The sequence below is a fragment of the Acidobacterium sp. FHG110202_01 genome (genome assembly GCF_059115305.1).
In genome coordinates this window covers 516,690-632,032 of the sequence record NZ_JBZYWJ010000001.1, presented here as the reverse complement: position 1 = coordinate 632,032, position 115,343 = coordinate 516,690, and the positions used below count along the sequence as shown (strand labels likewise).

Genomic DNA, 115,343 nt, shown 5'->3' with positions numbered 1-115,343 from the left:
TAAGAACCATCCGACGATGGCCCCGGTGCAGTTTCCAAAGGATTCAGACAAGCCGAAGGTGCAGCCGCTTCCCGGTCCGCCTTCGGCTTCAGATCCCCAGCCTCTGCCATCCTCAGGGCCTCAGTCGCTGCCGGGTGGCCCTCCGCAGCAACAACAGCCGCAATAGGAGTCCATGTATTCTGGCAATATGCTGGATTACGAGATCACTCCGCAACAGCTATCTGAAATTATTGCCGGGCCAGAGCGGGAAAAGACTATCCTTCTTGATGTTCGCGAGCCCGTGGAGTACACGGTGGCGCGCATTGAAGGCAGTGTGCTGATGCCGATGGGCGATGTTCCCGGCCGGGCCAATCAGGAGCTTGATCCGGATACTCATATCGTTGCCATTTGTCATCATGGCGTGCGCTCGATGAATGTAGCCGTATGGCTGCGCAGCCAGGGATTTGAGCAGGCGCAGTCGCTCAGGGGCGGCATTGATGCATGGGCTACGCTGATTGATCCGGCCATGCCGAGGTATTGAGAGAGTTCTGCATGGCGCGATCGCGACTTTTTCTTTTTCTACATTGGATTCCGGCGATGATTGGAGTGACGGTCATCCTTATTGAATCCACCGGAACGATGTCTGCCAATAATACCAGCAGGTGGCTCCTGCCCCTCTGGATCAAGCTGTTTGGCCCGATTTCTCCGGAGCGGTGGGGCGCGATCCATCACTGGATTCGCAAAACGGGGCATTTTGTCGGCTATGGCCTTGTGAGTCTGGGATTCTTTAATGGCTGGCGCGTTACTTTTTCGGAGAAATCGCGCGGTAAGGGATGGCTGTTCGCGCTGGCTGCGCCTCTGGCACTTGTATCTACGCTTGCACTGGCCTCGTGGGATGAGTGGCACCAGTCGCTACTGCCGGGACGAACCAGTTCTCCTTTCGATGTCGGCATTGATCTTTCTGGAGCTGTCACCGCGCATCTCGTGCTGCTGATGGTCTTATTCATCGTGTGGCGTGTGCGCGCATCGCGTGCCAAGAAGCGGGAAAAGGAAATCACTGCTTCGCGCTGAAGCGTACTGCTTTCCGTATACTCGTCTGTTGATCCAGATGCACATGGGAGAATGGGATGCCGACTGCTGTTGAATATGCAAGCGAAAATTCTGCGCGATTTCTCGATGAATTGAAGGCACTGCTGCGGATACCTTCTGTGTCCACGCTGCCCGAGCACAAGGGCGATGTGCGTAAGACTGCTGAGGTTCTGGTTGCGGAGCTGAAGCGCATCGGCATGGAAAATGCGCGGCTGATTGAGGGCGAGGGGCATCCGCTGGTCTATGCCGAATGGCTTCATGCTGCGGGCAAGCCGACGGTTCTTTGCTACGGGCACTACGATGTTCAGCCGCCAGATCCTCTGGATGAGTGGTTGTCGCCTCCGTTTGAGCCGACAGAGCGTAATGGCAATCTCTATGCGCGCGGCGCCGTAGATGATAAGGGCCAGATGTATATGCAGGTGAAGGCGCTGGAGGCGCTGTTTGCGTCGCATGGTGGGAAGCTGCTCCTGAATGTGCGCGTGATTCTCGAAGGCGAGGAGGAAGTTGGCGGGGAATCGATTGCGAAGTTTGTGCGCGAGCACCCGGAAGAGTTGAAGGCTGATTTTGCGCTTGTGTGCGATACGGAATTGTTTGCTCCGGAACTGCCGACACTGTGCGTGGGGCTGCGTGGCATGATCTACACAGAGATAGAAGCGCGCGGCGCGAAGAGCGACCTGCATTCGGGAATCTATGGCGGAGCTGCGCCGAATCCGTTTGTGGCGCTCGCGCAGATCATCGCGCAGTTGAAAGACAAAGACGGGCGCATTCTCATTCCCGGTTTTTATGACAAGGTGCAGGCTCTCAGCGCTGACGAATTGAAAGCTTGGAAGAGCCTGCCGTTTGATGAGGAGCATTACCGCAAGACGGAAGTTGGATCATCGCAGCTGGCAGGAGAGCCGGGATATTCGGTGATCGAGCGCACCTGGGCGCGGCCTACGCTGGATGTTCACGGAATGCCGGGAGGTTTTACCGGCGCAGGTGCGAAGACAGTGATTCCGGCGAAGGCGATGGCGAAAGTCTCGATGCGCCTGGTGCCGGATATGACGCCGCAGGAGACGTTTGCGCAATATAAGACGTTTGTGGAATCGCTGAAACCTGCCGGCATTGAGCTGGAGGTGCGGCTGATTCACTCAGGCGATGCCATTGTTGTGGGCACGGATAATCCCTATATCCAGGCAGCGACGAAAGCGCTCGAGCAGGTCTGGAAGAAAGACACAGTCTTTATCCGCTCCGGCGGGTCGATTCCGATTGTCGGCAACTTTGAGCGGCACCTGAAGATTCCTACTGTGATGATGGGTTTCGGGCTGCCGGACGACAATCTGCATGCGCCGAATGAGAAATTCCATCTTGCGAATTTCTATCGCGGGATTGAATCGATCATTACTTTCTTTGAAGAGTTGGGGAAGTGAACGGATTTGTTCTGGCCGGAGGGCGCAGCACGCGCATGGGGCGCGACAAGGCGCTGCTTGCGTATGAGGGGCGGCCTCTGGTGGAGCATGCTGTGGCCTTGCTGAAGAGCGCGGGACTTCAGCCGCATATTGTTGGCTCTCGTCCTGATCTTGCTCAGTATGCGCCTGTTGTTCCTGACGTGCGTGAAGCATGTGGGCCGCTTGGCGGCATAGAGGCTGCGCTTGTATCCACCGAGAGTGAGTGGAGCCTGTTTGTTGCCGTTGACCTGCCGCTGCTGCCGCCGATGTTCCTTCGCTATTTAGGGCAGCGTGTTTCCGTGACTCGGGCATGGGCTACAGTTCCAATATCGGTAGGGCGCCCCGAGCCTTTGTGCGCGGTGTACCATCGTGATCTGTTTGTTGGGATTAAAGCTGCTTTGGAAGCAGGCGGCTACAAGGTCATGCGCGGCATCGAAAAAGCTGCGAAGGGAAATATCGATGTCTTCAACATTGAAGCTGTCGCTGCAGCGCGAGATGACTGGGCTTCCGATATTCCAGTCCATCGCTGGTTTCAAAACCTCAATACACCTGCCGATCTGGCATTGGTAATCTAAAGGCAGGAGACATCCGGATTGAGCAAGATTCCTGAGATTGTCATCGCGGAGAAGAACGGCTCGCGACCACAGCATCCATACATCGCCTTTGAGAAGGTTTCGAAAGCCTTTGGTGATAACGTGGTGCTCGATAACGTGAGCTTCTTCGTACTTCCGGGAGAGACACTCTGCATTCTGGGTCGAAGCGGTGTCGGCAAGTCAGTTTCGCTGCAGCAGATCATGGGCTTTCTTAAACCGGATTCGGGAGAAATTCTTGTTGCGGGGGAGAACATCTGCGGCTACAGCGAAGCACAGATGCAGACTCTTCGGCGCAAAGTGACGATGGTTTTTCAGAACGGCGCTCTTTTTGATTCGCTCAGCGTGGGTGAGAATGTTGCTTTTCCGCTGCGCGAGCGCGGCGAGCTGGCGGAAGACCAGATTCAGCAGATCGTGAACGGACTGCTGGAGATGGTAGAAGTTGCCGAGATGAAAGACCTTCTACCGTCCGATCTTTCGACGGGAATGAAGCGATGCGTCGCCATCGCACGTGCTCTGGCGGCACAGCCTGAAGCGATTCTCTATGATGAGCCGACGACGATGGTTGATCCGCTGATTGCGCGATTGCTGGGCGACCTGATCCAGAAACTGAAGCATCAGCTGAATCTCACAAGCATCGTCGTGACGCATGATATGCGTTTCGCCAAGAAGCTTGCTGACCGCGTGCTCTTTCTGCATCAGGCGAAAGCGCATTTCTTCGGCACGATGGAAGAGATGGAGAAGTCGCAGGATGAAATTGTGCGTCAGTTCCTCGACCTCGATGCGCTGGTGCTTCCGGAGGCCTAATACTCTTATGTCTGCGACGCAAGAGCTGAAGAATGGCAGCAAGGCAACCACAGCCAGCGATTTTGTCGGCACGTGGAAGCTGGTGGATTATGCATTTCTGCACGAAGACGGCACAGTCGAAAGGCCCTGGGGCGAGAATGTTGTCGGATTTCTGCTGTATTCAGCAGAAGGCTACATGAGCGGAAATCTCAGCCCTGCAGGCAGGCGGCACAACGTTGATAAAACGGAAGCCCAGAAAGCTCGCCGCAAGCGCGATTACATTGCTTATGCCGGCCCATACACAGTGGAAGGCAATACGGTGACACATCATGTCGAGGTCAGCCTTTTCCCGAACTGGCTGGGCACGGCGCAGCTGCGCTATCACAAACTCGAAGACGACACGTTGATCCTGCGCACGCCGCCGATTCTTTCGAGTGATGGAGTGGTCGCAGTGCAGCTTACCTGGCAGCGCGTAAAGAAATAACATTGCTAAACTAAATCTGTGAAGGTTGCGCTCGCCCAGATCAATCCTACGATCGGTGATTTCACCGGAAACATCGACAAGATTCTCAACTTTACACGTGAGGCTGCGCGTGGCGGAGCAAACCTTGTGCTCTTTCCGGAGCTTGCAGTCTGCGGATATCCTCCGGCTGATTTTCTTGATAAGCCATCATTCGTTGCGCGTTCAGAAGAAGCGGTCAGGGAAATTGCCGAGGCAACGTCTGACCTGGATATTGCCAGCATTGTTGGATATGTGACACCTGCTCCTGCAGGAACAGGGAAACGGGTGATGAACTCTGCGGCTCTCTTGCGCAACGGTGAGATTGCTTTTGTGCAATCGAAGATGCTGCTGCCTTTTTACGATGTTTTTGACGATCAGCGATATTTTGCTCCGGCTGAGCGGCAGCATCTGGTGCATTTGGGTGGTGACCGCGTCGCGTTGACCGTTTGCGAAGATGCATGGAACGACAAGAATTTCTGGCACAACCGGCTGCATGCTGTCGATCCTGTGGAAGAATTGATGCGCGAGGGCGGCAACGTTATTCTGAACATTTCGGCATCGCCCTACTGGCGAGGAAAGCGCAAGACGCGCCGCGAGATGCTGGCGGCTATTGCGCGGCATCACGGCGCGCCGGTAGTAATGGTGAACCAGGTGGGCGGTATGGACAGCCTCATCTTTGACGGGTCAAGCCTGGTGCTTTCTGCTGAAGGTGACCTGATCGCGCAGGGCAGGTCGTTTGAAGAGGATCTGGTCTTTGCCAATCTGAAATCGCGAACGGGAGATATTCACTGGCAAACGGACAATCTGGATGAAGCAGTCTATAGTGCTCTGGTGCTAGGCACGCGCGATTATGTGCGCAAGTGCGGCTTTTCCAAAGTGCTCATAGCTCTGAGCGGGGGAATTGATTCTGCGCTGGTGGCGACCATTGCTGTCGATGCACTGGGGAAAGAGAATGTGTTTGGTGTGGGGATGCCGAGCCCTTATTCCTCGAAAGGCTCTATCGACGACAGCTGCAAGCTGGCGGAGAACCTTGGCATTCGCTTTGAGCAGATTCCCATCAGTGGCCTGTTTACTGAATACAACAAAGCCCTGGCTCCGCTCTTCTCCGGGCTTCAACCGGACATCACTGAAGAGAACATTCAGTCGCGTACCCGTGGCACTCTGCTGATGGCGCTCTCAAATAAATTCAATGCGCTGGTGTTGACGACGGGGAACAAGTCTGAAATGTCGGTTGGTTACTGCACGCTTTACGGCGACATGGTAGGCGCGCTGGCGGTAATCGGCGACCTGATGAAGACGCGCGTCTATGACTTGTGCCGCTTTGCCAATCGCAATGGCGAGCGCATTCCGCAGGAAATTCTTGAGAAGCCGCCATCGGCCGAGTTGCGGCCAGGGCAGAAAGATACTGACTCGCTGCCGCCCTACAGCGTGCTCGATCCGATTCTGGAGGCTTATGTTGAGAACTACGAGACTCCGGAAGAGATTGCAGCCAGACAGAAAGTTGATCTCGAACTGGTGCGCAAGGTCGTCAAAATGGTAGAGCGCAGCGAATACAAACGCCAGCAGGCAGCACCGGTATTGAAGATAACGAAGAAAGCCTTCGGTCCGGGACGGCGTTTTCCTATCGCCGTAAAAGTTCAGGTATAGACTTTTCTTTGTGACTCCAGAAAGGATTTCGATGCATCTTGGTATTTCGCTTCGCAAGACCGTGCTTGCGATGACTCTCGGTACAGTTGCAGTGCCGACAATTCTGGCGCAGCAGAATGCACCCGCGCCTCCTCCTGCTCCTACGGGATCCACGGAAGAAGTGCCTGCGGCTCCAAAGCCTACTGCTCCTGTGCCGGGTACGCCGCAGTTTCCTCCTGTAGATCAGGCGAACTTTACTGCGACGACGCCTGCCAAAGATACGGTTGACGCCTTTCTTCGCCAACTATGGGGATATGACTCGGACCGCGTATGGCAGGTGCAGGCCATTCAGAAGACGGCTGCTCCGGGAGTGAGCAAGATTACGGTACTGGCAGCGCAGAAGACGAATCCGCAGCAGATTGGCTCGCTGCAATTTTTTACAACGCCTGATGGCCAGCATCTGATCTCGAACGAGGTCATGTCGTTTGGGACACGCCCGTTTGACGCTAACCGGAAGTTGCTTCAGGCCGGCGCCAATGGCCCGTCGCACGGCGCTGCTTCCAAGGAACTACTGCTCGTCGAGTTTGCTGATTTTCAGTGCCCGCACTGCAAAGATGCGCAACCGATAGTACAGAAGCTGCTCGCTGATTTTCCCAATGCGCATTACGTGTTCCAGAATTTGCCACTGACCTCGATTCATCCCGAGGCATATAAGGCGGCAGCCTATGGCGTTTGCGTTGCCAAGCTGGGAGGCAACGATGCGTTCTTTACTTTTGCGGATACGGTATTCACAAACCAGGCCAGCCTGACTCCAGAGGCTGGGGACACGACATTGAAAGACGCAACGACCAAAGCCGGAGTCGATGCGGCGAAGGCGGCTGCTTGCTCTCAATCAGCTGAGACGAAGGGTGCGGTGGATGCATCGATTCATCTGGCGCAAGACCTCAATGTGAATGAGACTCCGACCCTTTTTATCAATGGACGCAGCATTCCGCTGAATGCCATTCCTTACGAAACATTAAAGAAAATTGTTGAGTTCCAGGCACAGGACGACAAGTAGAATAATTTAGTACGATGCCTGCCGGTGGTTTCCGGCAGGCATTTTCATGGGATTTCCCGGCTATACAGGCAACAAGCCGCGCATGCTCCCCGCATGCGGTTGAGAAGCAGCCCCAGGTTCCGGACATAAAAAATTCATGCTCCATTCAAGGTTCAAGTGTGAACTAGTGGAGTGGTAACGGATTGAGTAGAGAGGTTGAGGATGGAACAAGGCCGCTGGGTCCTGTTGATTGCGAGCGAAGCAGGCGGGACTGATTCGGTAGCCGACCAGGCGATGGAACGGCTGGTGCAGGCAATTCAGGAAGAGGGGTATCGCGTCGCCAGGACTTCGACGCCGGAGGATGGGCTTGCGCTGGTGAATTCCGATCCATCGCAGAGCGCGATTCTGCTTGACTGGGACCTGCCGGAGAACAAGGAGTTTGATGAGCGTGCAGCGCTGCGCATTGTCCGCGCGGTGCGTCGTCGCAACAAGAAACTGCCGATCTTTCTGATTGCTGATCGCACGCTGGTGAGTGAGTTGCCGCTTGAAGTGGTGAAGCAGGTGCACGAGTATATTCACCTCTTCGGAGATACTCCCGCGTTTATCGCCAACCGCGTTGATTTCGCAGTCGAGCGCTACCATGAGCAGTTGCTGCCGCCATATTTTCGCGAATTGGTGAAGTACACAGACCAGGGCGCTTATTCCTGGGACGCCCCGGGGCACATGGGCGGAGTAGCGTTTCTGAAGCACCCGGTGGGCATGGCTTTTCACAAGTATTTTGGTGAAAACCTGCTGCGCTCGGATCTCGGCATCTCTACTGCGCAGCTTGGCTCATGGCTCGATCATATCGGTCCACCGGCGGAATCAGAACGCAATGCTGCGCGCATCTTCGGCGCAGATTGGACGTTTTATGTGCTGGGCGGTTCTTCGACATCGAACCAGATTGTCGGCCACGGGGTGATTGCGCAGGATGAGATGGTGCTGGCTGATCTGAACTGCCACAAATCCATCTGCCATTCGCTTACAGTTACTGGCGCGCGGCCTGTCTATTTCAAGCCGACGCGCAATGGTTATGGAATGATCGGGCTGGTTCCATTGGCGCGCTTTCGCCCGGAAAATATCGAGGAGCATATCAGCAAGAGTCCGTTCCTTGCCGGCGCAGTGTCGAAAAATCCAAGCTACGCAGTGGTGACGAATTCGACTTACGATGGCTTCTGCTATGACGTGAACGCTGTTGTTGAAGAATTGGCGAAGAGCGTGCCGCGCGTACACTTTGATGAAGCCTGGTATGCCTACGCTAAGTTCCATCCGCTTTACCGCGGGCGCTTTGCCATGGATGTGCCGGATGAGATGCCGAACCGTCCGCTGCTGTTTGCTGTGCAGTCGACCCACAAAATGCTGCCCGCATTCTCTATGGCATCGATGATTCATGTGAAGCAGAGTCCGCGTGCGCCGCTCGAGTTCGATCAGTTCAACGAATCATTCATGATGCGCGGCACAACGTCGCCGTTCTATCCCATGATTGCTTCGATTGATGTTGCGACGGCCATGATGGACGAGCCTGCCGGATCGACTCTTATGACGGAGACGATTCAGGATGCGATCAGCTTCCGCAAGGCGATGGCTTCGGTTGCGCATCGGCTCAAGGCTGAAGAAGGCGGCGGCTGGTTCTTTGCGATGTTCCAGCCGGACTATGTGAGCGATGCGGCGACGGGTGAGACTTATCGCTTTGAAGATGCGCCGGACAGCCTGTTGTCTGAGTCGCCGAAGTGCTGGACGCTGAAGCCTGGCGAAGCCTGGCACGGCTTCAAAGATGAAGATATTGCCAATGATTACGTCCTGCTTGATCCTACGAAGGTTACGATCCTGACACCAGGCATCGATGCGCAGGGCAATATGGCGGAGTGGGGCATTCCTGCGGCGATTCTGACTGCGTTTCTTGATGCGCGCCGCGTTGAGATCGCCAGGACTGGCGATTATACCGTCCTGACGCTCTTCTCGGTCGGCACAAGTAAAGGCAAATGGGGAAGCCTGCTCGAGACGCTGTTCGAGTTTCGCCGGCTCTACGACCAGGAAGCTCCGCTCAGCGATGCGCTGCCTCAGCTGGTTGCGAAGTATCCGGAACGCTACGGCACTACGGACCTGAAGCAATTGAGCGACGAGATGCATGCAGTGATGAAGGAGCTGAACCTGCCCGGACTCCTCCAGGAGGCCTTCGATACAGACCTTCCGCAGATCATGACTCCAGCGCGCGCATATCAGAAGCTCATTCGCGAAGGCACGGAAAAGGTGCGCCTTACCGAGATGCCAGGACGTGTCTCGGCTGTAATGTTGGTGCCGTATCCGCCGGGAATCCCGATGTGTATGCCGGGCGAGCGTCTGGGAGACGTTAACAGCCCAACGATTCGCTTCCTGCTCGCTCTGGAGGAATTCGGCAAGCGCTTTCCTGGATTCGAGCGCGAGGTCCACGGCATTGAAGTGGACGGTGAGGGCAACTTCTGGATGCGCGGCGTGATTGAAACGCCGGGCAAGCGGTCCAACGGCAGGACCAAGCCGCGCACTCATCCCTCATCGCGGGCGGCGAAGTAAAACCATCTCAGCGATGCCCGAGCTGGTGCATCGCTGAGATAGGCCTGATTGTCGATCGAGAGCTCCGATGCAGGATGAGCTTTGGCTCAGCTGCTTGGCAACGGGCTTCCGGTCGGATAGATTAGTCGATCAGACGACATGCTCCAACTCAAGACGCTTAACAACATCTTCTTTCTTGCTGCCACAGGTTCCAATCCACGTGCTGTACTCTACCTGGATGCAGCAGGGAACTGGCAGCCTTTTACTGGCATTCAGATTTACCAGCGTGTGCGGCTGCTGGTGGAAGCATTCAAAAGCTGGGGCATTCAGAAGGGTGACCGCATTGCCATTCTGGCGGAGAACCGCTGGGAGTGGGCGGTTGCCGACTTTGCCGCACTGGCGATGGGAGCGATCGATGTGCCGATCTACCCCACGTTGATACCGGAGCAGGTCGGCGATCTGCTGGCCGACTCTGGAGCGCGCATTGCTGTCGTTTCGACGAAGCAGCAATATCAGAAGGTCGAGGCTGTGCGCAATAAGACGGTGGTTGAGCGCGTTGTCCTGATGGACGATGAAGGCGTGCCCGATGCGGTGCTGATGTCGTCGCTGCTAAAGGATGCAGACAGCCATGGCGTGGAGCGTGATCCTGCGTTTGACCGTGCGGCATACGACGTCGGGCCGGATGATGTGGCGACGCTGATCTACACCTCTGGCACAACGGGTGAGCCCAAGGGCGTAATGCTGACGCATGGAAACATTGCGTCCAATGTGAACTACTCGCTGGCCGGATTTGAGATTACGCCGCAGGACTCCTGCATTTCGTTTCTACCGCTGTCGCACATTACAGCTCGGCATCTCGACTATGCCATCTACACGAGGCAGGCGACGATTGCTTATTGCCCGAGCTTTGAGAGGCTGCCGGCTGCGCTCAAGAGCGTCCGTCCGACAGTGCTGGTGGCGGTGCCGCGTGTGTTTGAGAAGGTCCGCCAGGAGGCGGAGCGTCAGGCTTCGCTCTCGAACCTGAAGAAGAAGATTTTCGGCTGGGCGATCAAGACCGGGCAGAAGCATCGCGAAGAGATCCTGCGTGGTGAGACTCCTTCATCGATGGGCTGGAAGATTGCGAACAAGCTGGTCTTCAGCAAGCTTCAACAGGGATTCGGTGGACGAGTGCGCTACTACATTGCCGGGGGCGCCCCGCTGGGGATGGACACAGCAACATGGTTCGCTGATGCGGGCATTCGCATTCTTGAAGGCTATGGACTGACGGAGACCTCCCCTGTTCTGGCTATCAATACAACGGCGGCGTATCGCATTGGCTCGGTCGGCAAGCCACTGCCGAATGTCGAATGCCGCATTGCCGAGGACGGCGAACTGCTGGTGCGCGGCCCGAATGTCTTTTCCGGATACTGGCACAAGCCGAACGAGACGGCGCAGGCCTTTGATGAGGAGCACTGGTTCCGCACGGGCGACATTGGGCGCATTGATGAGGACAGCTTCCTCTATATCACCGACCGCAAGAAGGAGCTGCTGAAGACCTCTGGTGGCAAGATGGTGGCGCCTCAGCCGATTGAGAACAAGCTGAAGGCCCATCTGCTGGTGGGGCAGGCGGCGGTGGTCGGTGACAAGCATAAGTTCATTGCTGCACTTATCTCCCCCAATTTCCAGGCACTCGAGGAGTGGGCGCGCCTGGAAGAGATCAGCGCCCCGACACGGCGGGAGCTGGTGGAGCAGCCCAAAGTAGTCAAGTGCTTCCAGGAAATTGTGGACCAGGTGAATGCGGGGCTGGCGCAGTTCGAGACCATCAAGCGCTTCAAGATCGTTCCCGAAGAGTGGTCGCTGGCGACAGGGGAACTTACTCCCAGCCTCAAGCTCAAACGGCGGGTCATCAATGGACAGTACGCGCAGGAAATCGCCGCTTTCTATCCGGACAAACTCCAGCCTTACTGACCCCTCGCCTATGTAGCAGTTGGTGTATTTTTTCAATGACTTACGCGGGGGCCTGCTATGTTATTGACTCTTCTATTTGAGCCCTTGATCTTTCAGAGTGTTTCTTCTGAGCTAACCGTTTTCTACGCGCGCCTTTATGTCTGAGTATGCCGTCTCGATGAGCCCGCTGAGTGCTGCGGCATCTGTGGTCATTCCCGGTCTCAGCTTTACATGGCGCATGAACTTGCCAGTGCCTTGCAACAAACAGGCTGGATCCGGCAACGATGCTCCTTGAAAGAATCCTACGTTCACGTGCGAAGTAAATACATTGACGTAGCCGAAGGGCACATCGCCCAGACAGGCAACCGGGCAGCCGTCATGCAAGGCTTCGCGGACTTCGTCTCCGCATTTCCGCATTACCTCAAACCAGTGATGCGCGATGGCTCCCAGTTCGCCTTCATGCTTTTTCATCCACGCATCGATGGCAGGATCGCGTTCGACAGTGCCGTTGAATCGCAGCAAGTCTGTTCCCATCGTCGGTCCACTTTCGCTTTCGGATCTGTGTTTGCGCGACATCTCTAGTCGGGTCTCAGCCCAGCCAATCATCGCCGAGTTAGCGGGTGATCATCAAGTGAAGAAAGGTGAGGCACCCTTTGTGTGACTATCGAGGCATGGTCGTCGCTGGTCAACGATTCGCAGGAGCCCTTCGACTTCGCTCAGGATGGCAGTACTTTACTGTACATCCTTACTGCGGATTTTGGGGTTGTTGCTGGTTTTGTTGCTGCTGGTCCTTTTTTCCCAGACCGAAGAGTTTGCTGAAGAAACCACGCTTCTTCTTTGGTTCCTGTTCGGGTTGCTGTTGGTTCTGGTTTTGGGCGTTCTGGGCCGGGGCAGTGGGTGTAGGCGTTCCCGGACGATTGGCCGGCTGCTGTTGCTGTTGTGCCGGAGCGGGCACGACGTTTGGTCCTGAGGGCTGCTGGTTCTCGCCTATGCCGAAGATCTTCTGGAAGAGGTTGCGCTGGTCGCCGTTGGAGTGGTCGCAGGTATCGGTGGGCTGCGTTCCGTCGAGGAAGGCAGCGGTGTAAGTGTTGCTGGCGCAGGAGGCGTCGGAGAGCAGGTTGGTGCCCTTGTCGAGCTGCACAAGAGTGATTCCGGCGGGCGAGTCGAACTCCTTTGTATCGGAGTACTGCGGGAGAGCGACGGCGCGCTTCATGAATGCCCCCCAGATAGGGGCGGCGGCTTTGGCGCCTTCGAGCTTGATGTCAGAGTAGTCGTCGTTGCCGATCCATACGATGCAGAGCAGGTTGGAGGTGTATCCGGCGAACCATGCATCGTTGGAGGTTCCAGTCTTGCCGGCGGCGGGAGCATAGAAGCCCGAAGCGCGGGCGGCGAGGCCGGTGCCGTGGTTGATGACGTTCTCAAGCATGTTGGTGGTGAGATAGGCGACGCGCGGGTCGAGGATGGGCTTGCTGGTGGGCGCATAGTCGCTGACGACGTCGCCATTGGCATTGCGGACGGAGGCGAGCATCCAGGGATCTAGCTTGACGCCGCCGTTGGCGAAGATGGTGTAAGCGCCGGCCATGTCGAGCGGAGTGGCGTCATAGGTGCCGATGGCGACCGATGGCGTTCCGCGGGCGGATTTGATGCCGGCATCGCGCGCGAGAGCGGCGACGTTATTGAATCCGACCATCTGCCCGAGGGCGATGGTGGCAACGTTCTGCGACTCCTGCAGTGCGAAGCGCGCGGTGATCATACCGTATTCTTCGTCATGAAAATTATGCGGTGTGTAGTCCTGCCCGTTGACGGTGTAGGTCACCGGCGCGTCGTTCAGCATGGTGACGGGCGTGAAGATGCCGCTGACGCCGTCGGCGCTGGTGAGCTGCGCTCCGGAGAGGCTGGTGTTGAAGGCGGCAGCGTAGACGAAGGGCTTGAAGATCGATCCGGTAGGACGGTGACGGACAGCATGATCGAGCTGACTGGCGGCATAGTTGCGTCCGCCAACAAGAGCGAGCACCTGGCCGGTGTGCGGATTGAGGGCGACGAGAGCCACCTGCGGGTAGACGATGTTGGGGTCGACGCTGGCCGGGCTGTTTTTCGAAGCGCGATGTGTGTGTAGCTTGGTAACGAGTTCATCGACGTGCTTCATGCCTTCGCTGACGGCCTCGCTGGCTGCGGCTTGCAGCTGCGGATCGAGCGAAGTGTAGATACGAAGGCCCTGCTGGTTGTATTCGGTATCGCCGAGTTTCTGGACGATCTGGTCACGGACGAGATCGACGAAGTAAGGTGCTTCGCTGCTGTCGGCGTTCTGCGAGGCGAGCTTGAGCGGGGTGGCTTTGGCAGCTTCGGCCTCGTCGCGGGTAATGGCTCCGGTTTCGACCATGGCATCAAGCACGAGGTTGCGGCGCTCCATGGCGCGGGTGCCGTGGCGATAGGGATTCAGACGGCTCGGGCTCTGGATCATGCCGGCGAGCAGAGCGCACTCCTGCAGGTTGAGCTGGCGGACATCTTTGCCGAAGTAGGCCTGCGCTGCCTCGCCGAATCCATTGATGGCGAAGCTGCCCTGCTGCCCGAGCGGCACCTGGTTGGCATACATCTGGAAGATCTGCTGCTTGGTGAAGCGGTGCTCAAGCTGGAAGGTGATGAGCATTTCGATGAGCTTGCGGCGGAGGCGCTTTTCCGGAGTGAGGAAGAAGCCGCGCGCGAGCTGCATGGTGAGGGTAGAGCCACCTTCGGTATAGGTGTGCCTGTGGGTGAGGTCGTTGCGGAGCGCTCCGAGTAAACGTATATAGTCCACACCGCCGTGGTCGAAGAAACGATGATCTTCGATGGCTGTCACAGCAGGAACCATGTAGCGCGGCAGCTCGTCGTAATTGACGAGGCGGCGCTTGATGCGGTTCGAATCGGACAGGCCGGTGATGAGCAGGGGCTCGAGCTCATAGGCGGCGAGCTGGTCGCCGTTCGAGTCAGAAATTTTGGTTACAGTCGTGCTGCCGAAGGTGATGGTGGCGCTGTCGGGAGCGTGGTAGGACTGAGGGCCGGGATGGACGGTGAGGTTTGTGCCGCTGATCTCAAATGTCCCCATGGGAGATGCGGAGCCGGTGCCGGTCTCGATGTATCCGGCCTGGCGCAGCTCCTGCGCGACGAAGCTGGCAGTCAGTTTCTGCCCCGGACGCACTTCGCGGGGGGCGGCGTAGATCTTGGCGGTGTTGGTGAAGAGCGGTTTTTCCAGGCGCTCGTCCACGATGTGCTTGTATTTGAAGTAATAGAAGGAAAAGATGGCGACAAAAAATATGACAACGATACCGACGGCGGCGGCAGCGATCTTGAGAACTTGACTGCTGCGGAAGGTGTCGTACGCAGAACGAGGGGCGAATTTTACTTTCACGGCCAATGGGGGACTACCGCCTTCCATTCTATCGGTTCAGGTGAGGGAATGGATGCTTTTGGTATGACGCTGGATTTAGGGGTGGGGTCAACCTGTGAGTTTGAGGATGTAGCTGGGTAGTAATTGCTTTTGTGAACTCGCTCAAGAATTGTCATCCTGAGCCCTTCGGTTTCGCTCAGGGCAGGCTGTAGCGAAGGACCTGCTTCTTGCATCAATAGCCGCGACAGCCACGACTCCGGGTGCCCCAGAGCCTGCCCTGAGCGGAGTCGAAGGGTTCGCGCATCGGGGTGAGAAGCTAACCTGGGGTAGTTCTATTAGATCGAGTTGTTCGTCATTTTGCCGTTGACCATGCGGAAGAGGCTCAGAGGGTTTTGGTTTTGCAGGGCTTCAGGGAGGGCGGCTTCGGGCAGGTTCTGATAGCTGACCGGGCGGGCGAAGCGGAAGATGGCCTGCGTGCCTACGGAAGTGGAGCGGCCGTCTGCGGTTGCCGGGTAGGGGCCGCCGTGGACCATGGCGTGGCAGACTTCGACGCCGGTGGGGTATCCATTGAAGATGACGCGGCCTGCTTTGCGTTCGAGGATGGCGATGAGGTCCTGGTGCGAAGCGAGGTCTTCTTCGGTTCCGATCAGCGTTGCGGTGAGGTGGCCTTCGAGGGCGCGCGCGGTTTCGAGCATCTGCTCGCGGCTGTGGTAGCGGACGATGAGCGTTGTGGGGCCGAAGATTTCTTCTGTTAGTTCGGGATTCGTGAGGAGCTGTTCGGCATCGGCTTCTAATAACGCAGCTGTGGTGCCCGCGGGTGTGGAGGCGGTTGCTTCCGCTGTCGCGACAGCCTGCGCGCCTTCGGATTCCAGGCGCTGGGTGAGTCCGCGCTTGTATTGTGCGGCGATGCCAGGGGTGAGCATGGTGAAGGCGGGCAGCGCGGCGGCGCGTTTGCCGAGCTCTTCGATGAGGCGGGTTGATTCATCCTGCGGAGGCAGAAAGACGAGGCCGGGCTTGGTGCAGAACTGACCTGCTCCTAATGTGTAGGAGGCGGTGAGGTCGGCGGCGATTTTTTCATGTTGCTGGAGCGCTCCGGGGAGGATGAAGACCGGGTTGGTGCTGCTCATTTCGGCATAGCAGGGAATAGGAGCAGGGCGGCGTGCGCAGAGGTCCATGAGCGCGCGTCCGGCTTTGAGGGAGCCGGTGAATCCGACGGCTTTGACAAGCGGGTGCTGGACGAGCGCGGTGCCGACTTCGATTCCGGAGTCGAAGAGCAGGGAGAAGACGCCTTCGTGGAGTCCGGCAGCCGCGATGCATTCCTGGATGGCGCTGCCGACTAGCTCGCTGGTGCCTGGATGTGCGGGATGCGCTTTGACGATGACTGGATTTCCGGCGGCAAGGGCAGAGGCGGTGTCTCCGCCGGCGACGGAGAAGGCGAGCGGAAAATTGCTGGCTCCGAAAACGGCGACAGGGCCGAGCGGGTGCAGCATGGAGCGGATGTCGGGCTTGGGGAGTGGCTTGCGGTTGGGGTCGGCGGTGTCGATGCGCGCGTTGACCCACGAGCCTTCTTCTACAACCTCGGCGAAGAGGCGCAGCTGGTTGGCGGTGCGGAGGACCTCGCCTTCAAGACGCGGGGCGGGCAAGGCGGTTTCGAGGTTCGCGCGTTCGACGAGCTGAGGCGAGATTTTCTGGATGGCGTCGGCGATGCTGCGCAGGAAGGCTGCGCGCTTGCTGTTCGAGAGCTTGCTGTAGCTGGGGAAGGCGGCTTCGGCTAATTTGGCGGCATGGTCTACTTCTTCTTTGGTTGCGGAGAAGTAGGCGGGCTGGAGTTGCTCTCCAGTGGATGGGTTGATGCCGTGGAATGCTTCTCCGGTTTGGGGGGCGCGCTTTGAGCCTAAGATGGATGTTCCCTGCATGAGTTGACCTTATTCGTTTGTGATTGCGATGCATACTACCCCAGGTTAGCTTCGCGAACCCGGGGCACCCGCGAATTGCGTAAATGCTACTTCCTTGATTTTAGGGCGACTCTTCAGGGCTTCTGCGATGGCCTGTTTTGTTTCGGTTAATTCTTCGCCTGTAATTTCAAGGCGCGGTGGGCGGACACGGCCGCTGCCTACGTTCAACTCTTCCTGTGCAAATTTGATGAGCTGGATGAATTTCGGGACGGTGTCCATGCGCAGCAGCGGGAGGAACCAGCGGTAGAGCTCGAAGGCCTCTTTTGTTTTTCCCTCATAGGCCAGATTGAAGAGGGCCACGGATTCGGCGGGCAGGGCATTGACGAGACCGGCGATCCATCCAGTGGCTCCGGCGGCGATGCCTTCGACGATGGCGTCATCGACGCCGACGAAGATCTTCAGGCGATCACCGATGAGGGCGCGGATGGCAGTGACGCGGCGGACGTCGGTGCTTGATTCCTTGACGGCGTGGAAGTTCGAGTGTTCGGCGGCGAGCTCGGCGATCTGCTCGGGGAGGAAGTCGGTCCCATAAGCGACGGGATTGTTGTAGAGCATGCAAGAGAGCGGCGTCGCTGCGAAGATGGCTGCGATGTGCGCTTTGGTTTCGCGCCAGTCGCCGCGATAGACGTAGGGCGGCAGCACCATGAGGCCGGAGCAGCCTGCATCGGCGGCGGCTTTGGCGAGCGAGACAGCTTCGGCGGTTGAGAGCGCGGAGATGGCGGAGACGATGGGGGCCTTGCCGTTTGCGGTCGCGACCATGTTCTTGAGGATGGCAATCTTCTCGTCGAAGGTGAGGGTGGCGGCTTCGCCGAGCGAGCCAAGATTGACGATGCCGGTGCATCCGTTGTCGAGCAGCCACTGGGCATGCTGCTGCATGAAGGCGTGATCGACGTTGAGCTGTTCGTCGAAGGCGGTGGTCATTGCGGGCATAACACCGAACCAGTTCATAGTGTCTCCTGTACCTGAGATAGCCCGGGCGTGGCGCCGAGGCTTGAAAGTGTTGTGGGAAAGATGGGCGGACGGACTGAGTCCGCGCTCCAGCCAAAAAGAAATTCTGCAGCCGGGCCGCAGATGCGTCCCTGGCATGGGCCCATGCCGCAGCGCGTGTGCAGTTTTGCGGCGCGCCATGTGGCTTCGGGCTCGAGTGAACGATAGAGGACGTCTTCGCAGCGGCAGACGATGGTGTCGGATTGCGGCAGAGCTTTGAGCGCAGGATCGAGAGCAAAGGTTTCTTCGAGTGTGCGGGCGAAGGCGCGCTGTTTTGTGCGCGCGGCGAAAAGGGAGCGCGCTTTTTCCTGATGTCCTGCGCTTGCGTATCCGGCGATCTGGCCTTCGAGAAGCGCAAGCTCCACGCCGCCAATGCCTGTGGGCTCGCCGGCGCAGTAGTGCTTCGGGATGGTTGTCTGCTGGAAGTCGTCGACTACGACGCTGCCTTGGGCGATGCTGCATCCGAGCAGCTGCGCGAGCTCTGTGTTGGGGATGAGATGGAAACCGCAGGCGAGATAGTCGCAGTCGATGGTCCATGTACGTATCCGGGTGCGATTGCCTTTGCGCAGTGTGACCGACGAGTGTTTTCCGTCTCCCTGAGCAGAGATGGGCCAGCAGCCGGTGTGGAAGGGCACGGTGAACGTGCGGATCTTGTATGCGACGGCCTGCGCAAGTTTTTCTGTATTTGTAACTAGATTAGGTGCAAATTTCAGAAGACGGGAGAACGGCGCCTGCTCGCAGATGGCGAGGACTCGTGCTCCGTGCTCGCGCAGATACACAGCGACGGCGATGAGAAGTGGGCCGCTGCCGGCGACAACGATGCGCTTGCCCTGAACAGAAAGGCCGCTCTTGACGAGCGCCTGCAATGCGCCTGCGCCTAGCACGTTGGGGAGGGTCCAGCCGGGAAAGGGAAGAAAGCGCTCGCGCGCTCCGGTGGCGAGGATGAGCTGCTGATACGAAATGTCGATGACCGAGCCGTTTTGTTCGGCACGAAGAATGCCGGAAGCGGGCTGGGCGAAGACGCGCGCGCTGTGAATGCGCTCAATATTCGTGCTGGCCAGGCGCTTGTACCAGGATGTGGCACTCTTTGAATGAGAATCGCTGCCTCGCCATATCTGTCCGCCCAGCGTGAGGTTGTCATCGATGATGGCGACGCGGGTGCCGCATTCGGCGGCACAGACAGCGGCGGCAATGCCCGCCGGGCCTCCGCCGATGATGACAACTTCAAAGCTCTGCGTCATTGCGTCTCTACTTCCATGCCGGATTCGCACAACATCTGGCAGGTGCGCTGATGCAGTTTGCCATTGACGAGAGCGCGGCATTCAAAGCAGATGCCCATGCCGCAGAGCGGGCCGCGCGGCTCTCCGGTAACGGATGTGCGGCAGGCTGCTCCGGCGTTCATGATGGCGGCGGCGATGCTGGTGCCTGAATCGACTGTGAGCGGGTGGCCGTTGATCTTTAACTTGATGTGCTCAGGCATGGGCTACCTCGCGGGCGAAGCGTTCCGGCAGGTACGGCGTGAGCGGAATCGCTGAATCGCGGCCGAGAAGGTGATCGGCGAGCAGGTGCGCTGTGGCCAGTGACGTTGTGATGCCGAGGCCTTCGTGTCCGGTGGCGAGAAAGACGGTTGAGTCTTCAGTAGGGCCGATGAGTGGCAGCTTGTCCGGCGTAGCTGCGCGAAAGCCTGTCCAGACACGGATGGAAGAGAGATTGCCGAGCGAGGGGATGTAATCAAGCGCGCGGGCCAGCATGGCGCTGAGAATCTTCTGATCCACTTCTGAGTTTTCATTATCGTACTGGCGCGAGGAGCCAATAAGCAGTTGGCCGGTGCGGCGCGGCTGCACGTTGAAGGCTACGGAATCCGTCGCGATGGAGTGGGCACTCTTCAGATAACCTAGCTCGACAAGCTGGTGGTACACAAAACCGGGATAGCGGTCGGTGATAACGAGATGCCCTTTGCGTTTCCTGATGGGCAGATGGGGAAGCAGGCGTGTTGCAGCTGCTCCAGTAGCGTGAATGATGTGCGCAGCTGAGAGAGTTGTGCCATCGCTGAGAACGACGCGGCCATGGGCTGCGGTGGTTGCGGTTTGTCCGGGATAGATTGTGGTTCCGTGCAGCTGTGCGCAATTCGTCAGATACTGGGCGGCGCAGGGAGGATAAAGGACTGCATCGGAAGCTACGCGCAGCGCTCCGGCCAGAGGGCGGCGCAGTGCTGGCTCTGCTTCGGCAAGCGTTTGCTGATCGAGAATTTCAGTAGCAACGTTTGCGGTTGCGTAGAGCTCACGCTTGCGGCGGACCTCCTGCATCTCTTCTTCGTCGGTTGCGATCCAGAGAGTGCCGCAGCGGTCGTACTCGACGTTTGCGGGCAGCCCGGGCGCGAGGTCATTCCAGAGAGACTGCGAGTATTGCGTGAGGGCAAGTTGCGCAGGCGAGTCGTCCATGACGACGATGTGCCCCATGCCTGCGGCGGTGGCTCCGCTGCCGATGGAGTCAGCTTCCACTATGGCGGTGCGCATTCCAGACTGGGCCAGCTCACGGGCGCAGGCTGCGCCGACGATGCCCGCGCCGATGACGACGGCATCGTACGTTTGGCTCATGGAACGATGCCCATGCGGAAGGGATCGTTGTCGTCGAGGATGAGCGAGGATTCCGCGGTGACGTAAGCCGACCCGGTGATGCTGGGCAGGACGTGTCCATTCTCGACGTCGATGGAGCCTTCAAAGATGGTGCTGAGGATGCCTTCCTGCCGCCAGACTTCGCCGGGCGTGAGTTTGCCGTCGGCATAAAGGCAGGCCATTTTGGCACTGGTTCCGGTGCCGCAGGGCGAGCGGTCATACGCCTTGCCGGGGCAGAGAACGAAGTTGCGGCTGTCGGCGTGTCCGTTGGACGGAGGGCCAAAGAGTTCAATGTGGTCGATCTCAGCGCCGTTGTCGCCGGTGATGTTGCTGGCAGTGAGTGTCTGGCGGATGGCCCAGGTGAAGTCGGTGAGTTCCCCAACGTGCTGGAGGTTAAGGGGCAGGCTGTGCTTTTCGACAAGGTAGAACCAGTTGCCGCCCCAGGCGATGTCGCCGGTGATCCGTCCGAAACCGGGGACGGAGACAGAGACACCGGCTTCGCTGCGATAGCTGGGCACATTGGCTATGGTGATCAGGCCCGATTCATGAAGCGTGGCATTGACGTTGCCTACCGGCGTCTCGATTTTGTGCGTGCCTGGGCGGATTTTTCCGAGATGGGCAAGGCTGACGATGACGCCGATAGTTCCGTGGCCGCACATGCCGAGGTATCCCACATTATTAAAGAAGATGATGCCGATGTCGCAGGTAGGGTCGTCGGGCTCGCAGAGCAGTGCGCCGACGAGGACATCGGAGCCGCGGGGCTCATTCACTACCGCAGATCGGAAGGTATCATGCTCATTGCGAAGGCGTTCGAGTCTCTGGGCGAGCGGACCAGAGCCAAGGTCGGGTCCTCCGGAGAGTACAAGACGGGTGGGTTCACCTGCGGTGTGGGAGTCGATGACCTGGATACGGTGCGGTACGGTGGAATCTGGCATCTAATAATGTCTACAAAAATGAATACAATCTAAGTATAGCCTAATCAATGCATAACCGTGTAAATTCTCTGTTTCTTATTTTCCCACATGGGGAAGTGTTCATTTCATTGGGCACTTCCGTTAGTCTGAGGATTGGTTTCTAACATGAACAATAAGAAAAAACCGGCGGCAAAACCAAAGGCGGAGCATGGGTCGAGTCTCAGGACAGCATTTCAGGAGATTCGCGAACTGATCGTACATGGAAGACTTTCTCCTGGGACATGGATTGTGGAGGGCGACCTGGCGGAGCGGCTGGGGATGAGCCGTACTCCGGTACGCGGGGCGCTGCATTGGCTGCAGCGTGAAGGCTACGTGTTGGAGCACAAGAACGTGAGCAAGTCGCGGATGATTGTCGCTCCGCTGACGAAGGAAGATGTGAGCGAACTGTATTCGATCATTGGCCGCGTGGAGGGGCTCGCCGGGCGGCGCGTGGCGGCGCTCGCTAAGGCGCAGCGGACGGAGATTGTGCAACAGCTCAAGAATATTAATGACCAGCTCAATGAGATTGTGAAGGAGCGGTCGGCGAAGGCCAGCGGGATTTTCGATCTCGACCATGACTTTCATCGCACGATCGTGCATGCCGGCTCGGGTCCAAGGCTGCTAACCTGGCACAAGGCCATTGAGCCGCAGACGGAGCGCTACTGGCGACTCTATGCAAGCTCAATTCTTCATGACCTGCACTACTCGATTGCCGAGCACGATGAGATCATCCGCGCGATCACCGAAGGCGATGCCGACCGCGTGGAGCGCGCGCTGTGGACGAACTGGGAGAACGGCGCGGAGCGGCTGTCTCGGGTGATTGATATGTTTGGGGAGCGGGGGAGCTGGTAGTCTTCAGGGAAATAGGGAATAGGGAATAGGGAATAGGAAAGTAGGGAATAGGGCTTAGAAAACAGCGTGCAGCGCTCAGGGTACAGCGACATAAAAATGATGTCATCCTGAGGCGAAGCCGAAGGACCTGCTTTTCGCACCGATAAGGGTGCCCCAGGTTCGCGGAGCTAACCTGGGGAAGTTTGATGGATTCTCCACGAATGAGGGGAAGCAATTACCTCAACGACAACAAATCCAATCCGAGCCTGAACCCTTAATTCTTGATGTGAATCCTGATGCATGCTAAAACCTAATTCATCTTACGCAGTCGTGCCTTGTTTTTCGGCGTGATCCAGGGAAATCAGGGAAGCTTGAAATCGTTTATGCGGGACGAGACGTACAGGTGTATCCGGCGGTGCGGGAAGGCGGAGGGGCGATGAGCGCGATCCTGCCGCAGGGGCATGCGCAGAATCCGCTGCTGCGCGAATACCGCCTGAACCATGCCTATGACGAGATGTTTGCGGCGGATGGAGAGATCCGTCCGCAGTATGAAGCGCTGCTCAAGGTGCTGACGTCGCTGCCGCCGCAGGAACTGCAGCGGCGCAAGCAGTATGCGGATGTCTCGTTCCTGATGCAGGGCATCACGTTTACCGTCTATGGGCAGGACGAAGGGACGGAGCGGATTTTCCCTTATGACCTGCTGCCGCGGCTGATCAGCGCGGAAGACTGGAGCGTGATTGAGCGCGGCCTGACGCAGCGCATCACGGCGCTGAACCTGTTTCTGCACGATGTGTATCACGAGGGCAAGATTCTGGCGCAGGGTGTGGTTCCGCGCGAGATTGTTTACAGCTGCCCGCAGTTCCGGCGGCAGATGCGCGGGCTGCAGGTTCCGCGCAATGTATATCTGGCTGTCGCGGGAACAGATCTGCTGCGCCTTGAAAGCGGCGAGTTTGTCGTGCTCGAAGACAATCTGCGCGTGCCGAGCGGCGTGTCCTACATGCTGAACAACCGGCGCGTGCTGAAGCGCGTGCTGCCGCATCTGTTCCGCAGCTATGGCGTGCGTCCGATCGAGAATTACACGCAGGCTCTCTTGGGCACGCTGCGGTCGCTTGCTCCGGAAGGGCGGCCTGAGCCTTCGATTGTGCTGCTTACGCCGGGCGTGTACAACTCGGCTTATTTTGAGCACACCTATCTGGCGCGCCTGATGGGGATTGAGTTGGTTGAGGGTCGCGATATCGTTGTCCACGACAATGTGGTGTACATGCGCACGACGGGCGGCCTGAAGCGCGTGGACGTGATCTACCGGCGCGTGGATGACGACTTCATCGATCCGCTGTCGTTTCGTCCGGATTCGATTCTGGGTGCGCCGGGGCTCTTCAATGCGTATCGCGCGGGGAATGTAACGTTGGCCAATGCGTTTGGAACAGGCGTGGCGGACGACAAGGCTCTGTATGCGTATGTGCCGGCGATTATCCGCTTCTATCTTGGCGAGGAGCCGGTGCTGAACAATGTGGAGACATACATCCTGGCGGATGCAAAGCAGCGGCAGCATGTGATTGCGAATCTCGACAAGCTGGTGGTGAAGGCGGTGGGCGAGTCGGGTGGATACGGGATGCTGATTGGACCGCACAGCTCGGCGCAGGAGCGCGAGGAGTTCAAGCGGCGGATCGAGGCCAATCCGAGGAACTATATTGCACAGCCTACGCTGGATTTTTCGACCGCGCCCTGTCTGCAGGAAGACGGATGTATAGAGCCACGCCGCGTGGATCTGCGACCCTACATTCTTTTTGGCGACAAGGTGACGATTGTGCCCGGCGGGCTGACACGCGTGGCTTTGCGGAAGGGATCGCTGGTGGTGAATTCGTCGCAGGGTGGCGGGAGTAAGGATACGTGGGTGCTGAGTTAAGGGCAGGGAAGTAGGGGAATAGGGGAATAGCTTGCTGATGTAGAGTCTTCCTGTTCCCTACTTCCCTATCTCCCTATTCCCTAAAAGGACATTATGCTTTCACGCGTTGCTGACAGCCTTTACTGGACGAGCCGCTATCTTGAGCGGGCCGAGCATACGGTGCGCCTGCTCGATGTGAATCTCGGTTTGATGCTCGATAAATCGCAGACGAGTGCCGAGCGCCGCTGGCTGCGCGTGCTGGCTTCATTGGGGAATCCGCCGCATGCAGAGTGGAAGGGCGATGCGTACAAGCTGGTGCAGGCGCTTTGCTTCGATACGTCGACTCCGGCTTCAGTCATGAGCTGCATTATTGCGGCGCGTGAGAATGCGCGGCAGATTCGCGACGCGCTCAGCGCGGAGCAGTGGCAGCGTTTGAACCGGCTGTTTCATGAAGTCTCGTCGGCGCGGAGCGATTTGTATTCTGATCTGCAGTTTGCCGAATTTGCGCCGGTAGTGATTGATGGAGTGCATCTGTTTCAGGGCGTGACCGATACGACGCTGAGCCATGGTGAGGGCTGGCAGTTCCTGCAGGTAGGGCGCTTTCTGGAGCGTGCCTTTGCTACGGCCATGCTGCTTGATGTTTACCATCGCGAGGTGACGCGGTCGACGGGCGAGGCGATGGACTCTTATGAATATGTGGAATGGGTGGGACTGCTGCGCAGCTGCACGGCGTTTGAGGCCTACTGCAAGGTCAATACTACGGACCTGACGTATGAGCGGCTGCTCGAATTTCTGATACTGGATGAAAGCTTTCCGCATTCGATCCGCTATTCGCTGGATCATGTGCACTGGTCGCTGGAAGTGATCCAGGAACAGAGCCATCAGCTGAATTCGAGTGAGTTAATGCGGGTTTCAGGCAAGCTGTGCACGTCACTGGGCTACGACCAGATTGACGATGTGCTGGCCACTAGTCCGGGAAGCTACCTGCGGCGAGTGCTGGCAGAGTGTCATCACATTCATGCGCTGATCTACGAGGTCTACATCCAGTATTCGGTGCAGACAGCGCTGGCTTTGTAGCAAAAGAGGAGTACATATGCCGTTTTATTCAGTGCGGCACCTTACCAAGTTTGTTTACAGCAATCCGGTGAGTGAGAGCATCAGCGAGATACGCATGCAGCCGCGGAGCGACTCGAATCAGCGCTGCCTGAGCTTTGCGCTTTCGGTAAGCCCGCGCTGCCGCGTGTTTCCGCATCGCGATCATCTGGGAAACCATGTGCATCACTTCGATATTCCCGGGCTGCATGAGCAGTTGGTAATGGTTGCCGAATCGCTGGTGGAGCATGAGGGCCTGGCTGAGATTCCGTCATTTCTTGCGCCCGATGCGTGGAAGGAACTGGATGCGCTGATTGCCGACGGCGACTATTGGGAGATGCTGTTGCCGAGCGAGTTCGCAAAGCCCACGCCCGCTCTGCTCGAACTGGCGGAGAAACTCGGAGCAGTGCGGCGCGATGATCCGCTGATGCTGCTGCATGAGCTGAACCGGCAGCTTTTCGACTACTTCAACTATGTGCCGCGCAGCACGCGCGTCGATTCGCCGATTGATGAGGCGCTGAGTCGGCGCGAGGGCGTATGCCAGGACTTTGCGCACATCATGATCGCGCTGGTGCGGCATCTTGGGATTCCGTGCAGGTATGTCAGCGGCTATCTGCACCACCGCCAGCAGGACCATGACCGCTCTATCCAGGACGCAACGCATGCGTGGGTGGAGGCTTTTCTGCCGCACCTGGGATGGGTGGGCTTCGATCCGACGAATTACCTGATTGCGCGTGACCGGCATATCCGCACGGCGCTGGGGCGGGATTATGCGGATGTTCCTCCGACGAAGGGGATTTTTCGCGGGCGCGCGAGCAGCAATCTCTATGTAGCTGTGCATGTGACGGCGTCGAGCGTTCCTCCGGCGCTCGACCAGGAGCTGCCGATTCCGGAGGACTGGTCGATGCTGGTGGAGAAGGCGCAGGCTCCTCCGCCGCCTCCGGCGGAGCCTTTGTTGCTGATTCAGGCGCAGCAGCAACAGCAGCAGTGATTTTCTTCCAATGATTTGTGAACAACCCCAGGTTAGCTCCGCGAACCTGGGGCACCCCTTATTGTGGCTGCCACTTCGCTCAGGATGACAATTTGTGATGTGTGTACCGCTAGGAGGGAAGCGAGGTGCGCACCTGCGATTAGACTTATTCCTTGCAAATCCCTGCGTTGTGGAGATAGAGGAATGAAGGTACGTTTTGCGGGCTGCGTTTTATTGTTTTCTTTTTGTGCTGTGAGCTCTGCGCTGTGGGCGCAGCGGCAGCAGATTCCTCCGGACCAGCAGAAGCGCATTGATGATGGCGTTGCGATTCATGAAGGCGACGTCACCGATAATCCCGGCCCGTTGGCGAAGGACCTTTCGGCGAAGCTCAAGCCACAAGCCGTAGAGGCGGCGATCCGCAAGGTTGCCGACTGGCAGATGAAGACGCAGCCTGACTTTGGCAATGACTGGACATGGAGCGTTCTCTATACCGGCTTCATGGCTGCTTCGCAGGCTACGGGCGATATGAAGTACCGCGATGCGATGATAGGCGTCGGCGAGAAGTTCAACTGGAAGCTGCGCTCGCATCTGCCGAATGCGGACGACTCGAGCATCGGGCAGACTTATACCGAGCTCTACATGCAGAAGCATGATGCACAGATGATTGCCAACACGCGCGAAGAGCTGGATGCGCTCTATCCCTTGGAAAAGGACTCACATGGACGGATTCCGTGGTGGTGGTGCGATGCGCTGTACATGGGACCTCCGGTATGGGTGAGGATGTATGTGATCACGCAGGACAAGAAATATCTCGACTACATCGACCGCGAGTGGTGGAAGACATCGGAGCTGCTCTACGACAAGGAAGAGCACCTGTATTTCCGCGATGCGACGTATCTCAACAAGACGGAAGAGAACGGAAAGAAGATGTTCTGGTCGCGCGGCAATGGCTGGGTGATGGGCGGTTTCGCGCGGTTGCTTGAGTACTATCCGAAGAACCGTCCGGAGCGCGAAAAGTACGTGCAGCAGTTCAAGGAGATGGCTGCGAAACTGGCTTCGATTCAGGGTAAGGATGGATTGTGGCGCTCGGGACTGCTCGATCCAGATTATTATGGCGTGCCGGAGAACTCCGGCTCTGCGCTGATTGCCTTCGGCCTGGCGTATGGCGTGAATGAGGGCATCCTGGACAGCAAGACTTACAGACCGGTTGTGGAGCGCGCGTGGAAGGGACTGCTTTCCTACGTCTATGCGGATGGTCGCCTGGGCAACATCCAGCAGGTGGGCGCAGCGCCTGCGTTCTACAAGCCATCGTCGAGTTGGGTATTTGGAGTGGGCGGATTTCTGCTCGCCGGGTCTGAGGTGGACCGCATGGCGAAGGGTGTGAAGAGAGCAGCTATACAACGTTGAGTTGATAGCTGCGTCCTGCTTCCAGTCTTGCGGAAACACTTCCGTCTGATTTCTGTTGCGCATGCGCTGCTGAGATCGAGGCAATCTTTTGTCCTTGCGGAGCGCGGAAAGCGTATTCGCCGGCGACATTGGGGCGAACGACACACGAGACACATTTTCTGTCTGTCCAGCGCAGATCCATTTCCGCTCCGCCGCGCACGCGCAGGCCTTTTACTTCTCCATCGGGCCATGCAGTGGGCAATGCGGGCAGCAGATCGATGGATGCATTGTGGCTTTGCACCAGCATTTCTGCGATGGCAGCGGTGGTCCCGAAGTTTCCGTCGATCTGGAAGATTGGGCCCTTCTCTGCGGGATGGGTATCGAAGAGATTGATATTGGTGCTGTGCTGCATGAGCATGGAGAGAGATTCCCACGCCTTATCGCCATCGCCAAGACGCGCCCAGAAGTCGATGGCCCATGCGCGGCTCCAGCCTGTGTATGCTCCGCCATTGGCCAGGCGGCGTTCGAGAGAGACGCGCGCGGCTTTCGCCAGCTCGGGCGTGCTTCGCGGCGTGATTTCGCTTCCGGGATAAAGCGGGTACATGTGAGACATGTGGCGCTGGCCGGGGGTGCTCTCCTCGAAGTCGATGGACCACTCCTGAAGCTGGCCATGCTTGCCGATCTGATACGGCACCAGGCGCTCGCGTGCTGCGTGGAGTCTGGCGGCAAAGTCACTGTCGATGCCGAGCTCTTTGGATGCCGCGATGCAGTTTGCAAAAAGCTCGCGGATCAACGCCATGTCCATGGTGCAGCCGGCGCTGGTCATGGCGCGCTTGCCATCGGGGGCGAGGAAGTCATTCTCGGTGGAAAACGACGGGCAGGTTGTCAGATGGCCTTTGCCGTCTTCGATCAGCCACGCAAGACAGAATTCCGCCGAGCCTTTCATTAGCGGGTAAGCGCGCGTGCGTAAAAATTCGCGGTCGCGAGTGAAGAGATGGTGCTCGTACAGATGCGCGCCGAGCCACGGTCCGCTCATCCCCCAGTTGGCCCATGTGGGCGCGCCTACTCCTTGGCCGACTGGATTTGAAGCGCGCCAGAGATCGATGTTGTGATGCGAGACCCATCCTGGAAGGCCATAGGTTTCCTGTGCCGTGCGTGCGCCGGTTTTGCTGAGGTCGTCGATCCAGCTGAAAAGCGGCTCGGCGCACTCACTCAGGTTGCAGGTTTCCGCATGCCAGTAATTCATCTGGACGTTGATATTCGATGTCCAGTTACTGCTCCACGGCGGAGTGATCTCATAGTTCCAGATGCCCTGCAGATTCGCCGGTTGAGAGCCTGGACGCGAGCTGCTGATGAGGAGATATCGTCCGTACTGGAAGTAAAGCGCAAGCAGAGACGGGTCTGGCGAAGTGGCGAAGCTCTTCAAACGCTGATCGGTCGGCTGCGAAGTGTTCTGCTGGCCGAGATGGAGAGACACGCGACGGAAGAGGCGCTGATGGTCTTCGATATGACTTCTGCGCAGGGCTGCGAATGATTTTGTTGTGACGGCATCGAGATGCTGGGCGGCCCTGGCAGATATTTCGTTCTGAGGTGTATCTGGAGCGTACTGATATCCGCGAAAACCCGTAGCCGCAGTGAGCAGGACTGTGAATGAAGATGCCTTCGCGATGTGGAGCTTGTCTTTATCTGCGGTGATGGTACCGCCTTCAGCTTGCGCCTGAAGAACGGTTGCAAAAAACATGCCTTCACCGATTTCATCGGACATGACGACGGGCTTTTCGCTTCCGGGATGTCCTGCTCCGGCGACATGCCCGGGAGCCTTTCCTGTCAGCAGCAACCTGTTGTTCCGAAGCGCCTGTACGGATTTTCCAAGCGGGCTGTCGAGCGAGACTGTGCAGGAAATTGCGCCGGGCTTGTTTGCTGTTACGCGCAGAACGATGACCTGATCGGGAGCGGAGACAAATGCTTCGCGCTCAAACTTTATGCCATTGACGTTGTAGCTGGTTCGCGCACATGCAGTGTCCAGGTCCAGTTCGCGGCGGTATCCGGCTGCGGATCCTGAATGGTTGAAATCGATGCGCAGGTTGCCGAGCGGCTGATAGGCCTCCGCGAAAAGCCCCTGCAGCTTATGGCAGAGTTGATCGGCAAGGTGGTAGTCCTGCTTCTCCAATACTGCGCGTCGAATTTCGGCCAGGTGATTCTTGGCATCAGGATTGTTGCCGTCCTTCGGCTTGCCTGACCAGAGTGTGTCCTCATTCAGCTGCAGAAGCTCTTTGTTGATGCCTGCATCTTCTCCACCGCCGAAGACCATCGCTCCAAGCCGGCCATTCCCAATGGGCAGGGCATCGACCCACTGTGCTGCAGGCTTGTCGTACCACAAGGTCAGGTCGCCTGATGGTTCCGTGGCAGGAGCGGCGGCAAATCCAAGATGTTTTGCAAGAGCGAGCGTGCCGAGAGTTGCGGATGACGAAGCAATGAACCTGCGCCGGGTATACCTGCCCATGAAACAACCCTTTCTTCAGTGAAATCGACTGATTCATTGTAGGGGATGCGTGATGATGCTGGATGGAAAAATCTACCGCTAAAACGCTAAGGACACCGAATGGCTGTTTCCAAGGCGTAAACATCCTGATCGTGGCTGTTGTGGTGCCTGCGTTACAGGTTCAGTAGATTGAAAAATTGGAGGATCAGTCCTGTGAACTCATATACAGAAGACGAAAAGGTTTTGCGGCAGATCATCGATGACTGGAGCGCCGCTGCACGGCGGCGTGATTATGATGGCGTGCTGGCGTATCACGCGCCGGACATACTGATGTTCGACGTGCCGCCACCCTTTCATTCCGAAGGGCTAGAAGCATACAGGAAGACATGGGACCTGTTTTTTCACTCTATGGCAGATCCTCCGACATTCGACTTCTCAGACGTGCAGGTCACTGTTGGGAAAGATGTGGCGTTCGCAACTGCACATGGCAGATGCCTGAGCAAAGAGAAGAGTGGCGTTGAGGAAGTGCACTTTCGATTGACAATGTGCTTTGAGAAACGTGGCGGCGAATGGTTGATTGTGCATGAGCACCACTCTGTGCCGGCGGTCTGATGCTCGCAGGAATTGACAGCCATGGGTTCCGGCAGTTACCAATTCTTCCGAATCGGATAAAGGCACAGCGTATCGGATAGCGGTACTACTATGGAAGCAGGGAGAAAGTCGTGACGTTTACTGAAGCTTTTCGAGAGCACGGAAGCACTGCAATGGAGCCGTTTGTTCTGAAGACAGAGAGCTGCCGGTGGGACAGCGTAAGCCTGGGTGAAGTGATGCTGCGTCTCGATCCGGGTGAAGGAAGGATCCACACGGCGAGGCAGTTTACTGCGTGGGAGGGCGGCGGCGAATACAACGTGGCCCGCGGCCTGCGCCGCTGCTTTGGCCTGAAGACCGCGGTGTCGACGGCGTTTGCGGACAATCCCATCGGGCGGCTGGTGGAAGATTTCATTCTGCAGGGCGGTGTCGACTCTTCTTTGATTCGCTGGGTGAAGTATGACGGCGTGGGGCGCACGGTGCGCAACGGGCTCAATTTTACCGAGCGCGGATATGGCGTGCGCGCTGCCGTGGGCGCGTCGGATCGCGGGAATACGGCGATCTCGCAGACGAAGACAGGCGATTTCGATTGGGAAACGATCTTCGGGCCGCAGAACGGGTCGCGCTGGTTTCATACGGGCGGAATTTTTGCTGCGCTTTCTGAGACGACCCCGCTGGTGGCCGCTGAGGCGATGGATGCGGCGAGGAAACACGGAACCATTGTTTCCTATGACCTGAATTATCGCGACTCGCTGTGGAAGGCGATTGGCGGCAAGGCAAAGGCGCAGGAAGTGAACCGCGACCTGGTGCGCAAGGTCGATCTTCTGCTGGGCAATGAAGAGGATTTTTCCGCGATGCTGGGGATTGAGCTCGAAGGCGTGACGGAAGACTTCGACGAGCTGCCCATTGCCAGCTACGAGAAGATGCTGCGCGATGTTGCCGCGGCGTATCCCAACCTGAAGATGATTGCGACCACGCTGCGCACAGCCCACACGGCCAGCCGCAACGCATGGGGCGCGATTGCGCTTTACCAAGACGAGATTGCGCATGTGCCGCAGCGCGAGGTCGATATTCTGGATCGCGTTGGCGGCGGCGATTCATTTGCGTCGGGGTTGATCTATGGCATTCTTGCGGGCAAGCCTGTGGACTGGGCGGTGCGGTGCGGCGTGGCGCACGGCGCTCTGGCAATGACAACGCCTGGCGACACCAGCATGGCTACGCTTGCGGAAGTGGAGCGCGTGATGAAGGGCGGCTCGGCGCGGATTGCGCGGTAAACAAATTCGGGAGAAATATGTCAGCAGAGATTAAAGCAGAGATAGAACGGGTTGGGTTAATACCGGTGTTGCGCGCAAAGTCGGCAGACGAAGGCCATGCACTGGTGGAGGCCATGATTGCGGGCGGAGTCACAGTGGTTGAAGTGACGATGACTGTTCCCGGCGCAGTGGAACTGCTGCGCGAACTGAAGAAGGAACACGGCGGCAAAGTGCTGCTTGGCTCAGGCACTGTTACGACAGCGGCACAGGCAGCGGCCACGGTCGAGGCTGGTGCTGAGTTTGTAGTGAGTCCCAGCCTGCATCCTGAGGTAATTGCGAAGACGAAAGAACTGGGCAAGGTTTCGATTCCCGGTTCACTGACTCCGACGGAAGTGATTACGGCGTGGCATGTGGGAGCAGACTACGTGAAGATCTTTCCGTGTTCGGCTGTGGGCGGCGCGAGTTATCTGAAGTCGCTGCTGGCTCCGTTTCCTGATCTGCAGTTGATTCCTACAGGTGGAGTGACACAGCAGACGGCTGCAGATTTTCTCAAAGCCGGCGCGCGCGCGCTGGGAGTCGGCGCTGATCTGGTGAATGCGAAGGCGATTGCCGAGGGAAAGCCGGAACTGGTGACGAATGCAGCGCGGGCATATCTCGAAATCATCCGCCAGGCTCGGGGATAGAATGGCTGATCAACTGTACCGCAAAGCGGTACAGTTGCTACAAAAAGAGAACTACCTGCTTTTTAAATAATTGACAATCGTTTCCCTAATGAAAAAGAATGCGTAGCGTTTAAGAAACAGCAGTTTCAACCGTTTCGTAAAAAAAATGGGAATTCTGGATCGTTTTCGTTTAGATGGTAAGACTGCCTTGGTTACCGGCGCAGCCAGCGGATTAGGCGCAGCGATCGCGGTCGCACTGGCTGAGGCCGGCGCATCGGTTGCCTGCCATGGAAACCGCCGCCCGGCCAAGGCCACTGCAGAGCACATTCAATCTCTGGGGAAAGAGTCGCAGAGTTTTTCCGCTGACCTGAGCCTGCCTGATGGCGCGGACAGGCTGTTTGCGCTTGTCAGTGAGGCGATGCGCGCTCCGGACATTCTGGTGAACAACGCAGGGATGATCTATCGCAATGCCGCTGAAAATTTTGAGTATGAGGCATGGAACACGGTTCTGCAGGTGAACCTGAGCAGCGTTTTCCGGCTCTCGCAGCTTGCGGGAAAAGAGATGCTTCAGCGGGGCAGCGGAAAGATCATCAATATTGCATCGCTGCTTTCCTTTCAAGGCGGTATTCGCGTTCCTGCGTATGCGGCTTCAAAGGGCGGTGTGGCGCAGCTGACCAAGGCGCTGGCCAATGAGTGGGCCGGGCGCGGCGTGCAGGTGAATGCGATTGCTCCGGGGTATTTCAAGACGGAAAATACATCAGCGCTGCAGCAGGACGAAACGCGCAACCGGCAGATACTGGAACGCATTCCCGCGCAGCGCTGGGGAGAGCCGGAAGACCTTGCGGGTGCAGCGGTGTTTCTTTCTTCTCCTGCGAGCGATTACGTCAATGGCGAAGTGCTGGTGGTTGACGGGGGATGGATGGCGCGATGAGCGAGATCAATGTGGTTCACGAAAAAGATATTGCGCCCGGCACGCCGGAGCCTGGATTGCTGCGGCAGGTGCTGACCTATAACCCCAAGCTGATGCTGGTGCGCCACCAGATGGAGAAAGGGTGGAAAGGCGCGCTGCACAGCCATCCGCACGATCAGCTGGTTTATGTGATCAGCGGAAGGCTGCGTTTTGCGGGCGGCGTGTCGAGCTTTGAAATCGCCGCGGGTGACAGCTTTATTGTTCCCGGCGGAGTCGAGCACCAGGCTGAGGCACTGGAAAAATCAGAAGTGCTCGATGTGTTCACTCCTTATCGCGAAGACTATGCGGTGGAGAAGTAGCAGCAAGGAGGCGCTGTATGAATGCGGTAGTGGTTACGCCGTCAGACACAGGGATTGGCAAGCATGCTGATCCATATCAGTTGCAGAGCATTGATCGCATTGTGGCGATGCTGGATATGTTGAGCGAAAGCGATGTTCCGTTAAGCCTTGCGGAAATCTGTTCGCGCATGGGGCTGCACAAGAGCACAGCGCACCGCTCGCTGATTGTGCTTGAACGCACGTCGATGATCGAGCGCACTCCTGAAGGGCGGTTCCGTCTCGGCCTTAAGCTTTATGAGCTGGGCAACCGGGCTGTGGAGCAGATTGATCTGCGTGAGCGGGTGCAGCCATTCTTTCGCAGGCTGTCGATGGAAGTAGGCGAGACGGTGCACCTGAGCGTTCTGCAGAAGACGCGGGTGGTGTATCTGGATAAGGTTGAACCGAACCGCAGAGTCTGCATGACGTCGAAGACGGGAACTTCAAACCCGGTGTACTGTACATCGATGGGGAAGGCGATGCTGGCTTTTCTGCCGGAAGATATGCGGGAAGAGATTATCAGCAGGATCAAGTTCATCCGCTTTACGAACAAGACACTGTGCTCGCGTGAGGCGCTGCTGAAGTCGCTGGAGCGAGTGAAGAAGCGCGGCTTTGCGATTGATGATGAGGAGATCGAAGTAGGTGTGCGCTGCGTGGGCGTGCCGATTTTCGATGAGAATCGCTATCCCGTAGCGGCGGTGAGCGTTTCGGGGCCGGCTTCACGTATTACTGTGCAGAGCGTCCCCGGGATTGCTGAGAAGCTGATCCGCTGCTGCAACGAAATCTCGCGGACGCTGGGCATTCATGAAAAGAAGCGGTCGCGATATACGTCACCGTTTTTCCATCACTACAGCAACTAAAGGGGAAAGACATGAACCGTTCGATTTCGCGGCGCGATGTGCTGAAAGGCACGGGTGCGTCGCTGGCCGCACTTGGCGTGAGCAGTGCGATCGGCAACTCCGCGCTGGCGCAGGATGGGACACAGGCAACGGATCAGAAGCAGGAAGCAACGCGCGCGCAGCGCATGCAGTGGTGGCACGCCGCGAAGTTCGGCATGTTTATTCACTTTGGCCTTTACAGCACGATTGGCCGCCACGAATGGGTGATGGAGGATGAGGCGTGGCCCATCGGGCCGTACCAGCAGCATGCGAATATCTTCAAGCCGGCGAAGACTTCTCCGCGGGCGTGGGCGAAGCTGGCGAAGCAGGCGGGGATGAAGTACATGGTGCTTACGTCGAAGCACCATGAAGGCTTTTGTAATTTTGATACGAAACTGACCAACTACTGCGCTCCGAAGCAGGGGCCAGGCTACGACATTGCACGCGAATATGTGGAGGCTGCGCGCGCTGAGGGAATGCATGTCGGCTTCTACTATTCGCTGATGGACTGGCATCATCCCGACGGCGCAAACTGCGCCACGGATGAAGCTGCGCGGCGGCGCTTTGTGGATTACACGCATGGACTGATCCGTGAGCTGCTGACGAACTACGGCAAGATCGACGTGCTGTGGTATGACGTGGCGTGGCCGCTCGATGCGAATGGCTGGGAATCGGAAAAGATGAACAAGATGGTCTTCGAACTGCAGCCGGAGATCATTGTGAACAACCGCAACAAGCTCGAGGGGGACTTTGCCACTCCGGAGCAGCGGATTGTCGCCGAAACGAATGGCCGCGCTTGGGAGTCGTGCATGACGCTGAATGACAGCTGGGGCTACCAGCGCGCGGATGATAACTGGAAGTCATCGCGCACCATTGTTCGCAATCTGATTCAGTGCGCGCGCGATGGAGGCAATTACCTGCTGAACATCGGACCGAAGCCGGATGGCTCGATCCCGGAAGAGTCGGTGCGCATTTTGAGCGAAGTTGGCCGCTGGATGGAGACGAACGGCGACACGATTTATAAGTCCGATCTATGCCAGATGCGGCGGTCTAATTATGCCAGCTTTACTCGGACAGGGAACACGCTCTATATGCATGTGCATTACTGGCCAGGCGAGTATGTGGCCATCAGCGGATTGAAGCCGAAGGTGAAGTCTGCGCGCCTGCTCAAAACCGGGGCCGAGGTGAAGTTCACGCAGGATGAGTTCCAGACGAAGTTTACCGGGCTGCCGGAGAAGGCTCCGGATTATCCGGTGACCACGATCGCGATTGAGTGCGATGCCGAGCCGCAGCAGGATACGGATTTTGTTCGCAAGAACAAGCCGCGTGATGGCGTGGGTATCTGATCCCACGCCATCATGTTAATTTCTACTCTTTCACCTTTACTACGATTGTGCTGAAGAGCACGCCATCAGCGATTTTCAATTGATGCGGAGTGCCGGCGGGGACGTGCACGATGTCCCCGGCGGAGATTTCCTGCGTATGGCCGTCGCTGATGCTGGAGCCTTTGGTTTCGCCGTCCGGAGTTGTTTTTGAATCGACGACGGTGCCGCCGGTGGTGAGTGTTGCATGGCCCTGCTGGACGACGAAGATGTCGTCGTAGTGCGCGTGAATCTCAGCGCCGCCGCTTGCTGTCCTGACTGAGAGCTGAATCTTGTGGCTGCTGTAGTCACCGAGGGTTGCTCCGCTGCTGCCGGATGGTTTGGCCTTGGATGCAAGGTCAGCAAGCTGCTGCTTGACATCCTGAGCTGAGAAGTAGTCGGCAGCCTTGGCGCTCTGCTGTGCGTGAGCGGTGGCAGCGAGTAATAAAAGTGCAGACGAGAGCAGGAATTGTTTTTTCATGGAGATCTCCAGTTTAGAGCAGAGTCTGGACGGGGACAGCGTCCATGTCCGCATAATCCTGATTTTCTCCACCCATGCCCCAGCAGAAGCTGTAGGCGCTGGTGCCTGCGCCGGCATGGATCGACCATCCTGGAGAGACAACGACTTCGCGGTTTTTCATGACGAAGTGGCGGGTTTCATCACCAGGGCCCATCAGGTGGAAGACGCGCGCGTCATCGGCAAGGTTGAAATACATATAGATTTCCGAGCGGCGCATGTGAGTGTGTGGCGGCATCGTGTTCCATGAGCTGCCGGGATGAAGATGCGTCACGCCCATCACCAGCTGGCAGCTTCGCGCTCCTTGCAGGTGGATGTACTTGTAGATGGTTCGCTTATTGCAGGTTTCCATGCTGCCCAGCTCGGTGGGATTGGCGTCTGCCTGTTTGATGAGCGTGGCGGGGAAGTTTGTGTGCGCCGGATAGCTCAGTAAATAGAAGATGGCCGGTTTTGTTTTGTCATTCGAGGCAAAGGTGATCTCGCGGTTTCCTTTGCCGATGTAAAGGCAGTCGAGGTTTTCCAGCTCGAATGCTTTTCCATCAACAGTAATGGTTCCGCTGCCGCCGATGTTGAGCGCGCCGAGCTCGCGGCGCTCCGTGAAGTAGGAGGCTTTAAGGCTGTTGTCGGTGGGCAACTCGATCGGTGATGCCTCGGGCGCGGCGATGCCAACGACAGCTCGGTCGAGATCAACGTAAACGAGCTGAATGGTTCGCGGCTGGTAGAGGTTGTCAAGCAGAAAGGTTTCGCGCAGCTCTGCAGTTGTCATGCGCGGGTATCGTACGGGATCAGCAAGCAATTGGATTTTCATGAATGAGTCCTGATAGCTAAGATTTAACGTTTCGCCGGAAGCTGTTCGAGCAGCCAGCGAATGTACTCCTTGCCGCCCGCGAAATTGTCGTACGGTGGTGGAAGTTTTCTTCCATCTGCGTATTCGTTATAAAGCCATGGATCAACAAGGCCGATGACAACGCCCTTGCCATATTTTGCTTTTGCCAGCAGTATGTCGCCTTTGTCACGCCATACGGCTACGGTTGGATCTTTGGCCGTGATGGTGCAGATTTCCTTCACGAAGATGGTGTGCGGGGAATGGAACACCGGTCCGCCGCCGTTGACGTCGATTCTGCCCATCTCGTACTTGTCGCCCTGCACGCCGTTTCTCTGCACGTGATTGAAATGCATCCCGAATTTGTCAGTGAGTATGTTGAGATGCTCTATGTCGGCATGGGTTGGATCATTCTGCATGACGAGGAGAGTGCCGCCCTGTTTCACCCACTCGACGACCTGCGAAGCTGCGGCCTCATCCATATAGTGCGGGTTCTTATTCCAGTCGGTGCTATCGGGCGAGACGATGAAATAGATGTCGGTTTTGCTCAGGTCTGCAACGGTTGGACTTTTCGGAAGCGTGTCTGTCTTCAGTCCATACTCACGCAGCATGTGGCCGAAGAGTGAGTATCCGCTGTTGCTGAAGTCGTCCCATTTGTAGTGGTAGAGGACGGTTTGTCCGGCAGCATTCTGGCGCGTCTGGCTGTTGAACCATGCGTCGAGCAGGATGGTCTTACCGCGCCCGAGGGGTGCGGTCTGCGCGGCTTCAATCTCAGTGCTTGCCATGAGGAATGCGCCGATACCTTTGGGATCGTTGCTGACAACTTCCTGGCTGGTGTAGTAGCCGTAGCCGCCGTCGTTGCCGGAACCGGTGCCGAGTCCGATGGCATGGACTGTACCGGTGAGCTCAGACTTGCCGTCGGGATCAGTCTTGATGAATTGTTTGAGGATTCCCTGATAGCCGCGCTGCGCATTCGACAGATAGGATGGCTGCAGATAGCCGAGACGAACTCCCTTGGCGAGCGCATAGGTGAACATGCAGGATGCTGAGGACTCAGGATAGTTATTCTTGGCTCCGGCTTTGTCCACGACCTGATACCAGAGGCCGGAGTTCCTGTCTTGATATTTTGCGATGGCGACAGCGAGATGCTGCAGGATTGCGAGCAGCTTTGCGCGTCCGGGGTCATCGCCACTGTAATAGGGAAGCGTATCGACAAGGGCCATCATGTACCAACCCATGCCACGCGCCCAGAAGTTTGGAGATGCTCCGGTGGTCTTATTGGCCCAGAGCTGTTGTTTGGTTTCGTTCCATCCGTGATAGAGCAGGCCGGTCTTTGGATCGCGCGCGTGCTCTTCCATCAGCACAAATTGTTTTGTGATGTCTTCGAAGTCCTGCGGCTCGTGAAAAGTCACAGCGTATTCGGCATAGAAAGGCTCGGCCATGTAAAGGCCGTCGAGCCACATCTGGTTGGGATAACGCTGCTTGTGCCAGAAACCTCCGTCAGAGGTGCGCGGGTGCGTTGCCAGCTGCTGGCGAAGAAGCGTCACGGCCTTGTAGTACTTCACATCCTGCGTTACGCCGTAGAGAAGCAGGAGCGTGCGGCCGAGCGCGAGGTCGTCGAGCTGATTGTCAGCAGCGCTGTATGTAGGAATGGAGCCATCAGCGGCAATGAGCGCATCGACTGACTCCTTTACATACTTGTAGTAGGCAGCGTCTCCGGTGTGATACCAGACGTCGTCCATGCCTTCGAGAAGAACGCCGAGCTCGTAATTCCATTTCCAGGGCTGGTCTTCGGGCAGGAATCTACCCTTCGGCCAGCGTTCGATGGCGGCGTTGGCCATGCGCTGCGACCGTAGCTGATTGTCGGAGCCGGTTGCGGCACAGGAAGGCTGCAGCGAAATTCCAGCAAAGAAGAGAGAGAGCAGGAGGTGAATGAGTTGCTTGCGCATGGGTCAACGTTCAGGCCGCGTCCGGCTTAAGGATTGGTGTATCAAATGCGCATCACGCATGTCTCAAAATAGATGCGCAGGTGTCTCGCTATAGGAGACATGTTCTCAGCTATGAGACGCGCGACGCAATATATCCCGCTATATGGAACTGGATCAAGGCATTGTCTCTTCTGAAGTTTGACAAGCATTTCCTCATGTAGCTAGTTTGCGGTTGCACCAAAAAATGACTTCTCCTGCGCAACGAAAGAATCGTGCGTGATTGTGGGGAGAAGCATGGTGCTCTGCGTTTTGTGCGAGGAGGACAGTTGATGGGTAAGAAGCAGAGTCTTTCTGCGTCTGTATTATTTTTGGTCGTTCTGGTGTTCGCGGGGTGGAACCAGGCTGGGGCTCAGGCAGTTTCTGCAACGCTGCTGGGCAGTGTGAACGACAAAACCGGAGCCAGCATCAATGGCGCCAATGTCACGATCAAGGAAGTCTCGACAGGAATTACTCACGAGACCACGAGCAATGCCAGCGGCAACTATACATTTCCTGACCTGCCGCCCGGAGCATATTCCGTAACAGTCGAAGCTACCGGATTCAAGAAAGAGACACGCGCGAAGATTGACGTGATTGTGAACACGACCACGCGTGTCGATCTTGATCTTGAGCCGGGCAGCGCTTCTGAGACGATCACGGTGACGGATATTCCTCCAGCACTGCAGACAGACCGCGCTGATGTGAGCACGAAGTTTGAGGCGCAGCATGTGCAGGATATGCCGCTTGGCGTCGGGAGAAATTTTCAAGGGTTGCTGAATCTTGTGCCGGGAACGACCCCTGCGACCTTCCAGCATTCCCAGTTCTTCAATGCGCAGAACTCGCTGCAGACAGAAGTGAACGGCCAGCCGCGCATGGGCAACAGCTACCAGATTGAAGGCATTGACGACGACGAGCGTACGGGCCTGCTGCAGATCATGATTCCGCCGGCAGAGGCCATTCAGACGGTCGATGTCTCGACCAACAACTTTGAGGCGGAGCTGGGCCGCGCGATTGGCGCAGTGACGAACGTGAGCCTGAAGTCTGGATCGAATGCTTTTCACGGTTCGGCGATTGAGTATTTCCAGAACAGCGCACTGGATGCGCGCTCGTACTTCGCGTCGACCGTGGGCCATGTGGCGTACAACTATTTCGGCGGCAGCTTCAGCGGGCCGATCTTGAAGAACAGGTTGTTCTTCTACGGTGATTACTTCCACACCGCGGACCACGAAGCCAATTCGAATACGCTGACGATTCCGTTCAAGCAGTATTACACCGCGAATGCAAACGGCAACATCGACCTGAGCCCGCTTTTGACCAGCAGCGGCCAGGGGCAGGTTTATGATCCTGCCACGACGCAAGTCTCAGCTAACGGCACGGTGACGCGCACGCCATTTCCGAATAACCAGATTCCTGCAAACCGGGTAAATTCTGTTTCGGCGGCTCTGCTCAATTTGCTGCCGGCGCCGAATATTAATCTTGGCAGCACATCTTCGCCATCGAATAACTACTTCGCTGTGCTGCCCTATCGCAAAGGTGTGGATACCTTCGACATCAAGATCGACGCGCAGCTTACAGAGAAAGACCACCTGAGCGGGCGCTACAGCTATCAACACACGAATATCTTTCAGGCTCCGGTCTTCGGACCCATGGGTGGCGGTCCGGCGCAGGGATCGGTCCAGGGAACAGGCACACAGAACTCATTCAGCACGGGCGTGAATTATGATCGCGCGTTTTCACCAACGCTTCTCACGGAAGCACGTCTTGGAGTGGCGCACTATCGCAGCACGGCCCAGCCGAGCGATTACGGCTCGAATGATGCGACTGCGATCGGCATTCCCGGGGTGAACATCAGCCAGTTCACCAGCGGGCAGGTGGGAATTATTCTCGGCGATTTCAGTGGCAATCCACTGATCGGTTATTCGCCTTCCTTGCCATGGGTGCGCGGCGAAGCAAATATCGATTTCGTAAACCACTGGACAAAAATCATCGGCAACCACACGATCAAGTTTGGCGCGGATTTGCGGCGCATCCGTGACGATCTGCTGCAGGACCAGACCTTCAGCCCGCGCGGCGCGATTACCTTCAGTGAGAATCAGACTTCACAAACCGGCGCGACGACGAATATCGCGAACGAGATCGCAAGCCTGCTGCTCGATGTGCCGAGCCAGGTCGGCCGCGACCTGAATACATATTTCCCCGCATACAGGCAGTGGTGGTTCTTCGCCTTTGGTGGCGATAAGTGGCAGGTGACGCCGAAGCTGACAGTGGATCTGGGACTGCGCTGGGAATTTTATCCGCCGGCGACGCCAAGAAAATCCGGCGGCTTCTCCAACTACGATCCGACGACAAACTCGCTGGTGATTGCGGGCGTAGGAGGCAATCCGTCGAATCTTGGCATGGAGACACGCTATCGCTACTTTGCTCCACGCACGGGTTTTGCGTATCGCGCGAGCGACAAGACGGTGATCCGTGGAGGATTCGGCATCAGCTACATGCCTTTCGCGGATAACACGTACGCGTACAACTATCCCGTGCGCGCGAACAACAGCTATCAGCCGACAGGCGCGGCCAGTTCGTATACGCCAGCTGTGCTGGACAACGGACAGACAGCAACGTTCCAGGCCGGATTTCCTTTGCCGAAGCCGATTGATGTTCCTTCGAACGGCATTATTACACCTGCTCCGCTGAGTCAGTCTTATGTGGTGATTCCGAAGAACTACAAGAACCCATATGTGGAGTCGTGGAATGTGGCAGTACAGCAGGCGCTTCCCAGGCAGTTCACATTTGAGTTGAGCTATGTGGCGAACCATGGAGTAGGTATCGGCGCGTCACAGAACATCAATCTGCCGCCTGTGCTTGGACTGGGTGCGGCTGGCGAGCCGGAGAACATTGCCTTCGGGCGCACGGCGGCAACGAATGTCTATTTCCTTGGCTACTCTTCGAATTACCAGTCGCTGCAAACGAAGCTGACGCGTCGCTTTACGAATGGCCTTGCGTCGCAGTCGGCATTTACGTGGGGCAAGGGACTGGGATACCAGGATGCTGATGATGGAGGGTTGCATTTCTGGCTTGATCAGCGGCGCAACTATGCTCCGGCAGATTATGACCGCAGGCTCAATTTTGAGCAGAGCTTTACCTATGAGTTGCCTTTCGGGCGCGGCAAGCGCTGGCTGCAGAGCGGCGTAGTGTCGAATGTTCTGGGAGGATGGAAGCTGTCGGGCATCATTTCCATCCTGTCGGGAACGCCGTTCACCGTGAGTGCGAATGGCGGCACGATCAACACGCCGGGACAAACGCAGACCGCGAACCTGAACAGGCCGTTCCATGTGCTGCATGGAATCGGGCCGGGACACAACTGGTTCGATCCAACGGTGTTCGGCCAGCCTACGGGCTGCACGGGAACGCCGTGCCCGATCATCTATGGGACGACGCTGGGAAATTCGGGACGCAATCAGTTCTATGGGCCCGGATACATTCAGGACAATATTTCAGCGTTCAAAACATTCGGCATCCGGGAGAACCTGAACCTGGAAGTGCGCGCGGATGCTTTTCAGCTGAGCAATACGCCGCAATTCAGCAATCCGAGCAGCTCGATCACCAGCACGACGTTCGGGCAGGTGACGGGCACGATCGGCAGCGGCTCCGGCGTGAATGGAACTGGGGGCGGGCGCGCGCTGCAGCTTTCGGGCACCATTCGTTTCTAACGAACTCCAACTTTCCGGCGGGGCCTATACCGGAAAACAGTATGGGCCCTGGCTATCTCTGACTGCATATTCATCGGTGGACACGTTACCATTATTTTGGAGGTTTGATCGATGCCCGTATCCCGTCGTGAATTCCTGGCCGGCCTTGGAGCCGCAGGAGTAGCCGCAACGCTTCCCGCGCTTGCACAGAAAAATCTTATGAAGAGCTGTCCTTTTCGCCTTGCGGTTATCAATGACGAGATCTCTCCGGATTTCGACCACGCCTGCTCGGTTGCCGCAAATGACTTCGGCCTGAGCTGGATTGAGCTGCGCAGCATGTGGGGCAAGAACATCACCGATCTGGACTCGCAGCAGATTGCGGATGCGCAGAAGATTCTCGCCAAGTACAAGCTGCGCGTGACCGACATTGCCAGTCCATTGTTCAAGACGGACTGGCCGGGTGCTCCGATTTCGAAGAGCAGCGAGCACCGCGACCAGTTCAAGGCGGATTTCAATTTCAAGGCGCAGGATACCTTGCTGGATAAGTGCATAGAGCTGACGAAGGCATTCAAGACGGACCGTATCCGCTGCTTCGATTTCTGGCGGCTGGATGACCAGAAGCCTTATCGCGCGGCCATGAACGACAAGCTGCGCCAGGCGGCGGAGAAGTGCGAGAAGAGCAACATTATTCTGCTGCTTGAGAATGAGATGTCGTGCAATACGGCAACGGGCGAAGAGGCAGCCGAGGTGCTGAAGGCGATTCCGAACAAGAACTTCATGCTCAACTGGGACCCGGGAAATGCCGCGACGTTTCCGGACAATACGCCTTATCCCAAGGGCTTCGATCTGCTGCCGAAGGAGCGCATCGGGCATTGCCATTCGAAGGACGTAAAGCGGAAGCCGGACGGCAAGTATGAGTGGGCTCCAGTAGGTGCGGGCGTTGTGGATTGGGTCGGGCAATTCAAGGCGCTGAAAAGCATGGGCTACCACTACGCTGTGAGCCTCGAGACGCACTGGCGCGGAGCGGGTACACCTGAGGCTTCCACTCGCATCAGCATGCAGGGGCTGAAAGATTCGCTGAAAAAAGCTGGAATCGAGTGCTGAGAGCGCTGTTTATTTTTTTGCTTTTAGCCGGAGTGTATGCTGAGGCGCAGAATGCGCCTCAGCTTTTTACGATTGCACATCCGGCGATGGGCACAGATTTTACGCTGTATATCTATGCCGCGAGCAGGGCCGAAGCAGATACAAAGGCCGACCCGGTTTTCGATGAGATTGACCGCATCGAAGACCTGTTGAGCAATTACAAAGAAACGAGCGAACTTTCGCGCATCAGCCGTCTTGCTGCGACGCAGGCGGTCACGACCGATCCAGAAACATTTGAGTTTCTTTCTGACTCCCTTAAGTGGAGCGCGCGCAGTGACGGCGCATTCGACATTACTGTGGGCAAGCTGATGAAGGCCTGGGGGTTCTTTCGCAAGCAGGGAAGAATTCCTACGGACGCAGATTTTGCGAAGCTGCGCGAAGAGACAGGATGGCAGAAAGTCCAGCTGAATCGAGCAACGCGCATGGTGCAGTTTACCTCGCCGGGAGTAGAGCTCGATCCGGGCGGCATTGGCAAAGGCTTCGCAGTCGACAAGGCTGTAGTGATTCTGCGATCGGAGCAGGTTTCTGCGGCGATGCTTTCCGCGGGAAGCAGCACAATCTATGCGCTGGGCTCGCCTCCGGGGCAGTCGGGATGGAAGGTGAAGGTGCCTGATCCGTTGCATCCGGAAAATGTGCTATCGACGGTTACATTAAAGGACACTTCGCTTTCGAGCGCGAACTGTTCAGAGAAACACTTCATCCTGCAGGGGCATTTGTACTGCCACATCATGGACCCGAAGACACTGCGGCCGGTGGAAGGCATGCTACAGGTCACGATCATTGATCCCTCGGCGACGGACAGCGATGCGCTCTCCAATGTTTTGTTTGTGCGCAGGCCGGAAGCGAATGCGCCGCTGATGAAGTCTTTGCCGCAGGATTCTGCGCTTGTGATTACCGGAACAAGTGGAAAGGCCGCGTGCCATCCGATGAACTGGAGCACTTCGCTTGATCGAGGACAATGTTAAGGAGAAGATGAGAAGCATGAACCGCAGACAATTTGTGCAGGGTATGTCTACCGCTGCTGTGACGGGCGCGATGCTTCGCGCATCCGGCGCGAAGGCGTTCTCTGCGAATGACCGCGTGCAGATTGGCGTGATCGGGCCGGGAAGCCGCGGACAGGAGCTGATCCGCCAGCTTCTGCATGTGCCGGGCGTCGAGATCGCAGCGGTGTGCGATATCTATGAGCCGCGCTTTGAGCAGGTGAATAAGCTGGTAGGCAAACAGGTGCCTTCGCACAAAGATTATCGTGAGCTTCTGGCGCGGAGGGATGTCGACGCGATTGTGGTGGCTACGCCTGTTTCACTTCATGCGGAGCATATTATTGCTGCGGTCCGCAGTGGGCGGCCTATCTATGGCGAGAAGGCGCTGGGTTTTACTCCTGACGACTGCAGGAAGATTGTGGCCGAGGTTGAAAAGAGCGGGCAGGTATTTCAGATTGGCCACGAATATCGTTATGCGGCATGGGTGCAGGAGAGCATCAAGCGCATCCACGCGGGACGCATCGGCGAGCCTACGCATGTGTATGCGTACTGGCACCGCAACAATGACTGGCGCCGTCCTGTGCCGCAGCCAGATCCTGATAAGAAGCTCGAGCACTTGATTAACTGGCGGCTGTATCGCGAAACGTCAGGTGGTGTGCTGACGGAACTGGGCTCGCACCACATCGACATTACGAACTGGGTTTTCGGCGAACAGCCGGAGAGTGTACTGGGCACAACGAGCATCGTTCGTTACCACGATGGGCGCACGGTTGGTGACAATGTGCAGGCGGTCTACAAATACTCCAAGGGAAGGCGTCTGTTCTTCAGCTCACTGACGGACAATGCTTCGATGGGCAACCAGCTGTGGGTGTATGGCACTGAAGGATGCGTACAGCTCACGATCGAAGACGCGACGTTCTATTACGAGCCGAAGGCGCATCATGCTCAGCCGGCGCAGGCTGAAGTTGTGCAGCGCGGGGTGACAACGGGCGCGTCATATGCGACCGGGAACGAGATGCCTTATCGTGGTCCCGGAGAAAAAGTAGAAGCGCCGAATGCGGAAGACCCAACGCTCGCGTCTGTGCGCGCGTTTGTACAGTCGGTGAGGAGTAAGCAGAAGCCGCTTGCTGATGTTCATGCAGGCTATGCTTCCGCGATTGCCACGTCGGTGGGGAACCAGGCGATTGTGGAAGAGAATGCGTTGAAGATTCCAAAGTTGACTTAAGCTCCGGCGGCTACCGCGTTCAGCTCTTTCACGATGCTTGAGACAAACGACTTGGCATCGCCGAAGAGCATCAACGTTTTCTCAAGGTAATAAAGATCATTATCGATGCCGGCGAAGCCCGGATTCATGCTGCGTTTGATCACCATCACCGTCTGCGCTTCATAGGCGTTGAGGATCGGCATGCCGGAGATAGGGCTGTTCTGCGTGAAGCGGGCTGCAGGGTTGACCACGTCGTTTGCGCCGATTACGAGCGCAACGTCGGTGCGCGGGAATTCTGGATTGATCTCTTCCATCTCAATCAGCCGGTCGTAAGGAACATCGGCTTCGGCGAGCAGGACATTCATGTGTCCCGGCATACGGCCTGCGACAGGATGAATCGCAAAGCTGACTTCGACGCCACGCTTGGACAGGACATCATACAGTTCGCGCAGCTTGTGCTGTGCCTGGGCAACGGCCATTCCATAGCCGGGAATGATGACAACTTTGCGCGCTGCGTCGAGGATCTCGGCTGCTTCTTCGGCTGAGGCTGAGCGCACGGGTTTCGCTTCAGACTTTGCTGCGCTTGTCTGGACTGTTCCGAATGCGCCGAACAACACATTACTGAAAGACCGGTTCATGGCGCGGCACATGATGACGGCAAGAATAAATCCTGAAGACCCGTCGAGCGCGCCCGCCACGATGAGAAGCTTGTTGTCGAAAGCGAAGCCCATGGCGCTGGCCGAGAGGCCTGCATAGGAATTGAGCAGCGCGATGACGGTCGGCATGTCTGCGCCGCCGATGGGCACGATGAGAAGCACACCAAAGATGAGTGACAAAGCCGCGAAGATGGGGAAGAGCCATGTCTTCTCCGGCGAGAAGATGAGCGCTACTCCAATGGCAACGGCGGCCACGAAAATTCCCAGATTGACGAAGTTCTGCCCCGGATAGGTGATGGGCCGGGTGGGAAGAATCTCCTGCAGCTTGCCGAAAGCCATCATGCTGGCGGTGAAGGTGAGAAAGCCGAGCAGAATTTCGACGATGAGCGCGATCATGACCACGCCATGAGGAAGCTGGCGATAGTATTCGGCGGTGCCAATGAGAGCAGCGGCGAGTGCGCCGCATGCGTGCGAGAATGCGGTCCGTTGCGGCACGGCGGTCATCGGCATGTAGTAGGCGATGGGGACGCCGATCGCCGAGCCGACGAGAAAGGCGATGAATATCCACTCGTAGGTGACGACTTCCGCACGCAGCAGCGTGCCGACAACAGCAAGCAGCATTCCGGCTTCGCCAATAAAGACGCCGCGCCGCGCGGTGGTGGGCGAGTTCATCCATTTAATGGCGAGAATGAAACTGGCCGCTGCGAGAATGTAGAGGATGGGGAAGATGCTCTGCATCATTTCTTTTCTGCGCCCCGTTTCTTGAACATTTTCAGCATGCGGTCGGTGATGAGGTATCCGCTGACGACGTTGATGGTGGAGAGCACGACGGCAGTGAAACCGAGCACGCGGGTGAGCGTCGATGCTTCTTTCGAGCCTGTGATGAGGATGGCGCCGACGACGGCAATGGCCGAGATGGCATTGGTCAGGGACATCAGCGGCGTGTGCAGCAAGGGCGATACGCGGCGGATGAGTTCAAATCCTAAAAACGCCGCAAGCATAAAGACCCAGAGGGCGACTTCATAGGAGCTCATGGCTTCACCTCGCTGACGGGCTGCGCAGCGCCCATCAATTCCAGAACACGTGGATGAACTACTTTGCCGCCATGCGTCACCAGCGATTCGCGGATGATTTCATCGTCGAGTTTGAGAGAGATGTTTCCATCGCGCAGCAGCAGTTTTGCAACTGCAGAGACGTTGGCGGAAAACATCTGGCTGGCGTGGTTGGGAATTGTCGAAGGCAGGTTCACCGGGCCCAGGATGGTCACGTCGTTGTGCACGACGGTTTCTCCGGCCTTTGTTAGTTCGCAGTTGCCGCCGCGCTCCGCGGCGATATCTACGATCACCGATCCCGGCTGCATGGCGGAAGCCATTTCGGCGGTGACGAGAATGGGCGCTTTCTTCCCGGGAACGGCGGCGGTGGTGATGACTACGTCCTGCTCGCGCAGGACTTCTGTAAGTTGCTCGCGTTGGCGGCGATAGAAGTCTTCGCCCATGGCCTTTGCGTATCCGCCCTTGTCTTCGGAGGTCTGCGCTTCAACAGCGAGCACAATGAATTTTGCGCCGACGCTTTCGACTTGTTCTTTCACCGCGGGGCGTACGTCATAGGCGCTGACGACCGCGCCCAGACGCCGAGCTGTGGCGATGGCCTGGAGCCCTGCGACTCCTGCGCCGAGGATGAAGACCTTGGCCGGAGTGATGGTTCCGGCTGCGGTCATTAGGAGCGGAAACATTTTCGGTAGAGTTATGGCAGCCAGCAGGACGGCGCGGTATCCGGCGAGAGTCGCCATGGATGAGAGCGCGTCCATGCTTTGTGCGCGGGTGATGCGGGGAATGAGTTCGAGGGCCAGCAGCGAGACCCCGGCAGAAGCGAGGTCGGAAGACTCGCGCAAGGCAGTCAGGGGCTCAGCGAAGCCGATCAGGATCTGGCCGGAGCGCAGGTGTGTTAGATCGGCGCGTCCGGCTTCGGGGTTTGCTCCGAGGCATCGAACCTGAGCGATGATGTCAGCCTGCTGGAAGACATCTGCACGATTGCCGATGCGTGCTCCTCGGGCAACGTATAGCTCATCGGGGAAGCCGGCCGCCGCTCCGGAGGATTGTTCAAGGATGACCTCTAGGCCCGCCTTCTTCAGCGTCTCGCACTGGCGGGGTACGAGAGCAACACGGCGTTCCTGAGGGAAGGTTTCACGCAGAATTCCGAGGGTCCCAGGCAATTAAAACCTCCCAGGCAAGCCAAGGTATTCAATTCATCTAAGCTTGGCAAGTCTTTAGTTCGTCTCATGAATGAGAGTTTCAAGACGTTGGATTTTCTGCAGTCAAAATGAGGCAAAAGCAACCGATCTAAGGTTTTGATAAGGATACTCGTGCAAAATGCAGAATAAGGAGATGTTTTGGCTGGTCAGACCACACGCATTGTTCATATAGCTTTAAGGTTGTGCTATTTACCCTGCATAGGAATGTCTTTGCGACCCGGGAAGTTCGTGCCCTGCGCGCTACTGCTGGCTGCGGGCACATTGTTAAGCGCGCAGCAAGCCACATCAGGCGCGCCTGTGGTGATGAATCTGGATGATGCCATCCACCGAGCACAGGCAAATGAGCCTGCTTTTGCTGCAAGCGTTGCTGACAGCAAGGTGGCTGCCCTTGACCGCTCGATTGCGCGTGCGGCACTGCTGCCCAATGCGGTGTATCACAACCAGGTGCTCTACACGCAGCCGAATGGAGAGCAGAACCAGGCAGGACAGGGAGTGGGAGCGCAGCCGTCTCCGCGCTTTATCGCGAACAATGCAGTGCGCGAGTATGCGAGCCAGGGGCTGGTAAACGAGACGATCGGCGTTGGACAGGTTGCCGAAGTAAAGCGCGTGGATGCTGCTGCAGCAGTGGCTGCGGCACAGCTTGAAGTGGCGCGACGCGGGCTGGTTGTGACGGTAGTGAACCTGTATTACGGGCTGCTCGGAGCAGATCAGAAGCTTACAGTGGCGACGCGCGCAGCGGGCGAGGCCGATGCGTTTGTTGATCTGACGCAGAAGCGCGAGACGGCGCGGGAAGTGGCGCATGCGGATGTGATCAAAGCGCAGCTGGAACAGCAGCAGCGGCAGCGCGATTTGTCTGATGCCAAAGTTGCTGCGGAAAAGGCGCGGCTGGAACTGGCTGTGCTGCTCTTTCCTGATCCGCGCACTGCTTATGATCTCGAAAAGAGCGCAGCAACGAAAGATCTTCCGACACGCGAAGCGATTGAAGCAGCGGCATCAGCGAACAATCCTGATGTGAAGAGCGCGCTCGCGGCGCTGAGGCAAAGCGATGCAGAAGTGCTGGCGGCGCGGGCCGCTTACCTGCCTGATCTGGGAGTGAACTTCGCCTATGGTATTGATGCTCCGCAGTTCGCGGTGAATGGGCCGGATGGCGTGCACAACCTGGGCTACTCGGCGGCAGTGACAGTGGATATTCCGGTGTGGGACTGGCTTTCCACGCAGCATAAAGTGAAGCAGAGCGAGATTCGCCGTGAGGCTACGCGCGTTGCGTTGTCAGCCGCGCAGAAGAGGCTGATTGCGGAGCTTGATGAGTTCTATTCCGAGGCTTTGGCTGCGCACAGCCAGCTCAACTCGCTCGATACAAGCGTGCAGACAGCCACGGAAAGCCTGCGGCTCACGAAGCTTCGCTACACGGGAGGCGAGGCGACAGTGCTTGAAGTAGTGGATGCGCAGAACGCGCTCACACTGGCTGAGAATGCGCATGAAGACGGGCGCATCCGCTATGAACTGGCACTGGCCAATCTCCAGACTTTGACGGGAACGCTGTGAAAGAGATGAGACAGAGATATTCGCAGATGATTGCCGGCGCGTTTGCTGTGGCTGCGCTGGCGTTGGCCGCTGGGTGCGCGAAGAAAGAAGCGACGCCGCAGGTTGAGGTGGAAGTGAAGGCGCAGCATCCGGAGACTGGGCCGATAGCGGCGCATATTACAGCTGATGCGGTGCTGGCTCCGCTGGCGCAGGCGGCGATTGCACCGAAGATCAGCGCACCGGTAAAGAAGTTTTATGTCCAGCGCGGTGCGCATGTGAAGGCGGGCCAGCTGCTAGCCACATTGGAGAACCGCGACCTGGAAGCTGCGGCGCTCGACAACAAGGGCAGTTTCACGGCGGCCCAGGCAGCATACGATACATCGACGCGCGCGCAGGTTCCGGAAGATTACCAGAAGGCCGAGCTTGATTTTGCACAGGCCAAGGCGAATCTCGATCTGAACCAGAGCATTGTGAACAGCCGCAAGCAGCTCTTTGCTGAAGGCGCGATTCCGGGACGCGATCTCGACACAGCGGTTGCCGCGCTGGTGCAGGCGCAGGCTGCGTATGACGCGGCCAAGAAGCACCTTGAGTCGATGAAGGCGGTAAGCCATGAGGCGGCGCTGAAATCAGCAGCGGGTCAGCTGGATTCCGCCAAGGGAAAATACCTGGGCGCGGAGGCGCAGGTGAGCTACTCGGAGATTCACAGCCCGATTGATGGTGTTGTGACCGACCGTCCACTCTTTGCCGGCGAAACGGTGGCTGCTGGCTCGACGATTCTGACAGTCATGGATACATCGGCGCTGCTGGCGAAAGTGCATATCTCGCAGCTGCTGGCGCAGTCACTCAAAGTTGGGGATGCGGCGACGGTGAGCGTTCCCGGTGTAGATGATCCGGTTCCAGCGAAGGTATCGCTCATCAGCCCGGCACTTGATCCGGGAAGCACGACGGTGGAAGTGTGGCTGCGCATCGAAAATAAAAAAGGCGAACTCAAGGTAGGCACTCCGGTACATGTTTCGATTGCGACGCAGACTATCCCTGATGCGTTGAAGGTTCCAGCAAGCGCGCTTCTAGCGGCACAGGACGGAAGCAAGTCGGTCATGCTGATGGGTTCTGATGGAGTTGCGCACAAGAAGGCAGTGGAAATCGGCATTCGCGATGCGGATGATGTGCAGATTACTAGTGGACTCTCGGCAACGGACATGGTCATCACCGAAGGCGCATACGGACTCGACGATGGAACCAAAGTAAAGCTGGCCTCAGAGGGCGGAGGCGATGAAAAGCCGGCGGCAGGCAAAGGCGGAGACGACAAGTGATCACCAGCTCTCCCATTTCGCGTCCGGCTGTGGAGAAAGGCTTCTGGCTTTCCCGCACGATGCGGACGGTCTTCTTCTTCGTCATTGTTCTGACGGCTGCCGGAATCTATCTTGCCTTGCAGGTGCCGATCTCGGTTTTTCCCGAGACGAATTTTCCGCGCGTGGTGATCAGCATCGATAACGGAGTGATGCCGGTCGAGCAGATGCAGGTGACCATTACCAAGCCGATTGAAGATGCGGTAAACAGCGTTCCCGGTCTGCAGACTGTGCGCTCGACGACGAGCCGCGGATCGGCGGAAGTGAGCCTCTTCTTTGGCTGGAATGTCGACATGTTCCATACGCTGCAACTGGTGGATGCGGCGCTGGCGAAGGTGGAGCAGACGTTGCCTCCGACGGCGCGCATCACCACGAACCGGCTTACCTTCGCGACGTTTCCGATTCTTGGCTACAGCCTGACTTCCGATACGGTCTCGCAAACAGATTTGTGGGAGATTGCTACCTATGATCTGAAGCCTCCGCTGAACCGTGTCGCCGGAGTGAGTACAGTAATCGTGCAAGGCGGCAAGGTGCCTGAGTTTCATGTGGTTCCTGACCTTGCGCGCCTGCAGGCATCGGGAGTGACGATCACCGATCTGGTGAATGCGATCCAGGCGTCGAACGTGATCGATTCACCGGGGCTCTATGAAGAGAACCATCAGCTGATTCTCGGGCTGGTGGGGGCGCAGGTTCACAACGCTGCCGAGCTGAGCCAGTTGGTCATCAAGACCACGCCGGGAGGCGCTCCTGTGCGCGTGGCTGACGTGGCCACGGTGAAGCCGGCGATGATGCCCATCTATACGATGGTGACGGCTAACGGCAAGCCTGCTGTGCTGATCAACATAGCGCGGCAGAATGCCAGCAATACTGTAGCGGTTGCCAATGCCGTGGCGGATGAAGTGCAGCAGTTGCAGAAGAAGCTGCCGCCGGGAGTGAAACTGGCGCCGTTCTATGACCAGTCACAGCTTGTGCGCGAGAGCATTTCGAGCGTGCGCGACGCCATTCTGATCGGGCTTCTGCTGGCGTGTGTCATTCTCTTTCTCTTTTTGCGTGACTGGACTTCTTCGATTGTCGCGGGGTTGGTGATTCCTGCAACTGTATCGGTTACAATTCTCTTCCTCTGGGCGATTGGAGAGAGCTTCAACCTGATGACGCTCGGCGGGCTGGCCGCGGCGATCGGCCTCGTGATCGACGACGCTATCGTGGTAGTCGAGAACATCGTTCTCCATCGCGATTCGGGCGAGACGCGCGTCGAAGCAGTGCGTAAGGCGCTGTCTGAGATCATGTCCCCGCTGATCGGGTCGACGATTACGCCCGTGGTTGTTTTTCTGCCGCTGATCTCTGTTGCCGGCGTTACGGGCAGCTTCTACCGCGCGCTGGCGGTAACAATGACGGCGGCGCTGCTGACCTCGCTGTTGCTGGCACTTACGTGGACGCCCGGGCTGAGCCTGGTCATGCTGCGCGAGCGGAACCATCATGCGTCCTCATCTTCGAAGCACGAGCCGGGGCACTCCCTTCGCCGCATCATGGACTGGCACAGCCGTACGCTGGAGTGGTCACTCAAGAATCCATTGCTGCTTGGCGCGGGCTGTGTCGTTCTCGTGATCGGGACATGGTTTGCCTATCAGGCGCTCGGCTCCGATCTGCTGCCGGAAATGGATGAGGGCGGTTTCATCCTTGACTACATCATGCCTGCAGGCAGTTCGCTGACGGAAACAAGCCGCGTGCTCCAGCATGTGGAACGCATTCTGCGGGAAACGCCTGAAGTCGACATTACGTCGCGTCGTACCGGGCTGCAGATGGGGCTGGCCGCAGTCACGGAAGCTAACTATGGCGACTTCACGGTGAAGCTGAAAAACAAGCGCGACCGCGGCATCGATGAAGTGATGGCAGACGTTCGCGAGAAGATCAAAGAAACTGAGCCGGAACTCGATGTTGAGTTCACGCAGGTTCTGCAGGACATGATCGGCGATCTTTCGAATGCACCGGAACCGATCCAGATCAAGATATTTGCGAATGATCAGGCGTTGCTCAACCAACTCGGACCGCGTGTAGGCGATGCCATCGGCAAGATCAAAGGCGTGGTCGATGTGCAGGACGGCATCGAGAACACGATCAGCGGGCCGGCGACAAATTTCCAGGTAGATCCGATTGTTGCAGCGCGGCTTGGGTTCACTCCTACGGAAGTTTCAGAGGACGCGACGAGCATTCTTGACGGCATTGCAGCAACGAATCCTCTGATCGCCAATAACCGGCCTTATACGATTCGTGTCCGGCTGGGAGATGAGACACGCAACTCTCTGGATGCAATCCAGAACACGGTCTTCAACAGCAGCACGGGGCATACGGCGACGCTGGGATCGCTGGCACAGATTCAGCAGCTGCCGCCGCAGAACGAAATCCGCAGAGAGAATCTGCAGCAGATGGTAGTGGTCACGGGGCGTCTCGAAGGGTCGGATCTGGGCACGGCGATGGTGCAAGTGCGTCAGACAGTCGATGGACTTCATCTGCCTCCCAATGTGCGCGTGGAATACGGCGGCACGTATGAGGAGCAGCAGAAGTCCTTCCATGACTTGATGCAGGTGCTGCTATTGGCGCTGGCGCTGGTCTTTGGAGTTTTGCTGACGGAGTTTCGTAATTTCTCGGCCCCGGTAGCGATTCTTACTTCGTCGGTGCTCTCGATTGCGGGCGTGGTGATTGCGCTGCTCATCACGGGTACTACATTTAATGTCGCGTCGTTTATGGGGCTGATTATGGTCATCGGCATCGTGGCTAAAAATGGAATCCTGCTGCTCGATGCTGATGAGAAGTTCCGCGCTCAGGGCGCGAGTCCGAGAGACGCGATGGTACATGCGGCGCAGCGGCGTCTGCGGCCAATCCTGATGACGGCGATTGCCGCGGTCTGCGGGATGCTGCCGCTTGCGTTAGCTCTCGGCTCAGGTTCGCAGATGCTGCAGCCGCTGGCGATTGCCGTGATCGGCGGCCTTTGCATTTCGATGGTGCTGAGTCTGCTTGTGACTCCGGTGGTGTATTACTACCTGACGCGGCATCGGGAAGAAGTTGTTTGAACTACGCCACGGATACCCGGGCGGCAGATACTTCGTGCGGCTCAGTATGACGATCCATGGCCAGTGGTAAAGAGACGGTCACTGTGGTTCCGGTGCCGAGCTGGCTTTGGATGGAGATGACGCCGCCGGCGGCATCGACAATGGCTTTTGCTATGGATAAACCAAGGCCGGTGCCTCCGGTGTTGCGATTGCGTGAAGGGTCATCGCGGTAAAAGGGCTCGAAGACGTGGGGCAGTGCTTCGGGGTTGATGCCGTCTCCCTGATCGGCGATCTGTATTTCTGCAGAGTCAGGACTGATGTTCGCGCTGACGGTGATGGTTGTGCTTGCGCTGCTGTGCTGCAAGGCATTCAACAGCAGATTGGAAAAGAGCAGGCTGCCTTCTTCCTGTGCGAGAAGTACAGGAAGCGATCCAGGCAGTGAGAGTGCTACGGTGATTCCGCGAACCTCGGCTATCGGATGAAGCTGGTTTGAAATCTGGCGGAGCAGGGACGAGAGGTCGGACGGCGCAGTAGTAGAAGGCTTGCCGGCTGCTGCTTCGACGCGGGCGAGAGTGAGCATACGCGCGACGATCTCTTCCATGCGGACGCAGTCGGTTTCGCAACGCTCGAGACCGGCCTGGTATTCCTCAGTTGTTCGCGGCTTCATGCCCAGCACCTGAAGGGAGGACTTGACGACGGCGACTCCGGTCTTCAGCTCGTGCGCGGAATCGCTGATGAAACGGCGTTGTTGTGTGAAGGAATGCTCCAGCCGCTGCAGGGCAGCTTCGAGTGCTTCGACCAGCGGGGCGAGCTCTCTGGTAGAGCGCGCCTGTTCCGAAGGCGTGAACTTCCATGAATTGACGGAAACGGTTGCCGCATCGGCGGCCAGTTCGCGCAGCGGCTTGAGGCTGCGGTTAAGCAGCCACGCCATAATGATGCCGGTAATCGCAAGCAGCACGAGGCTTGAGATGGCGTAAAACCTGACCGGTTCCATCACTGCATGCCACAGGTGTTTTGTGGGCGCGCCGTAAACGATGGTGACGTGGTGCGGGACACCGCCCTTCGAATCATTTGGGTCGACGATGCGAAGGCCGTGAACGACGAGGGCGCGGTAGTCGCGGTCATGCAGGGTGAGATGGAAGATGTCATCCGGCCGTGTGTCCAGATCAGGAAGGCCGCCCCAGTTTGACGAGCGGCCAAGGAGACGACCTTTTTCATCGTGAACTTCGTAGACGTCCTCGGCCGGCACATTGAGATCGCTTCTGTCGAGCATGACGTTGTCTTCCGCATCGTCGGCATCTTCGACCGATCCGAACAGCAGGTCGGCGCGGCCATGCAGCATCACGTCAAAAGAGCGGAGATGGTTGTGGCTCTCATAAAGCCACGCCATGGTGGTAACGCAGAGCGCAGAAACGAGCTCCACCAGAAGGACGGTTACGATGAGCCTCCGCGTAATGGACCAGGACTTCATGCGTTCTCCTCGCGGCTGATGATGAGGCGGTATCCGCGGCCGCGGAGCGTCTCGATGCTGGGTTCGTCGGATGCAGCATCGAGTTTCTTGCGCAGGTTGGAAACGTGCGCTTCGATAACGTTGGAGTGGTGCTCCCAGTTGTAATCGTAGAGATGTTCGAGGAGTTCCCGCTTGGAGACGACGACGCGGGGGCGGTGGATAAGGTATTCGAGAATGCGGTACTCCATAGGAGATAGCTCGACAACCTGGCCCCCGCGGCGCACAACCTGTTCGAGTGAGTTCACTTCGATATCAGCGACAGAAAATACAGGATGCGCCGCGCCCTTGCCGCGACGGATGAGCGCTTTGGTGCGGGCGATGAGCTCGCCGAGATCGAAAGGCTTACTTAGGTAGTCGTCGGCGCCGGCGTTCAATAGTTCGATGATGGACTGCTTTTCGCCTTGAGCGGTGAGAATCAGAACGGGAGTGCTGTCGTTGGCGGCACGCAGCTTTATGAGCAGCGAGAGACCATCGAGTTTGGGCAGCATGAGGTCGAGGATGATGAGGTCGTAGCCTGTGTCCTTTGCGAGGTAGAGGCCGACTTCGCCGTCTTCGGCGATGTCGACAGCAAAGCCCGGGCCGTCGCGCAGAGCTGAGGCTATATTTTCGGCCAGCCGGGTCTCGTCTTCTACCAGAAGGATGCGCATTCAAACAGTGTCTCTCTTTTAGATTAAGAGCGGCTGAAGCCGGAGTCGAGCGGAGTATTGCGCAGCGGACGAGGGGCGGCGGCGCATCTTAAAGACTGGAATGCATATCTTTCGCGACAGAGCCGATGCCGGATTGCGCCTGGCCGCGCAACTCAAAGAATATGCTGACCGCGGCGATGTGGTGGTGGCGGGGCTCCCTCGCGGCGGAGTTCCGGTAGCGTTCGAGATTGCGCAGAAGCTTCATGCCCCGCTTGATGTATTGCTGGTGCGAAAAGTGGGAGTTCCGGCACAGCCCGAGCTGGCAATGGGTGCGATTGCTCCGGGCGGCATCAGGATTCTCGACCATACGCTCATTGGAAAGCTTGGATTGAGCGAGGAGGAGCTTGCGCGTGCCATTGCTGTGGAAGAGAAGGAGCTGGAGAGAAGGGAACAGCTTTATATGGATGTGCGCTCGCGTCCCGCCATCAGCGACAGGATTGTGATTGTAGTGGATGACGGGATCGCCACGGGCGCGAGCATGCTGGCTGCGGTGGCCGTGCTGCGGGCGCAGCATCCGAAGAGGGTTGTTGTGGCAACTCCGGTGGCTCCCCCTCACGCGAAGCAGGACCTGTTGAAGACCGCTGACGAGTTCATCTGCCTTGAGTTATCGAATTATTTTCCTGCCGTGGGTTTTTTCTATCGCGATTTTTCGCAGACCAGCGATGAGCAGGTGCGGGAGCTCTTGCGGCAATCGCAAGAATAGCTGATTTCTACAAACGTCTCTCTTGTTCATCCTGCCTGATACAAATATGAAATAGAATCCCTATTGAAAAGTACGAGATATGGAGCTACACTCCAACATGTTTTTAGAGACCAAGGTTCCGAGAGGACAAAAATGCATATCGATGACCGCTCCGAGCGTGTCCTGGAACGTCTGGATCAGTTCGTAATCGAAATTCCTTCCTGGGGCTTTGCGAATACAGGTACGAGGTTCGGCAAGTTTCTGCAGCCCGGCGCTGCGGGAACGCTCGAGGAAAAATTTGCCGATGCGGCGCAGGTCCATTCGCTTACTGGAGCAACTCCCACACTGGCGCTCCATGTTTTGTGGGACCTGTCTGAAGGCGTTTCCGATGCGGCCAAGGTGCAGAAGCTCGAGTCCCACTATGGGGTACGCGCAGGCTCGATCAATCCGAACCTCTTTCAGGACCAGGAATACAAGTTCGGTTCGATATGCAATCCCAATGCAGCGATCCGTCGCAAGGCAATCGATCATCTGCTCGATTCGGTGGAGATTGCCAAGGCGTTGCGGTCGCGGGATGTTTCCCTGTGGATTGCTGATGGTGCGAATTATCCCGGCGCGCAGAGCATTCGCAAGCGCATTGTGTGGCTCGAAGAGGCGCTGCGTATTGCGCATGATGCGCTCGATGACGACCAGCGGCTGCTGATCGAATACAAACCATTCGAGCCGGCCTTCTATTTCACAGACATTGCTGACTGGGGCATGGCGGCGAATCTGGCGCGCGCGGCGGGCGAAAAGGCTGTTGTGCTGGTCGATACGGGCCATCATTACCAGGCGCAGAACATTGAGCAGATCGTGGCCTGGCTGCTGCATCTGCGTCTGCTGGGCGGATTTCATTTCAACGACCGCCGTTATGCGGATGATGATCTGACGATCGGCTCGATTGATCCCTACCAGGTCTTCCGCATCTTTCATGAGATTCTGAGCGAGCCGGAGCAGGAGGCGACGAATGCGGTTGCCTACATGATTGACCAGAGCCATAACATCAAAGGCAAGATGGAAGCGATGGTGCAGACGGTGGTAGCGGCTCAGGAGTTGTATGCAAAGGCTGCTCTTGTCGATCGCGAGCGGCTAGCGGAGTTGCAGTCGACAGCAAAAACAGTCGAGGCCGAAGAGTGCCTGCGCGATGCGTTCTGGACGGATGTCCGTCCGATGCTGAAAGTATGGCGCGAGCGGCGCGGACTGCCGGATGATCCCCTGAAGGCGCTGAGAGAGAGCGGATATGTGGAGAAGATCGAGCAGGAGCGAAAGACACGCAACGCGTCGCTGACGACAAGTTATGCTTGATAGTTTCTTAACAGAAACTATTTCTTTATAGATATATAATCGAGTTGACAAGCGAACCACTCTAGCTGGAGAAAAGGAAGTCAGTCATGTCATCCACTGTTGTTGCCCACCCGAAGCTCAAGTATCTGGAAGACCGCTGGAAGGAAAGCGAAACTGCTGGAATGGACGAGCCGGAACTGCTGCGCTATCGCTCGAACCTGCTGGGCTCTGACCTGCGCATTACGAATTTTGGCGGCGGCAATACCAGCTCGAAGATCGACGCGGCCGATCCGCTGGATGGCGGCAAGCGCCAGGTGCTGTGGGTGAAGGGAAGCGGCGGCGACCTGGGCAGCATCAAGCGCGCCGGGCTGGCGACGCTGTATCTCGACAAGCTGCTGGCGCTGGAATCGCTGTATAAGGGCGTGGAGTTCGAAGATGAGATGGTGGATTACTATCCGCTGTGTACCTTCGGCATCAACCCGGTTGCGTCTTCGATTGATACCCCTCTGCATGGCTTTCTGCCGTTTGCGCATGTCGACCATCTTCATCCTGACTGCGGCATTGCGCTGGCAGCAGCGGCGAATGGGCTCGAAAAGATGGACGAGTTCAATCGCGAATATGGCCACAAGCTGGTGTGGCTGCCCTGGCAGCGTCCGGGATTTGAACTGGGGATGATGTTGAAGCGCGCCGTTGCAGAAACGCCTGATTGCGACGGCGTCGTTCTTGGCGGGCATGGTCTGTTTACGTGGGGCAACACCCAGCGCGAGTGCTATGCGAACACCATCTCGATCATCGACCAGCTGACGGACTTTATCGAAAAGCACATTGCGCAGAAGGGCAGCGGCATCTTCGGCGGGCAGAAGCGCAAGACTCTGGATACGCGCCGTGATGTTGCACTGGAAATACTGCCGTTCCTGCGCGGACGCGTCTCGCAGCAGAAGCGGCTGATCGGAACGTACGTCGATCTGCCCGAGGTGCTGGAGTTTGTGAACTCGGCGGACGCGGCGAAGCTTGCATATCTGGGCACGAGCTGCCCGGACCACTTTATCCGCACGAAGATTCGGCCTTTATTTGTGGACTGGGACCCGGCGAGCGGCCCAGAAACCGATATAGACGCGCTGAAGCAGCAGATCGAGAAGGGCCTCGAGCAATACCGCAAGGACTACGCGTCGTATTACGAGAAGCATCGCGAAGATTCGTCACCGGAGATGCGCGATCCGAATCCGACAGTAGTGCTGATTCCCGGCGTGGGGATGTTCAGCTTCGGCAAGAACAAGCCGGAGTCGCGCATCACGGGCGAGTTTTATGTCAACGCCATTCATGTGATGAAGGGCGCGGCTGCTCTCGAAGAAGGCAAGGTGACGGGCACGGTTCCGCAGTGCGGATCAGCGAAGCTCGCGAGCGACTTCAAGGTGGAAGACAACTATGTTGCGCTGCCGGCTTCCGAGGCATTTCGCATTGAATACTGGAAGCTCGAAGAGGCGAAGATTCGCCGCCAGCCTCCGGAAAAGGAATTGAGCCGCCAGATTGCGCTGGTTGTCGGCGGTGGTAGCGGCATCGGCAGAGAAGTGGCGCTGCTGGCTGCAGAGCGCGGCGCGCATGTGGTGGTGGCTGATCGGGACCAGGCTGGAGCCGAGCACGTCGCAGCGGAAGTAAAGGCAGCTGCAGGGAAGGAAGCTGCGACTGCGGTTGCCGTCGATATCCGGAGCCGTGATGCGATTCACGCGGCCGTACGCGACACAGTAGCGGCATTTGGCGGCATCGACATTCTGGTGAACACTGCTGCGCTCTTTCCTTCATCGCCGGATGGAGTGATCTCCGATGCGCAGTGGGGGCTCACGCTCGAAGTCAATGTCACGGCGAATTACCTATTGGTGGAAGAGATCGGCAAGCTGCTGCGCGATCAGGGCCTGCAGGCCAACGTTGTGCTGACCAGCTCGGCGAATGCAGTGGTCGCGAAGAAGGGCAGCGAGGCCTACGACGTAAGCAAGGCGGCGGTGAGCCATTTGGTGCGCGAGCTGGCAGTTTCGCAGTCGCCGCTGGTGCGGGTGAACGGCATCAGTCCGGCGACAGTAGTGAAGGGATCGACGATGTTCCCGCGTGACCGCGTGATTGCTTCTCTCAAGAAGTACGAGATCCCATTCGATGAAAAGCAGAGCGACGAAGAGCTGCGCATGCTGCTGGCGAAGTTCTACGCGAAGCGTACGCTGACGCACCAGCCGATCGATCCGAAGATTTGCGCGGAAGCGATTCTCTTTCTTGCCGGGCCGAAGGCCCCGTGCACAACCGGCCATCTGATTCCTGTGGATGGCGGACTGGTGGACGCGTTTCTCCGCTAAAGATATGCCCGATGACCTGCCTGCCATTGTTGCGATCGATCTGGGCGCGGAGAGCTGCCGTGTTTCGCTGCTTGCCTGGGACGGGCGCAAGCCGCGCATTGAGCTGGTGCACCGCTTCAGCAATGCTCCGGTAAAGGAGCGCGGCGGGCTGTACTGGAATCTTGAACACATCTGCGAGGAACTGAAGAAGGGCCTGCGCTTGTGCGCGATGCGTGTGCAAGGGGAGGTAGCTTCGGTCGGCGTGGATGGCTGGGCAGTGGATTATGTCCGGCTGAAAGAAGATGGGACGCCACTGGCTGCTCCGTACTGTTATCGCGATGTGCGCAACGAAGAAGCCGAGGCTGAGGTCAGCAAGCACATCTCGCACGAAGAGCTGTTTGCGCTGAGCGGGGTGCAGCCTCTGCGCATCAATACTCTGTATCAACTGGTTGCCGACAAGCTAGCCGGAGTTGCGGATGATGTTCCATGGGTAAATCTTCCGGAATATGTGCTGATGCATCTCGGCGGCAGGCGCATTTCTGAGTACACGAATGCGACGCACACTGGACTAGTGGATGCAAAGACGCGGGCGTGGAATAAGGAGATTTTCGACCGGTGCGGGTTGGATGTTGGGGCAGCTCCGGAGTTGGTGGCTACCGGGGCGGTGGTGAACGAACCCAGGTTAGCTTCGCGAACCTGGGGCACCCATGATGGTGGCTCTCAAGGGTTTCTTGCTGAATTGGCCGTTTTCAAAGATGCGAAGCTGATTGCTCCCTGCTGTCACGATACGGCTTCTGCGGTTGCTGGAATCCCATTACATGGCGATGACTGGGCCTACATCAGCTCGGGCACATGGTCGCTGGTGGGAGCGTTGCTGGATCACTCGATCAACACTCCCGAAGCCTTTCAGGCAGGATTCACCAATCTGGGCGCGGCCGGTGGGCAGGTGTGTTTCCACAAAAATGTGAATGGCATGTGGCTGCTGAAGCAGTGCATGGCGCAGCTTTGTCCGAATGAGAGCAACGGAACCATGACGGAACTGATTGTCGAGGCCGAGCGCCTGCCTGCTCCCAAAGACCTGCTGGATGTAGATGACGACGATCTGCTGCTGCATGGGAACATGGCGTTGCGCATCAATGCGCAGTTGATTCGGCGCGGACTTGCTCCTCTTGAAGAGAGCGCGGGGGCGATGCCGCAGTTTGCGTCGCTGATCTTTCATAGTCTTGCGGCGCGATATGCAGAGGTGCTGAAAAATGTGGCTGCGCTCAGCGGCAAGACGATCAAGCGGCTTTCGATTGTCGGCGGCGGAAGTCAGAACCAGTTCCTGAACAAACTGACGACGGAAGCAACGGGACTGGAGCTGATCTGCGGAGTGGCGGAGAGCTCGACCATCGGCAACTTTGCCGTGCAGCTCACGGTACTGGAAGGCGCGGCAGGGTCGCGGGAGCGTCTCGCCTACTGGGCTGGAGCGCTCACCGGGATGAGGGAATGTTGACTCCGCTGCTATACTGACCGTTTCCGGAGGCGCAACTCGAATTGGCTCAGCAGAAGATCAAGCGGCTGTATCTCATTCCTATCCTGTCCAAGGCGCTCGATATCCTCGAGCTGCTCGAAGATGAAAAGCGGCCGATCACGCTCGAAGCCATCTACCAGCGCTCGCAGATTTCGAAGACCAGCGTCTACCGCATCCTGAAAACATTTGTGCATCGTGGATACGTTGCGCAGTCGCCGGATGGATCCTACCGACTGGTGTCGCGTCCCAAGAAGATGCGCTTCGGCTTTGCCGGGCAGAGCGCGGAGATGCCTTTCTCCGAGGCGGTGACCAGCAGTCTGAAGGCCGCGGCTGCGGCTTCGGGCGTGGAGCTGATGAACCGCGACAACCGCTATGAGGCGGATACAGCGATCAAGAACGCCAAAGAGTTTGTCTCAGAAGGCGTGGATCTGGTGATTGAGTTCCAGATCGAGGAGCAGGTAGCGCCTTCGATTGCGCACATCATTGCGCGCGCCGGCATTCCTCTGATCGCAATTGATATCCCCCACCCGCATGCCTGCTACTTCGGCGTGGACAACTTTCAGGTTGGCTACGAGGCAGGCGAATTGCTGGCGCAGCACGCTATCGCTAAATGGAAAAGGAAAGTCGATTGGGTGATTGGTCTCGATGTGGCCGAAGCCGGTGCCTTTGTGCAGAGCCGCGTCACCGGAGCCTTTGAAGGCATCCGTTCGCAACTGCCGGAGCTTTCACAGGAGGTTTTTATTCGCCTTGAAGGCCGTGGGATGCGCGACACCAGCGCGCGCATTGTCGCGGACTTCTTCAAGCGGCGGCAGAAGACAGACCGCATCCTGATTGCTGCAGCCACGGACACGAGTGCGCTTGGCGCATTGCAGGCCACCATGGACGCACAGCGCGAGAAGATGGTGGCGATCGTGGGGCAGGACTGCATTCCTGAGGTTCTGGAAGAGATGAAGAAGCAGCACAGCCCGATCATCGCATCGGTTTCACACGAAGCGCACACCTACGGCCCGCGGCTGATTCAGCTGGGAATCGCGATTCTGCGCGGGCACACGGTTCCTCCTTATAACTATGTGCAGCATCGCGTCGTAACGGCGAAGATGATGCAGGAGCAGGACTGAGTTACCACGCGCCCTGCTTGCCTCCGAACCACCAGACGAGGCCGACGGTCGCTGTAGTCTGATCGTTGCTCAGATTGCCCAGCTTGTCCGTTAGAAAATATGGCTGGTTCGAGAAGTCGTGGCGCAATTCTTCGCGCACGAGAAAGCCATTCGCGACTGTCTGATCAAAAGTGAGCGTGAATTCCTTCAACGCCTGCACTTTTCCACTGAAGAGCCCACCGCGGTCGGAGAGATATTCGGTTCGTCCGGCAAGCGTAAGCAGAGGATTGAACTGGTAGCGGGCATAGAGTGCGCCTCCATCCGTGTGCATCGGTGCGGAGTAGGTCTGGTCGCGAGTGATGAGATAGTCGCCCTCAAGCGCAAAGGTGAGCTTCGGCGTAGCCGTCCAGGTGGCGTAGCTGTCGAAGATGTGTGTCTTGCCTTTCGGCGCATTGGGAATAGGTGCGAAGGGCATGCCCTGAAGTGTAGGCAGGTTGGACGGGCCGTTCGTCACATATTGAAAATCAGGATGCTCCTGGCCGAGATAGTAATTCACAACCCAGTCGATGGATTTGTGAGGTTTTGCTTCAAAGCCGAACATCTGGTCTTTGAAGTTGTTAAAGGGCTCGGTCTGATTTGTGCCGTTAACGATCCAATAGTGACCGGAAAGCCGGGGCGTAAAGGCATAGTTAGCGCGAATGCCGGCGTGATAGAAGGGCAGGTAATTGAACCAGTAAGAGCGGGAGTAATTCATCTGGTCTTTGGTGTAGTTGCCTTCGATACCGAGCGAGCTTGACCATTTGCCGAAATCAACAGTCAGGCCGCTGCCCACAGGAACAACATAGGTCCCATAAGCCTGAAAAATGTTGCGATAGATCTCAGGGCGCGGCTCATTGGTAAGATTGCCCTGCAGCGTCTCCGTAGCCTCGCCGAATTGCAGGTCGACGCGGGCTCCAAAGCGCTTGCCGTTGGCCGGGTCGGGCGCATGCTCGATGATCAGGTCCGCCTGGTTCAGGCTGAAAGCGTTGCTGAGTACGTCATATGCGCGCAGGAGATTATCGCGGCCAATAGGATAGTTGAAGTTGTACTCATAGTAGCCGTCGAGCGCCATGTTAATCGTCGTACCCTTGAAGAAATCGAGAGTGCTGCGATCTGTCGATGAAAGTACCTGCTGCGGCTGCGCGGCCTGCGGCCTTGCTGACAGGCCTGAGCTTGCCGCGCTCAGGGCGGCTGCATTCTCATCCGGTGCGGTGGTTCCCGGGGAATCGGAGGCTTCTTCCTTTTCGAGCTGGGTAAGCCGCGCATTAATGGCATTCAGATCCTGACGCAACTCTCTGATTTCATCAGCTCGGGATGCTGTCTGGGCCGGGAGCGGGAAAGAGAGCGCGATCAAAATGCACGCGAAGAGCGTGACAAGCGGCGATACCTTCATTGAGCAGCCTCCAGAAACACCGCAACAGAGTATTAAGAAAGCAATAAGGGAGTTACAAAGATCGCCTGCCGGGTGCGGATGGTCTGTCTGGCACCTGTTATACTGATGGGTTACGGGAAGTGTCCGGAACCACACCTGTTTTCAGGCATTTCGCCGTAAATAAAATCACAGTTCGCTTTCCGAGGTTCCCATGTCCGGCCATTCCAAATGGGCCACAATTAAGCACAAAAAGGGCGCTCTTGATGCAAAACGCGGCAAGATCTTCACGCGCCTGATCAAGGAAATCACCATCGCAGCCCGTTCAGGCGGAGACCCTGACGGCAATCCGCGCCTGCGCACCGCCATTGCCGCCGCCAAGGCAGAGAACATGCCGGCCGACAATATCAAGCGCGCCATCCAGCGCGGAACGGGCGAGCTGCCAGGCGCCATTTATGAAGAGATCACCTTCGAAGGCTACGGCCCGGGCGGTGTCGCAGTTATTGTCGACACCACGACCGACAACCGCAACCGCACGGTGAGCGAAATCCGGCACGCTTTTTCGAAGAACGGCGGCAACCTGGGAGAGTCGGGCTCAGTGCGCTTCATGTTCACGAAAAAAGGGGTCATCGCGATTCCCAAGACCGCTGCCGATGAAGAGAAACTGATGAGCATTGTGCTTGAAGCTGGCGGCGAGGATCTGAACGACGAAGGCGATACCTGGGAGATCATCACCGAGCCTGCAGCGTATGAAGCAGTGGCGCAGGCAGTCAAGGATGCGGGCATCGAGACGGTCATGTCCGAGGTGACGATGATTGCCTCGACCTACACCAAGCTCGAAGGCTCGACGGCGTCGCAGATGATCCGCCTCCTCGAAGCGCTCGAAGACCATGACGACGTGCAGAACGTCTATTCGAATTTCGACATGGACGCCAAGCAGCTGGAGGAAGTTGCCGGCTGACGCGGTCATCAGTAGTTTTTAAAGAGGGCCGCCAGTTGGCGGCCATTCTTTTAAGCGATAACTACGACCATAGGTTGTCATTCTGAGCGGAGCGAAGAATCCAGAGAGTCTTTGCACGGAAACAACTCTCGATCAATTTCTCGCGAGAAACTCAACGCTCGATGAGACAGAAAATTAAACGGAGCATCAGAAAAGAACGAATCCATTATGAAGAAAAAATTCGCGTGCTCATTCGCAGTTCTTGCTTCTTTTTGTTTTTCACTCGCAGTTGTTGCACAGACCGCATCAAGGCCAGCACCGGCAAATGACAGTCCGGCGTCCGCCGTTTTGGCGACGCGGCCATGGGAATTCGGGCCGTTCTTTCAGGGCGGAGTCGGGGTGGGCGACCGTTCGGACTTCAGCTTTACCAGTGCCGGAGTGCGGCTGGGCAAGGTCATCACCGACCAGCACCTGAGCAGCATCTTTCGCGGGCAGTTTGAATACGCAGGCGAGCTGATGCCTTACTGGCAGTCCTTTACGCCGGGCCCTCACATGCAGGAAACACGTTATGACTTCGGAGGCCAGACCGGCTCGCTGCTGCTGCCTTACAACGGCGGAACGTTCACCGGCATCAGTATTACTCCGATCATTCTTCGCTGGGACCTGAAGCCAGGTAAACGAATCGCTCCCTGGGTGCAGGGCGCCGGCGGGCTGATCTGGACGAACCATAAGTATCCGCCGGACATTATTGTTTCGCACGGAGAACCGGGAGGCACGAGCGTTTGGAATTTCACGCCACAGTTTGGCGTCGGCTTTCACTATTTTGTGAAGCCGAAGCAGGCGGTCACTTTTGGCGCGAATGCAATCCATATTTCAAGCGCGTCGCTCGGTGACCGCAACCCGGGAGTGAACGCCAGCGTACAATTCCAGATCGGCTACACCTGGTGGCATTGAGGCAGGGAAGTAGGGGAATAAGGGAACAGGGAATAAGGGAGCCAGGAAAAGGAAATAGGGAAATAGTCACATCCTCTGTTCCCTAATCCTATTTCCCTACTTCCCTAAATCCCTGTTTCCCTCAAAAAGCCTATGAGCGAAGCACTCATCGAATGCGTGCCTAATTTTTCTGAAGGACGTGACCGTGAGAAGGTCATGTCCATCATTTCGGCCATGCGGCTTGATGGCATTCTGCTGCTCGACTGGTCGCTCGATGCGGATCACAACCGATCTGTGGTGACGATTGCCGGGCCGCCTGCGATTGTGATGGAGGCTGCGGTTCGTGCCGCAGGCCGCGCTGCGGAGCTGATCGACCTTACCGCGCAGGAAGGCGTGCATCCGAGGATTGGCGCTGCGGACGTGATTCCGTTTGTGCCGGTGCGCGGCGTTTCGATTGAGCAGTGCGCTCTGCTGGCGCGCCAGGCTGGGGCGGAAATCTGGAAGCGGCATCATGTGCCGGTATATTTTTACGAAGCAGCGGCATCGAGGCCTGACCGCGCTCTGCTGGAAAGCGTGCGCCAGGGGCAGTTCGAGGGGCTGCGCGATGCGGTGCGTAAGGATGTGACGCGCCGCCCGGATATTGGCGGGCCAGATCTTCATCCGACCGCTGGAGCTTCTGCGGTGGGCGCACGGCGAGTGCTGATTGCTTACAACATCTATCTGGATACGGAGAACGTCGCGACGGCGCGCGCAATTGCCAAGGAAATTCGTGCTTCGGCCGGGGGGCTTTCGGGCCTGAAAGCCATGGGAGTTCAGGCGCATGGGATGGCGCAGATCTCCATGAATATCACAGACTTCCGGCAGACTTCCGTAGGTGATGCTTACGCTGCAGTAAAGCGGCTGACGGACAAACACAAGACCCAGCCCGTGCGCGGAGAGCTGATCGGCCTTCTGCCTGAGGCGGCGTTTGAGCCGGATAGCGAGTGGGTGCGTCAATTAGATGGGTTCAATCCTGACGAGAAGCTCCTGGAGCGCAAGTTGGAGCGTCCGATCGACTGGCCTGTATCGGAGTCAACCCGCACCGGTCTAAAATAGATAATTCAGGGGTAGGGTCCCCGGAGGTAGAAACTTGAAGTTTGGCAAGAAGGTTTGTCTGGCAGCCGCTGCCGTGTGTCTTGCGGGTCTGCCGGCATGGGCCGCGCAATTGAGTGGAGACGCGCGCGGGGCCATCCCCAAAGATGTGCAGCAGCTGATTGTGGTGGATTACCGCGCCATGCAGAATTCTGATGCGGCCATGAGCCTGAAGGCGCGCGTACTTCCGCCAGAGCTCAAGGAACTGGAGCAGTCGCTTAAGACTTCCGGCCTGAATGACAACCACGATGTGGATGAGTTGGCATTCGCGGCGTTCCGCACGAACAGTGGCGCGGACTATACCCGGATCGTTGGCGTAGCGCAGGGGCAGTTCCAGCTGCAGGACCTTCTCGCGAATTTCCGCAAGAAGAAGGTCAAGCCTACAAAGGTTCGCGACAATGTGCTGTACCCCATGGGTGACGGCGGTATGCTGGTCTGCTTCCTGAACCCGACGACGATGGTCTTCGGGGGTAGCGATTCGATCAAGTACGCGCTGGACGCGCGCGACGGTCTTGCACCCAGCCTGCTCGCGAATGACACGATGATGCAGCAGATGTCGGCTGTGGACACCGAGCCGATCTGGAGCATCCTCGACCAGAAGGGCACGCAGATGATGATGCGCGGCGTGCTGGGTGACGCATCGCAGCTGGCCGACTACGAGACGGTGAAGAAGCGCCTGACCGGATCGCGCTACACAATGAACTTCAACAATGGCGTGAAGTTCAATCTCGATGTAGTCACTCCGGATACGATCACGGCTGCGACGATGTCGTCTCTACTGAACGCGGCTGCGATGTACAAGAAGATGTCGGGAACGGCGGCGGAGAAGGCTGCAATTGACAATACGACCATCGGCTCAAGCGCAGGAACGTTGCAGGTGCGCTTTGCTACTTCAGAAAGCCAGTTCGCTACTCTGCTGCAGTCGCCGTTGTTCCAGTCGGTCGTGCATTAAATTCCGCAAAGCGATGATATAAGCGCCCTGGCTGATGGTCAGGGCGTTTTGTTTTGTGAATCAGGTGGCCTGCGTTCGGCGGCTGGTTCTCGCAAAAAACCAGAGGCTGAAGGCGATGGGTAGCCCGATGATGAGCATGTGGGGCACCAGGCCATGGATCAATTGTGAAACTGAGAATGGGCCTACTTTGAAGGGGACGGCAGAGAGAGGTAGAACAACCAGGTTCATCACCAGGTAGACCGCAATGCCATAGTACAGGCCGCAGACAAAGAAATGATCCCCGAGGAATGTCAGTCTCAGGCTGGAGAGGCAATAGATAGCGGCAGCTGAGAATGCGATGACGAAATGAAGCACAATCCCAAGGAGCCATATGCCGGTGCCTCCTTGAAACGCGTGGCTTCCGAGCAGGCCGCTGGCAATTCCCAGGGGCATTCGCCGTCCGAAGGTATAAAAAGCAAGGATCAGGTCCAGCAGTCCGGCCGTGAAACCGCCCACGAGAATCGGGAGCAGTAACGAACGAGGCTGAAGAGATGAAGTTGGGTTCAAGTGTCCCTCCTTAAATCAGTTGTTGTTCATCTTCAAGCCAGCCCATTCCAGGCATAGAGCAACATAGTGTAAAAGAGAGATCTTTGCTAAATACCCGGACCTGCATCCTTTAGAATCGTCGGCAGTGTCGAGAGTAATCATTATGCATCTGAGGATTGGTATTGTCAGAAGTTTCATCGCATACGCGGCACTGCTCGCCGCATTTTCTGTCTTCTTTACGGCAGCGGCACAGCAGATTGCTTTTACCTGGGACGATCTGCCGGCGCACAGCGCTTTGCCGAAAGGTGAGACGCGGGTTGAGATCGCTGAAAAGATTCTGTCAACAATGAAGAAGGAACACCTGCCTCCCGCTTATGGATTTGTGAACGGCATCCGCACCGAAGATGAGCCGCTCTCAACGCCGGTGCTGAAGGCGTGGCGCGATGCTGGCTTTCCGCTGGGAAATCATACGTGGTCGCATATCAACCTCAATGAGTATTCGCTGGAAGATTTTGAATCGGACACGCTGAAGAATGAGCCGCTTCTCAAGTCGGTTGCACAGGGCGCGGACTGGCATTGGCTGCGCTTCCCGTTTCTGGCGGAAGGAAATACACAGGAAAAGCGAGATGGCGCGCGCAAGTTTCTTGCCGCGCATGGCTACCGCGTTGCCGGAGTGACGATGAGCTTCGGCGATTACTCATGGAACCAGCCGTACGCGCGCTGCGTGGCCAAGGGGGACACGGCGGCCGTTGCGGAGCTCGAAAAGAGCTACCTGGCAGCGGCGGACGCGACGATCGACTATTCACGGTCGATGGCGAAGACGCTTTATGGGCATGACATTCCTTATGTCCTGCTGATGCATGTCGGCGCGTTTGACGCGAGAATGCTGCCGCGGCTGATTGCGCTTTACCGTTCGCGCGGATTCAGCTTTGTCACACTCGAGGCCGCAGAGAAGGATCCTTTTTATGCCAATGATCTTGATCTGAGTCTGCCTGCCAATCCCGATACATTGGAACAGGCCATGAAAGCCCGGAATCTGGAAGCTCCTCCGCGTCCGAATATGTCAAGTGCCCTCGAGAGTGTGTGCCGATAAGGGCTGCTGCTAGGTGCGCTGCTCTGCGCTTCAGCGGCAACGGGAAGCAATGCAGTGAGAAGACCTGTCGAGGACTGGCGAAGAAAATCGCGGCGAATCATGCATCTCCTCTGCGGCGTGCATCGAGGCTGTCGCGAATGGCGAAGAAAGCCGGCGCTGGCCGATAGTCGGGATCGAAGGGAAGAGAACGCTGCGGGCGGTTGGGCTGTTTGCGATGGTGCGTGGGGCCGTCATTCAACCATGTGCGGCGGTCGCTCACTCCCCATGTGAGAAAGAGCTTCACTGCCGGATCGGCCAGCGCGACGTTCAGAAACTGACTGTAGGTTTCGGCAACGATACGGTCGCGCGTGGCAACTTCATTCGAAGGGATATCGTCCTCGTTCACGTCCATCTCTGTGAGATAAACTTCGAGACCCATCTGCCGGATCTGCACGATGTAGTCGGTAAGCCCCTTGCCGATAGAAGATGGCGAAGCGGCCTTGATGTGCGATTGAATGCCGACTGCATCGAGGGGAACATTCTGTTCTTTGAGCCTGTGCAGCAGCGCCAGGATGAGCCTGCGGCGTTCGGTCTGCTCGTCATTGTCATACTCAACGCCGTAATCGTTGTAGGTGAGCTTCGCATGAGGATCGGCCTCACGCGCAGTGCGGAAGGCAAGCTCGATGTAATCGGGACCGACACGTTCAAACCAGAATGATTTGCGCAGACCATTGGCCTGGCCATCGCTCGGCAATATGGCTTCATTCACTACGTCCCAGGAGTGAACACGTCCCTTATATCTGCCCGCTACAGTGCGGATGTGCTCGACAAGAAGCGACCGGACATCGAGGCTCGATGGGCTGTTCTTCAGCCAGTCCGGAACCGAGTTGTGCCAGACGAAGGTATGGCCGCGCACCTGCATGTGGTGTGCCTTTGCAAACTCGAACAGCTTGTCGCTTTGCGAGAAGTCGAACTGGTCCTGTTGCGGTCGCAGCGCAACCCACTTCAGCTCGCCCTCCGGCACAAGAATCGCATATTGTTCGGCGACCAGTTGTTGCAGCACTGGATCATCCTCAAGACCGCGCACCACTACTGCGGCGCCGGCGATGAGTCCATGCTGCTGCGCGTGGTGCTTCAGCGAATGCTTTCCTGCAAGCGCCCGTGTCTCCGAGGGCAGCTCTTTCGGCAGCGGCCCGTAGTCGGGAGGAGGAAAATGTTCCCGATGCTGTTGCGTATTGACGGTCATTTCGTCGGGTGCGCCTGCCGGCCGCTGACTTGGCGCGCCTTGCTGCTGCATGCCGAATGAGAAAGCCGGCGCTGCGAGCCAGCCGGCTGCAGCGGCCAGACCTCGGGACAAGGCTGTGCGCCGTGTGAAAATTTTCTGCATGTCGATTAGATGTTCAGAAAAAAAGCGAGCGCGGGGAAATTGATCCTCGCACTTTTTTTGATATCACATTGTTCAGAACTCCAGCTTAAGAGACAACTGACCGATGCGCGGATCGCCATTGGTGGAAGTGATGGAGCCGAAGCTTGAGTTGATCTGCGTCTGCTGCGGATCGCCAAAATTGGTGTGATTGAGCACATTGAAGAACTCGGCGCGGAACTGAAGTTGCAGCGCTTCGCGAATAGGAAAGATGCGAATCATGCTAGCGTCCCATGCAGCATACTGCGGGCCTGCGAAGCTGCCCTTCACGATGTTGCCATAGGTGAGAGCCAGGTTGGTGGTGTACGAGGGATTGGTGGAGAAGTTTGCCTTGTTCAGCCAGTTCTTGCAATGCGTACCAATGGCGCAGGAGCTTCCGCCATACGGATGCTGCCCGTTCCAGACGGCGCGATCGCGGCCCAGGCCTGTGCCGTCGACATTGGCGCCTGTTACCGTCAACGGATCGCCGCTGCGGAAAGTAAAGATGCCGTTTGTCTGCCATCCGTTTGCGATGTAGCGAAGCACAGCATTTCCACCACTGACTTTAGGAAAGAGCCAGACGTAGGAAGCGGTGAGCACATTGCGATGGTCGTAGTCCGAAGGACCAGCATCGAGCCGCTTGTAGTTCGTCTCATACACAGGAAGAACATACGAGGAACCCGGAACCACGGCTGTGACCGAAGAGCCGAAGGCGTTGTTGTCGATTGCCTTCGACCAGGTGTAGTTCAAGAACGCCGTAAGAGAGTTCGACAAACGCTCGTGCAGCGATAGCTGTAAGGAGTGATAGCTTGCGATGCCTCCTGTGTCGACAGTGGCAATAGCGCTCTTATAGTTCTGTTGGTTGGCAGTGGAGGAGTAGACGCGCTGGCCGATGTTCGGGCCCTGGTTCCAGACGGGGTTGATGTCCGTGGGATTGATCTGATGGAAGCTGGTTGATCCAACGTAAGCGAGACGCCCGGAGAGAGTCTTCGTAATCTGCTGCTCCACGGCGAGGTTGAAGGAATACGTCACAGGCACGTGGAAGGTTTTGGAATTGAAAGTAGAGTAACTCGCGTTTTGGTAGTTCGTCGTAGTGAAGTAACTCGCCGGCGGCGGCTGCGGAGCGGGAAATACATTGCCGCCGGGAATGCTCGCATAGGGATCACTGAAGAGCGCCGGTTTGGATGTAGCCGTGTTGGCGAAGCTCTGGTTGATCGAGGCGACAAACGGAACTGTATTGGCAAAGATGTTGTCGAAGACTCCGGGAAGGCGCGTGTCATAGAACTGACCGATGCCTCCGCGAATGCTGGTGTTGCCGTTGCCGAACACGTCATAGGCAAATCCAAAACGCGGCATCACGTGCGTGTAAACGGGATGAATCATGTTGTGGACGAAGCCCGGATCTCCGGGGAAGAGCAGGCCGGCGAGCGCTGTGGGATGCGTGCTTGAGATCTGGCCTGCGGCCCAGGCTGCTGGATTGAACATGCCCTGGCGCCCTTGTATCTCATTCTCGGGTGAGAAGGGCTCGTAGCGAATTCCAAAATTCAAAGTAAGGTTGCGGCTTACCTTCCACGTGTCCTGCGCATAGTAGCCCGACTCGTGATAGCGGTTGGCGAAGTATTGTCCGGAGGCCTGGGCGAAGCTGGTGAGGCCGCCGAGCAGAAAGTCGGCCATGGGTACAGTATCGGTTGGATTGCCATTGAAGGTGAACAGACCGGGCTGCTGAAACTGGTTCGCGATGTCGACCTTGGCGAGCTCAAAATGCACACCGAAGGCAATGGAGTGGTTGCCGCGCACCCAGTGGAGATCGTCGCCGAGTGTGTAGTTGTTACGGCGGAAGGACGCAGCAGGATTATCGCCGATGGTAAAGAAGTTGCTCGCCGTACCGTTGCCGACCGTGATCTGGTTGATCTGCTTGAACGCCGGCTGCCAGACGTTCACGCCTAGATCATTCATGTTGATGCTGCCGGGCAGCGGGCCGCGGGATGCATTGTCGATCTGATAGCTGAGGATGAAGTTGTTCAGCAGGTTGTTGCTGAAGATGTGTGTTTCGCTGATGAGTGCGTTGTGATAGCGGATGGAAGCCTGATCGGAATACGTCAGCAGGTTTGTCAGGTCGAGAACGCCTTTCTGGTCGTAGCTGTCATAGAAGTAGCGCGCTGTCAGACGATCGTTGGCAGTGAGCTTCTGGTCTCCGCGGCCAGTGTATTCAATGTAGTTCTGGCTGCTCGGCTTGAAGAAGGTGTAGACGGGGCTTGCTCCCGAAGCGATCGTGGGCAGGTATTTCAAGAGCGCGAGCGAAGATGGGTTGTAGTCATTTGGATTGACCGTGCAGGTGTAGCTCGCTCCCGTGTTGGTGCAGGGATAGGGCGCCAGAGTGCTTGGGTTCAGTATTTTGTCCGTCGCGCTCAGGCCGGCAAAGGTGCCGGCGAGCTGGTCAGGCGTGGGGAGCGTGGCTGTGCCTCCCACCGCGTTGTTGCGGTAGCGTGTCGCCTGCACTCCAAAGGAGAAGAAGGTCTTGTCCTCTCCGTTATAGAGAAAGGGAATACGCACGGGGCCGTTGAATGTGCCGCCGAACTGGTTGCGTTTGAGAAAGTCGCGCGTCTTGACTCCATTCTGGTAGGAGAAGTAATTGGCTGCGTTGAAGACGCGGTTGCGGACATACTCAAAGACATCGCCGTGGAACTTATTCGTGCCGCTGCGGGTGATGATGTTAACCACGCCGCCTGCATTCTGGCCATATTCTGCGTTATAGTTGCTGGTCTCTACGCTGAATTCCTGCAGCACGTCAGGAAAGGGGAAAGGCGCATTGACATTGGTGTACTCGTCGACATTGTTGCCTCCGTCGAGCATGTAGTTAATCTGGTTGGCGCGCGTGCCGTTGACGGTCACGGCGGCGACGACAGGGAATGTTTTGGTCGAACCCTGGTCAATGTTGAGGCTGGATGCGACGACAACCCCCGGCACAAGCTGAGTAAGTGTGGCGGCGTTGCGCCCGTTCAGCGGGAGATCGTTCACGCGTTTTTCGTCGATGACCTGCGAGAGCGTTCCGGTGGTAGTGTCCACCTGTGGAGGCGCCGCGGAGACGGTCACGTTTTCCGTTGCGCTGCCAACGGTCAGAGCGATGTTTACGGTGAGCGCCTGGTCAGCCTGCAGCAGCGCATTGTTTTCTGTGCGTGTCGTAAATCCCTGGGCTGCGACAGTGATGTTGTATTGCGCCGGTGGGAGCGACGGAAAGGTGTAGGTTCCGGAAGCATCGGTGGTGGTGGTGATGGCCACGTGCGTTCCGGCATTGGTGACGGTGATGGTCGCTCCCGATACGGTTGCGCCAGTCGAGTCGGTTACGGTGCCGTTCATCCGGCCCAGGCCTTGTGCCAAAGATTTTCCGCTTGCAAGCAGTCCGACAAGGAACAGAGCAAGGAAAAACAAAACACGACAACATGAGATTACGTTTCTACGCAGCAGCTTCATCTGGGGTCCTCCAAAATGGGCGCCCGCGAGGTCACGAAACCTGAGAGAGAGCCCTAACTTTACACTTGAAATTGATTCATATTTGAAATGGGAGCATCCTAGAGTCATCGTCATTCCCTTGTCAATATCGATTTACTTGCGCATCACAACCCTTGGAGATTTCATGAAATTTGCCATCTGGTTTACGAGATTGAGCGTGACGTGTGCCTGCCTGTTTCTTGCTGTGAACCTGCAGGCCCAGGCAGGAAATCCGCCATCCACCCCTTCGCGCTTTCACGAGCCGGAGCCGCTGCGCTTTGATGACCACACCGGCTTCGAGCAGATCTTTGACGGACATAGTCTGACGGACTGGGAGGGCGATCCTACGGTCTGGCGTGTTGAAGACGGAGCGATGGTCGGGGAATCGATCAGAGAGAAGCCCGTCTTCAATACCTATATCTGGCGCAAGGGCCTGGTCGTAAAAGATTTTGATCTGAAGCTTGAGATCAAGTGCGAGATCGGTGGCGGAAGCGGCATCCAGTATCGCAGCCAGACGGGAGTTCCGTGGAACAGGCCGCTTCATCCGGGGGAGAAGCCGCGCAACCTCGACTGGATGATGACCGGCCCCCAGGCGGACATCTGGTTTCCCGTCAATCCAAAATCAGCGGACTACACAGGGCAGTTCTATTCCGAGAACACGCCGCTGGGTATTGTCGCCTGGCGTGGCGAGGTCGTGCACATGGATGCGCACCAGCAGCCTACGCTCATCGGAACGATTGGCGACCGCGAAGCGCTGGGCGGCTATGTGAAGATCAATGACTGGAACCAGTATGAGATCATCGCGCACGGAGGCCTGCTGATGCATATCCTGAATGGCCATCTGATGGCCGTGCTGATCGATGACGACCCCAGTTCCTCGAACAATCAGCCGGGGAAAATCGGTATCGAGCTTGAAAGCACACCGGCTAAAGTTTCTGTTCGCAATGTCTGGATCAAAAAATACTGATGATGATTTCGAAGAGAGGACAGTTCTTTGCTCTGATTATTTGTACGCTTTTTGTGTCGTTGCCATTCGCCGCGCAGCAGCCGGCGAAATCGGCTTACAGCAATCCTGTGCTCTATGCGGATTACTCAGACCCTGACGTCATCCGCGACGGCAAGGACTATTACCTCATCGCTTCAAGCTTTCATTTTTCTCCGGGAATTCCTGTCCTCCATTCACTCGACCTGGTTCATTGGGAGATTGCCGGGCACGTGCTTCCTCGACTCAATTTCGGGCCGCGCTATGACATGTCCGGAGGCAACCGCTATGCGGGCGGCGTCTGGGCTCCGTCAGTCCGCTTTCACAACGGCCTGTTTTATATCTATTTTCCCACGCCGGATGAGGGCATCTTTGTGAGCACAGCGCCGAAGATGACCGGGCCGTGGAGCGCGCCGGTTGCAGTAATCGCGGGGCCTGGATGGGAAGATCCGTGTCCGTTCTGGGATGACGATGGCAGTGCTTATCTTGTGCACTCCAAGCTGCGCGCAGGGCCTCTCATCCTGCACAAGATGAGCCCGGACGGGAAATCAGTGCTCGATGAAGGCAAGATCATCGTGCAGGATGCACAGCATCTGCCGACGCTGGAAGGGCCCAAGATGTACAAGCGCCACGGCTGGTACTACATCTTTGCTCCCATGGGCGGTGTCGGCCAGGGATCGCAGGCAGTTCTGCGCTCGCGCAATATCTACGGCCCATATGACTACCGCATTGTGCTGGTGCAGGGCAAAAGCGATGTGAACGGGCCGCATCAGGGAGGCTATGTGGAAACGCCCGACGGCAAGGGCTGGTTCCTGCATTTCAGCCAGCGCGGCGCGCATGGCCGCATCGTGTACCTCGAGCCGGCCCGGTGGGAAGATGACTGGCCGGTGATGGGCGATGCAGGCCAGCCTGTAGCAGACTATTCACTTCCAGTGCATGTGCCGGGCGCCGACACGATGAAACCGCAAACCTCCGATGAGTTCAGCGGGCGCACGCTGTCACCCATGTGGGAGTGGAACCACAATCCAGATAACGCGCACTGGTCATTGACAGAGAAGCGCGGCTTTCTGCGGCTGCATCCGATGCCCGCCGCCGATCTGATGCAGGCGCGCAACACGCTTACCGAGTGCATGCAGGACGAGTCATTCGAGTTCACTGCGAAGCTTGATGTCAGGCATATGACAGACGGCGACCGCACCGGCGTAAGCCTCTTCGACAAGAGCCTGAGCTATGTTGGCGTAATGCAGACGCGGGGCAAGCGAACTCTCGTCTACTCAGCTAAAGGTGTCGACACTTCCGGGCCTGAAGTGCATGCAAACGAAGTCGAACTTCGCGCTGTTGTGACCGGCGATACTGTTGCGTATTCGTACAGCCTCGATGCAGGCCGGTCTTTCCATCCACTGGGAACAGAAGTGAAGCTGGTATTCAGCTGGTGGAAGGGCGCGCGGCCTGCCTTGTTCGCGTTCAACACCGGTAATGGCGGAGCAGGCTATGTGGACTTCGACTGGGCGCATTATCACGTGGGGAAGCCTTCTCAAAATTCCAGATGAGTCAGATATGGATCCCCACGAGAAACATGACCATTGCTACGACCAGAGCGGCGACACGCCAGCGGTGAAGGGCATCCCATTTTCTGATTTCCCGTTGTGTTTCTTCTGAAAAGGCCGTGAGTTCCATGCGTACCACGCGATTATTGATGGGTACAAGCAGCCAGATGCTCTGGGCAATTACCGCGGCCCAGATGCCGCTTGCAATGCCGAGGAGCGTGACTCCAGACGAATGCAGCCGTACAACGGTCTCGGCAATCAGAAGCAGAAAGCTCATTCCATACCAGAAGGGCATTGCGGTGCCGAGTCTGCGCCCGAAGAGTTGAACTGCTCCAGCCTGTGCGTGGTTGTCGAGTTGCCACAGAACAGGATTGATGAAGGCGGATACGGCAAATTCTGTGCCGATCAGAAGTCCAATACACAATGTCGTTGCAATGTCCAGAATCAGGGTCATTATCTGCTCCTGTGACTCAGATGCCCAAGAAGCGTACACTGACGGAAATGTTTGTACTGACAAATATGTCAGTCATCAGTGAAACCACGGAGGATTTTGCATGCCGGTATCGAAGAAGGAGATTTCTCCCTGCCCCATTGACGCCATGCTGTCGGTGGTTGACGGCCGGTGGAAGGGCACGATTCTCTGGCGGCTTTCAGAGGGGCCGATGCGCACGAGCGAGCTGCGCCGCAGCATTCCCGGGATCACCGAGCGAATGCTGATCCGCCACCTGCAGGAGATGGTGCGTGATGGGATCCTGCTGCGGCACGAGGAGAAGAGCGTTCCGCCCTGCGTACGCTACTCAATCTCGAAATATGGACTGACCCTGACGCCCGTCCTCGAAGTCATCTGCGCGTGGGGACGCAATCATCTGCGCCGTATGAGCGCTATGTCTCGCCTGTAAGTTACTGTCCGGTTCTGAACAGCTCCTTCCATAAATGGACACCTTTCCGTTGCTTCTCTCATGTTGACAGTCAACATTAACAAGCACTTATGTTGACATTCAACATGGCATGGAAATTGCTGCTTCTGAAGATGAATCGGAGGTTTCCATGAAAATGTATCAACTAGCTACCGTTTTGCTGCTTGGGGCCGTTCTTTCAGGGATGTTGGACTTACATGGGCAGATTCTGACAAGGGAAGATCTGCAGAAGCAGATCGCTGTTTACGAGGCTGCTTCGCTCAAGGCAGAGACTCCGGAGATGGCAGCGCTTCAGGCCGGGCAGATATGGTCGCACCTCGCAAGCTTGTATCAGGATGCGGGCATGTACGGGCAATCAGAGCGCGCCTACGAGCAGGCCATGCGGTTGCTGACCGTTGCGCCTGTGTCGAAGTCTGATCTTGCGGCAGCAATCGATGGCCTGGGGACTCTGTATATGGAAATGGGAAACGTGAAAGAGGCAGAGCGCACAGAATCGAAGGCACTGAAGATGCGTGAAGAGGACGATCTGAAATCGGAACTTCCCAGGAGCTGGTATCACCTGGCCACGCTTTATCTGCGGGAACATCGCGCGGACAAGGCAAGGGATTTTGCGCAGCGAGCGCTCGATGGAAACACCAATCCGGAAGACAAGACGGGCAGCCTTCTGGTGCTTGCGGCTTCGCTATGTCAGACGCACAAATATCCTGAGGCCATCGCAAAATTACGTGACACGCTGCAGATGACAAAAGAAGCTTATGGCCCCGATACATTCCCGGCAGGCTTCAGCGCATTTCTGCTGGGATATGCCTGTTGGAAGAACGGCGATCTTGCATCGGCCGGTGAATGGATGCAACAGGGAAGCGAGATCATGGGCAGGGAACTGGGCTGGCAGCATCCTTCTTATCTTTCCGTCATGGCGCAGTACGCACGTTTCCTTCGCGCTGACCACCGGCCGGATGCTGCTCGAGCTATCGAACAGCAGGTGAAGAACACGCGCGATCAGATCAACGCGAATCCGGCATATAGTCATAACCTGCAGACAATGGATATCGCAGCACTCTTCTAAATCCGCGGCTCATTCCGTCTTTAACGCCTGCATGGGATCGATGGAGACAGCACGCCGTGCAGGCAGCAAGGCGGCGAGCAGGCCAATAAATGCCAGCAGCAGTGCCGAGAACACAAAGATGGAAAGATTGTTTGGCCGAATCTCAAACAGAAAACTGCGGATGGCGCGCGCGGCAAAGAATGCGCCGAGCCCTCCGATCAGAACACCGATGGCCAGCAGGCTGGTCACCTGGCGCATGACCAGAGAGAAGACCCTCATCCGCGTCGCGCCGAGAGCTATGCGCAAACCGATTTCCGTCGTGCGGCGCGTCACATTCCACGCCACCAGACCATAGATGCCGATGCCGCTCAGCAACAGACCAAGTAGTGCGAAGAATCCCGACAAAACGGACAGCAGCCGTTCACGCGCCACGGAGTCCTGAAGCTGCTGACTGAACACGATAGGCGGGATTTCTGGACTGGATGGTGCCATCTCATGCAGCGTGCCTAGATAGGCCGATCTCGCTGCGGCAATGCTGCGTGCGTGAATGACGAAGTAGAGCATAGATCCTGCATTTGTTCCATCTTTGCCTTCGCCTTCCCCAGAGGTAATTGGCATATACACAATCGGTGGAGGTGATTCTCGTAGCGTGTCGTATTTCGCACCCTGCACGATGCCGACGATTTGATAGTCGTGAAAAGTATAGACCCCAGTTCTTCCGTTATGGATGATGTTGCGCAGGGTTTTGCCGAGCGCTGAGGTGCTGGGGAAATAGAGACGGGCAGCCGCCTGGCTCACAATGCAGGAGTTGCGATCGGAGTCGTTATTCTGCAAATCGCGCCCTGCAAGAATCGGTATGCCGACTGCTGAGAAATAATGGGCAGCTATGACGTTTTCCATCGCCTCGACTGGCTGAGTATGCTTGCCGTTTTCCACTGCGGCAAAATCATCGCTCCAGCGTCCTCCCATAAGCGGAGAAACTGCAGCAACGCTGGCTTGCTCCACACCGGGAAGCTCTTCCATTCGCTCAGCCATACGGCGGTAGAGCGAGACAAGAGCTTCGCCTTTCTCGGGAATGCGCAGGAAGTCAGTCAGGCAAAAGACCACATTATCGGTGCGGTATCCGGAATTTTCTGTGAGCAGGCGTGCAATCGTTGTGCCAAGCAGGCTGGCGACGACCACCAGCGTGAGCGACAACGCCAATTGAAAAGGCACAAAAAAGTTTCGTAATCCTCCGCCGCTCACAGACGCATGTTGATGCGAACTGCGCAGCGCTTTTTCTACGTCGGTGTGGCTGGCAGTCCATGCCGGGGCCATTCCAAACAACAAGGCGCACACCACTGCGCAAGCAATCGTCACAGAAAGCACAGTCAGATCAGGCCGCATTGAGATCGAATCCGACGCCTCCGCGTTGCCAAGCATGTGCAGAATCCACGGCCCGGTCATCCATGCAAACCAGACGCCGAGCAAAGCTCCGGGAATCGCCAGCATCAGGCACTCGATAAAAAGCTGCCGCATAAGACGCAGGCGACCGGCTCCCAATGCGCCGCGAATTGCGAATTCCTGCCGCCGCGCCGAGGCCCGCGCTAGAAACAGCCCGGAAAGATTGGCGCAGCAGATAAGCAGAACTGTGGCAACCATCAGTTGCAAAAGCAATAGCGGCTCTGTGTACTGCATACGGAGCTTGCTCCAGCCTGTGCGAGCAGACTTTACCTCAATACGAGCCTTGTCCACGAATGGCAGGTGCCGCATGGCTGGCGGCAATGTTTCATCCAGAATGGATGGGAATATCGTGGCCAGCTCTGCAGCGGCATCCGCACGGCCGCCGCCCGAATGAAGCCGGGCAAATGTCTCCAGCCACAGGCGCCCGCCATCATGTTTGGCCTGCTGTCCATAGAGCACCGCCTGAAATTCGAGCGGCAGATAGATGTCAGGATGTTCGGCGACGATCACGCCTTCGAATCCTGGCGGCGCTACTCCGACGATGGTTGCTCCATGATCGGTCACAGTAACGTGCCGTCCTATGACTGCAGGATCGGCATGATAGCGCTCGACCCATATGCGATAACTGATCACTGCGGCCAGGCCGTCGGGGCCGCCACCGGGTTGATCGTCTGCCGGAGTCAGAAGACGTCCGGCGGCAGGATGCACTCCCAGTGACTCGAATGCGTTGCCGCTTATGATAGCGCCGTGGATGCCGCTATTCGTGTCACCATCCTTGAAAGGAAAATCGTACACACACCAGGCAAAGACGCTGTGTAAAGAGCGCGAACGTCTCCGTATCTCCTCGATAATCGGCAAATTGAGCGGCGCATCACCTCTGCCGTCTTCAGTTGCACTCATGTCAATTGTGATTCGCACCAGTTCGCCCGGATCACGCACCGGAAGCGTGCTCAACAGCAGGGCATGCGTCAGCGTGAAGACAGCAGTGTTGGCGCCGATGCCCAGCGCCAGCGTAAGTATGGCCACGGTAGCAAAACCCGGCGCGCGCCGAATCTGGCGTACTGCAAAACAGACATCCTGAACAAGCGTACCGAAGAAGGGCAATCCGCGTTGCAGGCGATAGTTTTCCTTGATCTGCGCTACTCCGCCAAATTTGAGCAGCGCCGTCCTCCTGGCTTCCTGGGGCGACATGCCATGCTGGATGTTCTCCTGCACCGCAAACTCAATGTGCGAGAGCAACTCCTCGTCGAGTTCCTCATCGAGCTTCTTCGCGCCAAAGAAGGCGGTCAAGCGGCTCAGCAGCGTTCGCAGCCAGTCCATAGCAAGCTCCTAACGAGGCTCAGCCAGAAAGCGCGCCATCGTTGCAGCGACCCTTTCCCAGCTTTCGGTCTCTTTCTCGATCTGCCTCTTTCCCAGTCGGCTCAACGAATAGTATTTGGCCCGGCGGTTGTTCTCCGAGGTCCCCCATTCGGACTTGATCCAGCCGCGCTGCTGCAGACGCAGAAGTGCTGGATAGATGGTCCCCTGGTTCAGGCTCAGAGTGTCGTTGCTCACCTGCTCGATGCGGCGCGCGATGCCATATCCATGCAGAGGGCCCATGGACTCGAGGGTCTTGAGCACCATAAGGTCGAGTGTGCCCTGCAAAACGTCAGATTTGTTCTCGCCCATCTGTCTCCTGTAGTAGGTCAACAGATAGTCTGCGCCCGGCTTTATTCGAATGTCAACAGGAGATGCTTCATCGAATTAGTTTTAGTGTGATCTCTGAAAACGAATTGTCATCCCGACCGGAGCGAAGCGTAGTGGAAGGACCTGCAGTTTTCTTCCGGTTACACAAATTCCTAATCTGGTCTGGAGCCGGGTTTCTGCTTTCCATCCTTTCGTCCAAAAGCGGAACGAAAGGGGTGGCGCACCCGGTGTGTTAACTCAAACGATAAGCTTTTCTTTCCGCAGCCGCTCGAACAGAGTGAAGAAGCTCTCGTCGGTTGGCTGATAGTCCAGGAAGCCGAATTTGCGGCTTTTGGACATGTCGGTTACTACTTCAATGGGGCGTCCCAAGTCGGCATCGGTGTGCCACGGCGACACGAGCACATTCAGGTCAGGCTCAGCAAGGTGGTGCTTGGCTGCGATCTCTCTCCAGATCGGCGCGGCGTCTTTTAATTGTGTCTCCAGAGGAACGCCTTCGCCCTGAAATGGCGCGGCTTCAAGGCCGAAGTATCCGGCAAGCCTGTTCCACATCCAGCTCCAGCGGAAGACGTCTCCATTGACAACATTGAATGCCTGGTTGCGGGCCGCGGGCGTGGTCGAAGCCCACAGAAGATGCTTTGCCAGCAGTCTGGCATCGGTCATGTCGGTGAGGCTGTTCCACTGCACAGCGGAGCCGGGGAACTGAAAGGGCCGGCCCGTCTCCCGGCAGATGGTGGAGTATACGGCGAGCGTGACGCCCATGTTCATGGCATGGCCTATGGAGTAGCCGATGATGGTATGTGGACGATGTACGCTCCATCCGAAGCCGTCGCGTTTGGCAGCGGCGTAAACTTCGTCTTCCTGCGCGTAGTAAAAATTTTCGACATCCAGGCGCGGCAGCTCTTCGCGGAAGGGCGTCGGAGGCAGCTTGCCTTTGCCATAGGACTCGAACGGCCCGAGGTAATGTTTCAGTCCGGTGACAAGTGCCACATGCTCGACTGACTTCGAGCGCGATGTTGCATCAAGCAGGTTGCGCACCATCGCGCTGTTGACCCGAATGTTCTCCGCCTCTGTCGATTGGCGCAGCCATGTTGCAAGATAGACATAGGTCGGCGCAATGTCTTTCAGCGCGCTTTTTACGGATTCAGGATTCTGCAGATCGGCCGCAATGGGGTGAATGCCTTCGTGTGAAACGGGCCTGCGGGATAATCCGTAGACTTCCCAATCTGTCGTTTCTTTCAGCAAGGCAGCCAGATTGAGGCCAACGATCCCTGTCGCTCCGACAACTAATGCAGTTTTCTTTGCCACGGCTCTTCCTCTCATTCCGTCTTTGGACTTTCTATAAGGATGCGGCAGATGGAAATCTGATGCGGAACAGCAACACGTTGAATCGTTTCTGCGGGGAATGTCCTCTTATTCACCAGAAGAGTATTGTCTTCATCCCTCATTTCTCCAGGAGAAGCAATGGAATACGTCAATCTCGGCAGGACCGGGATGAAAGTCTCCCGCATCTGTCTCGGCTGCATGACCTATGGCGCGCCGGCTACCGGCCAGCTGAAACCCGGAAGCCATGCCTGGGCGCTGAATGAAGAAGAGAGCCAGCCATTCCTGAAGCAGGCCCTCGATCTCGGTATCAACTTTTTCGATACGGCTAATGTTTATTCCGCCGGCGCCAGTGAAGAAGTGCTCGGGCGCTTTCTGAAAGCGAATACGCGCAGGGAGAACATCGTGCTGGCCACCAAGGTTCACGGAATGATGCGCGATGAGCCGAATGGCCGTGGATTGTCGCGCAAAGCCATCTTCTACGAGCTCGCCCAGAGCCTCCGTCGCCTGCAGACGGATTACGTAGACCTCTACCAGATTCACCGCTGGGACTATGAAACGCCGATTGAGGAAACGTTGGAAGCGCTGCACGATGTGGTGAAGGCAGGTAAGGTGCGGTATATCGGCGCCTCCTCGATGTATGCGTGGCAGTTCACCAAGGCGCTGTATCTGTCCGACCTTTACGGCTGGACGCGCTTCGTCACGATGCAGAACCACTACAACCTGCTGTACCGCGAGGAAGAGCGCGAGATGAATCCGCTTTGCCTCTCGGAAGGCATTGGCTTGCTTCCGTGGAGTCCTCTGGCGCGTGGCAGGCTCGCACGTCCATGGCAGAGCGAATCGACCAGGCGCTTTGAGACAGATCAATTCGGAACGGGTATGTATTCGCGCACCGAAGAAGCAGATCATAAGGTCGTGGACCGGCTGGGCCAGATCGCGGGAAAGCGCGGTGTTCCATATGCGCAGGTTGCGCTTGCCTGGATCCTGACCAAGCCTGGTGTTTCGTCGCCAATTGTAGGCGCGACCAAGCCGCATCATCTTGAAGATGCCGTGGCTGCGATTTCGCTGAAGCTCACGCCCGAGGAAATTCAAGCGCTCGAGGAGCCTTACATTCCGCATCCTGTGCTTGGGTTCAATTAAGCACTCTTACTTTGCTGCGGAGAGATGAAGGTCCCACGATACATGAGCATCCGAGCCGATGCTGATGGTCATGGGGCCTTCCTGCTTTTCCTTGAGTTCCGGCCCGGAGACAGAGTGGGTCTTGCCTGCAGCATCGGTGAACTGAATCTTGATGGGCCCAGAACCCTGAATCTTGAAGCGGTAGTGGAATTCAGCTCCGGTAGCAAGCGAACCCAGACCGAAGCTGGCGCTGGGATAGTCCACCTCAATCAGAGAAAGAGGCGCGCCGCTCTGATTTGTGATCGTCGCAGTTACGAATGCCGAACGGCATCCGGAGGGAAGCGAAAGAAGCAGGAGCAGAACAAAAAGAAAGCAGCGTATCTGAATTTTTCTCATAGCGTAGTCTTACGTTCCAGAATACGCGCAGTCAGAACCACTCCAGTCTGATTTGTATGCAGGGTAATAGGGAAGACAAGCACGTTCCAGACCCACTCGTCGCCCTGGCGCGGAAGATTCAGCAGCCCGCGATAGGTTCGGTCGATGTAGGTTTCGCGTGTCTCGGCTACAGTGCGCAGAATGTCGCGCCAGTCGTGGGCAAGGTCAGGCATCTCGTCGAAGATATTGCGGCCCGGAAACCAGTCGCGCGGGCGTTCCAGCAGGCGGGCGCACGCATCATTCACATACTGCCAGGTGCCGTCCGCTTCGAGCACTTCGAGCACAACGTCGTCGCCCATGGCCATGTTGATGCGGGAATAGAAAAACTCGCGCGCGTCGACCACTACAGGCTTGCCGCGCTTTTTGGCTTCAAAGGAACGCAACGCCGTTACCAGGTCGTCGATGGAGCTGTATCCCTTGAGCAGGTGCATATCTTCCGGCCCGCCGAAGCGGCGCTCCAGCGTAGCTGAGAGGATGATGATCGGCACTTCGGGATGCCGCCGGCGCAGCGATGCGGCGACCTCGGTGCCGAACTGGCCCGCGCCCAGATGGTAGTCAAGCACGGCAATGTCGATTTCATCGAGAAGCTGTTCGGCTTCTTCGATGGTGGTTGCTGTCTCTGTGGAGTATCCGTATTTGCGCAGGATGGTCGAACGCAAGAGCAGATTTTCAGGATGGTCGTCCAGCAATAAAACACGAATCGGCTCGGCCACGGCCTGTGTGCCGATATCTTCCTGACTTGTTTCTTTCAGCATCTTGGTACTTGGGATGCAGCAAGAGCCTGGCACGCTGCTACTCATTTTTTCTTTTCCGGACGCGTTCAAACTGCTTCAGCAGTTCCGGAAGGCGCGGCAGGATCGCCGACACGCGCAGCCACTGGCGATTGTCGTAGGCGGGCGAGCCGCTGACGATCTTCCCCGGCTCCACATTGCCGCCTACTCCTGACTGCGCCGTGATGATGACGCGGTCGCCAATATGGCAGTGGCCGGCGACGCCGACCTGCCCGGCAAGTATGGCGCTGTTGCCGATGTGTGTCGAGCCGGCCAGCCCTACCTGCGCGCAAAGCAGCGTGTCTTCGCCCACCGATGAGCTGTGGCCCACCTGGACGAGGTTGTCGATCTTGGCGCCGCGGGCAATGCGCGTTTCGCCCACGCTGGCGCGGTCGATGCAGGAGTTGGCCTGGACTTCGACTTCGTCCTCCAGCACGACGGGGCCGGGTTGCACGATCTTCTGCCAATGGCCGGCATCGTCCTTGGCGAAGCCAAAGCCATCGGCACCTACGACAACCCCGTTCTGGAGCACGACGTGGTCGCCTAGCTCGCACCCCTCGCGCACCACGGCATGGGCATGGGCGAAGAAGTGGTCGCCCATGCGGACATTCGGATAAATGACTACGTGCGGCAGGATGGTCGCATGTTTCCCGATGACGCAGTTTTCCCCGATCACGGCATAAGCGCCGATCGAAGCGCCTTCGCCGATCTTTGCTGTGGGTGCGATGACAGCCGTCGGGTGGATTCCGGGAGGATAAGACGGGGCAGGGTGAAACAGCTCAATAGCCCGCGCCCAGGAGAGGTATGGATTGGCTGTGCGCAGGGTCGCAGCTTCAATCTCCGGAAAATCAGGAGCAACCAGGACTGCTCCCGCCTTGGTCGTCTTGGCCAGGCTCGTGTATCTGGGATTGGCTACGAACGTGACCTGTCCCGGCCCCGCACTTTCAATCGGCGCGACTCCGGTAATTTCGGTTTCCGGATTGCCGCGGCACTCCGCCCCCAGCTTCTCTGCCAGCTCCGCTAACTTCATGTTGCTGATTGTATCCGGGGACTGCCCATCCAGGTGCTGGCCGCACGGGCACATCCACGCTTCGCGCGCCATTCTTGCCGGAGCGAACTGGATCAACTAATATCCCGCTCCCGTTGGTCGCTGCATTTTCGCCAAGCTGCTGTCATCCTGACCCTGAACAACGTGAAGAGGAAGGACCTGCTTTTCGCATCAATAGCCGAAAAGATGTGGGTGCCCCATCCTGTCGCGCCGTTTTTGCGCGATAGGGTGGGAGGTTCGCAGGACTTCAAAAACCCGTGTCAAGTCCCTATCCCCTAGTGACTCACCCCTACTCCCTGCTTTTCCTGCGGGAAAAGGCTCTCCTGCTCCAGCTTCTCAGCGGCGGCCGGTTTCTTCTTTGATATGCCTCCGATGACCGCCACGACTTCCAGGCTGGTTAAAGAGGTACGCGGGAGCCACATCCGCTGCGTATTGCCGCGGATATCTGGAGGAGTCAGAAAGAAACCATCAGAATCGAGGAGACCGAGATTATTCTCGGCAAGGCCTTCGAGAGCATCGCCATCTTCGAGCTCCAGGCGGAGCCAGAGACCCTCTCCACGCGGCCGTCCAGCGAAGGTTTTCCGCAGCAGTTTTTCGGGGTTATTGACATCGCCGGAATTGAAGTCCCGCACAAAGCAAATCCATTTAATCTGTTGAATAGGAAGGACTAACACCTTTCCGGAAAGTTCCAGTAATTCGATATTGCCATGGCGGGCAAAGCCGTCAGCGGGCAAATACCCGGCCACCCAGTCGCGGGTAAGTTTGCGGACGATAACCTTTTTCCGGCTGGAACTCATTCTCACGGATTGTCGCATCTCAGGCAACGATTCGCAGCGAAAATTGTGCAAAGCCGTAGCTATTTGGGTTCCCATATGTTACAGTGTTCCTTTGCATCGTGGGTAGTTGTACCCCTAAGCCATTGCAAACAGGCTATTTAATGCTCTGTCGGCAGGGCATATCTTTATTACAGATTTTCAGGCATGCCCGATTACATCTATCTACTGGAAAACCGTCTTTCACCCGCTCAACAGAAGGCCATACAACAGGTTCGCGATGCCGCCCGCGATGCTGGGATGACGGTTTTTCTTGCCGGTGGAGCTATCCGCGATCTGACGACCGGCACAAGCGTCCATGATCTTGACTTTACGGTTCAGGGAAATGCTCTCAAATTAAAGAAATCGCTGGAGAAGGCTGGAGCCACACTCTGGGGTGAGCACGAGCCGACGCGAACGCTCTTCTTCTGGTTTCCGGGCAGTGTTCGGGTAGAGGTAACGAGCGCGCGCCGCGAAGAGTATCCGAAGCCGGGCAAGCCCGTTTATCACTGGGCGCCAATTCTCGAAGACCTGCGCCGCCGCGACTTTACAGCGAACGCCATGGCGGTTTCGCTGAATGAAGGCTCTTATGGACTGCTGCTCGATCCGTTGAACGGCATGGCAGACATTGAGGCGCGCCATCTCCGACTGGTCAGCCCTTATGGATTTATTGAAGATCCATCGCGGTTGCTGCGAGCTGTCCGCCTGCGCTCCCGCCTGGGTTGGGCGCTGGAAGAGCGGACGCATACCCGTTACGAAAACGCCAAGAATGAAGACATGATCGAAGCGATCCCGGCCTATCTTAAAGGGTATGAGCTGGAGGAGATTGGTCACGAGCAGGACGGCCTGCGGACGTTGAAGGCGCTTGAAGCCGAAGGCTGGATGAAGCATATCTTCCCGGCCTGGACCAGCGCCAAGGCAGATGCTCACGGTCTCGATCGTCTGCTGGAAAATTACTATCAGCTTCTGATGCAGGGAGTGCATCCGGACCTGTCCGCAGCACAGATGGAGCTGCTCACAGCCAAGTTGCCCGCCAAGGACGTTGCCGTGCTGAAGCGCGCATTCCCGCGCCATGGCTTTGTCGAGCAGTGGAACCATCTGGAAGTCGAGGCAAAGAAATTTGCCAATGTACTGACGGGCAAGGACGCGGCCACGCCTTCGGCTACATGGAAATTGCTGACCTCGTACCAGCCGGAAGCTGTCCTCTGGCTGGCATATACAGGCAAGGGCGCAGCCATCCAGAACAAGCTCAAGAACTTCTTCACCGTCTGGCCGGAAGCGCGACAGAAGATTCCCGTGGCGCTGATGCAGGAGATGCGCATTACTCCTGATATTGAGCGCTACAGCGAGCTTCTCGAGGAGCTGTTCTTCCAGCTGATCGACGGCAAGCTGCAGACTGACGAAGAGATGCGCGCGTTTCTTGAGCCGTACTCGCCGCCTGCGCCGCCGCCGCCGGTTACGATTCGCCGCTCGCGCAAGAAAGCTGCCGAACCGAAGATCAAGTCGGAGAAGTTCTCTGAGGAAGAAGGCGAAGAGGCGGAGATTCCAAACCTCGACGAGCTTGACCTCGAATCGGACGATCTTGACGAGGAAACAGCGGAAGAAGAGGAAGTGGAAGTGCCTCCGGCAAAGCCTGCAGCCAAGACAAAGCCGGCTCCGGCTGCTCCCGCAAAACAGGAGCAGGTAAAGAAAGCTCCAGCTCAGGCGGCTAAGGCTGCGCCTGCTGCAAAGACACCCGCACCACCAGCGAAAGCGGCTGCTAAAAAGGAAGCTGCAAAACCGGCGATTCCAGCCAGGAAACCCGCTCCGAAACCGGCAGCCCAAAAAGCAGCTCCTGCCAAGAAGGCGGCAAAGCCTGCGCCGAAACCGGCAGCCAGGAAGGTTGCAAAACCCGCTCCGAAACCAGCGGCCAAAAAGAAGTCTGCAGCCAAGCCGGTGAGAGTCCCGAAGAAGCCTGCCAGAAAGAAGCGTTAACTTTACCTTTTGAAGTGTAGAGGTTAAGCTTGTTCCGCAGCATGGGAAGGAGCCGCAAATGCTGAAGCGGTGTGCTTCAACGGTGATTGTTCTTTTTGTGCTGGCCGGAGTATCTCCGGCCTTTGCTTTTGCTCTACAACAGGGACCACAAACACGCCCAGCACCCGGTGGCGGACAGGGTGGAGGCAGACCAGGTCAGCAGCCTGGCGGCAATCGCCCCGGGGGATCCAACCCCGGTGGCGGAAATCGTCCGGGAGGCGGGTCAAATCCAGGAGGTAATCCCCCCGGCGGCAATCCAGGCGGCACCCCTCAGCAGCCATCAAGGCCAGGCAACAATCGTCCCCGGCCAAGCGGCGGGAACCGTCCCAATCCCAACCCCGGTCTTCATCGTCCATCGGGCCCATCCGGACCCTCCCGGCCATCTGGCGGCTCGCATGGCCGTCCACCACAGTGGGGACATGCTCCGCAGAACCGGCCTTCATACAGCTTCCGGCCCAATGACAGGAATTATCTGCGCAATTACTACCGGCGCAACCTGGGCTACATCAATCGCGGGAGGCGGCCGCATCTCGTAATGGGCGGATTCTTCCCCTATGCATACATCAGCTACCTCACGCCAGTACCAGCTGGACTGTACGGGTATCTGCCGCCTCCTCCGCCTGGCTACCAGATGGGTTACTACGATGGATATGTCGTGATCTATGATCCGCTGACGTACTTTATAGCAAATGTGATCGATCTGCTGGACTAGAAATCTTGCTTATATGCGTTGTCAAGCATGCCTGAAGTAATATATTGCTATAAACTGCTGATTATAAAAGGCAATTGTTGCAACGCATAATGATCTGTCATTTCCTCTTTTCCTGATATTCTGAAAATAAGAGCCGAAATAGAAAGAAAGCCTGCCCTTGATTCGGCAGGCTTTTTTATTGCCCAAAATCAGGACTTTGCGTAGAACGCGCTTATTTTCAGTACTTTGCCGTATTAAGAATAGAACCTACGTTTTTTCAAAGACTTAACGCCTCCCCCCAGGGGGGGAGGTGGCAGTGCATGGAGGACAAGATGTTAGCCGAATGCCATCACATCTTCCCGGATGGACACAGGTGCGGAAGCCCGGCTCTGCGTGGAGAGCCTCACTGCTACTACCATGACCCGAAACGTAGTTCCGCCCACCGCAGACGCCGTACCCGGTACACGGGAATGGCAGATCTTCTGCCCAGCCTCGACTCCGTAGCCGGTGACCCGACGCAGATGCGGCTCCTCCTCTCTGCAGTCCTGCAAGCGCTGGCAGAGAATTCCATCAGCCTATACAAAGCCCAAACCATCATCTACGCCTTGCAGCTGGCCACAAACCTCAACAACCAATAGGCGCGAAAGCGCGTCCGCTTAGCCTGCCCTGAGCGAAGTGGGGTGGGAAGTCGAAGGGGCGAGTCCCGTGCTATCGTCATAAGCAATTCCTTTCCTGGACGGAGCACGCTTCGATGACGGGCGGTTTGTTTTCTCGCTTGATAGTGGCTGCGCTTGGCCTTTGTACGGTTACGACGCTGGCACAACCCTCTATTCACCACGACATGCGCCTCGAAGGCGCATATTCTTTTGAGCGCAACGGCTGGACATATATCCATCTTCAGGGAACGCCAGCCGAGATCGGCTACCAGCACGGCTACCTGCTGGCTTCGCAGATTGAAGATGCGTACCATGTCTTCAAGCTCGAAGATGAGCACAGCACCGGGCGCGACTGGGCCTTCTTCCGCGATGCAGCGAAGACGATTCTGTGGCCGCATATCGATACTGAATATCAGGAGGAGCTTTCCGCAATCGCAGAAGGTGTGCAGGCCAAGGGCATCGATCTCGATGTGTGGGACATCGTCGCCATCAACGGCACCATGGAGCTTTCTGAATACTATGTTCCGTGGCTGAATAAGCAGCAGCATGCTATGAATGCGCCGAAGATAGATGCTCCGGGCAATTGCAGCGCCTTCATCGCCACGGGCAGTTACACCAAGGACGGCAAGATCGTCATCGCGCACAACAACTGGAGCTCCTACGCCGAAGGCTCGCGCTGGACCGTGATGTTCGATATCCAGCCGGAGAAGGGACACCGCATTCTGATGGACGGCGTTCCCGGAATGATCACCAGCAATGACGACTTCGGCATCAACGATGCGGGCATCATGCTGTCGGAGACGACCATCAGCCAGTTCGAAGGCTGGAACTCGGATGGCAAGCCTACCTTCATGCGCTCTCGGAAGTCGCTGCAATATGCGAGTTCGATTGATGATGTCGTGGCAACAATGCGCGACGGCAATAACGGCGGCTATGCCAACGACTGGCTCATCGGCGACCGCAAGACGGGCGAAATTGCTTATCTCGAACTTGGATTGAAGAACACTCCCATCTGGCGCACGAAGGATGGATACTTCGTCAGCTCGAACTTTGCGCGCGATCCGAAACTCATTAAGGAAGAGACTGACGGATTCAATTACAACGACCTCTCCACTTCTCCGAATGCGCGCCGCGTGCGCTGGGAGCAGGAGATGACTTCGCACAAAGGTGCGATCGACGCGACCGCCGGGGAGCAGTTCCTCGCTGACCACGAAGACAGCTTCCTCAAGAAAGAGCAGCCGGACCAGCGCAGCCTTTGCGGGCACGTCGACAAAGTAAAGGAAGGCATTCCACAATGGGAGTGGCCTGCTTATTATCCGGGCGGCGCAGTGCAGGGAAAAGTAACGACGAGTGATCTCGCCGAAAAGATGAGCCTGATTGCGCACGCCGGCCATCCATGCGGCGAAGATTTTCTTGCCAGGCCGTTTCTTGCCGCGCACCCTCAGTTCAGCTGGATGTCTCCGATTCTGCGGGACATGAAATCCGGCGCCTGGACGACATTCACAGCAGGCGATAAAGAGAATTGAGGCAAAGCCGATGCCAGCCACTATTCCGGATATCTCGCAGGCGACAAAACAATATAACTACGGCACATGGCGATTTCAGAAGAACTGGGCGCCGTTGCATATTGTCGATGCCGAGGGCTGTTACATCATCGATGCAACAGGGAAGAAGTACCTCGATTTTTCCTCGCAGCTGATGTGCGTCAATCTCGGCCACAAGAACAAGGCCGTAGTGGATGCCATCGCCGAGCAGGCGCGCACGCTGGCCTATGTCATGCCTTCGTACGCGACCACGGCGCGGGCTGAACTAAGCACAGTGCTGACCGAAGTTCTGCCGGAAGGGCTGACGAAATTCTTTTTCACTACGTCCGGGACAGAAGCCAATGAGGCCGCCTTCAAGATTGCGCGCATGTACACAGGCAAGCCGAAGATCCTGACGCGTTACCGCTCGTATCACGGATCGACTGCGGGATCGATCGCGGCAACCGGCGATCCGCGGCGCTGGGCCATTGAACCATCAGGCAAAGGCCGAGACACGATCTTTGCTCCGGAAGTGAACTGCTATCAGTGCCCGATCAAGCATACCTATCCGCAGTGCAATATCGCCTGCGTCGATTATCTCGAGCACATGATCGAGAACGAGCAGAACGTTGCAGCGGTAATTGTCGAGCCGATTGTTGGCACGAACGGCGTGCTCGTTCCACCGCCGGAGTATATGCCGCGCCTGCGTGCGATCTGCGATCGCCATAACGTATTGCTGATCGCCGACGAAGTGATGACCGGATGGGGCCGCACCGGCAAATGGTTTGCCATGGACCACTGGAACGTGAAGCCCGACATTCTGACGACAGCGAAGGGCATTACATCCGCCTATGTTCCTCTGGGCCTCTGCACTACGACGGAGAAGATCGCCGCATACTTCGACGATCATTACTTCGCGCATGGACACACATACGAGGCCCATCCGCTGACGCTGAAGCCTGCCGTTGCCACGATTGCAGAAATGAAGCGGCTGAAGCTTGTGGAGCGTGCAGCGGAGCTGGAGCCATATCTCAAAACAAAACTGGAAGCCTTGCAGCAGAAGCATCCTTCCATCGGCGAAGTGCGCGGCATGGGGCTCTTCTGGGCGGTCGATCTGGTAAAGAACCGCACAACGAGACAGCCATTCAACACTATGAGCGATAAGGTCAGCGGCAAGCCGCTGGTTGTCGATCAGGTTGCAGTGCAGATGATGAAGAATGGCGTGAGCATCCAGGCATGGATCAGCCACTTCGTGATTGCGCCACCGCTGATTATCGAGAAAGAACAGATCGATGCAGGTGTGGCTGCTCTCGATGACGCTTTGGCGATTGCGGATGGATTGGTGGAGTAAAACCTTAGAGTTGTCATCCTGAGCGCAGCGAAGGATCTGCTTTTTGTTTCGAGTGGCACTACTGCAAGCATTAAAAGCAGATTCTTCGCTGCGCTCAGAATGACAGTGCGTAAAGGTCAATACTCAACCTTCGTACTACTGTCAGCCCAGGCCTGAAAGCTTTCCCACGCTTCATCGCGCAGCAGCTCTTCTTCAGGAATCACGCGCTTTTCGCGCGGCAATGCAAGCTGCTCGTAAAGAAACGCATCGGCGAAGTGGATGCGCGCGGCGTCCTCAGCGCGATTGCCGTAATAAATGGATTGAATGTGCGCCCAGTACGAAGCGGCCCAGCACATGGGGCACGGCTCGCAGCTCGTATAAAGCTCGCAGCCGCTCAGATCAAATGTGTTGAGACTGCGGCAGGCATTGCGGATGGCGTTGACCTCCGCGTGCGCCGTGGCATCGATAGTGGCAGTAACCGTGTTGACGCCTTCGCCGACGATCCTGCCATCTTTCACAACGATTGCGCCGAATGGCCCTCCGGCATTGCTGCGGACATTTTCCGTTGCAAGCGCAATCGCGCATCGCATGAATTCCTTTTTCAGATCACTCGACATATCGATGAAACCCTCATCAGTATGTCATGGCATTCGCTCTTTTCGGCGCAGTTCGTGCAACTGCGAGCTGCTTTGCTACTCGTGGCGAAGGGCCTGCATCGGGTCAACGCCGGCAGCGCGTCGTGCCGGAATCCAGCTGGCAGCAAGGGCAACGAAGATGAGCAGCAGGCCGGCTATTCCGAGCGTCGATGCATCCCACGGCTTTAACCCGTAGAGCATGGAAGTAATAAGGCGGCCCAGAGCAAGCGCTGCACCGAGGCCAGCAATCACGCCGATCAGTGCCAGCCACCACGCTTCACGCAGCACCATGCGCAGCACGCGCGCAGGCTTCGCTCCCAGCGCCATGCGGATGCCGATCTCATTGGTGCGCCGTGAAACGGTGTAGGCCATGATGCCGTAGATGCCGATGCAGGCCAGAACAAGCGCAAGCAGCCCGAAGCCGCTGGTGAGCGAGGCAAAGATGCGCTCCTGCTTGGTGGTATCGTCGATCTGTTCGTTCTGCGTGCGAACGTCGAGTAGTGGCAGGTCTTTGTCGATCGAAGCGATAGCTGCGCGCAGCGCTGGAGCAATAGCCGTGGGCCTCTGCTGCGTGGATATTTCGAAAGTCATGCTTTGCTCGCCATCCACCATCTGGCGGTAGGGCAGAAAGAATGTTGCAGGGGGATCATCGCGCAGGTTGGCGTATTTCGTGTCACCGCTGATGCCGACAATCTCAATGTGCTTCTTGTCCGCGGTGAAAGTCCTGCCGATGGGGTTGATATTCGGGAAGAACTTCTTCACCAGCGCTTGATTCACGATGGCGACCAGGCGCGAGGTCTCCGAATCGGTTTCCTTAAATGAGCGGCCCGCACGGATAGGAATGCCCATGGTGCTGAAAAAGTTTTGGCTCACGACAATCCTATAGGCCGAAGATTCTTCTGATTTCTTGGGCAGACCATCAGGCGCAAAATCGTCGTTAGACATGCTGTTCGCAATCAGCGGCAAATCAGTCAGGGAAACCGAGCGCACGCCGGGGACTGCGGCGAATCGCTCTTCAAGCTGATGATAAAGAGCGATGTCCTTCTGTGCAGGATAGCGTGTTCTGGGTGGCTGGATTTCAAAGAGCAGGATGTTGTCCGGGCGGAACCCAAGGTGACTGCGGTTGAGGTTCATCAGCGTATGGACAAAGAGACCCGCGCCGACCAGCAGCAGCATCGAAAGCGCAACCTGCACAATGACAAGCGCCTTGCCTGTTACGTTCCGGTTGCGCTGCGTGGCGGACTGGGCATTGTCCTTGAGCCCGCTGCTGACCTGGGTTCGCGTGGCCCGCCATGCTGGCGCAAGGCCAAAGAGTAATCCCGTGAAAACAGAGATGGCTGCTGTGAAGCAGAAAATCTTCCAGTCGAAGCTTGAGTTCATCTCCGTGGTCTCCCACGAAGACGAAAGCAGGCTCGGGATTGCATTGCGGCCAAGATAAGCGAGCAGGAAGCCGGCAATGCCGCCAGCGATAGACAGCAGCAGACTCTCTGTCAGCATCTGGCGCAGGATGCGACTGCGGGCCGCACCCAGCGCGAGGCGCACACTCATCTCCCGCTGGCGGCTGCTGGCGCGGGCCAGCAGAAGGTTGGCAAGGTTGGCGCAGGCAAGCAGCAGAACAAATCCGGCAAGGGCTGTAAGGACATAGACAGGCTGTGCAAACTCTCGTCCGGAGAAATTTTCTCCACGGCTACCATCTGTGAAAGCAAGGCGCGGCACAGAGCGATCCTTCTCAACGGTCATGATTGAGCGCACAGTGGCATTGAGCACTACATCGAGTGAAGCGCGCGAGGTTTCGTCAGGAACACCGGGCTTCATTCGGCCCATCACCAGTACCCACCAGAAATCAGGGTCAGAGAGCAGCGGCTTCTTCGCCCAGTTGGGCGCGGCCATGGGTGACATGCTGAAGGGAAGAAAAACATCAGGCGAGCTTTGTGTGCCCGATGCTCCGGTAAAGCCCGGCGGATTGACGCCGATGATCGTAATCGTCGTGAGGTTCAGCTGGATTGTCTTACCGATGACGTTGGGCGAGCGGCCGAAACGGCGTACCCAGAAACCATCGCTGATGACGACAACCGGTCCTGTGCCTGGCGCTCCGTCATCGGAGTCCTGAATCGCACGCCCAAGTGCGGGCTTTACGCCGAGCGCCTGATAGAAATTTCCGGAGACAAATTGAGAAGTGACGGCCTCAGCCTGGCCATCAATCGTCGCCATCAGGCGGGGGAAATTCTTGAAGGCAAAAACATCCTGCAGAACACGATTCTGTTTGCGAAGCTGTTGATAAACCGGATAGGAAAAAGAAGTGGCGAAGGTTTTGCCATTCTCGGTGTTCCACATGCCCCATGAATGGTGGACAACGTTTTTGCCTGTTGATGTCCATGCGAAAAGGCGAAGCTCTTCCGGTTTCTGCACGGAGAGCTTGTCGAGCAGCACATGTTTGGTAAGGCTAAAAATTGTAGCGTTGGCGCCAATACCAAGAGCGAGCGAACCGATGGCAATCGAGGTGAAACCTGGAGTCTTCAGAAAGGCGCGGAAAGCGTAACGTATATCAGTGCGCAGCTCATCCCATGCGCGCGTGCCCCATGCCTCGCGGCAATTCTCTTTCTGTGCAGCGACTCCGCCGACTTCCACGCGCGCGCGGCGATAAGCCTCCTCCGGTGGAAGGCCGCTGAGCATCAACTCTTCAGCATAGATCTGGACATGAAAGGCGAGTTCCTCTTCAATCTCGTTATTGAGCTGTTCACGGCGGGTCACAGCTTTCCACCAGGTTCTGGCGCGGCTGGCGATGCTCATATTCCCTCTGGTGTTGCGCGAAGAATCGCGCCGATGGCGTCGGCCATGCGGTTCCACTTTTCTGTCTCTGCCTGAAGGCGTCGTCGTCCTGCGGCGGTGAGGCGGTAATACTTAGCCTTGCGATTGTTCTCGCTTTGTCCCCATTCACTCGCAATCCAGCCCTCGTGCTCAAGGCGATACAACGCAGGATAGAGCGAGCCCTGCTGTATCTCGAGACGATTACCGGATATCTGCTGGATACGCAGCAGAACGCCATAGCCATGCAGCGGCCCGAGAGAGACGGCCTTCAGAACCATCATGTCGAGCGTGCCTTGCAGCAGATCAGCCTGTTTGGGAGCCAAAAAACGATTCCTCCTAGATTGACTAGGAGAATATGATGTCTTTCCTAGTATGTCAAGGAGACTGGGCTGTCCAGACGGGCGCACCTATCGGTGAATACTGTTTTCCAGTGCCTGAGCGCTGCATCCAGTACGCTATGTTTTCGCCAGATAAAAGAAGCGCAGAATGAAAAGCGCTGCAAGCAGATAGAGCAGCCAGTCCTGCCGGCGGACGCGCCCGGTAAAAACGCGCAGCAGCGCGAAGGCGATGGTGCCAAAACTGAGCCCATTGGCAATGGAATAGGTCAGCGGAATTGTCACCAGCGTAAGAAAAGCAGGGAATGCAACCAGAGGATCAGACCATTGAATGTCGCTGATCGAGGAGAGCATGAGCCCGCCGACGATAATCAGTGCAGGTGATGTGGCCGCGGAAGGGATCGCTCCAACGAGAGGAGCAATAAATAAAGCAACGAAAAAGAGCAGTCCGGTCACAATGGCGGTAATGCCGGTGCGGCCGCCGGCTGCCACTCCTGCGCTGGATTCGATGTAGCTGACGACCGTGCTCGTTCCTGTGAGCGATCCGGCGATGCTCGCAGTGGCGTCGGCAAAGAAGATGCGGTTGAGGCGCGGGATGTGATGCTCTCTGTCAATCAGGCCAGCCTTCTTGCTGACGGCGAGAAGCGTTCCGATGTTGTCAAAGAGGTCGACGAAGAGGAACACGAAGATAATTTCAAGCACGCCGACATGCAGAGCGCTGCGGACATCAAGCTTCAGAGCTGTGGCCGTGATGTTGGACAGGCGATAATACTGTGGCTGCCACGCGACCAGCTTGAGCACCCATCCAATGATCGTGGTGCCAAGGATGCCGATCAGCATGGAAGCCCGCACGCCGAACGCCTGCAGTAAAGCAATCAGCAGCAGGCCGAAACACGCAAGCGCGGTCTGAGGGTTATGCAGATTACCGAGCGCAACGACTGTGGCAGGATCGGAAACAATGATGCCAGCGTTGTGTAATCCTATAAAGGCGATGAAGAGGCCCACGCCGCCGGCAAGGGCTGCATGCAGTTCGTGCGGAATGGCGCTGACCAGCAGTTGCCGGACACCGCCAATCGTGAGGAGAAGAAAGATTACTCCGGAAATGAAGCCCGCTCCGAGTGCCGTCTGCCAGGGCACGCCCATGTGCTTCACTACTGTGTAGGTGAAATAGGCATTCAGGCCCATTCCCGGAGCCAGTGCGATGGGGTACTTCGCCAGTGCTCCCATCAGAATGCTGCCGAGGGCAGCTGAACAGCATGTGGCCGCAGTCACAGCGGCGATGGGCATGCCCGTCTCATGCAGAATGGCGGGGTTCACGAAGACGATGTAGGCCATCGTGATGAAGGTAGTGAATCCGGCTAGAATCTCCGTCCGCCAGTTTGTTCCCAGTTCATCAAAGGAGAAATACCTCTCAAGCGCCGAGAGGAGACCGCCGCGCCTTTCAGGTGCAGTCGTTGTTTGCATGCTTGGGCGTAGTCTACACAGAAGACTGTCCGCGCCCAACAGCAGCTTGCGATAATTCAATGTTTCAAACAGGAAATAGATTGCTCCTTGACTTTGGTAATTCCCGGCAAGTATCGTTCGTTTTGCGGCAATTCGTCATGGTAAGGAGAAGTTTCTAAGTGGGCCTGAACCCTTTGCTGGGAGTTTTCTTTCATTGGCTGGGAGGGCTTGCTTCCGCCAGCTTCTACGTACCATTTCGCGGAGTGAAGCGCTGGGCCTGGGAGACCTACTGGCTCGTCGGTGGTGTTTTCAGCTGGATCATCGTTCCCTGGCTCCTCGCCGGCTTTATGACGCGCGATCTCATGGCCGTGCTGCATGAGGCGCCCATGAGCAGTCTCATCTGGACATATTTCTTCGGCATTCTCTGGGGACTGGGCGGTCTGACTTTCGGTCTGACGATGCGCTATCTCGGCTTATCGCTGGGCATGGCTGTGGCGCTTGGATACACGGCAGTCTTTGGCACGTTGATGCCGCCGATCTTTCGCGGACAGTTTGTGTCGGAAGTGCTGGGCACGCATTCGGGAGTCATCATTCTTGTTGGCGTTGTGGTCTGTCTTGCCGGAATCGGATTTGCAGGCGCGGCCGGGATTTCGAAAGAGCGTGAGATGTCTGAGGAAGAGAAGCGGGCGGCGATTCAGGAATTTGACCTGAAGCGTGGACTGTTGATCGCGACATTTTCCGGTGTCATGAGCGCCTGCTTTGCTTATGGGCTTGCGGCTGGCGACCCTATCAAGACCATCACCATCCAGCATGGAACTTCAGCACTTTGGCAGGGGCTGCCGGTGCTGGTCGTGCTGCTTGCCGGCGGATTTACCACTAACTTCATCTGGTGCGTGATCCTTCATATTCGTAACCATACAAGTTACCAATACCTTGCGATAAAGACGCGCGGCCATGTTCCTTTAAGGAGCGAGGAGCCGGTTATGGAAACAGCGACAGATGCTCCAGGAATTGAAGTGGCTGTCCACTATGGAGTAGAGCAGGAGACGCAGGAAGATGTTCCTGTCGCCGCAAATTACTTCCTGTCTGCGCTGGCTGGAACGACCTGGTATATGCAGTTCTTCTTCTACACCATGGGCGAAACGCAGATGGGCCGCTTCAAGTTTTCCAGCTGGACATTGCACATGGCCAGCATCATCATCTTCAGCACGCTCTGGGGTATTGCGCTTAAGGAATGGCGCGGAGCAGGCACACGCACGCGCCTGCTGGTGGCCTGCACGCTGATCGTACTGATTGGCTCCACTGTGATTGTCGGATATGGGAATTTCCTTGGTGTCGCCGCGAGCTCGTCGAGCGCTGCGCTCAGAAGCATCCACTAAGCTCTCTGCCATACTGGAACGATGCACGTTTCGCTCGTTCTGACCTTCCTTGCATGGATTATTGCGCTGTTATGGATATGGCGGACGCGTGTTGCGCTCAGCAATCTTCCTCGTCTACCTGACCTGTTGAGACAGGCTGCGGATGCTCCGTTGACGCAGCCGTTTGTTTCCGTTATTGTCCCGGCTCGCAATGAAGAGCATGCCATCGAGCAGACCCTGCGCTCGCTTCTTGCGCAGAAGGAAGTAACAGTTGAGGTTCTTGCTGTCGATGACCGCTCGACCGACGCTACCGGCTCCATCATGGATCGCGTTGCTGCCGAAACTCTGGGTACGAACATCCGCGTGATCCATGTCAAAGACCTGCCTGCAGGCTGGATGGGGAAGACGCACGCAATGGCCCTGGCCGCACGGCAGGCAAGCGCTCCGTGGCTCCTGTTTACCGATGCCGATGTGATCTTCCGCGAAGACTGCCTCGGACGCGTTCTTCAATACGCCGAAGCGGGCGCAGATCATCTCGTGCTGTTTCCTACGCTGATTCTCAAAAATTTCGGCGAGCGGATGATGCTTTCTGCCATTCAAATATTGACGTTTGTTTCGTGGCGTCCATGGAAGATTGCAGATCCGGAGAGCCGCGAGTCGATTGGCGTGGGCGCGTTCAATCTGGTTCGCAGCGATGTTTATCGCAGCATGGGCGGCTTCGCGGCTCTTCGGCTGGAAGTGCTCGAAGACTTACGCTTTGGTTATCTCATAAAGCAGAGCGGCTATCGGCAGAGATTTGTTTTTGGACGGGACCTGGTTCGCGTGCATTGGGCCGCGGGCACCATGGGAGTCATTCGCAATCTGACGAAGAATATCTTTGCCGTCTTTCGTTTTAAAGTCTTGCAGCTGGCGGGAGCCGCAGTTCTTCTCGGACTGTTCTGCATTCTTCCTGTAGGTGCGTTCTTCGGTTCATGGAGTGCTCGCATCCCCGCGTTGCTCGCGCTCGTATCCGCGATTGCCATGTACAGCTATATCGGCCGCAGGATGACTGGAGTACCGGTGATGTATGTTCTTACACTTCCGGTTGCGTCCTGCCTCATCATCTACGCGCTGTTGCGCTCCATGCTGGTGACTCTCATTCGCGGCGGAGTGGTGTGGCGCGGAACGTTCTATCCATTGGCGGAGCTGCGCAAGCATGCGGGGCCGTTGCGATGAGCCTCAGTGCGACTTGAAGATACTGCGGTGATGAGCGCTCCTGAGCGCCGGATCATTGAACGCAGTACGGCCATCTTGGGCAGAAAAGCCGCGTAGCAGGGCAGGGTTCGGAGTAAATTTTTCTGATCCACCGTGGAACTGACGCGCATGGCTCAGTATGATCTCGCCCTGGTTGCCGTAGGCGTGCACGATGCCGCGAAGCTGAATATCCTGCTGGCGATATTGCTCCAGATCACCTACATCCCTGCGGTCGGATTTTCTGCTCATCACGGTGAAGCGGCATTGGTCTTCTGTCATCTCCGGCTTGCATACATCGAGAAAACGCGTACCGTCGGCCAGCTCTACGATGTCATAGACGTGTGCACGGATACAGACATCTTTGTTGGCATGCGAGAGAGCCTCATCCGGGGAATAGCAGGGGCGGTCAGCCTTTACGATCGGCTGGTAGAGAAGCATGAGACACAGCACAGAAATGCGCATAACAATAGATGAAAGTGTGCTTTCACACTATATTTGCTGCGCGCGCTGGCAAAGATTACGAAAGATATTTGCGTGAATCGTCTAATTGCTATTGCGGGCCTGAGGTTCTGGTTCGGACAGCGTACAGCGAAGCATGCGTCAAAATATAGAGGGTACGCCGGTCAGGTCCGCCGAACACCAGGTCGATTGGACGCTCAGGGACTTCAATTCTGCCCAGCAATTTTCCCTGTGAGTCATAAACGAGGACCTGCCCGGAGGCGAGATAGACATTTCCTGCTTTGTCCTGAGCAACGCTTTCTCCGCCTTCGTTTGCAAAGAGCTGGATATCTGTAAGTGTTCCATCGGCAGCGACCTTTCCTTTATAGGTCTTTTGCTCTGACTCATCACTTATATAGAAAGGTTTTCCCGGCACTGCTTTCGCCAGGCTGAATGCGCGCAGTACATCGGCCATCTTGGTGCCATAGTAGAGTTCGCCTTTAACAAAATCCTGCCTGGCGGGAATGAAGATGCTTTTGTCGGGCGAGACATACTGCCATGGTCTTAGCCCTTCGATGTTCTCTTTGCCCCAGACATCCACTGGAAACAGCGCTGTCATTCCGGGACGCGGCGCCGCCGGCTGCGGCTTGATCAGTGTGATCGGATCTTCAGACGATTCGGGATGGAAAGCATATACCGTGCCATTTCCGCTATAGGACACAACAAGTAGGTCGCCGTTTTTGCTAAAGGCCAGATTTACAGGATCAAGTGGACTGTCGCGCACAACAACAGCTTCCTTCGTCTCCGGGTCCCAGCGATAGATTCGCTGCCAGTGCGCATCCACAAAGTACAGGTTGCCATCCGCATCTGTCGCCGCACCGGAAATATTGAAGAGGCCTGTTGCAAGCCGCTCCACATGCGCGCCTTGCTCTAAGGCGGCTACAGAGGAAGAACCATTCTCTGCAGAGGCAGGCGTGCCGGGAACATCCAGCGAAGCAAACTCGCGGTTGCGGACCTCCGCATGATGAGTCGCGTCAAAGACAGCATCGTCGAACGAGACTTTGCTGTCGCTATCCACATGTACGTTACGGAAACGAATGTCCTGCGACTGAGAGACCTTGATCGCATACGGAAATGGCTGGTAGCTGCTGACCACTCGATAGCCGTGATAGTTGGCGATGGTGATGTTCCGCGAGTGCGAGATTTCGAGCGGCAGAGCAAACGGGCTTTCGCCTCGTTCTTCTTCGGTCTGGATAGCATCCAGTTCCCAGTTCTCGACATGATCCAGTTTGACCTCGTTGCGGACGTGATGTTCGCTGGAAAGCTCGAAGACGCGTCCGGGCGTGGTCGTGTTCGAAATATAGAGCCCGGCCTGAGCAAACGTGCTCGGCGTCCAGATGTCGGCGAATGTGCCGCCGCCACCATCCGTAATCCAGAGACTTGGATATTGCCCATCCCAGCGGCGGTGCGGGTCCGGATCGGCAGTATGCGTATTGTTATACGGATTCATGCGCGAGCCATCAGCAGCGTTCGTTCCATGTCCTCCGAGGAAACGCACATCATCCATCAGGGAATCCGCGCCTGCCATCCACAGCGCGCCAGCAGCGCGGCTGTTTGTTCCTCCCGTGGAAAGGCCAATGCCGGTGACGATATTATGTCCACCCTGCGGCGTTTCCAGCAGAGGTCGCGGCGTATCCGGCCCTTCAAATCCCGGAGTGTTGTCCACGAGATCAAACTGCGTCATGCTCGGATGCAGTCCGATGAGCACTGTGTCAGGACGAAGCCGCAATGTGTCGCGGACAACATATCGGCCCATCGGGATATAGATCACACGGTGGTCTGCGATGGCTTTTTGTATTGCGGCAGTGTCATCTGTTTTGCCATCGCCTTTCGCTCCAAGCGAGTGCAGGTTTGCCCATGTATCTGCAGGCGGAAGGGAAGCAATCACATTCGCGCCTGAAGGCGGCGGTTGGCCCACTGTATGCGCATCGAAATTTGTATGAATTGCACCGACTGTTCCGGGCGCGCTGAACGTAAGGCCATGCGAGAAAGTTTTGACCTCATAGCTTTCGCCAGGGCTGGAAATTTTCCGCCCGCTTTCGCGCAGCATGGCAAAAAGAGGAACATGACTGCACGAGATGTTTTCGAGATTGATCTCCGTGCGCGGATTGTTCTCGTTGCTGATGGTGATGGCAGGTCCACTGATATTTTCGAGACGCGTATCCTTGACCCATAATTCTTCCGCGTACTCCGGATCAATCGATATAGCCTCCGGAACATTACGGAACAGGTCGTGGATCAATGTCAATCCCGCTTCATGCTCGCGGATAGCGGCTTTTCTCTGGCCCTCAAAGGTTGAATCGAGCAGCGTAAATTGCCAGCCCGGCGAAGGCTTTTGCGTAATGATGCCATACTCTCCGCCATAGAAATGCAGGTCTTCGGCTTCGTTGCCGATGTCCTTGAGCGCTGCCAGCCCCGACCCGATGTGAAAATCAATGTGGGCAAGATAACAATGCTGCGCAATGTGAAAGCGAATGCCGACTGCCGCAGGATTGCCGTTGCCGATCTCGAAATCCACATTGCTCATCGCCGAGTAGAATGTCCCCGGATTTGCGTCTGGCACAGTATTGTTTGGAGGAACAGTTCCTTCAGTCGGCGGAGGAGGCCCGCTGGATTCTCGCCGTCTTTGCCGGCCAGTCCCCGGGCGTCCGCCGGCAAAGAAAAACATATATCCGAGGCCGCTCTGGTATCCGGAAGTGTTGTCGGCCAGCATAAACACTGGACGGTTTGCTCCGTAACCGATGATCCGCACTCCTGGCCAGACATAAATCGTTCGCGAGATGCGATAGCGCCCTTCCGGAACGAAGACGATACCTTCACCGTGCGTCGCGGCAGCCCGATCAATCGCCGCCTGGATTGCAGCGCTGTCATCCGCAACACCATCGCCTCTGGCCTGGAACTGCTCTTTGGTAAGGTAAACAGCCTGGGGATCGTCCAACCGTACCGGGTAATAGGAGGCTCCATAAAGCGGGAGCGCGAACAGAACGAGGGCAAGGGCAGACAACGCAAGGTTTTTCATGGCGCTTGGAGGTCTTTCACATTGAGCCAAAGCGCGCTTATGAATGTCAAGTAATCTCTCCGCAAACAAACGTTTGCCTTTAGAGGTATGCAATCACGAATCGATAAAGTGTTTCGCTCCCTGTCGTTTGTAGGGAATGAGACGAAAAGAGAAAGCGATCTTCGGGGTGTTTGGACTCAGACATCATTCTCTATATGATTCGGAGGAGTTTGGAATCTCAGGAGACTGATTCATGGAAAGAGCGGCTTTTATGCTCCGCCTCAAGCCGGGCTCAGAAGAAGCGTATGACGAAGCGCATAAGCATGTGTGGCCAGAGATGCTCGCGCTATTGAAACGGGCAGGCATTTCGGAGTATTCGATCTTTCGCCGGGATGAGCTGCTCATTCTTTCGTTGCGCGCGGAGCCCGATTTCGAGACCGTCTGGCAGAGAATTGACAATGATCCGGTGAACCTGAAATGGCAGCAGGAGATGAGCGCGTATTTCCGGCCGATCGACAAAGACCTGCGGCCAGGCGAACGCTTTCCCATGTTGAGTGAAGTCTTCTATCTTCCATAAATTGTTCTGTTGCTATGCCCTAAGCGGTTTTGCTGAAGGCCCGCTGTTGTGCAGTCCGCGGACGCCATCGATATGCCTTTTGCGAGTTGTCTAGAAAATATTTTTGTCGCGCGCTGCTGGTTCGCGTCGCGATATAACTCCGCGCGATTGCGAACACCTGGTCATAGGACGCCACCGAATCGCTGTTCGGCCAATCGCTGCCGAAGAAGACTCGGTCGTCTCCAAAAAGGTTCCAGATTTGATCGAGCCCGTGTTTGTACGCGCTAAGATCGAGTGGCACGCGGCCATCGATGCGCCGGACGATCTCTGATCCTTTTACGAAGACCTGCGAGCGCTGGGCAAGTTCGTGAAGATTGGCGTCGTACTCCGACCGCTTTTCAGGAAGTGCCGGCAATGTTGCATTCGGTAGATGGTCCACCACAATGCGCAGATCAGGAACGCGGTCGGACGCCTGCACCACCGCAGCGATCAACTCGCCGTCAGGGTTTGCTGTTTCCAGCACCAGACCGGCCTGCGCTAGGAGCTTAAGACCACGGATGAATTCAGGATTCTGTACCGCAGTTCCAAGGTCCCGCTTCCAGAGATTTCCATAACGAATGCCGAGAAAGAACGGGCTGCGATGCAGGCGATCCAGAGTAGCTTCGAAATCGGCAGCGTCGGGAAGCAGGTCTCCAACATAACCGAGCATGACAGGGTTTCGCTCGATGACATCGTTCAGCCAGAAGTTATCCACCAGCCAGGGACTGCACTCGACCGCAATGGCCCCGATCACGCCATGCGGTTCCGCAAGATGAAGATATCGGTCGGGAAGCGCAGGGTGATAGAGCGTTGTGTCAGACTTGTCAGGCCAAGGAACACCGCCAGGTCTCATCGGATCGAAAAGATGGATGTGGGAGTCTACAACTGCCGTCTGAAGTTCTAACGGTGTCCATAGAGGAGCAACTGCAGCCATGACTGCTGTCGCGCTTGAAGTTTTCAAGAAGGTTCGCCTTTTCATCCGCTTTTGTGTAATTCTCCCATGCCGGGTCGGTCAGAATAGTAGCGCTGCTCTTCCATGAAGATACCTGCATAGTCCAGAATGGCTGATGATATGTCTACAAGCTCACAATCTCCTGTTTATCTTGTCGCGAGCGGCGACCTTCGCCTTTCAGCAAATAAGGTCTGCTGGCCTGCCCAGAAGAGCGTCGAAGAGGCTCTGACGAACGCGGTCGCCTCCATGGGCAGAGAGATTATCCGCGCACATCCTTATGATTCGGCCAAGCGGCACGGCTTCATTGACAGCCAGCGTTACGGAATGGAGGTCTTCTCGAAGATTCCCAAAGAAGCTCCGCTGATTATAGCCGAGGCCGTGTGGCAATACACGCATCACGTACTGGCGGGACTTACGCATCACAAAGGACCTATCCTTACCGTCGCGAACTGGAGCGGGCAGTGGCCGGGTCTTGTAGGGTTGCTGAACCTGAACGGCTCACTGACAAAAGCCGGAGTCGCTTACAACAGCTTATGGAGTGTGGACTTCAAGGACAGCTTTTTCCTTGAGCGACTGAAAAGCTGGCTTGAACGCGAAACCGTCCAGCACGATCTTTCCCACGTCAGACCGCTTCAGGCTGTTCCTGATGCTGCGCAGGCCGTTGGTGCGTCAGTCGCGGAGAAGATACTTCAGCGACAGGCAATCCTCGGGGTATTCGACGAGGGCTGTATGGGAATGTACAACGCAATTGTCCCCGATGAATTGATGCACCGCATGGGTCTTTTCAAGGAGCGGTTAAGCCAGTCAAGCCTGTACTACGAAGTGACGCAGACCCGCGACGACGAAGCCGAGGCTGTATACGCATGGCTGACGAATAAGGGCATGCGATTCGATTTCGGTTCAGACGATGCAACTGAGCTGACAAAAGAGCAGGTGCTCCTGCAGTGCAAGCTGTACATTAGCGCGCTTCGGATTGCGGATGATTTCGGCTGCGACGCCATCGGCATTCAATACCAGCAGGGGTTGAAGGACCTGCTGCCTGCATCCGATCTGGTCGAAGGATTGCTGAACAACGTAGACCGTCCGCCAGTGAAAGACCGTAGCGGAAGCCGTGTGCTTTATGCCGATGCCGCATTACCGCACTTCAATGAAGTCGATGAGTGTGCAGGAATCGATGCCTTGATAACGAACCGCATCTGGACTGCGCTTGGAATCCCGCCGGAGACAACATTGCATGATCTTCGATACGGCGAAGACTACAACGGCGAGTTTGTATGGGTGCTTGAGATTTCAGGCGCCGTGCCGCCGGCCCATTTTGCGGATGGTTATCGCGGAGCTGTCAGTCAGCGCCAGCCTCCTATGTATTTTCGTCTTGGCGGAGGAAGTCTGAAGGGAATCAGCAAGCCGGGCGAGATTGTATGGAGCAGGGTCTACGTTGAGGAGGGGCGGCTTAAGGCCGACGTAGGCCGCGGGCGCGCAGTGGAGTTGCCATCTGAAGAAGTCGAGCGTCGCTGGAGCATCACTACTCCGCAATGGCCGATGATGAACCTCGTTCTTTCCGGAGTATCGCGCGACCAGATGATGGCGCGGCATAAGGCAAATCACATTCAGGTTGCCTACGCCGAAAATGCGCAACGGGCGGAAGAAGCCATGGCGGCCAAATGCGCATGTTTCAGGGCTCTCGGAATGGATGTTTACCTGTGCGGAACAACGTCCCTATGATCTGATATTGTTCAAGATATCCCACACAGGAGCCATTCCACAGAAATGCGCCACTTCTGCGTCGCTGTCGCAGCCTTTTTCCTCATCTCGCCTTTTCTTCTTGCGCAACGCCAGCAAAACCTTACTCCGGAGGAGCGCGCTGCGCTCATTGCGAAACGCGAAAGCATTGAGAAGGAGCTCGAAAAGATCGCCATCATTGACCGCAAGGTCATGGTGCCTATGCGTGATGGCAAACGGATGGCAGCCGACATCTATCGCCCTAAAGACACGTCGAAGAAATATCCCATCATCTTCAGCCGCACTCCCTACAACTTCAATTTCTGGGATGTGCGCCTTGGCACCTATCGGGATATGTCGCAGGAGCTTGACGCCGTGAAGCGCGGCTACGTGCTGGTGGAAATGAACGAGCGCGGCCACTTTTTCTCGGAAGGGAACTACGATATCCTCGGCGCTCCGCTTACAGATGCGGATGACCAGTTCAACTGGATGGCTTTGCAGCCCTGGTCGAACGGGAAGATCGGGCTCATCGGCTGCTCTTCGACTGCCGAGTGGCAGCTTGCAGCTGCTTCTCTAGGCAACAAGGCGCTCACCACTATCATCCCTGAGAGCTTCGGCGCAGGCGTCGGCAAAGTCGGCCCTTATAACGAGCAGGGCAACTGGTATCGCGGCGGCGCGGTGCAGATGCTTTTCATCGACTGGCTCTATGGCGAACAGAATCAGGTCCGCCCCATGTTCCCGCCGGATACTTCGCAGGCCGACCTGATCAAGGCATCGAAGATGTTCGATCTCGCTCCACAGCCGCCGCCAGTCGACTGGGCCAAGGCCTTCGAGCATCTTCCTGAGAAAGACATCATTGCCGCTGTCGATGGCCCAAAGGGAATCTACAGTGATGCGATGCCCAACACCACCGGCGGAGCCATGATCCAGCGCACTCCCAGCGATCCTGCATGGCGCAAGGGCGGACTCTGGCAATCGGACACCATGCCCATCAACGTTCCCGGCCTCTGGCTGATGACCTGGTATGACGTATCGATCGGTCCGAATCTCGCCGCGTATAACTTCGTTCGCGAGCACGCCAAAGGCGAGGCGGCCAACCAGCAATATGCCATCATCGCTCCCACGCTTCATTGCCAGTACAAACGCGCCAGCGAGCACAACGTTGTCGGCGAGCGCGATATGGGAGACGCGCGGCTCGATTACGACGCCATCACCTATGCATGGTTCGATCGCTTCCTCAAAGGCGAGGACAATCAGGTCCTCGAGAAAACGCCCAAGGTGCAGTACTACACCATGGGGCTGAATAAGTGGCAGCACTCCGATACCTGGCCTCCGGAAGGCGCAAAGTCAACCACACTGCTTCTCTCGAGCCAGGGCCATGCCAACACGCTTCACGGAGACGGTGCATTAACGCAGCCTGCATCGAAGAGCCAGCCGGCGCTGCTCTCTTTAACGTCAGCCACTGGAGCAAAGAATCTCCCAGCCAGGCTCGATATCAAGGACACGTTTACTTACGATCCAATGCATCCCACGCCCAGCTATGGCGGCAACGTCTGCTGTGCTGCCAACACGATTCCTGGAAATGGCGGCGCGCTCGATCAGCGCAAGATGGAAGAGCGTCCAGACATCCTCGTCTATACTTCCGATCCGCTTGCTCAGGATGTCGAAGTCTCAGGTCCTATCACCGTCACGCTCTATGTTTCCTCCGATGTAAAAGACACCGACGTTACCGCCAAGCTGATCGATGTGCTTCCCGACGGCACTGCCTACAATCTCGATGAGACCATACAGCGGCTCCGCTATCGCGATGGCGACGATCACACGGTCTGGCTTGAAAAGGACAAGGTCTATAAAGTCACTCTCACGCCGATGAACACTTCGAACCTCTTCGCCGCCGGACACCGCATCCGATTGGAGGTGGCAGGGGCAAACTTCCCGCGCTTTGACCGCAATCTCAACACCGGCGGCAATAATTATGATGAGACTATGGGCGTGATCGCGCATACTTCGATTCACCATTCATCTCAGTACCCAAGTGCTGTGACGCTTACAATTGTGCCTGCGAAGCAGTGATCCAATGATCGTGAAACCAGAAGAACAAGAGAAGGGAGATTTGTGTCGATGAGTTATGTAGCCGATGCCAAGCGATATGACGGAGCGCAGTTCCGGCGCTGCGGACGATCAGGGATTGTGTTGCCGCCAGTATCGCTCGGGCTCTGGCAGAATTTTGGAGGCGTCGACTCTTTCGAGACCGGCCGTGCCATGATCCGGCGCGCATTCGATCGCGGCGTCACGCATTTCGATCTGGCAAACAACTACGGGCCTCCGTATGGATCGGCGGAAGAAAATTTCGGAGAAATTCTGAGGAAAGACTTTCGCCCCCATCGCAACGAGCTCCTGATCTCCACAAAGGCTGGATGGGACATGTGGCCGGGTCCTTACGGCATCGGAGGATCGCGCAAGTACCTGCTGGCATCACTCGATGAAAGCCTCGAGCGCATGGGCCTCGAGTACGTCGATATCTTCTATTCGCACCGCCCATCCATGGAAGCACCGCTTGAAGAAACCATGGGAGCACTCGTGCAGGCGGTGCGTCAGGGCAAGGCACTGTATGTCGGCATCTCATCCTATAGCCCGGAACGGACGCGCGAAGCAGCAAAAATCCTGAAGAGCGAAGGAGTACCGCTATTCATTCACCAGCCGTCATATTCCATGCTGAATCGCTGGATCGAGAAAGAACTGCTCGGCACACTGGATGAGCTTGGCGCAGGCTGCATCGCCTTTTCACCGTTAGCCCAGGGACTGCTGACCAGCAAATATCTGAAGGGAGTGCCAAAGGATTCGCGCGCAACATTAGGCGGCTCTTTCATGAAAGACTTCCTGAACGAAGAAAATCTCGGCCGCGTGCGGGCCCTGAATGAAATCGCAAGCAATCGTGGGCAAACGCTGGCGCAGATGGCCATTGCATGGGTGCTGCGCGACAAACGCGTAACCTCGGCGCTCATCGGAGCGCGCAATGTCGAGCAGCTTGACGATTCGCTCGATGCAATCAAGAAACTTGAGTTCACCGACGACGAGCTCAAGGCCATCGACAAGTACGCACAGGAAGCGGCAATCGATATCTGGAAAGGTGCGCGCGAGGGCACAGAATAAATTGAGTAAGACTACGGCAGCCTCGTGACCTCATTCTCGAGGTTGCCGATAGGATCAATCGTGATGTGAACGCGGTCGCCGGGCACAAGCGTGAATGAGTCCGGCGGCACGATCCCGGTTCCCGTCATCAGAAAACATCCAAAAGGGAAGCTGTTGTCGCGGAAGAGGTACTCCACCAGCGCTGCTGGCTCACGCTTCATCTCCTGCAGGCTGGTCGATCCGGAGAATTCAGCTTTGCCGCCACGGAAAATTTCCAGCTTGATCGGAGTCGACTTCGGAAGAGTCTCCCGAGTGACCAGAATGCACGGACCCAGCGCACAGCTTCCGTCATAAACCTTCGCCTGCGGCAGATACAGAGGGTTTTCCCCCTCGATGTCGCGAGAACTCATGTCATTCCCAATCGTGTAGCCAATAATCTCGCCGCGTGGATTAACAACCAGCGTCAACTCTGGCTCCGGCACCGACCATGCAGCATCCCTGCGAATTCTTACAGAGCTATTCGGGCCGGCGACACGGTTTGCCGTGGCCTTAAAAAAAAGCTCAGGACGTTCCGCCGAATAAACGCGGTCATAAAAATCTCCTCCGCCTGCGTCCTTTGATTCCTCAATGCGCGCGCTGCGGCTCCGGTAATAGGTAACGCCGGCCGCCCATACTTCCTGCTGCTGAATAGGCGCTTCGATCTTCGCATCATGAAAGCCATCGCCGGCAGCGTTCTGCCGAACTACGCCTTCGAGATATCCATAGAGGTCATCATGGGCAAGCAAGGCATCCCATGAAATGTCCGAGAGAAGATAATATTGGCCTTCTGATTCGACAAACTGCCCTTTGTCCGTGCGATAAAGCTTCATCGTGTCTACCAGTCCGTAAGTGTGCCGTCCAGTTTGCGATTGATGGGAAGATAAGCCCGCTGATAAGGATACTTCGCCGCGAGCTTCTCATCGAGGTCAACTCCCAGGCCCGGAGCATCGCCCGGATACATATATCCCGCGCGGAAATAATATTCGTGTGGAAAGACCTCATCCGTCTCCGCATTATGCGGCATATGTTCCTGAATTCCAAAATTGTGGACCGCAGTATCGAAGTGAAGCGCTGCCGCCATTGTCACCGGCGAAAGGTCCGTCGCCCCATGGCATCCCGTGCGCACATGGTATAGTTCAGCGAAGTCTGCGATCTTCTTCAGATGAGTAAAGCCGCCGGCATGCCCGATCGCCATGCGTATGTAATCAATCCATTGATGGCGAATCAAATCCTGCGCATCCCAGATGGTGTTCAGGACTTCTCCCGTAGCGATGGGCGTGGTCGTGTGTTCGCGAATCAGCTTGAACCCTTCCTGCAATTCAGCAGGAACCGGATCCTCCATCCAGAAAAGGTGATACGGCTCGAGCTCTTTTCCCAGCCGCGCCGCCTCAATGGGTGTTAGGCGATGATGGCAGTCATGCAGCAGGTGCAAATTTTCGCCAAATTGCGCACGCACCTTTTCAAAGAGCTTGGGCGTATGGCGCAGATACAGCTCCGTCGACCACCGGCTTTCTGAAGGAAGCCCTCTTTCCGCAGGTTCATAGGGATGGTCTCCCTTGGGCACTCCATAAGTAGACTCCATGCCGGGGATACCGCTCTGCGCGCGAACCGCGAGGTACCCCATATCCATATGTTTGCCCACATCATCGACCGTCTCTTCTACGTCCGAACCGTGCGCGTGCGCGTAAACAAGAATGCCCTCGCGGCTCTTTCCGCCGAGCAAATTATAAACAGGCGTTTTGAATGCTTTGCCCTTGATGTCCCACAGCGCGACGTCAACCGCTGCAATTGCAGCCATGGTAACCGGGCCGCGGCGCCAGTAAGCTCCGCGATAAAAGTATTGCCAGATATCTTCCGTCTGAAATGGATCGCGCCCAATGAGGCAGGGAATGACGTGATCGCTGAGATAGCTCGCAACTGCCAGTTCGCGCCCATTGACCGTTCCGTCTCCAAGCCCGTAGATCCCTTCGTCTGTCTCGATCTTGAGCGTGACAAAGTTACGTCCCGGCGAACAGATAATCACACGAGCATTCACAATTTTCATCGGTGCAGTCCTCA

94 protein-coding genes (1 of these 94 only partly in view) are annotated in these 115,343 nt (G+C 56.9%); 56 read left to right on the top strand and 38 right to left on the bottom strand.

What is annotated here, in order from left to right:
* The 11 genes from AC5S16_RS02510 to AC5S16_RS02460 all read left to right on the top strand — a co-directional run.
* Positions 1 to 166, top strand: partial view of a hypothetical protein gene (locus AC5S16_RS02510; RefSeq protein ID WP_493928427.1) — the 3' portion only. 1,055 nt of this gene lie to the left of the window's left edge; only the last 166 of its 1,221 coding nucleotides appear in the window; its start codon lies off the left edge, out of view; the stop codon is at positions 164 to 166.
* Between the two features lie 6 nt (positions 167 to 172).
* Positions 173 to 520, top strand: coding sequence for a rhodanese-like domain-containing protein (locus AC5S16_RS02505; protein WP_493928426.1), 348 nt, complete (start codon positions 173 to 175; stop codon positions 518 to 520).
* A gap of 11 nt (positions 521 to 531) precedes the next feature.
* Positions 532 to 1,050, top strand: coding sequence for a VanZ family protein (locus tag AC5S16_RS02500; RefSeq protein ID WP_493928425.1), 519 nt, complete (start codon positions 532 to 534; stop codon positions 1,048 to 1,050).
* A gap of 56 nt (positions 1,051 to 1,106) precedes the next feature.
* On the top strand, positions 1,107 to 2,477 hold the full coding sequence (locus AC5S16_RS02495) for a dipeptidase (RefSeq protein ID WP_493928424.1): 1,371 nt from the start codon (positions 1,107 to 1,109) through the stop codon (positions 2,475 to 2,477).
* A complete protein-coding gene (locus AC5S16_RS02490; RefSeq protein WP_493928423.1) occupies positions 2,474 to 3,070 on the top strand; it encodes a molybdenum cofactor guanylyltransferase in 597 nt (198 codons plus the stop codon). Before AC5S16_RS02495 ends, AC5S16_RS02490 begins: the two co-directional genes overlap by 4 nt.
* An 18-nt stretch (positions 3,071 to 3,088) precedes the next feature.
* Positions 3,089 to 3,892, top strand: coding sequence for an ABC transporter ATP-binding protein (locus tag AC5S16_RS02485; protein WP_493928422.1), 804 nt, complete (start codon positions 3,089 to 3,091; stop codon positions 3,890 to 3,892).
* A 7-nt stretch (positions 3,893 to 3,899) separates the two neighbouring features.
* Positions 3,900 to 4,355, top strand: a complete 456-nt coding sequence (locus AC5S16_RS02480; RefSeq protein ID WP_493928421.1) for a lipocalin-like domain-containing protein — start codon at positions 3,900 to 3,902, stop codon at positions 4,353 to 4,355.
* An 18-nt stretch (positions 4,356 to 4,373) separates the two neighbouring features.
* Entirely contained in the window at positions 4,374 to 6,020 is a 1,647-nt protein-coding gene (locus tag AC5S16_RS02475; RefSeq protein ID WP_493928420.1) for an NAD+ synthase, read from the top strand.
* A gap of 31 nt (positions 6,021 to 6,051) precedes the next feature.
* The gene (locus tag AC5S16_RS02470; protein ID WP_493928419.1) at positions 6,052 to 7,059 is read left to right on the top strand and encodes a DsbA family protein; all 1,008 of its coding nucleotides are present in this window, start codon (positions 6,052 to 6,054) and stop codon (positions 7,057 to 7,059) included.
* A gap of 201 nt (positions 7,060 to 7,260) precedes the next feature.
* Entirely contained in the window at positions 7,261 to 9,627 is a 2,367-nt protein-coding gene (locus AC5S16_RS02465; protein ID WP_493928418.1) for an Orn/Lys/Arg family decarboxylase, read from the top strand.
* 138 nt (positions 9,628 to 9,765) lie between these two features.
* Positions 9,766 to 11,553: an AMP-dependent synthetase/ligase gene (locus AC5S16_RS02460; protein ID WP_493928417.1), complete on the top strand. Its 1,788-nt coding sequence runs from the start codon at positions 9,766 to 9,768 to the stop codon at positions 11,551 to 11,553.
* A gap of 111 nt (positions 11,554 to 11,664) precedes the next feature.
* On the opposite strand, the gene AC5S16_RS02455 is transcribed toward AC5S16_RS02460, so the two are convergent.
* From AC5S16_RS02455 to AC5S16_RS02420, 8 genes are all read right to left on the bottom strand, one after another.
* Positions 11,665 to 12,066, bottom strand: a complete 402-nt coding sequence (locus AC5S16_RS02455) for a DUF1801 domain-containing protein (RefSeq protein WP_493928416.1) — start codon at positions 12,064 to 12,066, stop codon at positions 11,665 to 11,667.
* Positions 12,067 to 12,277: 211 nt separating this feature from the next.
* Entirely contained in the window at positions 12,278 to 14,917 is a 2,640-nt protein-coding gene (locus tag AC5S16_RS02450; protein ID WP_493928642.1) for a PBP1A family penicillin-binding protein, read from the bottom strand.
* Between the two features lie 314 nt (positions 14,918 to 15,231).
* Positions 15,232 to 16,812 carry an aldehyde dehydrogenase (NADP(+)) gene (locus AC5S16_RS02445; RefSeq protein ID WP_493928415.1) on the bottom strand — a complete coding sequence of 527 codons (1,581 nt, stop codon included), beginning with the start codon at positions 16,810 to 16,812 and terminating at the stop codon, positions 15,232 to 15,234.
* 45 nt (positions 16,813 to 16,857) lie between these two features.
* Positions 16,858 to 17,799, bottom strand: a complete 942-nt coding sequence (locus AC5S16_RS02440; RefSeq protein ID WP_493928414.1) for a dihydrodipicolinate synthase family protein — start codon at positions 17,797 to 17,799, stop codon at positions 16,858 to 16,860.
* Positions 17,796 to 19,079, bottom strand: a complete 1,284-nt coding sequence (locus AC5S16_RS02435) for an FAD-dependent oxidoreductase (RefSeq protein ID WP_493928413.1) — start codon at positions 19,077 to 19,079, stop codon at positions 17,796 to 17,798. Before AC5S16_RS02435 ends, AC5S16_RS02440 begins: the two co-directional genes overlap by 4 nt.
* Complete coding sequence (locus AC5S16_RS02430) at positions 19,076 to 19,318, bottom strand: 2Fe-2S iron-sulfur cluster-binding protein (protein WP_493928412.1); 243 nt, start codon at positions 19,316 to 19,318, stop codon at positions 19,076 to 19,078. Before AC5S16_RS02430 ends, AC5S16_RS02435 begins: the two co-directional genes overlap by 4 nt.
* Complete coding sequence (locus tag AC5S16_RS02425; protein ID WP_493928411.1) at positions 19,311 to 20,435, bottom strand: NAD(P)/FAD-dependent oxidoreductase; 1,125 nt, start codon at positions 20,433 to 20,435, stop codon at positions 19,311 to 19,313. Before AC5S16_RS02425 ends, AC5S16_RS02430 begins: the two co-directional genes overlap by 8 nt.
* Complete coding sequence (locus AC5S16_RS02420; protein ID WP_493928410.1) at positions 20,432 to 21,388, bottom strand: proline racemase family protein; 957 nt, start codon at positions 21,386 to 21,388, stop codon at positions 20,432 to 20,434. Before AC5S16_RS02420 ends, AC5S16_RS02425 begins: the two co-directional genes overlap by 4 nt.
* Positions 21,389 to 21,532: 144 nt before the next feature.
* Between AC5S16_RS02420 and AC5S16_RS02415 the strand changes: the two genes are divergently transcribed.
* The 5 genes from AC5S16_RS02415 to AC5S16_RS02395 all read left to right on the top strand — a co-directional run bounded on the left by AC5S16_RS02415 (position 21,533) and on the right by AC5S16_RS02395 (position 27,591).
* Entirely contained in the window at positions 21,533 to 22,258 is a 726-nt protein-coding gene (locus AC5S16_RS02415) for a GntR family transcriptional regulator (protein ID WP_493928409.1), read from the top strand.
* Between the two features lie 415 nt (positions 22,259 to 22,673).
* A complete protein-coding gene (locus AC5S16_RS02410; protein WP_493928408.1) occupies positions 22,674 to 24,143 on the top strand; it encodes a circularly permuted type 2 ATP-grasp protein in 1,470 nt (489 codons plus the stop codon).
* A 93-nt stretch (positions 24,144 to 24,236) separates the two neighbouring features.
* Positions 24,237 to 25,199, top strand: coding sequence for an alpha-E domain-containing protein (locus AC5S16_RS02405; protein ID WP_493928407.1), 963 nt, complete (start codon positions 24,237 to 24,239; stop codon positions 25,197 to 25,199).
* A 16-nt stretch (positions 25,200 to 25,215) separates the two neighbouring features.
* Positions 25,216 to 26,205: a transglutaminase family protein gene (locus AC5S16_RS02400; RefSeq protein ID WP_493928406.1), complete on the top strand. Its 990-nt coding sequence runs from the start codon at positions 25,216 to 25,218 to the stop codon at positions 26,203 to 26,205.
* A gap of 183 nt (positions 26,206 to 26,388) precedes the next feature.
* Entirely contained in the window at positions 26,389 to 27,591 is a 1,203-nt protein-coding gene (locus AC5S16_RS02395) for a glycoside hydrolase family 88/105 protein (protein ID WP_493928405.1), read from the top strand.
* On the opposite strand, the gene AC5S16_RS02390 is transcribed toward AC5S16_RS02395, so the two are convergent.
* Positions 27,578 to 30,073, bottom strand: a complete 2,496-nt coding sequence (locus AC5S16_RS02390) for a glycoside hydrolase family 95 protein (protein ID WP_493928404.1) — start codon at positions 30,071 to 30,073, stop codon at positions 27,578 to 27,580. The genes AC5S16_RS02395 and AC5S16_RS02390 overlap by 14 nt on opposite strands.
* Positions 30,074 to 30,265: 192 nt before the next feature.
* Between AC5S16_RS02390 and AC5S16_RS02385 the strand changes: the two genes are divergently transcribed.
* The 7 genes from AC5S16_RS02385 (at position 30,266) to AC5S16_RS02355 (ending at position 36,063) form a co-directional block, all read left to right on the top strand.
* On the top strand, positions 30,266 to 30,664 hold the full coding sequence (locus tag AC5S16_RS02385; protein WP_493928403.1) for a YybH family protein: 399 nt from the start codon (positions 30,266 to 30,268) through the stop codon (positions 30,662 to 30,664).
* A 110-nt stretch (positions 30,665 to 30,774) separates the two neighbouring features.
* Positions 30,775 to 31,914, top strand: coding sequence for a PfkB family carbohydrate kinase (locus AC5S16_RS02380; protein WP_493928402.1), 1,140 nt, complete (start codon positions 30,775 to 30,777; stop codon positions 31,912 to 31,914).
* A 17-nt stretch (positions 31,915 to 31,931) separates the two neighbouring features.
* Positions 31,932 to 32,576, top strand: coding sequence for a bifunctional 4-hydroxy-2-oxoglutarate aldolase/2-dehydro-3-deoxy-phosphogluconate aldolase (locus tag AC5S16_RS02375; RefSeq protein ID WP_493928401.1), 645 nt, complete (start codon positions 31,932 to 31,934; stop codon positions 32,574 to 32,576).
* A 145-nt stretch (positions 32,577 to 32,721) separates the two neighbouring features.
* Positions 32,722 to 33,486: a 2-dehydro-3-deoxy-D-gluconate 5-dehydrogenase KduD gene (kduD, locus tag AC5S16_RS02370; protein ID WP_493928400.1), complete on the top strand. Its 765-nt coding sequence runs from the start codon at positions 32,722 to 32,724 to the stop codon at positions 33,484 to 33,486.
* The gene (locus AC5S16_RS02365; protein WP_493928399.1) at positions 33,483 to 33,824 is read left to right on the top strand and encodes a cupin domain-containing protein; all 342 of its coding nucleotides are present in this window, start codon (positions 33,483 to 33,485) and stop codon (positions 33,822 to 33,824) included. The genes kduD and AC5S16_RS02365 overlap by 4 nt, the downstream gene beginning before the upstream one ends.
* A 17-nt stretch (positions 33,825 to 33,841) precedes the next feature.
* Complete coding sequence (locus tag AC5S16_RS02360; protein ID WP_493928398.1) at positions 33,842 to 34,699, top strand: IclR family transcriptional regulator; 858 nt, start codon at positions 33,842 to 33,844, stop codon at positions 34,697 to 34,699.
* A gap of 11 nt (positions 34,700 to 34,710) precedes the next feature.
* Positions 34,711 to 36,063 (top strand): alpha-L-fucosidase, encoded by a 1,353-nt coding sequence (locus AC5S16_RS02355; protein ID WP_493928397.1) that lies wholly within the window; start codon positions 34,711 to 34,713, stop codon positions 36,061 to 36,063.
* 22 nt (positions 36,064 to 36,085) lie between these two features.
* On the opposite strand, the gene AC5S16_RS02350 is transcribed toward AC5S16_RS02355, so the two are convergent.
* Genes AC5S16_RS02350 through AC5S16_RS02340 form a run of 3 tightly spaced genes read right to left on the bottom strand, consistent with a single transcriptional unit; the run spans position 36,086 to position 39,367 of the window.
* Positions 36,086 to 36,559, bottom strand: a complete 474-nt coding sequence (locus AC5S16_RS02350; RefSeq protein ID WP_493928396.1) for a cupin domain-containing protein — start codon at positions 36,557 to 36,559, stop codon at positions 36,086 to 36,088.
* Between the two features lie 13 nt (positions 36,560 to 36,572).
* A complete protein-coding gene (gene kduI / locus AC5S16_RS02345; protein ID WP_493928395.1) occupies positions 36,573 to 37,403 on the bottom strand; it encodes a 5-dehydro-4-deoxy-D-glucuronate isomerase in 831 nt (276 codons plus the stop codon).
* Between the two features lie 23 nt (positions 37,404 to 37,426).
* Positions 37,427 to 39,367: a glycoside hydrolase family 88 protein gene (locus AC5S16_RS02340; RefSeq protein ID WP_493928394.1), complete on the bottom strand. Its 1,941-nt coding sequence runs from the start codon at positions 39,365 to 39,367 to the stop codon at positions 37,427 to 37,429.
* A gap of 308 nt (positions 39,368 to 39,675) precedes the next feature.
* Here AC5S16_RS02340 and AC5S16_RS02335 point away from each other — a divergent pair, with 308 nt between their 5' ends.
* From AC5S16_RS02335 to AC5S16_RS02320, 4 genes are all read left to right on the top strand, one after another.
* A complete protein-coding gene (locus AC5S16_RS02335) occupies positions 39,676 to 43,089 on the top strand; it encodes a TonB-dependent receptor (RefSeq protein WP_493928393.1) in 3,414 nt (1,137 codons plus the stop codon).
* A 111-nt stretch (positions 43,090 to 43,200) separates the two neighbouring features.
* Positions 43,201 to 44,172, top strand: a complete 972-nt coding sequence (locus AC5S16_RS02330; RefSeq protein WP_493928392.1) for a sugar phosphate isomerase/epimerase family protein — start codon at positions 43,201 to 43,203, stop codon at positions 44,170 to 44,172.
* 17 nt (positions 44,173 to 44,189) lie between these two features.
* Positions 44,190 to 45,176, top strand: coding sequence for an FAD:protein FMN transferase (locus AC5S16_RS02325; protein WP_493928391.1), 987 nt, complete (start codon positions 44,190 to 44,192; stop codon positions 45,174 to 45,176).
* 16 nt (positions 45,177 to 45,192) lie between these two features.
* Positions 45,193 to 46,416 carry a Gfo/Idh/MocA family protein gene (locus AC5S16_RS02320; RefSeq protein ID WP_493928390.1) on the top strand — a complete coding sequence of 408 codons (1,224 nt, stop codon included), beginning with the start codon at positions 45,193 to 45,195 and terminating at the stop codon, positions 46,414 to 46,416.
* Here the strand turns inward: AC5S16_RS02320 and AC5S16_RS02315 are convergent.
* The 3 genes from AC5S16_RS02315 to AC5S16_RS02305 are packed head-to-tail and all read right to left on the bottom strand — an operon-like array spanning position 46,413 to position 49,263.
* Positions 46,413 to 47,792: an NAD(P)(+) transhydrogenase (Re/Si-specific) subunit beta gene (locus AC5S16_RS02315; RefSeq protein ID WP_493928389.1), complete on the bottom strand. Its 1,380-nt coding sequence runs from the start codon at positions 47,790 to 47,792 to the stop codon at positions 46,413 to 46,415. The two genes, AC5S16_RS02320 and AC5S16_RS02315, sit on opposite strands and share 4 nt — an antisense overlap.
* Complete coding sequence (locus AC5S16_RS02310) at positions 47,789 to 48,085, bottom strand: NAD(P) transhydrogenase subunit alpha part 2 (protein ID WP_493928388.1); 297 nt, start codon at positions 48,083 to 48,085, stop codon at positions 47,789 to 47,791. Before AC5S16_RS02310 ends, AC5S16_RS02315 begins: the two co-directional genes overlap by 4 nt.
* Positions 48,082 to 49,263 carry a Re/Si-specific NAD(P)(+) transhydrogenase subunit alpha gene (locus AC5S16_RS02305; RefSeq protein WP_493928387.1) on the bottom strand — a complete coding sequence of 394 codons (1,182 nt, stop codon included), beginning with the start codon at positions 49,261 to 49,263 and terminating at the stop codon, positions 48,082 to 48,084. Before AC5S16_RS02305 ends, AC5S16_RS02310 begins: the two co-directional genes overlap by 4 nt.
* A gap of 267 nt (positions 49,264 to 49,530) precedes the next feature.
* On the opposite strand from AC5S16_RS02305, the gene AC5S16_RS02300 reads away from it, so the two are divergent.
* From AC5S16_RS02300 to AC5S16_RS02290, 3 genes are read left to right on the top strand one after another with little or no spacing between them, the layout of a single operon-like run.
* Positions 49,531 to 50,847, top strand: a complete 1,317-nt coding sequence (locus AC5S16_RS02300; RefSeq protein ID WP_493928386.1) for a TolC family protein — start codon at positions 49,531 to 49,533, stop codon at positions 50,845 to 50,847.
* A gap of 5 nt (positions 50,848 to 50,852) precedes the next feature.
* Entirely contained in the window at positions 50,853 to 52,139 is a 1,287-nt protein-coding gene (locus tag AC5S16_RS02295) for an efflux RND transporter periplasmic adaptor subunit (protein ID WP_493928385.1), read from the top strand.
* Between the two features lie 59 nt (positions 52,140 to 52,198).
* Complete coding sequence (locus AC5S16_RS02290; RefSeq protein ID WP_493928641.1) at positions 52,199 to 55,243, top strand: efflux RND transporter permease subunit; 3,045 nt, start codon at positions 52,199 to 52,201, stop codon at positions 55,241 to 55,243.
* Position 55,244: 1 nt separating this feature from the next.
* On the opposite strand, the gene AC5S16_RS02285 is transcribed toward AC5S16_RS02290, so the two are convergent.
* Positions 55,245 to 56,693 (bottom strand): sensor histidine kinase, encoded by a 1,449-nt coding sequence (locus AC5S16_RS02285; RefSeq protein WP_493928384.1) that lies wholly within the window; start codon positions 56,691 to 56,693, stop codon positions 55,245 to 55,247.
* Positions 56,690 to 57,379 (bottom strand): response regulator transcription factor, encoded by a 690-nt coding sequence (locus AC5S16_RS02280; RefSeq protein ID WP_493928383.1) that lies wholly within the window; start codon positions 57,377 to 57,379, stop codon positions 56,690 to 56,692. Before AC5S16_RS02280 ends, AC5S16_RS02285 begins: the two co-directional genes overlap by 4 nt.
* A gap of 100 nt (positions 57,380 to 57,479) precedes the next feature.
* Here AC5S16_RS02280 and AC5S16_RS02275 point away from each other — a divergent pair, with 100 nt between their 5' ends.
* The 5 genes from AC5S16_RS02275 (at position 57,480) to AC5S16_RS02255 (ending at position 64,372) form a co-directional block, all read left to right on the top strand.
* Complete coding sequence (locus AC5S16_RS02275; protein WP_493928382.1) at positions 57,480 to 58,121, top strand: phosphoribosyltransferase; 642 nt, start codon at positions 57,480 to 57,482, stop codon at positions 58,119 to 58,121.
* Between the two features lie 132 nt (positions 58,122 to 58,253).
* Complete coding sequence (locus AC5S16_RS02270; RefSeq protein ID WP_493928381.1) at positions 58,254 to 59,444, top strand: sugar isomerase; 1,191 nt, start codon at positions 58,254 to 58,256, stop codon at positions 59,442 to 59,444.
* Positions 59,445 to 59,530: 86 nt separating this feature from the next.
* A complete protein-coding gene (locus AC5S16_RS02265; protein WP_493928380.1) occupies positions 59,531 to 61,762 on the top strand; it encodes a bifunctional rhamnulose-1-phosphate aldolase/short-chain dehydrogenase in 2,232 nt (743 codons plus the stop codon).
* Entirely contained in the window at positions 61,731 to 63,236 is a 1,506-nt protein-coding gene (locus AC5S16_RS02260) for a rhamnulokinase (RefSeq protein ID WP_493928379.1), read from the top strand. Before AC5S16_RS02265 ends, AC5S16_RS02260 begins: the two co-directional genes overlap by 32 nt.
* A 41-nt stretch (positions 63,237 to 63,277) precedes the next feature.
* Positions 63,278 to 64,372 carry a sugar ABC transporter substrate-binding protein gene (locus tag AC5S16_RS02255; protein ID WP_493928378.1) on the top strand — a complete coding sequence of 365 codons (1,095 nt, stop codon included), beginning with the start codon at positions 63,278 to 63,280 and terminating at the stop codon, positions 64,370 to 64,372.
* Between the two features lies 1 nt (position 64,373).
* Here AC5S16_RS02255 and AC5S16_RS02250 read toward each other — a convergent pair whose 3' ends face one another.
* The gene (locus AC5S16_RS02250; protein ID WP_493928377.1) at positions 64,374 to 65,783 is read right to left on the bottom strand and encodes an outer membrane beta-barrel protein; all 1,410 of its coding nucleotides are present in this window, start codon (positions 65,781 to 65,783) and stop codon (positions 64,374 to 64,376) included.
* A 190-nt stretch (positions 65,784 to 65,973) separates the two neighbouring features.
* Between AC5S16_RS02250 and AC5S16_RS02245 the strand changes: the two genes are divergently transcribed.
* The 4 genes from AC5S16_RS02245 (at position 65,974) to AC5S16_RS02230 (ending at position 69,715) form a co-directional block, all read left to right on the top strand.
* Positions 65,974 to 66,720 (top strand): YebC/PmpR family DNA-binding transcriptional regulator, encoded by a 747-nt coding sequence (locus tag AC5S16_RS02245; RefSeq protein ID WP_493928376.1) that lies wholly within the window; start codon positions 65,974 to 65,976, stop codon positions 66,718 to 66,720.
* A gap of 207 nt (positions 66,721 to 66,927) precedes the next feature.
* Complete coding sequence (locus AC5S16_RS02240; protein ID WP_493928375.1) at positions 66,928 to 67,653, top strand: acyloxyacyl hydrolase; 726 nt, start codon at positions 66,928 to 66,930, stop codon at positions 67,651 to 67,653.
* A 132-nt stretch (positions 67,654 to 67,785) separates the two neighbouring features.
* On the top strand, positions 67,786 to 68,727 hold the full coding sequence (ftcD, locus tag AC5S16_RS02235) for a glutamate formimidoyltransferase (RefSeq protein ID WP_493928374.1): 942 nt from the start codon (positions 67,786 to 67,788) through the stop codon (positions 68,725 to 68,727).
* Between the two features lie 34 nt (positions 68,728 to 68,761).
* Positions 68,762 to 69,715, top strand: a complete 954-nt coding sequence (locus AC5S16_RS02230) for a hypothetical protein (protein ID WP_493928373.1) — start codon at positions 68,762 to 68,764, stop codon at positions 69,713 to 69,715.
* A gap of 60 nt (positions 69,716 to 69,775) precedes the next feature.
* Here AC5S16_RS02230 and AC5S16_RS02225 read toward each other — a convergent pair whose 3' ends face one another.
* Positions 69,776 to 70,261, bottom strand: coding sequence for a hypothetical protein (locus AC5S16_RS02225; protein ID WP_493928372.1), 486 nt, complete (start codon positions 70,259 to 70,261; stop codon positions 69,776 to 69,778).
* A 142-nt stretch (positions 70,262 to 70,403) separates the two neighbouring features.
* Between AC5S16_RS02225 and AC5S16_RS02220 the strand changes: the two genes are divergently transcribed.
* Positions 70,404 to 71,333, top strand: coding sequence for a polysaccharide deacetylase family protein (locus AC5S16_RS02220; RefSeq protein WP_493928371.1), 930 nt, complete (start codon positions 70,404 to 70,406; stop codon positions 71,331 to 71,333).
* Between the two features lie 97 nt (positions 71,334 to 71,430).
* On the opposite strand, the gene AC5S16_RS02215 is transcribed toward AC5S16_RS02220, so the two are convergent.
* The gene (locus AC5S16_RS02215) at positions 71,431 to 72,669 is read right to left on the bottom strand and encodes an endo-1,4-beta-xylanase (protein WP_493928370.1); all 1,239 of its coding nucleotides are present in this window, start codon (positions 72,667 to 72,669) and stop codon (positions 71,431 to 71,433) included.
* 102 nt (positions 72,670 to 72,771) lie between these two features.
* Positions 72,772 to 76,092, bottom strand: coding sequence for a carboxypeptidase-like regulatory domain-containing protein (locus AC5S16_RS02210; RefSeq protein WP_493928369.1), 3,321 nt, complete (start codon positions 76,090 to 76,092; stop codon positions 72,772 to 72,774).
* A gap of 256 nt (positions 76,093 to 76,348) precedes the next feature.
* On the opposite strand from AC5S16_RS02210, the gene AC5S16_RS02205 reads away from it, so the two are divergent.
* Positions 76,349 to 77,170 (top strand): 3-keto-disaccharide hydrolase, encoded by an 822-nt coding sequence (locus tag AC5S16_RS02205; RefSeq protein ID WP_493928368.1) that lies wholly within the window; start codon positions 76,349 to 76,351, stop codon positions 77,168 to 77,170.
* The gene (locus AC5S16_RS02200; protein WP_493928367.1) at positions 77,170 to 78,735 is read left to right on the top strand and encodes a glycoside hydrolase family 43 protein; all 1,566 of its coding nucleotides are present in this window, start codon (positions 77,170 to 77,172) and stop codon (positions 78,733 to 78,735) included. The genes AC5S16_RS02205 and AC5S16_RS02200 overlap by 1 nt, the downstream gene beginning before the upstream one ends.
* Before the next feature lies 1 nt (position 78,736).
* On the opposite strand, the gene AC5S16_RS02195 is transcribed toward AC5S16_RS02200, so the two are convergent.
* Entirely contained in the window at positions 78,737 to 79,186 is a 450-nt protein-coding gene (locus tag AC5S16_RS02195; RefSeq protein ID WP_493928366.1) for a hypothetical protein, read from the bottom strand.
* 100 nt (positions 79,187 to 79,286) lie between these two features.
* Between AC5S16_RS02195 and AC5S16_RS02190 the strand changes: the two genes are divergently transcribed.
* Together AC5S16_RS02190 and AC5S16_RS02185 are read left to right on the top strand one after the other, a co-directional pair.
* Positions 79,287 to 79,631 (top strand): winged helix-turn-helix transcriptional regulator, encoded by a 345-nt coding sequence (locus AC5S16_RS02190; RefSeq protein WP_493928365.1) that lies wholly within the window; start codon positions 79,287 to 79,289, stop codon positions 79,629 to 79,631.
* Positions 79,632 to 79,779: 148 nt separating this feature from the next.
* Positions 79,780 to 80,715, top strand: coding sequence for a tetratricopeptide repeat protein (locus AC5S16_RS02185; protein WP_493928364.1), 936 nt, complete (start codon positions 79,780 to 79,782; stop codon positions 80,713 to 80,715).
* A gap of 9 nt (positions 80,716 to 80,724) precedes the next feature.
* On the opposite strand, the gene AC5S16_RS02180 is transcribed toward AC5S16_RS02185, so the two are convergent.
* The 3 genes from AC5S16_RS02180 to AC5S16_RS02170 all read right to left on the bottom strand — a co-directional run bounded on the left by AC5S16_RS02180 (position 80,725) and on the right by AC5S16_RS02170 (position 85,128).
* Entirely contained in the window at positions 80,725 to 83,457 is a 2,733-nt protein-coding gene (locus tag AC5S16_RS02180; protein WP_493928363.1) for an ABC transporter permease, read from the bottom strand.
* A 9-nt stretch (positions 83,458 to 83,466) separates the two neighbouring features.
* Complete coding sequence (locus tag AC5S16_RS02175) at positions 83,467 to 83,805, bottom strand: PadR family transcriptional regulator (protein WP_493928362.1); 339 nt, start codon at positions 83,803 to 83,805, stop codon at positions 83,467 to 83,469.
* A 255-nt stretch (positions 83,806 to 84,060) separates the two neighbouring features.
* Complete coding sequence (locus AC5S16_RS02170) at positions 84,061 to 85,128, bottom strand: SDR family oxidoreductase (protein WP_493928361.1); 1,068 nt, start codon at positions 85,126 to 85,128, stop codon at positions 84,061 to 84,063.
* Between the two features lie 156 nt (positions 85,129 to 85,284).
* Here AC5S16_RS02170 and AC5S16_RS02165 point away from each other — a divergent pair, with 156 nt between their 5' ends.
* Positions 85,285 to 86,283 carry an aldo/keto reductase gene (locus AC5S16_RS02165; RefSeq protein WP_493928360.1) on the top strand — a complete coding sequence of 333 codons (999 nt, stop codon included), beginning with the start codon at positions 85,285 to 85,287 and terminating at the stop codon, positions 86,281 to 86,283.
* Between the two features lie 6 nt (positions 86,284 to 86,289).
* On the opposite strand, the gene AC5S16_RS02160 is transcribed toward AC5S16_RS02165, so the two are convergent.
* From AC5S16_RS02160 to AC5S16_RS02145, 4 genes are all read right to left on the bottom strand, one after another.
* Positions 86,290 to 86,658 (bottom strand): hypothetical protein, encoded by a 369-nt coding sequence (locus AC5S16_RS02160; RefSeq protein WP_493928359.1) that lies wholly within the window; start codon positions 86,656 to 86,658, stop codon positions 86,290 to 86,292.
* Positions 86,655 to 87,452, bottom strand: a complete 798-nt coding sequence (locus tag AC5S16_RS02155) for a response regulator (RefSeq protein ID WP_493928358.1) — start codon at positions 87,450 to 87,452, stop codon at positions 86,655 to 86,657. Before AC5S16_RS02155 ends, AC5S16_RS02160 begins: the two co-directional genes overlap by 4 nt.
* 37 nt (positions 87,453 to 87,489) lie before the next feature.
* Positions 87,490 to 88,497, bottom strand: coding sequence for a UDP-3-O-(3-hydroxymyristoyl)glucosamine N-acyltransferase (lpxD, locus tag AC5S16_RS02150; RefSeq protein ID WP_493928640.1), 1,008 nt, complete (start codon positions 88,495 to 88,497; stop codon positions 87,490 to 87,492).
* Between the two features lie 293 nt (positions 88,498 to 88,790).
* Entirely contained in the window at positions 88,791 to 89,312 is a 522-nt protein-coding gene (locus AC5S16_RS02145; protein WP_493928357.1) for a DUF6982 domain-containing protein, read from the bottom strand.
* Between the two features lie 183 nt (positions 89,313 to 89,495).
* On the opposite strand from AC5S16_RS02145, the gene AC5S16_RS02140 reads away from it, so the two are divergent.
* The 5 genes from AC5S16_RS02140 to AC5S16_RS02120 all read left to right on the top strand — a co-directional run bounded on the left by AC5S16_RS02140 (position 89,496) and on the right by AC5S16_RS02120 (position 95,561).
* Positions 89,496 to 91,301: a tRNA nucleotidyltransferase/poly(A) polymerase family protein gene (locus AC5S16_RS02140; RefSeq protein ID WP_493928356.1), complete on the top strand. Its 1,806-nt coding sequence runs from the start codon at positions 89,496 to 89,498 to the stop codon at positions 91,299 to 91,301.
* 58 nt (positions 91,302 to 91,359) lie between these two features.
* Positions 91,360 to 92,052 carry a hypothetical protein gene (locus AC5S16_RS02135; protein WP_493928355.1) on the top strand — a complete coding sequence of 231 codons (693 nt, stop codon included), beginning with the start codon at positions 91,360 to 91,362 and terminating at the stop codon, positions 92,050 to 92,052.
* A 449-nt stretch (positions 92,053 to 92,501) separates the two neighbouring features.
* A complete protein-coding gene (locus AC5S16_RS02130; RefSeq protein WP_493928354.1) occupies positions 92,502 to 92,669 on the top strand; it encodes a hypothetical protein in 168 nt (55 codons plus the stop codon).
* Between the two features lie 113 nt (positions 92,670 to 92,782).
* The gene (locus AC5S16_RS02125; RefSeq protein WP_493928353.1) at positions 92,783 to 94,213 is read left to right on the top strand and encodes a C45 family autoproteolytic acyltransferase/hydrolase; all 1,431 of its coding nucleotides are present in this window, start codon (positions 92,783 to 92,785) and stop codon (positions 94,211 to 94,213) included.
* A gap of 10 nt (positions 94,214 to 94,223) precedes the next feature.
* Positions 94,224 to 95,561, top strand: a complete 1,338-nt coding sequence (locus tag AC5S16_RS02120) for an aminotransferase family protein (protein ID WP_493928352.1) — start codon at positions 94,224 to 94,226, stop codon at positions 95,559 to 95,561.
* A 116-nt stretch (positions 95,562 to 95,677) separates the two neighbouring features.
* Here AC5S16_RS02120 and AC5S16_RS02115 read toward each other — a convergent pair whose 3' ends face one another.
* The 4 genes from AC5S16_RS02115 to AC5S16_RS02100 form a co-directional block, all read right to left on the bottom strand.
* Positions 95,678 to 96,157: a nucleoside deaminase gene (locus AC5S16_RS02115; RefSeq protein ID WP_493928351.1), complete on the bottom strand. Its 480-nt coding sequence runs from the start codon at positions 96,155 to 96,157 to the stop codon at positions 95,678 to 95,680.
* A gap of 75 nt (positions 96,158 to 96,232) precedes the next feature.
* Positions 96,233 to 98,965: an ABC transporter permease gene (locus AC5S16_RS02110; protein ID WP_493928350.1), complete on the bottom strand. Its 2,733-nt coding sequence runs from the start codon at positions 98,963 to 98,965 to the stop codon at positions 96,233 to 96,235.
* A complete protein-coding gene (locus AC5S16_RS02105) occupies positions 98,962 to 99,306 on the bottom strand; it encodes a PadR family transcriptional regulator (RefSeq protein WP_493928349.1) in 345 nt (114 codons plus the stop codon). Before AC5S16_RS02105 ends, AC5S16_RS02110 begins: the two co-directional genes overlap by 4 nt.
* Positions 99,307 to 99,438: 132 nt before the next feature.
* A complete protein-coding gene (locus tag AC5S16_RS02100) occupies positions 99,439 to 100,782 on the bottom strand; it encodes an NCS2 family permease (protein WP_493928348.1) in 1,344 nt (447 codons plus the stop codon).
* 158 nt (positions 100,783 to 100,940) lie between these two features.
* On the opposite strand from AC5S16_RS02100, the gene rhaT reads away from it, so the two are divergent.
* Together rhaT and AC5S16_RS02090 are read left to right on the top strand one after the other, a co-directional pair.
* A complete protein-coding gene (rhaT, locus tag AC5S16_RS02095; RefSeq protein ID WP_493928347.1) occupies positions 100,941 to 102,140 on the top strand; it encodes an L-rhamnose/proton symporter RhaT in 1,200 nt (399 codons plus the stop codon).
* A gap of 21 nt (positions 102,141 to 102,161) precedes the next feature.
* Entirely contained in the window at positions 102,162 to 103,334 is a 1,173-nt protein-coding gene (locus AC5S16_RS02090; RefSeq protein ID WP_493928346.1) for a glycosyltransferase family 2 protein, read from the top strand.
* Between the two features lie 3 nt (positions 103,335 to 103,337).
* Here AC5S16_RS02090 and AC5S16_RS02085 read toward each other — a convergent pair whose 3' ends face one another.
* Together AC5S16_RS02085 and AC5S16_RS02080 are read right to left on the bottom strand one after the other, a co-directional pair.
* Positions 103,338 to 103,814, bottom strand: a complete 477-nt coding sequence (locus AC5S16_RS02085) for a hypothetical protein (protein ID WP_493928345.1) — start codon at positions 103,812 to 103,814, stop codon at positions 103,338 to 103,340.
* Between the two features lie 88 nt (positions 103,815 to 103,902).
* Positions 103,903 to 106,869, bottom strand: coding sequence for a glycosyl hydrolase family 28-related protein (locus AC5S16_RS02080; RefSeq protein ID WP_493928344.1), 2,967 nt, complete (start codon positions 106,867 to 106,869; stop codon positions 103,903 to 103,905).
* A 232-nt stretch (positions 106,870 to 107,101) separates the two neighbouring features.
* Between AC5S16_RS02080 and AC5S16_RS02075 the strand changes: the two genes are divergently transcribed.
* Entirely contained in the window at positions 107,102 to 107,425 is a 324-nt protein-coding gene (locus AC5S16_RS02075; RefSeq protein ID WP_493928343.1) for an L-rhamnose mutarotase, read from the top strand.
* 19 nt (positions 107,426 to 107,444) lie between these two features.
* Here the strand turns inward: AC5S16_RS02075 and AC5S16_RS02070 are convergent, their stop codons facing one another.
* Complete coding sequence (locus AC5S16_RS02070) at positions 107,445 to 108,422, bottom strand: amidohydrolase family protein (RefSeq protein WP_493928342.1); 978 nt, start codon at positions 108,420 to 108,422, stop codon at positions 107,445 to 107,447.
* 93 nt (positions 108,423 to 108,515) lie between these two features.
* Here AC5S16_RS02070 and AC5S16_RS02065 point away from each other — a divergent pair, with 93 nt between their 5' ends.
* From AC5S16_RS02065 to mgrA, 3 genes are read left to right on the top strand one after another with little or no spacing between them, the layout of a single operon-like run.
* Positions 108,516 to 110,117: a fucose isomerase gene (locus tag AC5S16_RS02065; RefSeq protein ID WP_493928341.1), complete on the top strand. Its 1,602-nt coding sequence runs from the start codon at positions 108,516 to 108,518 to the stop codon at positions 110,115 to 110,117.
* Between the two features lie 45 nt (positions 110,118 to 110,162).
* Entirely contained in the window at positions 110,163 to 112,187 is a 2,025-nt protein-coding gene (locus AC5S16_RS02060) for a CocE/NonD family hydrolase (RefSeq protein ID WP_493928340.1), read from the top strand.
* 48 nt (positions 112,188 to 112,235) lie between these two features.
* Positions 112,236 to 113,267, top strand: a complete 1,032-nt coding sequence (gene mgrA / locus AC5S16_RS02055; RefSeq protein ID WP_493928339.1) for an L-glyceraldehyde 3-phosphate reductase — start codon at positions 112,236 to 112,238, stop codon at positions 113,265 to 113,267.
* Between the two features lie 11 nt (positions 113,268 to 113,278).
* On the opposite strand, the gene AC5S16_RS02050 is transcribed toward mgrA, so the two are convergent.
* Complete coding sequence (locus AC5S16_RS02050; protein WP_493928338.1) at positions 113,279 to 114,115, bottom strand: fumarylacetoacetate hydrolase family protein; 837 nt, start codon at positions 114,113 to 114,115, stop codon at positions 113,279 to 113,281.
* Between the two features lie 5 nt (positions 114,116 to 114,120).
* A complete protein-coding gene (manD, locus tag AC5S16_RS02045) occupies positions 114,121 to 115,329 on the bottom strand; it encodes a D-mannonate dehydratase ManD (RefSeq protein WP_493928337.1) in 1,209 nt (402 codons plus the stop codon).
* Between the last annotated feature and the right edge of the window lie 14 nt (positions 115,330 to 115,343).

Coding starts and splice junctions, on each gene's coding strand:
- AC5S16_RS02505 (WP_493928426.1), top strand. CDS start 173: ATGTATTCTGGCAATATGCTGGATTACGAGATCACTCCGCAACAGCTA.
- AC5S16_RS02500 (WP_493928425.1), top strand. CDS start 532: ATGGCGCGATCGCGACTTTTTCTTTTTCTACATTGGATTCCGGCGATG.
- AC5S16_RS02495 (WP_493928424.1), top strand. CDS start 1,107: ATGCCGACTGCTGTTGAATATGCAAGCGAAAATTCTGCGCGATTTCTC.
- AC5S16_RS02480 (WP_493928421.1), top strand. CDS start 3,900: ATGTCTGCGACGCAAGAGCTGAAGAATGGCAGCAAGGCAACCACAGCC.
- AC5S16_RS02470 (WP_493928419.1), top strand. CDS start 6,052: ATGCATCTTGGTATTTCGCTTCGCAAGACCGTGCTTGCGATGACTCTC.
- AC5S16_RS02465 (WP_493928418.1), top strand. CDS start 7,261: ATGGAACAAGGCCGCTGGGTCCTGTTGATTGCGAGCGAAGCAGGCGGG.
- AC5S16_RS02460 (WP_493928417.1), top strand. CDS start 9,766: ATGCTCCAACTCAAGACGCTTAACAACATCTTCTTTCTTGCTGCCACA.
- AC5S16_RS02455 (WP_493928416.1), bottom strand. CDS start 12,066: ATGGGAACAGACTTGCTGCGATTCAACGGCACTGTCGAACGCGATCCT.
- AC5S16_RS02445 (WP_493928415.1), bottom strand. CDS start 16,812: ATGCAGGGAACATCCATCTTAGGCTCAAAGCGCGCCCCCCAAACCGGA.
- AC5S16_RS02440 (WP_493928414.1), bottom strand. CDS start 17,799: ATGAACTGGTTCGGTGTTATGCCCGCAATGACCACCGCCTTCGACGAA.
- AC5S16_RS02435 (WP_493928413.1), bottom strand. CDS start 19,079: ATGACGCAGAGCTTTGAAGTTGTCATCATCGGCGGAGGCCCGGCGGGC.
- AC5S16_RS02430 (WP_493928412.1), bottom strand. CDS start 19,318: ATGCCTGAGCACATCAAGTTAAAGATCAACGGCCACCCGCTCACAGTC.
- AC5S16_RS02425 (WP_493928411.1), bottom strand. CDS start 20,435: ATGAGCCAAACGTACGATGCCGTCGTCATCGGCGCGGGCATCGTCGGC.
- AC5S16_RS02420 (WP_493928410.1), bottom strand. CDS start 21,388: ATGCCAGATTCCACCGTACCGCACCGTATCCAGGTCATCGACTCCCAC.
- AC5S16_RS02415 (WP_493928409.1), top strand. CDS start 21,533: ATGAACAATAAGAAAAAACCGGCGGCAAAACCAAAGGCGGAGCATGGG.
- AC5S16_RS02410 (WP_493928408.1), top strand. CDS start 22,674: ATGAGCGCGATCCTGCCGCAGGGGCATGCGCAGAATCCGCTGCTGCGC.
- AC5S16_RS02405 (WP_493928407.1), top strand. CDS start 24,237: ATGCTTTCACGCGTTGCTGACAGCCTTTACTGGACGAGCCGCTATCTT.
- AC5S16_RS02400 (WP_493928406.1), top strand. CDS start 25,216: ATGCCGTTTTATTCAGTGCGGCACCTTACCAAGTTTGTTTACAGCAAT.
- AC5S16_RS02395 (WP_493928405.1), top strand. CDS start 26,389: ATGAAGGTACGTTTTGCGGGCTGCGTTTTATTGTTTTCTTTTTGTGCT.
- AC5S16_RS02390 (WP_493928404.1), bottom strand. CDS start 30,073: ATGGGCAGGTATACCCGGCGCAGGTTCATTGCTTCGTCATCCGCAACT.
- AC5S16_RS02375 (WP_493928401.1), top strand. CDS start 31,932: ATGTCAGCAGAGATTAAAGCAGAGATAGAACGGGTTGGGTTAATACCG.
- kduD (WP_493928400.1), top strand. CDS start 32,722: ATGGGAATTCTGGATCGTTTTCGTTTAGATGGTAAGACTGCCTTGGTT.
- AC5S16_RS02365 (WP_493928399.1), top strand. CDS start 33,483: ATGAGCGAGATCAATGTGGTTCACGAAAAAGATATTGCGCCCGGCACG.
- AC5S16_RS02360 (WP_493928398.1), top strand. CDS start 33,842: ATGAATGCGGTAGTGGTTACGCCGTCAGACACAGGGATTGGCAAGCAT.
- AC5S16_RS02355 (WP_493928397.1), top strand. CDS start 34,711: ATGAACCGTTCGATTTCGCGGCGCGATGTGCTGAAAGGCACGGGTGCG.
- AC5S16_RS02350 (WP_493928396.1), bottom strand. CDS start 36,559: ATGAAAAAACAATTCCTGCTCTCGTCTGCACTTTTATTACTCGCTGCC.
- kduI (WP_493928395.1), bottom strand. CDS start 37,403: ATGAAAATCCAATTGCTTGCTGATCCCGTACGATACCCGCGCATGACA.
- AC5S16_RS02340 (WP_493928394.1), bottom strand. CDS start 39,367: ATGCGCAAGCAACTCATTCACCTCCTGCTCTCTCTCTTCTTTGCTGGA.
- AC5S16_RS02335 (WP_493928393.1), top strand. CDS start 39,676: ATGGGTAAGAAGCAGAGTCTTTCTGCGTCTGTATTATTTTTGGTCGTT.
- AC5S16_RS02330 (WP_493928392.1), top strand. CDS start 43,201: ATGCCCGTATCCCGTCGTGAATTCCTGGCCGGCCTTGGAGCCGCAGGA.
- AC5S16_RS02320 (WP_493928390.1), top strand. CDS start 45,193: ATGAACCGCAGACAATTTGTGCAGGGTATGTCTACCGCTGCTGTGACG.
- AC5S16_RS02315 (WP_493928389.1), bottom strand. CDS start 47,792: ATGATGCAGAGCATCTTCCCCATCCTCTACATTCTCGCAGCGGCCAGT.
- AC5S16_RS02310 (WP_493928388.1), bottom strand. CDS start 48,085: ATGAGCTCCTATGAAGTCGCCCTCTGGGTCTTTATGCTTGCGGCGTTT.
- AC5S16_RS02295 (WP_493928385.1), top strand. CDS start 50,853: ATGAGACAGAGATATTCGCAGATGATTGCCGGCGCGTTTGCTGTGGCT.
- AC5S16_RS02290 (WP_493928641.1), top strand. CDS start 52,199: ATGCGGACGGTCTTCTTCTTCGTCATTGTTCTGACGGCTGCCGGAATC.
- AC5S16_RS02285 (WP_493928384.1), bottom strand. CDS start 56,693: ATGAAGTCCTGGTCCATTACGCGGAGGCTCATCGTAACCGTCCTTCTG.
- AC5S16_RS02280 (WP_493928383.1), bottom strand. CDS start 57,379: ATGCGCATCCTTCTGGTAGAAGACGAGACCCGGCTGGCCGAAAATATA.
- AC5S16_RS02275 (WP_493928382.1), top strand. CDS start 57,480: ATGCATATCTTTCGCGACAGAGCCGATGCCGGATTGCGCCTGGCCGCG.
- AC5S16_RS02270 (WP_493928381.1), top strand. CDS start 58,254: ATGCATATCGATGACCGCTCCGAGCGTGTCCTGGAACGTCTGGATCAG.
- AC5S16_RS02265 (WP_493928380.1), top strand. CDS start 59,531: ATGTCATCCACTGTTGTTGCCCACCCGAAGCTCAAGTATCTGGAAGAC.
- AC5S16_RS02260 (WP_493928379.1), top strand. CDS start 61,731: ATGGCGGACTGGTGGACGCGTTTCTCCGCTAAAGATATGCCCGATGAC.
- AC5S16_RS02250 (WP_493928377.1), bottom strand. CDS start 65,783: ATGAAGGTATCGCCGCTTGTCACGCTCTTCGCGTGCATTTTGATCGCG.
- AC5S16_RS02245 (WP_493928376.1), top strand. CDS start 65,974: ATGTCCGGCCATTCCAAATGGGCCACAATTAAGCACAAAAAGGGCGCT.
- AC5S16_RS02240 (WP_493928375.1), top strand. CDS start 66,928: ATGAAGAAAAAATTCGCGTGCTCATTCGCAGTTCTTGCTTCTTTTTGT.
- ftcD (WP_493928374.1), top strand. CDS start 67,786: ATGAGCGAAGCACTCATCGAATGCGTGCCTAATTTTTCTGAAGGACGT.
- AC5S16_RS02220 (WP_493928371.1), top strand. CDS start 70,404: ATGCATCTGAGGATTGGTATTGTCAGAAGTTTCATCGCATACGCGGCA.
- AC5S16_RS02205 (WP_493928368.1), top strand. CDS start 76,349: ATGAAATTTGCCATCTGGTTTACGAGATTGAGCGTGACGTGTGCCTGC.
- AC5S16_RS02200 (WP_493928367.1), top strand. CDS start 77,170: ATGATGATTTCGAAGAGAGGACAGTTCTTTGCTCTGATTATTTGTACG.
- AC5S16_RS02195 (WP_493928366.1), bottom strand. CDS start 79,186: ATGACCCTGATTCTGGACATTGCAACGACATTGTGTATTGGACTTCTG.
- AC5S16_RS02190 (WP_493928365.1), top strand. CDS start 79,287: ATGCCGGTATCGAAGAAGGAGATTTCTCCCTGCCCCATTGACGCCATG.
- AC5S16_RS02185 (WP_493928364.1), top strand. CDS start 79,780: ATGAAAATGTATCAACTAGCTACCGTTTTGCTGCTTGGGGCCGTTCTT.
- AC5S16_RS02180 (WP_493928363.1), bottom strand. CDS start 83,457: ATGGACTGGCTGCGAACGCTGCTGAGCCGCTTGACCGCCTTCTTTGGC.
- AC5S16_RS02175 (WP_493928362.1), bottom strand. CDS start 83,805: ATGGGCGAGAACAAATCTGACGTTTTGCAGGGCACACTCGACCTTATG.
- AC5S16_RS02165 (WP_493928360.1), top strand. CDS start 85,285: ATGGAATACGTCAATCTCGGCAGGACCGGGATGAAAGTCTCCCGCATC.
- AC5S16_RS02160 (WP_493928359.1), bottom strand. CDS start 86,658: ATGAGAAAAATTCAGATACGCTGCTTTCTTTTTGTTCTGCTCCTGCTT.
- AC5S16_RS02155 (WP_493928358.1), bottom strand. CDS start 87,452: ATGCTGAAAGAAACAAGTCAGGAAGATATCGGCACACAGGCCGTGGCC.
- lpxD (WP_493928640.1), bottom strand. CDS start 88,497: ATGAAGTTAGCGGAGCTGGCAGAGAAGCTGGGGGCGGAGTGCCGCGGC.
- AC5S16_RS02145 (WP_493928357.1), bottom strand. CDS start 89,312: ATGAGTTCCAGCCGGAAAAAGGTTATCGTCCGCAAACTTACCCGCGAC.
- AC5S16_RS02140 (WP_493928356.1), top strand. CDS start 89,496: ATGCCCGATTACATCTATCTACTGGAAAACCGTCTTTCACCCGCTCAA.
- AC5S16_RS02135 (WP_493928355.1), top strand. CDS start 91,360: ATGCTGAAGCGGTGTGCTTCAACGGTGATTGTTCTTTTTGTGCTGGCC.
- AC5S16_RS02130 (WP_493928354.1), top strand. CDS start 92,502: ATGGCAGATCTTCTGCCCAGCCTCGACTCCGTAGCCGGTGACCCGACG.
- AC5S16_RS02125 (WP_493928353.1), top strand. CDS start 92,783: ATGACGGGCGGTTTGTTTTCTCGCTTGATAGTGGCTGCGCTTGGCCTT.
- AC5S16_RS02120 (WP_493928352.1), top strand. CDS start 94,224: ATGCCAGCCACTATTCCGGATATCTCGCAGGCGACAAAACAATATAAC.
- AC5S16_RS02115 (WP_493928351.1), bottom strand. CDS start 96,157: ATGTCGAGTGATCTGAAAAAGGAATTCATGCGATGCGCGATTGCGCTT.
- AC5S16_RS02110 (WP_493928350.1), bottom strand. CDS start 98,965: ATGAGCATCGCCAGCCGCGCCAGAACCTGGTGGAAAGCTGTGACCCGC.
- AC5S16_RS02100 (WP_493928348.1), bottom strand. CDS start 100,782: ATGCAAACAACGACTGCACCTGAAAGGCGCGGCGGTCTCCTCTCGGCG.
- AC5S16_RS02090 (WP_493928346.1), top strand. CDS start 102,162: ATGCACGTTTCGCTCGTTCTGACCTTCCTTGCATGGATTATTGCGCTG.
- AC5S16_RS02085 (WP_493928345.1), bottom strand. CDS start 103,814: ATGCGCATTTCTGTGCTGTGTCTCATGCTTCTCTACCAGCCGATCGTA.
- AC5S16_RS02080 (WP_493928344.1), bottom strand. CDS start 106,869: ATGAAAAACCTTGCGTTGTCTGCCCTTGCCCTCGTTCTGTTCGCGCTC.
- AC5S16_RS02075 (WP_493928343.1), top strand. CDS start 107,102: ATGGAAAGAGCGGCTTTTATGCTCCGCCTCAAGCCGGGCTCAGAAGAA.
- AC5S16_RS02070 (WP_493928342.1), bottom strand. CDS start 108,422: ATGAAAAGGCGAACCTTCTTGAAAACTTCAAGCGCGACAGCAGTCATG.
- AC5S16_RS02065 (WP_493928341.1), top strand. CDS start 108,516: ATGTCTACAAGCTCACAATCTCCTGTTTATCTTGTCGCGAGCGGCGAC.
- AC5S16_RS02060 (WP_493928340.1), top strand. CDS start 110,163: ATGCGCCACTTCTGCGTCGCTGTCGCAGCCTTTTTCCTCATCTCGCCT.
- mgrA (WP_493928339.1), top strand. CDS start 112,236: ATGAGTTATGTAGCCGATGCCAAGCGATATGACGGAGCGCAGTTCCGG.
- AC5S16_RS02050 (WP_493928338.1), bottom strand. CDS start 114,115: ATGAAGCTTTATCGCACGGACAAAGGGCAGTTTGTCGAATCAGAAGGC.
- manD (WP_493928337.1), bottom strand. CDS start 115,329: ATGAAAATTGTGAATGCTCGTGTGATTATCTGTTCGCCGGGACGTAAC.